The 114338-nt window shown below is 56.9% G+C and carries 102 protein-coding genes, 1 tRNA gene and 2 pseudogenes (1 of these 105 only partly in view); 54 read left to right on the top strand and 51 right to left on the bottom strand.

What is annotated here, in order from left to right; genetic code table 11:
- Positions 1-145: 145 nt before the first annotated feature.
- On the top strand, positions 146-964 hold the full coding sequence (tcdA, locus tag N7D90_RS19110) for a tRNA cyclic N6-threonylcarbamoyladenosine(37) synthase TcdA (protein WP_261739459.1): 819 nt from the start codon (positions 146-148) through the stop codon (positions 962-964).
- Positions 965-1085: 121 nt separating this feature from the next.
- On the opposite strand, the gene N7D90_RS19105 is transcribed toward tcdA, so the two are convergent.
- The 4 genes from N7D90_RS19105 to N7D90_RS19090 are packed head-to-tail and all read right to left on the bottom strand — an operon-like array spanning position 1086 to position 4128.
- A complete protein-coding gene (locus tag N7D90_RS19105) occupies positions 1086-1490 on the bottom strand; it encodes a SufE family protein (RefSeq protein WP_261739458.1) in 405 nt (134 codons plus the stop codon).
- A complete protein-coding gene (locus tag N7D90_RS19100) occupies positions 1487-2692 on the bottom strand; it encodes an aminotransferase class V-fold PLP-dependent enzyme (protein ID WP_261739457.1) in 1206 nt (401 codons plus the stop codon). Before N7D90_RS19100 ends, N7D90_RS19105 begins: the two co-directional genes overlap by 4 nt.
- A 57-nt stretch (positions 2693-2749) precedes the next feature.
- Entirely contained in the window at positions 2750-3784 is a 1035-nt protein-coding gene (gene dapD, locus N7D90_RS19095; RefSeq protein WP_261739456.1) for a 2,3,4,5-tetrahydropyridine-2,6-dicarboxylate N-succinyltransferase, read from the bottom strand.
- A gap of 35 nt (positions 3785-3819) precedes the next feature.
- The gene (locus N7D90_RS19090; RefSeq protein WP_228795906.1) at positions 3820-4128 is read right to left on the bottom strand and encodes an arsenate reductase; all 309 of its coding nucleotides are present in this window, start codon (positions 4126-4128) and stop codon (positions 3820-3822) included.
- Between the two features lie 283 nt (positions 4129-4411).
- Here N7D90_RS19090 and N7D90_RS19085 point away from each other — a divergent pair, with 283 nt between their 5' ends.
- The gene (locus tag N7D90_RS19085; protein ID WP_261739455.1) at positions 4412-6052 is read left to right on the top strand and encodes a Na+/H+ antiporter; all 1641 of its coding nucleotides are present in this window, start codon (positions 4412-4414) and stop codon (positions 6050-6052) included.
- A 175-nt stretch (positions 6053-6227) separates the two neighbouring features.
- On the opposite strand, the gene dapC is transcribed toward N7D90_RS19085, so the two are convergent.
- Genes dapC through map form a run of 3 tightly spaced genes read right to left on the bottom strand, consistent with a single transcriptional unit; the run spans position 6228 to position 10997 of the window.
- Positions 6228-7427: a succinyldiaminopimelate transaminase gene (gene dapC / locus N7D90_RS19080; RefSeq protein WP_261739454.1), complete on the bottom strand. Its 1200-nt coding sequence runs from the start codon at positions 7425-7427 to the stop codon at positions 6228-6230.
- A gap of 26 nt (positions 7428-7453) precedes the next feature.
- Positions 7454-10156 carry a [protein-PII] uridylyltransferase gene (locus N7D90_RS19075; protein WP_261739453.1) on the bottom strand — a complete coding sequence of 901 codons (2703 nt, stop codon included), beginning with the start codon at positions 10154-10156 and terminating at the stop codon, positions 7454-7456.
- A 58-nt stretch (positions 10157-10214) separates the two neighbouring features.
- The gene (gene map / locus N7D90_RS19070; protein WP_261739452.1) at positions 10215-10997 is read right to left on the bottom strand and encodes a type I methionyl aminopeptidase; all 783 of its coding nucleotides are present in this window, start codon (positions 10995-10997) and stop codon (positions 10215-10217) included.
- Positions 10998-12036: 1039 nt separating this feature from the next.
- Here map and rpsB point away from each other — a divergent pair.
- The 23 genes and pseudogenes from rpsB to ispD all read left to right on the top strand — a co-directional run bounded on the left by rpsB (position 12037) and on the right by ispD (position 38139).
- Positions 12037-12780: a 30S ribosomal protein S2 gene (rpsB, locus tag N7D90_RS19065; RefSeq protein WP_261739451.1), complete on the top strand. Its 744-nt coding sequence runs from the start codon at positions 12037-12039 to the stop codon at positions 12778-12780.
- A 206-nt stretch (positions 12781-12986) separates the two neighbouring features.
- Positions 12987-13856 (top strand): translation elongation factor Ts, encoded by an 870-nt coding sequence (gene tsf, locus N7D90_RS19060; protein ID WP_048359908.1) that lies wholly within the window; start codon positions 12987-12989, stop codon positions 13854-13856.
- Positions 13857-14059: 203 nt separating this feature from the next.
- A complete protein-coding gene (gene pyrH, locus N7D90_RS19055; protein WP_003440426.1) occupies positions 14060-14803 on the top strand; it encodes a UMP kinase in 744 nt (247 codons plus the stop codon).
- Positions 14800-15357, top strand: a complete 558-nt coding sequence (gene frr / locus N7D90_RS19050; protein ID WP_261739450.1) for a ribosome recycling factor — start codon at positions 14800-14802, stop codon at positions 15355-15357. The genes pyrH and frr overlap by 4 nt, the downstream gene beginning before the upstream one ends.
- Before the next feature lie 15 nt (positions 15358-15372).
- A complete protein-coding gene (gene uppS / locus N7D90_RS19045; protein ID WP_261739449.1) occupies positions 15373-16128 on the top strand; it encodes a polyprenyl diphosphate synthase in 756 nt (251 codons plus the stop codon).
- Positions 16128-16934: a phosphatidate cytidylyltransferase gene (locus N7D90_RS19040; RefSeq protein ID WP_261739448.1), complete on the top strand. Its 807-nt coding sequence runs from the start codon at positions 16128-16130 to the stop codon at positions 16932-16934. Before uppS ends, N7D90_RS19040 begins: the two co-directional genes overlap by 1 nt.
- Entirely contained in the window at positions 16931-18118 is a 1188-nt protein-coding gene (gene ispC / locus N7D90_RS19035) for a 1-deoxy-D-xylulose-5-phosphate reductoisomerase (protein ID WP_261739447.1), read from the top strand. Before N7D90_RS19040 ends, ispC begins: the two co-directional genes overlap by 4 nt.
- A 45-nt stretch (positions 18119-18163) precedes the next feature.
- Positions 18164-19516 carry an RIP metalloprotease RseP gene (rseP, locus tag N7D90_RS19030; protein ID WP_261739446.1) on the top strand — a complete coding sequence of 451 codons (1353 nt, stop codon included), beginning with the start codon at positions 18164-18166 and terminating at the stop codon, positions 19514-19516.
- Between the two features lie 75 nt (positions 19517-19591).
- Entirely contained in the window at positions 19592-21940 is a 2349-nt protein-coding gene (gene bamA / locus N7D90_RS19025) for an outer membrane protein assembly factor BamA (protein WP_261739445.1), read from the top strand.
- Between the two features lie 44 nt (positions 21941-21984).
- The gene (locus N7D90_RS19020) at positions 21985-22488 is read left to right on the top strand and encodes an OmpH family outer membrane protein (protein WP_003440444.1); all 504 of its coding nucleotides are present in this window, start codon (positions 21985-21987) and stop codon (positions 22486-22488) included.
- Positions 22489-22490: 2 nt separating this feature from the next.
- Positions 22491-23545: pseudogene (lpxD, locus tag N7D90_RS19015) on the top strand (UDP-3-O-(3-hydroxymyristoyl)glucosamine N-acyltransferase).
- Positions 23546-23654: 109 nt separating this feature from the next.
- Complete coding sequence (gene fabZ / locus N7D90_RS19010; RefSeq protein WP_261739444.1) at positions 23655-24095, top strand: 3-hydroxyacyl-ACP dehydratase FabZ; 441 nt, start codon at positions 23655-23657, stop codon at positions 24093-24095.
- Positions 24092-24868, top strand: coding sequence for an acyl-ACP--UDP-N-acetylglucosamine O-acyltransferase (lpxA, locus tag N7D90_RS19005; protein ID WP_261739443.1), 777 nt, complete (start codon positions 24092-24094; stop codon positions 24866-24868). Before fabZ ends, lpxA begins: the two co-directional genes overlap by 4 nt.
- Before the next feature lie 2 nt (positions 24869-24870).
- Positions 24871-26001: a lipid-A-disaccharide synthase gene (gene lpxB, locus N7D90_RS19000; protein WP_261739442.1), complete on the top strand. Its 1131-nt coding sequence runs from the start codon at positions 24871-24873 to the stop codon at positions 25999-26001.
- Positions 26002-26012: 11 nt separating this feature from the next.
- Positions 26013-26630 carry a ribonuclease HII gene (rnhB, locus tag N7D90_RS18995; protein ID WP_261739441.1) on the top strand — a complete coding sequence of 206 codons (618 nt, stop codon included), beginning with the start codon at positions 26013-26015 and terminating at the stop codon, positions 26628-26630.
- Between the two features lie 78 nt (positions 26631-26708).
- Complete coding sequence (dnaE, locus tag N7D90_RS18990) at positions 26709-30230, top strand: DNA polymerase III subunit alpha (protein ID WP_261739440.1); 3522 nt, start codon at positions 26709-26711, stop codon at positions 30228-30230.
- 184 nt (positions 30231-30414) lie between these two features.
- The gene (locus N7D90_RS18985; RefSeq protein ID WP_261739439.1) at positions 30415-31362 is read left to right on the top strand and encodes an acetyl-CoA carboxylase carboxyltransferase subunit alpha; all 948 of its coding nucleotides are present in this window, start codon (positions 30415-30417) and stop codon (positions 31360-31362) included.
- Between the two features lie 113 nt (positions 31363-31475).
- Positions 31476-32792, top strand: a complete 1317-nt coding sequence (gene tilS, locus N7D90_RS18980; RefSeq protein ID WP_261739438.1) for a tRNA lysidine(34) synthetase TilS — start codon at positions 31476-31478, stop codon at positions 32790-32792.
- 272 nt (positions 32793-33064) lie between these two features.
- Positions 33065-34696 (top strand): CTP synthase, encoded by a 1632-nt coding sequence (locus N7D90_RS18975; RefSeq protein WP_261739437.1) that lies wholly within the window; start codon positions 33065-33067, stop codon positions 34694-34696.
- Between the two features lie 5 nt (positions 34697-34701).
- Positions 34702-35547, top strand: coding sequence for a 3-deoxy-8-phosphooctulonate synthase (kdsA, locus tag N7D90_RS18970; protein ID WP_060694718.1), 846 nt, complete (start codon positions 34702-34704; stop codon positions 35545-35547).
- A gap of 154 nt (positions 35548-35701) precedes the next feature.
- Positions 35702-36991: a phosphopyruvate hydratase gene (gene eno / locus N7D90_RS18965; protein ID WP_261739436.1), complete on the top strand. Its 1290-nt coding sequence runs from the start codon at positions 35702-35704 to the stop codon at positions 36989-36991.
- Positions 36992-37159: 168 nt separating this feature from the next.
- Entirely contained in the window at positions 37160-37438 is a 279-nt protein-coding gene (gene ftsB / locus N7D90_RS18960) for a cell division protein FtsB (protein ID WP_261739435.1), read from the top strand.
- The gene (gene ispD / locus N7D90_RS18955) at positions 37435-38139 is read left to right on the top strand and encodes a 2-C-methyl-D-erythritol 4-phosphate cytidylyltransferase (protein WP_261739434.1); all 705 of its coding nucleotides are present in this window, start codon (positions 37435-37437) and stop codon (positions 38137-38139) included. Before ftsB ends, ispD begins: the two co-directional genes overlap by 4 nt.
- A gap of 48 nt (positions 38140-38187) precedes the next feature.
- Here the strand turns inward: ispD and N7D90_RS18950 are convergent, their stop codons facing one another.
- On the bottom strand, positions 38188-39093 hold the full coding sequence (locus N7D90_RS18950) for a LysR substrate-binding domain-containing protein (protein WP_261739433.1): 906 nt from the start codon (positions 39091-39093) through the stop codon (positions 38188-38190).
- Between the two features lie 108 nt (positions 39094-39201).
- Here N7D90_RS18950 and N7D90_RS18945 point away from each other — a divergent pair, with 108 nt between their 5' ends.
- The 8 genes from N7D90_RS18945 to rpoS all read left to right on the top strand — a co-directional run bounded on the left by N7D90_RS18945 (position 39202) and on the right by rpoS (position 46392).
- Positions 39202-40314, top strand: a complete 1113-nt coding sequence (locus N7D90_RS18945) for an S-(hydroxymethyl)glutathione dehydrogenase/class III alcohol dehydrogenase (protein ID WP_261739432.1) — start codon at positions 39202-39204, stop codon at positions 40312-40314.
- A 95-nt stretch (positions 40315-40409) separates the two neighbouring features.
- Positions 40410-41255: an S-formylglutathione hydrolase gene (gene fghA / locus N7D90_RS18940; protein WP_405046605.1), complete on the top strand. Its 846-nt coding sequence runs from the start codon at positions 40410-40412 to the stop codon at positions 41253-41255.
- A 52-nt stretch (positions 41256-41307) separates the two neighbouring features.
- Positions 41308-41781: a 2-C-methyl-D-erythritol 2,4-cyclodiphosphate synthase gene (ispF, locus tag N7D90_RS18935; RefSeq protein WP_048359885.1), complete on the top strand. Its 474-nt coding sequence runs from the start codon at positions 41308-41310 to the stop codon at positions 41779-41781.
- A complete protein-coding gene (gene truD, locus N7D90_RS18930; protein ID WP_261739431.1) occupies positions 41778-42836 on the top strand; it encodes a tRNA pseudouridine(13) synthase TruD in 1059 nt (352 codons plus the stop codon). Before ispF ends, truD begins: the two co-directional genes overlap by 4 nt.
- Complete coding sequence (gene surE / locus N7D90_RS18925) at positions 42824-43573, top strand: 5'/3'-nucleotidase SurE (protein WP_261739430.1); 750 nt, start codon at positions 42824-42826, stop codon at positions 43571-43573. The genes truD and surE overlap by 13 nt, the downstream gene beginning before the upstream one ends.
- A 41-nt stretch (positions 43574-43614) precedes the next feature.
- Positions 43615-44250, top strand: coding sequence for a protein-L-isoaspartate(D-aspartate) O-methyltransferase (locus tag N7D90_RS18920; RefSeq protein WP_169845246.1), 636 nt, complete (start codon positions 43615-43617; stop codon positions 44248-44250).
- 203 nt (positions 44251-44453) lie between these two features.
- On the top strand, positions 44454-45281 hold the full coding sequence (locus N7D90_RS18915; protein WP_261739429.1) for a peptidoglycan DD-metalloendopeptidase family protein: 828 nt from the start codon (positions 44454-44456) through the stop codon (positions 45279-45281).
- Positions 45282-45468: 187 nt separating this feature from the next.
- On the top strand, positions 45469-46392 hold the full coding sequence (rpoS, locus tag N7D90_RS18910; protein ID WP_410012325.1) for an RNA polymerase sigma factor RpoS: 924 nt from the start codon (positions 45469-45471) through the stop codon (positions 46390-46392).
- A 687-nt stretch (positions 46393-47079) separates the two neighbouring features.
- Here rpoS and N7D90_RS18905 read toward each other — a convergent pair.
- Genes N7D90_RS18905 through N7D90_RS18895 form a run of 3 tightly spaced genes read right to left on the bottom strand, consistent with a single transcriptional unit; the run spans position 47080 to position 49630 of the window.
- Complete coding sequence (locus tag N7D90_RS18905; RefSeq protein WP_261739427.1) at positions 47080-48129, bottom strand: alkene reductase; 1050 nt, start codon at positions 48127-48129, stop codon at positions 47080-47082.
- A 20-nt stretch (positions 48130-48149) separates the two neighbouring features.
- Positions 48150-49316, bottom strand: coding sequence for an MFS transporter (locus tag N7D90_RS18900; RefSeq protein ID WP_261739426.1), 1167 nt, complete (start codon positions 49314-49316; stop codon positions 48150-48152).
- An 11-nt stretch (positions 49317-49327) separates the two neighbouring features.
- On the bottom strand, positions 49328-49630 hold the full coding sequence (locus tag N7D90_RS18895) for an ArsR/SmtB family transcription factor (RefSeq protein WP_261742484.1): 303 nt from the start codon (positions 49628-49630) through the stop codon (positions 49328-49330).
- 155 nt (positions 49631-49785) lie between these two features.
- Between N7D90_RS18895 and N7D90_RS18890 the strand changes: the two genes are divergently transcribed.
- The gene (locus tag N7D90_RS18890) at positions 49786-50373 is read left to right on the top strand and encodes an ACP phosphodiesterase (RefSeq protein WP_261739425.1); all 588 of its coding nucleotides are present in this window, start codon (positions 49786-49788) and stop codon (positions 50371-50373) included.
- A 375-nt stretch (positions 50374-50748) separates the two neighbouring features.
- On the opposite strand, the gene N7D90_RS18885 is transcribed toward N7D90_RS18890, so the two are convergent.
- Both N7D90_RS18885 and olsB read right to left on the bottom strand, forming a co-directional pair.
- Complete coding sequence (locus tag N7D90_RS18885; protein ID WP_261739424.1) at positions 50749-51540, bottom strand: lysophospholipid acyltransferase family protein; 792 nt, start codon at positions 51538-51540, stop codon at positions 50749-50751.
- Positions 51540-52295 (bottom strand): L-ornithine N(alpha)-acyltransferase, encoded by a 756-nt coding sequence (gene olsB, locus N7D90_RS18880; protein WP_261739423.1) that lies wholly within the window; start codon positions 52293-52295, stop codon positions 51540-51542. Before olsB ends, N7D90_RS18885 begins: the two co-directional genes overlap by 1 nt.
- Positions 52296-52534: 239 nt before the next feature.
- On the opposite strand from olsB, the gene N7D90_RS18875 reads away from it, so the two are divergent.
- From N7D90_RS18875 to N7D90_RS18860, 4 genes are all read left to right on the top strand, one after another.
- Complete coding sequence (locus N7D90_RS18875; protein WP_261739422.1) at positions 52535-53125, top strand: YceI family protein; 591 nt, start codon at positions 52535-52537, stop codon at positions 53123-53125.
- A 1-nt stretch (position 53126) separates the two neighbouring features.
- Positions 53127-54284 (top strand): phospholipase D-like domain-containing protein, encoded by a 1158-nt coding sequence (locus N7D90_RS18870; protein WP_261739421.1) that lies wholly within the window; start codon positions 53127-53129, stop codon positions 54282-54284.
- Between the two features lie 103 nt (positions 54285-54387).
- Positions 54388-55023, top strand: coding sequence for a LysE family translocator (locus N7D90_RS18865; RefSeq protein WP_261739420.1), 636 nt, complete (start codon positions 54388-54390; stop codon positions 55021-55023).
- Positions 55024-55102: 79 nt separating this feature from the next.
- Positions 55103-56386, top strand: coding sequence for a diguanylate cyclase domain-containing protein (locus N7D90_RS18860; RefSeq protein ID WP_261739419.1), 1284 nt, complete (start codon positions 55103-55105; stop codon positions 56384-56386).
- 31 nt (positions 56387-56417) lie between these two features.
- Here N7D90_RS18860 and N7D90_RS18855 read toward each other — a convergent pair whose 3' ends face one another.
- From N7D90_RS18855 to N7D90_RS18840, 4 genes are all read right to left on the bottom strand, one after another.
- The gene (locus N7D90_RS18855) at positions 56418-57692 is read right to left on the bottom strand and encodes an MFS transporter (RefSeq protein WP_261739418.1); all 1275 of its coding nucleotides are present in this window, start codon (positions 57690-57692) and stop codon (positions 56418-56420) included.
- Complete coding sequence (locus N7D90_RS18850; RefSeq protein ID WP_261739417.1) at positions 57689-58750, bottom strand: sugar phosphate isomerase/epimerase family protein; 1062 nt, start codon at positions 58748-58750, stop codon at positions 57689-57691. The genes N7D90_RS18855 and N7D90_RS18850 overlap by 4 nt, the downstream gene beginning before the upstream one ends.
- An 85-nt stretch (positions 58751-58835) precedes the next feature.
- Positions 58836-60350 (bottom strand): PLP-dependent aminotransferase family protein, encoded by a 1515-nt coding sequence (locus tag N7D90_RS18845; RefSeq protein ID WP_261739416.1) that lies wholly within the window; start codon positions 60348-60350, stop codon positions 58836-58838.
- Between the two features lie 40 nt (positions 60351-60390).
- Complete coding sequence (locus N7D90_RS18840; RefSeq protein ID WP_261739415.1) at positions 60391-61302, bottom strand: LysR family transcriptional regulator; 912 nt, start codon at positions 61300-61302, stop codon at positions 60391-60393.
- A 154-nt stretch (positions 61303-61456) separates the two neighbouring features.
- Between N7D90_RS18840 and speB the strand changes: the two genes are divergently transcribed.
- The 4 genes and pseudogenes from speB to betA all read left to right on the top strand — a co-directional run bounded on the left by speB (position 61457) and on the right by betA (position 67384).
- Positions 61457-62434 (top strand): agmatinase, encoded by a 978-nt coding sequence (speB, locus tag N7D90_RS18835; RefSeq protein WP_261739414.1) that lies wholly within the window; start codon positions 61457-61459, stop codon positions 62432-62434.
- A gap of 96 nt (positions 62435-62530) precedes the next feature.
- A pseudogene (locus N7D90_RS18830) lies at positions 62531-64039 on the top strand (aldehyde dehydrogenase family protein).
- Positions 64040-64157: 118 nt separating this feature from the next.
- Entirely contained in the window at positions 64158-65693 is a 1536-nt protein-coding gene (locus tag N7D90_RS18825) for a purine-cytosine permease family protein (protein WP_261739413.1), read from the top strand.
- A gap of 2 nt (positions 65694-65695) precedes the next feature.
- Positions 65696-67384: a choline dehydrogenase gene (gene betA, locus N7D90_RS18820; RefSeq protein ID WP_261739412.1), complete on the top strand. Its 1689-nt coding sequence runs from the start codon at positions 65696-65698 to the stop codon at positions 67382-67384.
- Positions 67385-67475: 91 nt separating this feature from the next.
- Here betA and N7D90_RS18815 read toward each other — a convergent pair.
- The 4 genes from N7D90_RS18815 to N7D90_RS18800 form a co-directional block, all read right to left on the bottom strand.
- A tRNA-Gly gene (locus tag N7D90_RS18815) sits at positions 67476-67549 on the bottom strand.
- Positions 67550-67655: 106 nt separating this feature from the next.
- Positions 67656-68510, bottom strand: coding sequence for an alpha/beta fold hydrolase (locus tag N7D90_RS18810; RefSeq protein ID WP_261742483.1), 855 nt, complete (start codon positions 68508-68510; stop codon positions 67656-67658).
- Between the two features lie 93 nt (positions 68511-68603).
- Positions 68604-69314 carry a pseudouridine synthase gene (locus N7D90_RS18805; protein WP_261739411.1) on the bottom strand — a complete coding sequence of 237 codons (711 nt, stop codon included), beginning with the start codon at positions 69312-69314 and terminating at the stop codon, positions 68604-68606.
- A gap of 33 nt (positions 69315-69347) precedes the next feature.
- A complete protein-coding gene (locus N7D90_RS18800) occupies positions 69348-69569 on the bottom strand; it encodes a cysteine-rich CWC family protein (protein ID WP_261739410.1) in 222 nt (73 codons plus the stop codon).
- Between the two features lie 265 nt (positions 69570-69834).
- Here N7D90_RS18800 and N7D90_RS18795 point away from each other — a divergent pair, with 265 nt between their 5' ends.
- Together N7D90_RS18795 and ung are read left to right on the top strand one after the other, a co-directional pair.
- Positions 69835-70272 carry a DUF3757 domain-containing protein gene (locus N7D90_RS18795; RefSeq protein ID WP_261739409.1) on the top strand — a complete coding sequence of 146 codons (438 nt, stop codon included), beginning with the start codon at positions 69835-69837 and terminating at the stop codon, positions 70270-70272.
- A 559-nt stretch (positions 70273-70831) separates the two neighbouring features.
- Positions 70832-71524, top strand: a complete 693-nt coding sequence (gene ung, locus N7D90_RS18785) for a uracil-DNA glycosylase (protein ID WP_261739407.1) — start codon at positions 70832-70834, stop codon at positions 71522-71524.
- A 108-nt stretch (positions 71525-71632) separates the two neighbouring features.
- On the opposite strand, the gene N7D90_RS18780 is transcribed toward ung, so the two are convergent.
- From N7D90_RS18780 to N7D90_RS18745, 8 genes are all read right to left on the bottom strand, one after another.
- Positions 71633-71785, bottom strand: a complete 153-nt coding sequence (locus N7D90_RS18780) for a hypothetical protein (RefSeq protein ID WP_261739406.1) — start codon at positions 71783-71785, stop codon at positions 71633-71635.
- 14 nt (positions 71786-71799) lie between these two features.
- Positions 71800-72057, bottom strand: a complete 258-nt coding sequence (locus tag N7D90_RS18775) for an ogr/Delta-like zinc finger family protein (RefSeq protein WP_261739405.1) — start codon at positions 72055-72057, stop codon at positions 71800-71802.
- A 459-nt stretch (positions 72058-72516) separates the two neighbouring features.
- Positions 72517-72870, bottom strand: coding sequence for a putative holin (locus tag N7D90_RS18770; RefSeq protein ID WP_261739404.1), 354 nt, complete (start codon positions 72868-72870; stop codon positions 72517-72519).
- A gap of 149 nt (positions 72871-73019) precedes the next feature.
- Entirely contained in the window at positions 73020-73289 is a 270-nt protein-coding gene (locus N7D90_RS18765) for a response regulator transcription factor (protein WP_261739403.1), read from the bottom strand.
- 149 nt (positions 73290-73438) lie between these two features.
- On the bottom strand, positions 73439-74473 hold the full coding sequence (locus tag N7D90_RS18760) for an AbrB family transcriptional regulator (protein WP_261739402.1): 1035 nt from the start codon (positions 74471-74473) through the stop codon (positions 73439-73441).
- Positions 74466-75980: a tripartite tricarboxylate transporter permease gene (locus tag N7D90_RS18755; protein WP_261739401.1), complete on the bottom strand. Its 1515-nt coding sequence runs from the start codon at positions 75978-75980 to the stop codon at positions 74466-74468. The genes N7D90_RS18760 and N7D90_RS18755 overlap by 8 nt, the downstream gene beginning before the upstream one ends.
- A 1-nt stretch (position 75981) precedes the next feature.
- Positions 75982-76440: a tripartite tricarboxylate transporter TctB family protein gene (locus N7D90_RS18750; protein WP_261739400.1), complete on the bottom strand. Its 459-nt coding sequence runs from the start codon at positions 76438-76440 to the stop codon at positions 75982-75984.
- Between the two features lie 56 nt (positions 76441-76496).
- Complete coding sequence (locus N7D90_RS18745; RefSeq protein WP_261739399.1) at positions 76497-77474, bottom strand: Bug family tripartite tricarboxylate transporter substrate binding protein; 978 nt, start codon at positions 77472-77474, stop codon at positions 76497-76499.
- 425 nt (positions 77475-77899) lie between these two features.
- Between N7D90_RS18745 and N7D90_RS18740 the strand changes: the two genes are divergently transcribed.
- Positions 77900-78571 (top strand): response regulator, encoded by a 672-nt coding sequence (locus N7D90_RS18740; protein ID WP_261739398.1) that lies wholly within the window; start codon positions 77900-77902, stop codon positions 78569-78571.
- Complete coding sequence (locus tag N7D90_RS18735) at positions 78564-79964, top strand: sensor histidine kinase (RefSeq protein WP_261739397.1); 1401 nt, start codon at positions 78564-78566, stop codon at positions 79962-79964. The genes N7D90_RS18740 and N7D90_RS18735 overlap by 8 nt, the downstream gene beginning before the upstream one ends.
- A 55-nt stretch (positions 79965-80019) precedes the next feature.
- Here the strand turns inward: N7D90_RS18735 and N7D90_RS18730 are convergent, their stop codons facing one another.
- Both N7D90_RS18730 and N7D90_RS18725 read right to left on the bottom strand, forming a co-directional pair.
- Positions 80020-80823: an HDOD domain-containing protein gene (locus N7D90_RS18730; protein ID WP_261739396.1), complete on the bottom strand. Its 804-nt coding sequence runs from the start codon at positions 80821-80823 to the stop codon at positions 80020-80022.
- 33 nt (positions 80824-80856) lie between these two features.
- Positions 80857-81801, bottom strand: a complete 945-nt coding sequence (locus N7D90_RS18725; RefSeq protein WP_261739395.1) for a YgfZ/GcvT domain-containing protein — start codon at positions 81799-81801, stop codon at positions 80857-80859.
- Between the two features lie 138 nt (positions 81802-81939).
- Here N7D90_RS18725 and N7D90_RS18720 point away from each other — a divergent pair, with 138 nt between their 5' ends.
- Entirely contained in the window at positions 81940-82194 is a 255-nt protein-coding gene (locus tag N7D90_RS18720; protein ID WP_261739394.1) for a succinate dehydrogenase assembly factor 2, read from the top strand.
- Positions 82178-82630, top strand: coding sequence for a protein YgfX (locus N7D90_RS18715; RefSeq protein ID WP_261739393.1), 453 nt, complete (start codon positions 82178-82180; stop codon positions 82628-82630). Before N7D90_RS18720 ends, N7D90_RS18715 begins: the two co-directional genes overlap by 17 nt.
- Here N7D90_RS18715 and nadB read toward each other — a convergent pair.
- A complete protein-coding gene (gene nadB, locus N7D90_RS18710; RefSeq protein ID WP_261739392.1) occupies positions 82599-84215 on the bottom strand; it encodes an L-aspartate oxidase in 1617 nt (538 codons plus the stop codon). The two genes, N7D90_RS18715 and nadB, sit on opposite strands and share 32 nt — an antisense overlap.
- A 513-nt stretch (positions 84216-84728) precedes the next feature.
- Between nadB and rpoE the strand changes: the two genes are divergently transcribed.
- The 4 genes from rpoE to N7D90_RS18690 all read left to right on the top strand — a co-directional run bounded on the left by rpoE (position 84729) and on the right by N7D90_RS18690 (position 88505).
- Positions 84729-85310, top strand: a complete 582-nt coding sequence (gene rpoE, locus N7D90_RS18705) for an RNA polymerase sigma factor RpoE (protein ID WP_048359852.1) — start codon at positions 84729-84731, stop codon at positions 85308-85310.
- Positions 85311-85341: 31 nt separating this feature from the next.
- Positions 85342-85932 carry a sigma-E factor negative regulatory protein gene (locus N7D90_RS18700; protein ID WP_261739391.1) on the top strand — a complete coding sequence of 197 codons (591 nt, stop codon included), beginning with the start codon at positions 85342-85344 and terminating at the stop codon, positions 85930-85932.
- An 8-nt stretch (positions 85933-85940) separates the two neighbouring features.
- Positions 85941-86903: a MucB/RseB C-terminal domain-containing protein gene (locus N7D90_RS18695; protein ID WP_261739390.1), complete on the top strand. Its 963-nt coding sequence runs from the start codon at positions 85941-85943 to the stop codon at positions 86901-86903.
- A 180-nt stretch (positions 86904-87083) separates the two neighbouring features.
- On the top strand, positions 87084-88505 hold the full coding sequence (locus N7D90_RS18690) for a DegQ family serine endoprotease (RefSeq protein ID WP_261739389.1): 1422 nt from the start codon (positions 87084-87086) through the stop codon (positions 88503-88505).
- 131 nt (positions 88506-88636) lie between these two features.
- Here N7D90_RS18690 and N7D90_RS18685 read toward each other — a convergent pair whose 3' ends face one another.
- From N7D90_RS18685 to arcD (N7D90_RS18630), 12 genes are all read right to left on the bottom strand, one after another.
- A complete protein-coding gene (locus N7D90_RS18685; protein ID WP_261739388.1) occupies positions 88637-89125 on the bottom strand; it encodes an RDD family protein in 489 nt (162 codons plus the stop codon).
- 92 nt (positions 89126-89217) lie between these two features.
- A complete protein-coding gene (locus tag N7D90_RS18680; protein ID WP_261739387.1) occupies positions 89218-89430 on the bottom strand; it encodes a cold-shock protein in 213 nt (70 codons plus the stop codon).
- A gap of 386 nt (positions 89431-89816) precedes the next feature.
- The gene (gene gcvT, locus N7D90_RS18675) at positions 89817-90941 is read right to left on the bottom strand and encodes a glycine cleavage system aminomethyltransferase GcvT (RefSeq protein ID WP_261739386.1); all 1125 of its coding nucleotides are present in this window, start codon (positions 90939-90941) and stop codon (positions 89817-89819) included.
- Positions 90942-90958: 17 nt separating this feature from the next.
- Positions 90959-92335 carry an L-serine ammonia-lyase gene (locus tag N7D90_RS18670; RefSeq protein ID WP_261739385.1) on the bottom strand — a complete coding sequence of 459 codons (1377 nt, stop codon included), beginning with the start codon at positions 92333-92335 and terminating at the stop codon, positions 90959-90961.
- Positions 92336-92488: 153 nt separating this feature from the next.
- Positions 92489-95347 (bottom strand): aminomethyl-transferring glycine dehydrogenase, encoded by a 2859-nt coding sequence (gene gcvP / locus N7D90_RS18665; RefSeq protein WP_261739384.1) that lies wholly within the window; start codon positions 95345-95347, stop codon positions 92489-92491.
- Positions 95348-95357: 10 nt separating this feature from the next.
- Positions 95358-95741, bottom strand: coding sequence for a glycine cleavage system protein GcvH (gene gcvH, locus N7D90_RS18660; RefSeq protein WP_261739383.1), 384 nt, complete (start codon positions 95739-95741; stop codon positions 95358-95360).
- A gap of 391 nt (positions 95742-96132) precedes the next feature.
- Positions 96133-97641, bottom strand: a complete 1509-nt coding sequence (locus N7D90_RS18655) for a sigma-54-dependent transcriptional regulator (protein WP_261739382.1) — start codon at positions 97639-97641, stop codon at positions 96133-96135.
- 184 nt (positions 97642-97825) lie between these two features.
- Positions 97826-98185 carry a DUF5064 family protein gene (locus N7D90_RS18650; RefSeq protein WP_261739381.1) on the bottom strand — a complete coding sequence of 120 codons (360 nt, stop codon included), beginning with the start codon at positions 98183-98185 and terminating at the stop codon, positions 97826-97828.
- 57 nt (positions 98186-98242) lie between these two features.
- Entirely contained in the window at positions 98243-99172 is a 930-nt protein-coding gene (gene arcC / locus N7D90_RS18645; RefSeq protein WP_261739380.1) for a carbamate kinase, read from the bottom strand.
- A gap of 124 nt (positions 99173-99296) precedes the next feature.
- Positions 99297-100307 (bottom strand): ornithine carbamoyltransferase, encoded by a 1011-nt coding sequence (locus tag N7D90_RS18640; protein ID WP_261739379.1) that lies wholly within the window; start codon positions 100305-100307, stop codon positions 99297-99299.
- 78 nt (positions 100308-100385) lie between these two features.
- A complete protein-coding gene (gene arcA / locus N7D90_RS18635) occupies positions 100386-101642 on the bottom strand; it encodes an arginine deiminase (protein WP_261739378.1) in 1257 nt (418 codons plus the stop codon).
- A 33-nt stretch (positions 101643-101675) separates the two neighbouring features.
- Positions 101676-103103: an arginine-ornithine antiporter gene (arcD, locus tag N7D90_RS18630; protein ID WP_261739377.1), complete on the bottom strand. Its 1428-nt coding sequence runs from the start codon at positions 103101-103103 to the stop codon at positions 101676-101678.
- Positions 103104-103555: 452 nt separating this feature from the next.
- Here arcD (N7D90_RS18630) and arcD (N7D90_RS18625) point away from each other — a divergent pair, with 452 nt between their 5' ends.
- Positions 103556-104983, top strand: a complete 1428-nt coding sequence (gene arcD, locus N7D90_RS18625) for an arginine-ornithine antiporter (protein ID WP_261739376.1) — start codon at positions 103556-103558, stop codon at positions 104981-104983.
- A gap of 149 nt (positions 104984-105132) precedes the next feature.
- On the opposite strand, the gene N7D90_RS18620 is transcribed toward arcD (N7D90_RS18625), so the two are convergent.
- The 7 genes from N7D90_RS18620 to gap form a co-directional block, all read right to left on the bottom strand.
- Entirely contained in the window at positions 105133-105546 is a 414-nt protein-coding gene (locus tag N7D90_RS18620; RefSeq protein ID WP_261742482.1) for a YbaN family protein, read from the bottom strand.
- A gap of 57 nt (positions 105547-105603) precedes the next feature.
- The gene (locus N7D90_RS18615; RefSeq protein WP_261739375.1) at positions 105604-106212 is read right to left on the bottom strand and encodes a biliverdin-producing heme oxygenase; all 609 of its coding nucleotides are present in this window, start codon (positions 106210-106212) and stop codon (positions 105604-105606) included.
- Between the two features lie 111 nt (positions 106213-106323).
- Positions 106324-108921 (bottom strand): TonB-dependent receptor, encoded by a 2598-nt coding sequence (locus N7D90_RS18610; protein ID WP_261739374.1) that lies wholly within the window; start codon positions 108919-108921, stop codon positions 106324-106326.
- Positions 108922-109166: 245 nt separating this feature from the next.
- The gene (locus N7D90_RS18605) at positions 109167-110135 is read right to left on the bottom strand and encodes a FecR family protein (protein ID WP_261739373.1); all 969 of its coding nucleotides are present in this window, start codon (positions 110133-110135) and stop codon (positions 109167-109169) included.
- Positions 110136-110186: 51 nt separating this feature from the next.
- Positions 110187-110705: an RNA polymerase sigma factor gene (locus N7D90_RS18600; RefSeq protein WP_261739372.1), complete on the bottom strand. Its 519-nt coding sequence runs from the start codon at positions 110703-110705 to the stop codon at positions 110187-110189.
- Positions 110706-110947: 242 nt separating this feature from the next.
- Positions 110948-111412, bottom strand: coding sequence for a methylglyoxal synthase (locus tag N7D90_RS18595; RefSeq protein WP_261739371.1), 465 nt, complete (start codon positions 111410-111412; stop codon positions 110948-110950).
- Between the two features lie 4 nt (positions 111413-111416).
- Positions 111417-112418 carry a type I glyceraldehyde-3-phosphate dehydrogenase gene (gap, locus tag N7D90_RS18590; protein WP_261739370.1) on the bottom strand — a complete coding sequence of 334 codons (1002 nt, stop codon included), beginning with the start codon at positions 112416-112418 and terminating at the stop codon, positions 111417-111419.
- 209 nt (positions 112419-112627) lie between these two features.
- On the opposite strand from gap, the gene edd reads away from it, so the two are divergent.
- Positions 112628-114338, top strand: the 5' portion of a protein-coding gene (gene edd, locus N7D90_RS18585) for a phosphogluconate dehydratase (protein WP_261739369.1). Its footprint extends 116 nt past the window's final position; 1711 of the gene's 1827 nt are visible here — the first part of the coding sequence; it begins with the start codon at positions 112628-112630; its stop codon lies beyond the right edge, outside the window.

Below are 114338 nucleotides of genomic sequence, written 5' to 3'. Positions count from 1 at the left end.
ACTTAAGTTCTTTCTTTATTACTTGTAGCTCTTATCTCTCTACTCAGAAGGCTATTAAAGCAGGCTTGGTCGCCTAGCCTGTAGGAAAGATACTCAATGCAATGTAAGCCCCCTATAATGCGCGCCGGTTTTTGGGGTGTTGGTCATGAGTACAGAAGATCCACGTTTTGCCGGTGTAGCCCGGTTATATGGGCTGGAAGGCCTTGAGCGACTGAAGGCGGCGCATGTGGCGATCGTCGGTGTGGGCGGTGTCGGGTCGTGGGCGGCAGAAGCGATTGCGCGATGTGGCGTCGGCGAAATTTCGCTGTTTGACCTGGATGATGTTTGCGTCAGCAACAGCAATCGGCAGTTGCACGCCTTGAGCACGACCGTTGGTCGGGACAAGGTCGAAGTCATGGCCGAGCGTCTGCGTCAGATCAACCCGGATTGTGTGGTCCACGAAGTGGCGGATTTCGTAACGCGCGAAACCATGGCCGAGTACATCACCCCCAATATTGATTGTGTGATCGACTGCATCGACAGCGTGAATGCCAAGGCCGCACTGATTGCCTGGTGCAAGCGCCGCAAGATTCAGATCATCACAACTGGCGGCGCGGGCGGGCAAATCGACCCGACGCTGATTCAGGTTTGCGACTTGAACCGTACGTTCAATGACCCGCTGGCCTCGAAAGTGCGTTCGACCTTGCGCCGCGATTACGGTTTTTCTCGCACCATGACCCGCCATTACAGCGTGCCATGCGTGTTCTCCACCGAGCAGCTGCGCTATCCCAAGCCTGATGGCAGCATCTGCTTGCAGAAGAGTTTCGTCGGCGATGGGGTGAAGCTGGATTGCGCAGGTGGTTTTGGCGCGGTGATGATGGTGACGGCGACTTTCGGTATGGTGGCGGCCACCAAGGCAGTGGACAAGATCGTGGCTGGGGTCAGGCGACCTTCGGAGCGGGTGAAGCCTGCACCACAGGAATAAGGCTCGCCTAGGACCTGACCTGTGGAAGCGGGCTTGCTCGCGATAGTATCGGCGCGGTTTTTCAGATGAACCGAATCGCCCGCTTCGCGATCAAGCCCGCTCCCACAGAGGGCGGCAATGGCTAGCCTGCCAGTTCCCGCATCCTCACCAACACTGCATTCAGCCCATTGCTACGCGATGGCGACAGTTGGCGACTCAGGCCCAGTTGGTTGAACCACTCGGGCAGGTCGACCTGCTGCAGCGCTTGCGTCGATAACCCGTTCACCCGCGCCAACAGCAACGCCACCAACCCGCGAATCAGTCGCGCCTCGCTGCTGGCAGCAAATTGCCAATGGCCATCTACTTGCTCACCCACCAGCCACATCAGGCTTTCACAGCCATGCACGCGATTGGCGTCGGTTTTGTCGGCATCGTTCAGTTCCGGCAAACGCTGGCCCCATTGCATCAGCAGGCGTGCACGCTGCTCCCAGCCGGAGCAATGCTCAAAACTATCGAGTGCAGCCTGTGCGTCGGCGGGCAGGGTCATTGCAGTAGCTCCAGCGCCTGATCGAGCGCGACGAAGAAACGCTCGAGGTCTTCAGAATCGTTGTACAGCGCCAGCGAGACACGGATGGCGCCTGCCAGACCAAAACCTTTCAGCAGTGGCATGGCGCAGTGGTGCCCGGCGCGTACGGCAATCCCCTGTTCGGTGAGCAAGTGCGCCAAGTCGGCGTTGTGCACGCCCTCGACCACGAAGCTGACCAGCGCCAGTTGCGGCGACCCCAGCAGGCGAATGCCCTGACGCTGTTTCAAACCTTCGACCAGTAGCGCATGCAGTGCCGCTTCGTGGGCCTCAACCGCTGCCTGATCAAGGTTGGCCAGATAGTTGAGGGTGGCGCCCAGCGCAATCACGCTGGCAATCGGCGGGGTGCCCGCTTCAAAGCCCAGCGGTGCCGGACGAAATGTGGCGTGCTGGTAGTCGGCGTCTTGCACCATCTCGCCGCCAAACTGCCAGTGCTGCAGGCGGGCCAGTGCTTCGTGGCGACCGAACAGTACACCCAGCCCGTCGGGGCCGTAGAGCTTGTGGCTGGAAAACACATAGAAGTCGCAGCCCAGCACTTGCACGTCATGGCGACCATGCACGACGCCCTGTGCGCCATCGACCACTGTCAGTGCATCGTGGGCCTTGGCCATTGCCAGCAACGCGGGCAGGGGTTGCCACACGCCGAGCACGTTGGACAGTTGGCTCACGGCCAGCAGGCGGGTACGCGGGGTGATCAGGCGTGCCGCGGCATCGAGGTCGATCACGCCGTCGGCATCCAGAGGCAATACCACCAGAGTCAGTTTTTTGCGCTGTGCAAGCTGTTGCCACGGCAGCAGGTTGGCGTGGTGTTCCAGAGCGCTGATAACAATTTCATCGCCCGGATTGAATTGGTGCTCCAGGCCATAGGCCAGAAGGTTCAGCGCCGAGGTGGCGCCGTGGGTGAAAACAATTTGCCCGCACTCGCCAGCATTGAGCCATTGCGTCACTTTGTGGCGGGTGTTTTCAAATGCCTGAGTCGCGTGGGCACCCGGCAAATGCTGGGCCCGGTGCACATTGGCTGCGCCATTGGCGTAGTAATGCGTCAGTGCGTCGAGCAGGGCTTGGGGTTTTTGTGTGGTTGCAGCGTTGTCCAGATAGGTCTGGTCCTGACGTTGCAAGGCGGCGATGGCAGGGAAGTCAGCGCGCCAAGGAGAAGGCAAAAGCATGGTGTTGGGCTCTGTCGACGAAGCCAGAGACTGGCCCCGTCAGTTGCAGATAAACGCTTAGTTGTGAGCGTGCAGTGCTTCGTTCAGCTCGATGGCCGACTTGTGGGTTTTGCATTCCACAGCGCCAGTTTGCGAGTTGCGACGGAACAGCAGGTCAGGCTGGCCGGCCAGATCACGGGCTTTGAGCACTTTGACCAGTTGGTTGTTTTCATCCAGCAGGGCCACTTTGGTGCCAGCGGTCAGGTACAGGCCGGACTCGACGGTGTTGCGGTCGCCCAACGGGATACCGATACCGGCGTTGGCGCCGATCAGGCAGCCTTCGCCAACCTTGATCACGATGTTGCCACCGCCCGACAAAGTACCCATGGTCGAGCAGCCGCCGCCCAGGTCCGAACCCTTGCCGACGAATACGCCAGCCGAGACACGACCTTCGATCATGCCCGGGCCTTCGGTGCCCGCGTTGAAGTTGACGAAACCTTCGTGCATCACGGTGGTGCCTTCGCCAACGTAAGCGCCCAGGCGAATACGTGCCGCGTCAGCGATACGCACGCCAGCCGGAACCACGTAGTCGGTCATTTTCGGGAACTTGTCGACCGAGAACACTTCCAGCAGTTCGCCACGCAGGCGCGCTTCGAGTTGACGCTCTGCCAGCTCGCCCAGGTCGATGGCGCCTTGGGTGGTCCATGCCACGTTTGGCAGCAGCGGGAACACACCGGCCAGGTTCAGGCCATGCGGCTTGACCAGGCGATGGGACAGCAAGTGCAGCTTGAGGTAAGCCTCAGGCGTGGAGGTCAGGGTGGCGTCTTCGGCCAGCAGGGTTGCGACCAGTGGCTTGTGGCTTTCGGCCAGACGGGTCAGCAGGGCTGCTTGAGCAGCGTCGAGCGGCTTAACGGCTTCAGCCATTTGTGCGGCTTGAGCGGTGGTAAAGGTGATTGCCTGATTGCCGCCGGTGTAGCCCAGGATTGGGGCTACGGCTGCGATCAGCTCGGCCGATGGATTGATCAGGGGTTGTGCGTAGAACACTTCCAGCCATGCGCCTTGACGGTTTTGGGTGCCGACGCCGAAGGCTGCGCTGAACAGGGTAGTAGACATGCAATTACCTCTTACAAAAATAAATGGGCGGTCGTTTAAAGAAGCGCCGCCGCATAAAGATCAGGCTTGAAGCCAATCAGGGTTTTGTCCCCGAGATCCAGCACCGGGCGCTTGATCATCGAGGGTTGGGCGAGCATCAGTTCAATGGCTTTGGCTTGGTCGAGATCGGCTTTGCGTTCGTCGTCGAGCTTGCGAAAGGTTGTACCGGCGCGATTGAGCACCACTTGCCAGCCGTGCTCGTTGCACCACTGGGTCAGGTGTTCACGGTCAATGCCGCTGCTTTTGTAGTCATGGAAGTCGTAGCGCACTGCATGTTCATCCAGCCAGGTGCGAGCCTTTTTCATGGTATCGCAGGCTTTGATGCCGAAAAGGTGCAACGTCTTGCTTGAATCGTTCACGGAAATTGCCCCTCCTTTGGAGATGCTGTAAATGAGCAGTCGAGGATTATGCCATGGGTCGCGTGCTTGGGCGTGGATGGCTTGAGCATCGCACGCTCTTGTGACATGTCGTCGCACTGCGACTTATGTTCAGACTCAAGATTTGTCGCTAGCGGCTACTATGACCTGCAATGCAAAAATGTTGCTAGCTGTGTCTAGTAGAAGCTGAAAGTTTGGGAACCTTGTAGATATGCAAACCGCCTATACCGTACTCATCCTGCTAATGCTGGTGAGTGTCTCGCGTCTGTTGGGGCGCTTGATTCCCTTGCCTTTGCCGTTGGTGCAGATAGCTGCAGGTGCCGTGTTGGCCTGGCCGACTCTGGGCCTGCATGTGGCTCTGGACCCTGAATTGTTTCTGTTTCTGTTCTTGCCGCCGTTGCTGTTCTCGGATGGCTGGCGCATGCCAAAACGTGAGTTCTGGCGCCTGCGTGGGCCGATTCTGACGCTGGCCGTAGGCCTGGTGCTGTTTACGGTAGTGGGTGCCGGTTATTTCATTCACTGGTTGCTGCCGACCATTCCGTTGCCTGTGGCGTTTGCCCTGGCTGCGGTGTTGTCGCCCACCGATGCGGTAGCGGTGTCGGCCATCGCGCAAAACCGGTTGCCAGCGCCCTTGATGCATATGCTTCAAGGCGAGGCGTTGATGAATGACGCAACGGGTCTGGTCACGTTCAAGTTCGCACTGGTAGCGGCCATTACCGGGGTGTTTTCCTTGGCCAACGCCAGCCTGACTTTTGTCCTGGTGGCTTGCGGTGGGCTGGCCATCGGCGTGGCCTTGAGCTGGTTGGTGGGGCGCTTGCGTTCGTGGATGATCGCCCGTGGCTGGGATGACCCGGCGACTCATGTGGTGTTCATGTTGCTGCTGCCCTTTGCCGCCTATGTGTTGGCTGAACGTTTGGGGGCGTCGGGGATTTTGTCGGCCGTAGCCGCAGGCATGATGCAGAGCTGGCTGGACTTGCTGCCGCGTCAGACCAGCACCCGGTTGCTTAATCGCAGTGTGTGGTCGCTGCTGGAGTTTGCGTTTAACGGTCTGATCTTCTTGTTGCTGGGCCTGCAACTGCCGGACATCATCAAAGCCGTAGTCCACCTTGAACCAACCCTGTGGCCGGCTTTGATGTACCGCTGTCTGGACGTAGTCGCGATTTTTCTGGTGTTGTTGGCGCTGCGTTTTATCTGGGTGCAGAGCATCTGGCGCCTGTCCGGCCTGTTGCGTCGCTGGCGCGGTAAGGGCGAGCTGACAATGGTGCCGACCGCACGCTCCTGCTGGCTGCTGACCGTAGGCGGGGTGCGCGGGGCAGTGACGCTGGCGGGGGTGATGTCGATACCGCTGTTGCTGAACGAGGGATTGGATTTTCCTGAGCGTGACCTGCTGATCTTCATTGCGGCGGGGGTGATCTTGTTGTCGCTGGTGGCGGCCTGTATTGCGCTGCCCTTGTTGTTACGCGGCATCCAAAAAGGCCCGGACGATGCGATGCGCAATGAGGTGCGCGAGGCCTGGCGGCGTACGGCAGAAGCTGCGATTCACGCGCTGGAGGCTGAAGATGTGGTCGACGGGCCGCAGGATGCAGCACAGGCAGCCCTGGCGGCGGAACTGAAGGCGCGGATCATGTCGGAATACCGCCATCAGCTGGCGGTGTACAACGACTCGGCAGAGGCGCAGGCACTGGCTACGCAGATGGATCAGTTGGAAAGCCGATTGCGTCTCAAGGCGCTGCGGGCACAGCGGCTGGAGCTGTACAGCTTGCGTCGGCATCACGAAATCGGCGATGACGCGTTGGGTGAGATCCTCAAGGATCTGGACTTGAGCGAGGCGAATCTTGGGGCGGTGAAGTAACGGCTTGATAAAACCGTAGCAGCTGCCGAGGAACGAAGGCTGCGTTCGAGCGCGCAGCGGTCGTAAATCAGGCATATGCGGGTGTCACTGATAAACCGCATTTGCCGGACTTACGGCGGCTGCGCCGCCGGACGCAGCCTCGTTCCTTCGGCAGCTGCTACAGGGTCGCGAGGGGTTAGCGGCGGCGCTGGATAAAGTCGCGGATGCGCTCGGCGGCTTCCACGCACTCAGCCAGTGGTGCAACCAGTGCCATGCGCACGCGGCCTGCGCCGGGGTTGAAGCCGTCGACTTCGCGGGACAGGTATGAACCCGGAACCACGGTCACATGCTCTTCTGCGAACAGGTCGCGGCAGAATTCGGCGTCGTCGCCTTCAACCTTGGGCCACAGGTAAAAACCGCCATCCGGTCGCTGTACATCCAGTACCGGGGCCAGAATCTCCAGTACCGCATCGAACTTCTCGCGATACAGATCACGGTTGGTACGCACGTGAGCTTCGTCGTTCCAGGCGGCAATGCTGGCCAGTTGGGTCTGAACCGGCATGGCGCAGCCGTGGTAGGTGCGATACAGCAGAAATGCCTTGAGGATCTCTGCATCGCCCGCCACGAACCCAGAACGCAAGCCTGGCAGGTTCGAGCGCTTGGACAGGCTGTGGAACACCACGCAGCGTTTGAAATCTTCGCGGCCCAGTGCCACGCAAGCGCTGAGCAGGCCAACCGGCGGCGTTTGCTCGTCGAAGTACAGCTCGCTGTAGCATTCGTCGGCAGCGATCACGAAGTCGTATTCGTCGGCCAGTGCGATCAGTTTTTTCAAGGTGTCGAGCGGGATCAGTGCACCGGTAGGGTTGCCCGGCGAGCACAGGAACAGGATCTGGCAGCGCTTCCAAATGTCGGGCGTAACAGCGTCGAAATCCGGGTTGAAACCATGTTCGGCCAGGCAGGGCAGGTAGTGCGGCTGGGCGCCTGCAAGGAAGGCTGCGCCTTCATAGATCTGGTAGAACGGGTTCGGGCTGACGACCAGAGCATCGTCGCCACGGTTGACCACGGTTTGGGTGAAGGCGAACAAGGCTTCACGGGTGCCGTTGACCGGCAGGATGTTGCGCGCCGGATCGAGCCAGCCTTTTGGTACGTTGAAGCGACGCTCGGCCCAGCCAGCGATGGCTTCACGCAGCGCCGGGATGCCCAATGTGGTCGGGTAGACCGCCATCTGGTCGAGGTTGTCAGCCAGCGCCTTGGCCACGAAGTCCGGTGAGCGGTGTTTCGGTTCGCCAATCGACAGCGCAATCGGGCGTTTGTCGGCGTTGGGCTGCACGCTGCCAAGCAGGGCGCGCAGTTTCTCGAACGGGTAAGGCTGTAGCTGTTTTAGAGCGTTGTTCATGGGGTGCGGGTCTCACTCGGCGGCGGTTAGATGCTCAGGCGCCACGGTTCTGGGGTTGAGTCTTGGTTGACCGTCAGTTGTTCAACGATGGCGTCCTGCAAGCGCATGCATAACTGCGGGTCTGACAGCGGCTGGTTGTGTGCGTCGGTAATGAAAAATACGTCTTCGACCCGCTCTCCCAAAGTGGCGATCTTGGCATTTTGCAGTGACAGGTCGAACTCCAGGAAGATCATTCCGATCCGCGCCAGCAGGCCCGGGCGGTCAGGGGCGCTGAGCTCCAGTACGGTGACCGGGCGCTGGGCGTCGTTGTGGATCGTCACCTGGGGGGCGAATGCAAAGTGCTTGAGCTGGCGCGGCACGCGGCGCTGGATGATGGTCGGGTAGTCATCCGGGTTGCGCAGGGCTTCAGTCAGGCCCTTGCGGATTTTTTCAATGCGCGCCGGGTTGTTGCCGATCGAGCCGCCGTCGTTGTCGAGCACGATATAGGTGTCGAGGGTGAACTGGCTGCTGGACGTGATGATGCGCGCGTCATGGATGTTCAGGTTGAGTTGGTCCATGGCGGCCACGGTCACGGCGAAGAAGTCGTGCTGGTCAGGCGCATAGATGAAGATCTGCGTACCGCCCTCGAACTCGCGCTGGGTAGTTTCCTTGATCAGCACCAGGGGGCCGCCATCGGCAGGTTGTTGCAGGATGGCTTCGGTGTGCAGGGCTACGTCGGCCGAGGTGTGGCGCAAGAAGTAGTCGTCGCCCAGCTGCGACCAGAGTTGCTCCACGTCATCCTGATCGTTGCCGTTGCGCACCAGCGTATCCAGCGCAGCACTTTGGGTCTGGCGGATTTGCTCTTCGCGGTCTACCGGGTTTTCCAGGCCGCGACGCAAGGCGCGCTTGGTTTCGGTGTAGAGCTGGCGCAACAGGCTGGCGCGCCAGGAGTTCCACAGCGTCGGGTTGGTGGCGTTAATGTCGGCCACGGTCAGTACGTACAGGTAGTCGAGATGGGTCTCATCGCCCACGATCTGGGCAAAGTCATGGATGACCTGCGGATCGGACAGGTCCTTGCGCTGGGCGGTGGTCGACATGACCAAGTGGTTTTGCACCAGCCAGACAATCAGGCGGGTATCCCACTGCGGCAACTGGTGGCGAATACAGAACGCTTCGGCATCCACGGCGCCAATTTCTGAGTGATCGCCGTGCCGGCCCTTACCGATATCGTGGTACAGCCCGGCCAGATAAATCAGCTCGGGCTTGGGCAGCTTGGCCATTAGCTTGCTGGCCAGCGGGAATTTCTCTGACACTTGGGTGTATTGCAACTTACGCAGGTGCTTGATCAGGTTCAGGGTGTGCGCGTCGACCGTGTAAATGTGGAACAGGTCATGCTGCATTTGTCCGACGATAAAGCCGAACTCTGGCAGGTAGCGTCCGAGAATGCCGTATCGGTTCATCCGGCGCAGGTTGCGATGGATGCCGATCTTGCACTTGAACAACTCGATAAACAGGCTGGTGTTGCGAATGTCTTTACGGAATTCGTCGTCGATCAGATAACGGTGCTCCCGTAGCAGACGAATCGTGTCCGCGCGTACACCTTTGATTTCAGGGTGTTGGGCCATCAGCAGGAATATTTCGAGCATGGCGAACGGGGTGCGCTTGAACACGTAGTCACTGGTGGCTTCGATATAGCCATCGTGCAACTGGAAGCGTGAGTTCAACGGCGTTGGCGGCGCTTCGTCTTCGGGGGCGAGGATAATCTCTTCGAAGTGCTGGATGATCAGGTCGCTGAGCTGGGCAATGCTCATGACCACCCGGTAGTACTGCTGCATAAAGTTTTCGATGGTCTGCTTGGCATCTTCGCCGGTAAAACCGAGCAGTTCGCCGATGCTGCGCTGATGATCAAACAGCAGGCGGTCTTCAGAGCGGCCTGCGAGCATGTGCAGGGCGTAGCGCACCTTCCACAGGAACTCCTGGGAAGAGGCGAGCAGGGCGTGTTCGCTTTCCACCAGAAAGCCTTCGCCTGCCAGGGCGCGCAGATTCAGGGTCCCGTACTGGCGACGGGCTACCCACAAAAGGGTCTGGATATCGCGCAGGCCGCCAGGCGAGCCTTTGACGTTGGGTTCCAGGTTGTATTCGGTGTCGTTGTACTTGTGGTGACGGGCTTTTTGCTCTGCGCGCTTGGCCAGGAAAAAGTCCTTGCTGGGCCACATATGCGCGGTGCTGGTGACATCCAGCATGCGTTGGCGCAAATGCTCGGGGCCTGCCACGGTACGGCTTTCCATCAGGTTGGTGATGATGGTCAGGTCGGCGCGGGCCTGCTCGGCGCATTCCTCCACTGAGCGCACGCTCTGACCTACTTCCAGGCCAATGTCCCAAAGGAGTGTCAGAAAGCGTTCAATGGAGTCGCGGAAAACTTCGTGATCGGCGTTGTCCAGCAGGATCAGCAGATCGATGTCGGAGTAGGGGTGCAACTCGCCACGGCCGTAGCCGCCGACGGCGACCAGAGCAATGTCGGCCTGGTCGCTCCAGCTGAACTGATCCCAGGCCTGTTGCAGGATGTTATCGACGAACCATGCACGATCTTCGATCAAGCGGCGAATATCGCGCCCCCTTTTGAAGCGTTCGTCGAGCACCTCGCGTGCCTGGCGGATCGCCTTTTTGAAAGCGGCAATGGGGCTTGCCTTTAATGCCAGTTCGGCCTGGAACTGGCCACGGTCAAAAAGTTCTGGATCCACCTGCGGCATCGATTGGCATTCCTGTCGTGGGATTTGTTTCTGTTCAAACGGTGAAAACAGGCAAGTATCAGGCCGAAACGCGTGGGATGGTGTCATCGCTGCGCAGGGTGAAGATCTCGTAGCCGGTCTCGGTCACCAGCAGGGTGTGCTCCCACTGTGCAGACAGCTTGCGGTCTTTGGTAATTGCGGTCCAACCGTCGCCCAGCACCTTGGTGTCGGCCTTGCCCTGGTTGATCATCGGCTCGATGGTGAATGTCATGCCTGCCTTGAGCTCCATGCCGGTGCCTGCGCGACCGTAGTGCAGGATTTGCGGCTCTTCGTGGAACACCTTGCCGATACCGTGGCCGCAGAACTCGCGCACTACCGAGAAGCCGTTCTTTTCAGCGTGCTTCTGGATCACTTCGCCGATATCGCCCAGGCGGCAGCCCGGCTTGACGATTTCGATGGCCTTGTACATGCATTCCTGTGTCACTTGCGACAGGCGTTCGGCCCAGACTGGAACCTTGCCGACGTGGAACATGCGGCTGGTGTCGCCGTGATAGCCATCCTTGATCACGGTCACATCGATGTTCAGGGTATCGCCGTCTTTCAGGACCTTGTCACCCGGGATGCCGTGGCACACCACATGGTTGATCGAGGTGCAGATCGACTTGGGGAAGCCTTTGTAATTGAGGGGAGCAGGGATGGCCTCTTGCACATTGACGATATAGTCGTGGCAGATGCGGTCCAGCTCTTCAGTAGTAACGCCTGGCTTGACGTGCTCGGCGATCATTTCCAGGACTTCGGCGGCCAGTTTGCCGGCGACACGCATTTTTGCGATGTCCTCGGGGGTTTTGAGGGTGACGGTCATTCGGGCTCTCTTCGCGCGTTGGCGCTCATCATCAGGATTGCGGATGTGCTGTTATAGCTGCACACCGTCATGAAAACGCGATTCTAACAGACGGCCGGCGTGAATCATGAGCCAAGCGCCATCGCTTCTATTAATAGAGTGGAGCATTCTGGCTCTATTCGAAGGCCTGCGCAAAAAAGGTGGCGGTTAATGATCCATCTTTTGATCTGCATTTGATCTGCATTTGATCTGCATTTGATCTGCATTTGATCTGCATTTGATCTGCATTTGATCTGCATTTGATCTGTTTTTGACTTGGCTTTTGATCTACCTGCCCCTTCGGGAGGCCGAATGGAGGTTCTGCGCAGTGGGTTGACCGGCATGGATGCCGGGAGAGCCGTGCCGGGCCAGGGATGGCCCGTCACGGCGTGCCCACGGAGCGGGACCGGAGTGAGGGGCACCTGAGCGAAGCGAGGGCCGTACGCTGGGGCGAGGCCTTTTTGCTTACTTTTGTGGCTGTTTGACAAAAGTGAGACGCCGTAAGGGCGGAACCCGTAGAAAGCCGTGATACATCGAATGGATATGTACTCGGTGGTTTTCACTTGAGTTGTGAGTACATATCCAGCATTCGCGTCCAACTGAAATAAAGGTTCCGCCCTTACGGCGGGTTACTTTTGGCAAACAGCCACAAAAGGAACCAAAAAGGCCTTGCCCTACCATACGGCCGCCTCGTCCAAGCTCGGCGGTGCCCTCACTCCGGCACTGTTATGGGCCTCAGCGGTGTTTGGAATATTTTAGTGGCGGCAGTAACATTGTCAGGCAAGAGCCAAGAGCCAGCCTGGGGTAAACCCTTGTCAGGCAAAGGCTTAGCAATAAAGTCAAAATCCACGCTTCGTTTTTTGACCTTCTTGTGGTATAAAATGCGCCGCTTTGCGGGTATAGCCCGCAGAGCACAAACCCACACACGTGTCGACACGATGACCTGGGTGCCTTCAGCTTGAAGCTGCTGGTTGGTCGTTGGGATACGTGGAGGCCTAACCCGACTTATTAAGGAACTATCATGTCCCAAGTCAACATGCGCGATATGCTGAAGGCCGGTGTGCACTTCGGTCACCAAACCCGTTACTGGAACCCGAAGATGGGTAAATACATCTTTGGCGCGCGTAACAAGATCCACATCATCAACCTTGAAAAAACCCTGCCAATGTTCAACGAAGCTCTGACTTTCGTAGAGTGTCTGGCCCAGGGCAAAAACAAGATTCTGTTCGTCGGCACCAAGCGTTCCGCTGGCAAGATCGTTGCTGAAGAAGCAGCACGTTGCGGTTCGCCGTACGTGGATCACCGCTGGTTGGGCGGCATGCTCACCAACTTCAAAACCATTCGTGCTTCGATCAAGCGTCTTCGTGACCTTGAAATCCAGGCAGAAGACGGTACTTTCGCCAAGCTGACCAAGAAAGAGGCGCTGATGCGTACTCGCGATCTGCAGAAGCTGGATCGTAGCCTGGGTGGTATCAAGGACATGGGCGGTCTGCCAGACGCACTGTTCGTTATCGACGTTGACCACGAGCGTATCGCGATCACCGAAGCTAACAAGTTGGGTATCCCGGTAATCGGCGTTGTCGATACCAACAGCAGCCCAGAAGGTGTTGACTACATCATCCCGGGTAACGATGACGCAATCCGCGCTATCCAGCTGTACATGGGTGCGATGGCTGATGCTGTGATCAAAGGCCGTAACCACGTTGCTGGCGGCACCGACGTTTTCGTCGAAGAAGCTCCAGCTGCAGCGGTAGTTGAAGGCTGAGTAATTAACGCCTAGCGTTTACTCAGTACGCAAAAAGGGGGCTTGGCCCCCTTTTTGCCACCTCGAAATCCATTTGTTGTAACCATGTTTGTCGTATCTGTATCAGATGGCGGCCTGCACAGTTGATTCGAGGTGGGCTTCACACGAATTGAACGCCCGTTCGGTCGGGTGGAATGGTTGAAAACCTATCCAAGAGGAATTTTGAAATGGCAGAGATTACTGCAGCGTTGGTTAAAGAACTGCGTGAGCGTACTGGCGAAGGCATGATGGATTGCAAGAAAGCCTTGACCAAGGCTGGCGGCGACATCGAAAAAGCCATTGATGACATGCGTGCTTCGGGCGCTATCAAGGCAGCCAAAAAAGCAGGCAACGTTGCTGCTGAAGGCGCTATCGCAGTTAAAGTTGCGGAAGACAACAAGTCTGCCGTAATTCTTGAAGTCAACTCGCAAACCGACTTCCTGGCTCTGCAAGAAGACTTCAAAAACTTCGTCGCTGCCAGCGTTGAAAAAGCGTTTGCTGACAAACTGACCGACGCAGCTCCGCTGATCGCCGCTCAAGAAGAAGCTCGTCTGATTCTGGTTGGTAAAGTAGGCGAGAACGTTAACATCCGTCGTCTGGCTCGTATCGAAGGCGATGTTGTTGATGCTTACCTGCACGGCAACAAAATCGGTGTTGTAGTTGCTCTGAAAGGCGGCAACGCTGAGCTGGCTCGTGACATCGCCATGCACGTAGCTGCAAGCAACCCTGAGTTCCTGCTGCCATCGCAAGTTTCCGCTGATGCTATCGAACGCGAAAAAACCGTGTTCATGAGCCTCAACGAAGACAAGATCAAAGGCAAGCCAGCAGAAATCGTTGAAAAAATGGTTGCCGGTCGTATCAGCAAGTTCCTGGCTGAAGCCAGCCTGGTTGAGCAAGCTTTCGTCAAGAACCCGGAAATCAAAGTCGGCGAACTGGCCAAGAAAGCCGGCGCTGAAATCGTTTCCTTCACTTACTTCAAAGTAGGTGATGGCATCGAGAAGCCAGTTGATGACTTCGCAGCAGAAGTTGCTGCTCAAGTGGCTGCAAGCAAGCAATAAGACGGTTTTTAACTGTCGACCCAAGAGGCTGCCCGCTCACGCGCGCAGCCTCTTTTCAGATGGGAGGGGTTTTTACCTTCTCAACGGAACCGGTTAACAAAATCGTGTTCCGATGGCACTGCTGTGCAGTGCCACAGTTAGAGCGCAGGCTGCAGAATGGCCTCGCACAGATTTTCAATAAAACGCGGCAGGAGAGATTCGCAATGGCTCAGCAGGGCAGTGGTTATCAAGCTCGCTATAAACGCATTCTACTCAAGCTAAGCGGCGAAGCCCTGATGGGCTCTGAAGAGTTCGGGATCGACCCCAAAGTACTCGACCGCATGGCGCTGGAAGTGGGCCAGTTGGTCGGCATCGGCGTTCAGGTAGGATTGGTAATTGGTGGTGGCAACCTGTTCCGTGGTGCCGCATTGAGCGCCGCAGGTATGGACCGTGTAACTGGCGACCATATGGGCATGCTGGCTACCGTGATGAACGCCTTGGCCATGCGCGATGCGCTGGAACGTGCGAATATCTCCGCCATCGTTATGTCGGCTATTTCCATGGTAGGCGTGACCGATCATTACGATCGTCGTAAGGCCATGCGCCATCTCAACGCCAAGGATGTGGTGATTTTTGCTGCAGGTACCGGTAATCCATTTTTCACAACGGATTCGGCTGCCTGTTTGCGTGCCATTGAAATCGATGCTGATGTGGTACTCAAGGCGACCAAGGTTGACGGCGTGTACACCGCAGACCCATTCAAAGACCCGCATGCCGAGAAGTTCGATCATCTGACTTACGATGAAGTACTGGATCGCAAACTGGGTGTTATGGATCTGACGGCTATCTGTCTGTGCCGTGACCACAAAATGCCATTGCGTGTATTTAATATGAACAAGCCCGGCGCCCTGCTTAATATTGTCCACGGCGGCGCTGAAGGTACTCTGATCGAGGAAGGTCAACAATGATCAACGAAATCAAGAAAGACGCTCAAACGCGCATGCAGAAGTCGCTGGAATCTCTGTCCCATGCATTTGGCCAGATCCGTACCGGCAAGGCTCACCCAAGCATTCTGGGTAGCGTGATGGTTCCTTACTACGGCTCGGATACTCCGATCAGCCAGGTAGCGAACATCACCGTTAAAGACTCCCGCACCCTGCAAGTCGTAGCGTTCGAACGCAACATGCTGGGCGCAGTCGACAAGGCAATCCAGAGCGCTGGTCTGAACCTCAATCCGACCAACCTGGGCGAATTGTTGTTGATCTCCATGCCTGCCCTGACTGAAGAAACCCGTAAGGTTTTCGCCAAACAGGCGCGTGACGCTGCTGAAGATGCCCGTATTGCCGTACGTAATATCCGTCGTGACGCCTTGAGCCAGCTCAAAGACCTGGTCAAGGAAAAGGAAATCAGCGAAGACGAAGAGCGTCGTGGCGCTGATGATATCCAGAAGCTGACCGACAAGGCTGTGGCAGATATTGAAGTTGCCACCAAGCAGAAAGAAGCGGACCTGATGGCCGTATAAGGGTCAGGGCGTTTTATGGAAAAGACGAAGCAGGCTGACCCGTCATCTGTTCCGCGACATGTCGCGATCATCATGGACGGTAATAATCGCTGGGCGAAAAAACGCTTTCTGCCGGGTGTTGCCGGGCATAAAGCGGGTGTGGATGCGGTTCGTGCGGTAATTGAGGTATGTGCCCAGGCGGGAGTCGAGGTGCTTACCCTGTTCGCGTTTTCCAGTGAAAACTGGCAGCGACCTGCTGCGGAAGTCAGTGCCCTGATGGAACTGTTCTTCCGGGCGCTGCGTCGTGAGGCCAAGCGCCTCAACGAAAACGAGATCAGTTTGCGGATCATTGGCGACCGCTCACGCTTTCATCCGGACTTGCAAAAGGCGATGAGTGAAGCGGAAGCAATGACGGTGGGCGAGGGTCGCTTTGTGTTGCAGATCGCCGCTAACTACGGTGGTCAGTGGGACATCGCGCAAGCTGCCCAACAGCTGGCACGTCAAGTCCAGGCAGGTCATTTGCAGCCGGAGGAAATCACCCCCCGGTTGTTGCAAACCTGTCTGGTAACGGGTGATCAGCCGTTGCCTGATTTGTGTATCCGTACCGGAGGCGAGCACCGCATCAGCAATTTCTTGCTGTGGCAGCTAGCCTATTCCGAGTTGTACTTCTCCGACCTGTTCTGGCCGGACTTCAAACACGAGGCCATGCGTCATGCATTGGCTGATTTCGCTTCTCGCCAGCGCCGCTTCGGTAAAACGAGCGAGCAGGTTGAGGCTGGAGCCCGGATTTAATGCTGAAACAACGAATCATCACTGCGCTTATCTTGCTGCCAATTGCCTTGTGCGGTTTTTTTCTGCTTGAGGGCAGCGGCTTTGCGCTGTTTATTGGCGTAGTCGTTACTTTGGGTGCCTGGGAATGGGCGCGTCTTGCAGGCTTTGAGGCTCAAACTGCGCGGGTTTTGTTTGCCGCGATAGTGGCCTTGTTGTTGTTTGGTCTGCACGTTTTCCCTGATCTGGCGCCTTGGGTGCTGGGTGCGGCGGTATTGTGGTGGGCAGCAGCAACCTTTTTGGTGCTGACCTTTCCGCAATCGGCCGGGCACTGGTCGAGTATTGCGGCCAAGCTGGTTATTGGTCTGCTGATCCTGTTGCCAGCTTGGCAAGGTCTGGTTCTGATCAAGGCAATGCCGCTGGGTAACTGGCTGATCATGGCAGTGATGGTTCTGGTCTGGGGCGCAGATATTGGCGCTTATTTTTCCGGGCGCAAATTTGGCAAACGCAAGCTGGCCCCTAAAGTCAGTCCGGGCAAAAGCTGGGAAGGTGTTTTTGGTGGTTTGTTGCTGAGCCTGCTGATCACTGCTGTCGTCGGTGTAGTGCGTAGCTGGAGCGCTTCGCAGATGTTTGCTGCGCTGGTCGGCGCCGCCGTGATTGTATTGATCTCGGTGGTGGGCGATCTCACGGAAAGCATGTTCAAGCGCCAGGCTGGAATTAAAGACAGCAGCAATTTGCTGCCGGGCCATGGCGGTGTGCTGGACCGGATCGACAGCCTGACGGCGGCGATCCCTGTATTTGCGGTATTACTGTGGATGGCTGCGTCATGAGTCGCCCACAACAGATTACTGTTCTGGGGGCTACGGGCTCTATTGGCCTGAGCACCCTGGATGTTATTGCGCGTCACCCTGATCGTTATCAGGTCTTTGCCTTGAGCGGCTATAGCCGTCTCGCCGAGCTGCTGGCCTTGTGCGTCAAGCACCGCCCGCAAGTTGTGGTGGTACCCCATGAGCAGGCTGCGAGCCGGTTGCAGGCGGATTTGCGCGCTGCGGGGCTCAACACCGAGGTATTGGTGGGTGAGGAGGGCTTGTGCCAGATATCCTCGGCTCCTGAAGTCGATGCGGTAATGGCGGCAATCGTTGGTGCTGCGGGCCTGCGTCCGACACTGGCAGCAGTCAATGCCGGCAAGAAGATCCTGCTGGCCAACAAGGAAGCGCTGGTGATGACCGGCGACCTGTTTATGCAGGCCGTACGTCGTAGCGGCTCGGTATTGCTGCCCATCGACAGTGAACACAATGCGATCTTCCAGTGCTTGCCGCAGGATTTTGCCCGCGGTCTGGGGAATGTAGGGGTTCGTCGGATTTTGCTTACCGCGTCTGGCGGGCCGTTCCGTGAAACGCCGCTGGCCCAGCTTGAGCATGTCACTCCAGATCAGGCCTGCGCTCATCCCAATTGGTCGATGGGGCGCAAGATTTCGGTCGATTCAGCCAGCATGATGAACAAGGGCCTGGAACTGATCGAGGCTTGCTGGTTGTTCGATGCCCGGCCGGATCAGGTTGAAGTGGTTATCCATCCGCAAAGCGTGATTCATTCGCTGGTCGATTATGTGGATGGCTCGGTGCTGGCTCAGTTGGGTAATCCGGATATGCGTACGCCGATTGCCAATGCCTTGGCCTGGCCTGAGCGTATTGATTCGGGTGTTGCGCCGCTGGACCTGTTTGCAGTGGCACGACTGGACTTCCAGCGTCCTGACGAGCAACGTTTCCCTTGTTTGCGTCTGGCTCGCGAGGCGGCCGAGGCCGGTAATAGTGCCCCAGCGATGCTTAATGCGGCGAACGAGGTTGCAGTGGCTGCCTTTTTGGACGGGCGAATCCGTTATCCGCAGATCGCCCGTATTATCGAAGATGTATTGAATAGCGAGCCTGTAGTCGCCGTAGACGAGCTGGAAGCGGTGTTTGCCGCTGATACCAAAGCTCGTATGCTGGCTGAACAGTGGTTGAGTCGTAACGGCTGAAAAAGTGGTGCTTGCCGGAACCGGACAGAATCGCGGAGAAAGTAGATGAGTGCGCTCTATATGATTGTTGGCACCCTGGTGGCATTGGGGGTGCTGGTCACTTTTCATGAATTCGGTCACTTTTGGGTGGCGCGCCGTTGTGGCGTCAAGGTTCTGCGCTTCTCCGTGGGCTTCGGTACGCCTCTATTGCGCTGGCATGATCGCCAGGGCACCGAGTTTGTTGTCGCAGCCATCCCGTTGGGTGGCTACGTTAAAATGCTCGACGAGCGCGAAGGCGAAGTGCCTGCCGATCAACTCGATCAGTCGTTCAATCGTAAAACCGTAGGTCAGCGCATTGCCATTGTCGCGGCCGGGCCGATAGCCAACTTCATGCTGGCGATGGCGTTCTTCTGGGTGCTGGCCATGATGGGCAGCCAGCAAGTGCGGTCGGTCATCGGTGCGGTTGAAAGCGGCAGCCTGGCGGCGCAAGCCGGTTTGGTCGCGGGTCAGGAAATTGTTTCCATTGATGGCGAGGCTACGACAGGCTGGTCCAACGTCAATCTGCAACTGGTTCGACGTCTGGGTGAAAGCGGCTCTCTGCAGGTTGTTGTGCGTGAGCCGGACTCCTCTGCCCAAGCGTCGCATCAACTTGTATTGAAAGACTGGCTCAAGGGTGCCGATGAGCCGGACCCTATCACCTCCTTGGGGATTCGTCCGTGGCGTCCCGAGCTGCCGGCAGTTCTGGCAGAGCTGGACCCGAAAGGTCCAGCGCAGGCCGCAGGGCTTAAAACCGGTGACAAGCTGCTGGCCATGAACGATCAGGTCATCAAGGATTGGCAGCAGGTTGTTGACTGGGTTCGTGTGCGCCCGGATGCACGTGTCGTGTTGCGTGTTGAACGCGATGGCGTGCCTGTTGAGATACCTGTCACGCTGGCAGCTCGCGGTGAAGGCAAGGCGGCAACGGGTTACCTGGGGGCAGGGGTCAAAGGTGTCGATTGGCCACCAGCGATGATCCGGGAGGTCAGTTATGGCCCGCTCGCAGCAATCGGGGAAGGGGCAAAACGCACCTGGACCATGAGCATATTGACGCTCGACTCGCTGAAGAAAATGTTGTTCGGTGAGCTCTCGGTAAAAAACTTGAGTGGACCGATAACCATTGCTAAAGTGGCGGGCGCTTCTGCCCAGTCGGGTGTTGCGGATTTCTTGAATTTTCTGGCTTATCTGAGCATAAGCCTGGGGGTTCTGAACTTGTTGCCCATACCTGTACTGGATGGGGGGCATTTGTTGTTTTATCTGATCGAGTGGGCGCGTGGTCGTCCCTTGTCGGATCGGGTGCAGGGTTGGGGAATGCAGATCGGGATCAGCTTGGTGGTCGGGGTGATGTTACTTGCCTTGATCAACGATCTGGGTCGTCTGTAAACGCTTCGCTGAATTGCGAATCTGCCGCATTTTGCGGCAGTTTGTTTATTGCCAGTTGGAATAAGAAAGGACTTCATGAAACGTCTGCTGCTAACTGCGGTTCTCGCCGTACTGATGATCGCCGAAGTTCACGCCGAGTCCTTCACTATCTCTGATATCCGTGTCAACGGGCTCCAGCGGGTTTCCGCCGGTAGCGTGTTTGGTGCGTTGCCTCTGAACGTGGGTGAGGTAGCGGATGACCGCCGTTTGGTGGAATCCACTCGTGCGTTGTTCAAAACCGGGTTCTTTCAGGATATCCAACTGGGTCGTGATGGCAATGTGCTTGTTATCACGGTTGTCGAGCGTCCTTCCGTCTCCAGCATCACAATTGACGGGAACAAGGCGATCTCCACTGATGACCTGATGAAAGGTCTTAAACAGTCGGGGTTGGCCGAAGGTGAGATTTTCCAGCGCGCCACCCTTGAAGGTGTGCGTAACGAACTGCAACGTCAGTATGTTGCCCAGGGCCGCTATTCGGCGACGGTAGACACCGAAGTGGTGCCCGAGCCGCGTAACCGCGTTGCCTTGAAGGTCAATATCAACGAAGGCACGGTTGCCGCTATCCAGCACATCAACGTGGTGGGTAATACGGTTTTCCCTGAATCGGATCTGGTTGACCTGTTCGAACTGAAAACCACGAACTGGTTGTCGTTCTTCAAGAATGACGACAAGTACGCTCGTGAAAAACTGTCGGGTGACCTTGAGCGTCTGCGCTCCTACTACCTCGATCGCGGCTATATCAATATGGATATCGCTTCGACCCAGGTCTCGATCACGCCCGACAAGAAAAGCGTCTACATCACCGTTAACGTGAACGAAGGCGAAAAATACAACGTCGGCGAAGTGAAACTGAGCGGTGACCTCAAGGTTCCTGAAGATCAGATCAAGTCGCTGCTGCTGGTTCAGCCGGGCCAAGTGTTCTCGCGCAAGCTGATGACCACTACTTCCGAGCTGATTACCCGTCGCCTGGGTAACGAAGGCTACACCTTCGCCAACGTCAACGGCGTGCCTCAGCCAAACCCTGAGAATCACACTGTTGCCATTACTTTTGTGGTCGATCCGGGCAAGCGTGCTTACGTAAACCGCATCAACTACCGCGGCAACACCAAGTCGGCCGACGAAGTGCTGCGTCGCGAAATGCGTCAGATGGAAGGTGGCTGGGCTTCGACCTACCTGATTGATCAGTCCAAGGTTCGCCTTGAGCGCCTGGGCTTCTTCAAGGAAGTCAACGTTGAAACCCCGGCAGTACCAGGTACTGACGACCAGGTTGACGTTAACTACGCAGTTGAAGAACAGGCGTCGGGTTCGATCACTGCCAGCGTCGGTTTTGCCCAGAGCGCCGGTTTGATCCTTGGCGGCTCGATTACCCAGAACAACTTCCTGGGTACGGGTAACAAGGTCAGCATTGGCCTGACGCGCAGCGAATACCAGAGCCGCTACAACTTCAGCTATGTTGATCCGTACTGGACTGCTGATGGTGTGAGCCTAGGTTACAACGCGTTCTACCGTACAACCGACTACAAAGAGCTGGACGTTGACGTAGCAAACTACTCGGTGGACAGCCTTGGTGCTGGTATCACCATGGGCTACCCGATCAGTGATACATCGCGTCTGACCTACGGTCTGACAGTGCAGCAGGATGAAATCAGTACCGGTCAGTACACCGTTGACGAAATTTTCGACTTCGTAAATCGTGAAGGCGACAAGTACCTCAACTTCAAGGCATCGGTAGGTTGGTCCGAGTCGACTCTGAACAAAGGTGTGTTGCCAACACGTGGCAGTTCCCAGAGTCTGGTGCTTGAGTCCACGATTCCGGGCAGTGACCTGCAGTTCTACAAGCTTGATTATCGCGCTCAGCTGTTCCAACCACTGACCGACACCTACACCATGCGTCTGCACACAGAGTTGGGCTATGGTGATGGTTATGGTTCGACTGCTGGCCTGCCGTTCTATGAGAACTACTACGCTGGTGGTTTCAACTCGGTACGTGGTTTCAAGGACAGCGCCTTGGGCCCTCGCAGCACTCCAAGCTCCGGTAGAAATCCGGGCACCATTGCGGACCCGGATCAAGATCCGCTGCCGTTTGGTGGTAACGTGCTGATCCAGGGTGGTGTAGAGGTTCTGTTCCCTATGCCGTTTGTGAAAGACCAGCGCTCCCTGCGTACCTCCGTGTTCTGGGATGTGGGTAACGTGTTCGACACCAACTGCAAGGGTGATACCAAGGATTGCGATATCGGCTTTAGTAACATGGCCAGTTCTGTTGGTGTTGGCGTGACCTGGGTAACTGCGCTTGGCCCGTTGAGCTTCAGCTTGGCCATGCCGATCAAGAAACCGGATGACGCAGACACTCAAGTGTTCCAATTCTCCCTCGGCCAGACTTTCTAAAGCCTGACCTTAGATACAGACAACGGATTTTTTAGGAGTGCATCGTGCGTAAGTTGACTCAATTGGTTCTCCTGGCTTCGGTTCTAGTGGCAGGCCCGGCTTTCGCCGACATGAAAATTGCCGTACTGAACTATCAGATGGCATTGCTTGAGTCGGACGCAGCCAAGCGTTATGCCGTGGATGCCGAGAAGAAGTTTGGCCCGCAACTGACCAAGCTCAAAAGCCTGGAAAGCAGCGCCAAAGGCATTCAGGATCGTCTGGTGAAGGGCGGCGACAAAATGCAGCAGGGCGAACGTGAACGCCTGGAACTTGAATTCAAGCAAAAGGCCCGTGACTTCCAGTTCCAATCCAAGGAGCTGAACGAAGCCAAAGCCGTTGCTGACCGCGAAATGCTTAAACAGCTGAAGCCAAAACTGGACAGCGCTGTTGAAGAAGTCATCAAGAAAGGCGCCTTTGACCTGGTGTTCGAGCGTGGTGCTGTGATTGATGTCAAACCTCAGTACGACATCACTCGCCAGGTTATCGAGCGCATGAATCAGCTGAAGTAATTATGACTGCGACTATAAAACTCGGCCAATTGGCCGAGTTCCTTGGAGCCACACTGCGTGGCTCTGCGGAGAAAGAAATCACTGGGCTAGCCACTTTACAAGAGGCTGGCCCAGCTCAGTTGAGCTTTCTGGCCAACCCCCAATACCGAAAATTCCTCGTTGATTGCCATGCCGGGGCTGTATTGCTCAAGGCTGCAGACGCCGAGGAGTATGTCGGGGATGCGCTGGTTGTACCCGATCCGTATCTGGCTTATGCCCGAATTTCCCATCTGTTTGACCCCAAGCCCAAAGCGGTTGCCGGCGTTCATCCAACGGCAGTGATTGCTGCTGACGCGGTGGTTGATCCTGCAGCATGCATTGGTGCCTTTGCTGTGATCGAAAGCGGTGCGCGCATCGCTGCTGGCGTCACGGTCGGGCCTCATTGCTTTATCGGGGCTCGCTGTGTAATTGGCGAAGACGGCTGGCTGGCTCCGCGTGTGACGCTTTATCACGATGTTCGCATCGGTCAGCGTGTGGTTATTCAGTCGGGTGCCGTGCTGGGTGGCGAGGGTTTTGGCTTTGCCAACGAGAAGGGTGTTTGGCAAAAGATCGCTCAAATCGGTGGTGTAACCATCGGTGATGATGTCGAAATCGGTGTTAATACCGCCATCGACCGCGGTGCTTTGGCCGACACACTGATCGGTAATGGCGTCAAGCTGGATAACCAGATCCAGATCGCACACAACGTTCAGGTGGGTGACCATACGGCCATGGCCGCCTGTGTCGGGATTTCCGGTAGCACTAAAATCGGCAAGCACTGCATGTTGGCGGGTGGTGTCGGTTTGGTTGGGCATATTGAAATTTGTGACAATGTGTTCTTGACTGGCATGACGATGGTGACCCACTCGATTACCGAGCCAGGCGCCTATTCTTCCGGTACGGCTATGCAACCAGCCGCTGAGTGGCGCAAGAGTGCGGCACGTATTCGTCAGCTGGACGACATTGCCAGACGGTTGAAACAACTGGAAAAGCGCGTCGGTAAGTGACCCCCGGCGGCAAAGCTTCTTCAAAAGGCTAATACAATTTCCATATCAAGCGTGCTGAACCCCTGGTTTGCTTCCTTGATTTGCTAGAGGAGCGCGCCTTAGTCGCGCGCGCCCAATCTTTATTACAGGCTTCCCCACGAAATGATGGACATCAACGAGATTCGCGAATATCTGCCCCACCGTTACCCGTTCCTGCTGGTGGACCGAGTGGTGGATCTGGATGTCGAGAACAAGCGCATTCGTGCCTACAAGAATGTCAGCATCAATGAGCCTTTTTTTAACGGCCACTTCCCGGCGCACCCGATCATGCCCGGTGTGTTGATCATTGAAGCGATGGCTCAGGCTGCCGGCATTCTTGGCTTCAAGATGATGGATCTCAAGCCGGCTGACGGCACACTGTATTACTTCGTAGGCTCCGACAAGCTGCGCTTCCGTCAGCCTGTGCTGCCGGGTGATCAGTTGATCCTTGAAGCCAAGTTCGTGAGCTGCAAGCGCTCCATCTGGAAGTTCGAGTGTCAGGCCACGGTGGATGGCAAGCCGGTATGCTCGGCTGAAATCATCTGTGCGGAACGCAAACTATGAGTTTGATTGACCCTCGCGCAATCATCGATCCGACGGCCATATTGGCCGACGACGTCGAGGTCGGCCCTTGGTCGATCGTCGGCGCAGGTGTGGAAATCGGCGAGGGGACAGTGATTGGGCCGCATGTGATTCTCAAGGGCCCAACCAAAATCGGTAAGCACAACCGTATCTACCAGTTTTCATCGGTGGGCGAAGACACGCCTGATCTCAAGTACAAGGGTGAGGAAACTCGCCTGGTTATCGGTGATCACAACGTTATTCGTGAAGGTGTGACGATTCATCGAGGAACCATTCAGGACCGTGCCGAGACCACGCTGGGTGATCACAACCTGGTGATGGCCTATGCCCATATCGGGCATGACAGCGTGATTGGCAACCACTGCATTCTGGTCAACAACTCAGCGTTGGCGGGCCATGTGCATATGGGCGATTGGGCGATCCTGTCAGGTTTTACCCTGGTTCATCAGTTTTGCCATATCGGCGCCCACAGCTTTTCGGGCATGGGCACCGCCATCGGCAAGGATGTTCCTGCGTTTGTGACTGTGTTCGGCAGCCCTGCCGAAGCCCGCAGCATGAACTTCGAAGGTATGCGCCGTCGCGGTTTCAGTGATGACGCCATTCATGCGTTGCGTCGTGCCTATAAAGTGGTCTACCGCCAGGGGCTGACCGTTGATCAGGCACTTGCCGAGTTGGCCGAGCCTGCTCTGCTGTTCCCTGAAGTTGCCATGTTTGTTGAGTCCATTCGCTCTTCCACCCGCGGCATTACGCGCTAGTCATGGCCAGATTGCGTATCGCGCTGGTAGCGGGGGAGGCCTCGGGCGACATTTTGGGCTCGGGATTGATGCGGGCACTCAAGGCTCAGCATTCTGATATCGAATTTATCGGCGTTGGCGGTCCGTTGATGGAAGCAGAGGGTATGACCTCCTACTTCCCGATGGAGCGTTTGTCGGTGATGGGGCTGGTTGAGGTGCTGGGGCGTCTGCGTGAGCTGCTCAAGCGCCGCAAGCTCTTGGTTCAGACATTGATTGCCGAAAAACCCGATGTGTTTATCGGTATTGATGCACCTGATTTTACCCTCAATATTGAACTTCAATTGCGCCGTGCCGGAATCAAGACCGTGCACTACGTCAGCCCTTCGGTATGGGCCTGGCGTCAGAAGCGCGTGCTGAAAATTCGCGAAGGCTGCGATTTGATGCTCACACTGTTGCCTTTTGAAGCCAAGTTTTACCAAGAGCACGGCGTACCTGTGCGTTTCGTCGGGCACTCGCTGGCCGACACTATCCCACTTGAAGCAGATAAAGCCGGTGCTCGCGCTGAACTGGGTCTGCCTGACGGGCCGTTGGTCGCTTTGATGCCCGGTAGTCGCGGCGGTGAAGTGGGCAAGCTTGGTGGGTTGTTTCTCGATGCGGCGCAAAAAATCCGCGAAGCCCGGCCTGATGTGCGTTTTGTATTGCCGTGTGCGAGTGCCGCGCGCCGTGAGCAAATCGAGCAGTTGCTGGTTGGGCGCGACCTGCCGCTGACCTTGCTTGATGGTCAATCACACCTGGCACTGGCAGCCTGCGATGCGGTGCTGATTGCATCCGGCACTGCCACGCTGGAAGCCTTGCTCTACAAGCGGCCGATGGTGGTGGCTTATCGCCTGGCTCGGTTGACGTTCTGGATTCTCAAGCGCCTGGTCAAAAGTCCGTACGTGTCGCTGCCCAACTTGCTGGCTCAGCGGATGCTGGTGCCCGAGCTGTTGCAGGACGCTGCGACGCCTGAAGCCCTGGCCCAGACCCTGCTGCCCCTGCTGGACGGCGGTGAAGAGCAGACTCGCGGCTTTGACGAGATTCATCGCACATTGCGCCTCGACGCTTCCAATCAGGCCGCCAAAGCGGTACTGGACCTGATTGCACAATCCAAGTGAGTAAAGTAACCATGCAAATCGGATTGGACTTCAATCTGGTCGAAGACCTTGTTGCCGGTGTCGATGAGGTGGGTCGCGGCCCACTGTGTGGCGCCGTGGTGACTGCTGCCGTTATTCTTGACCCCAATCGGCCCATCGTCGGGCTCAACGATTCGAAAAAACTCACCGAAGCGCGTCGTGAAAAACTTTATGACGAAATCTGTGAAAAAGCCCTGAGCTGGTGTATTGCTCGGGCCGAAGTCGAAGAGATCGACGAGCTGAATATTTTGCACGCCACCATGCTAGCCATGCAGCGTGCAGTCGAAGGGCTGAGCATTACCCCTAAACTGGCGATGATCGACGGTAATCGCTGCCCCAAGTTGGCAATGCCTGCTGAAGCCGTTGTTAAAGGCGATAGCAAGGTTCCGGCGATTGCGGCGGCGTCGATTCTGGCCAAGGTCAGCCGTGACCGTGAAATGGCTGCATTTGAGTTGCAGTATCCGGGCTATGGTATCGGCGGTCACAAGGGTTACCCAACACCGGTGCACCTCGAAGCCCTTGAGCGTCTTGGCCCGACACCCATTCACCGGCGTTCGTTTGGTCCGGTGCGTCGTGCCTATGAGGCCCTTGAAGGTCTCGCCAAGGTTTAGCCGCAAGGCTGATGTTTTTGCCAAGGCCCGGTACAATCCGGGCCTTGTTGTTTCTCAAAGCTTATAGACAGGATCACCATGCCGGCTTCATTCGTTCACCTGCGCCTGCACACTGAATACTCCCTGGTCGATGGCCTGGTGCGGATCAAACCGCTGATCAAAACCCTGGCCGGCATGAATATGCCCGCTGTCGCGGTGACCGATCAGAACAACATGTGCTCCCTGGTCAAATTCTACAAAGCGGCCATGGGCGGCGGGATCAAGCCGATCAGTGGCGCGGATCTGTGGTTGTCGAACAAGGACCCGGAAAACCCGCTGAGTCGTATCAGTCTGTTGGCGATGAACCCTTTGGGTTATCGCAACCTCACCGAGCTGATCTCCCGTGGTTACATCGATGGTCAGCGCAATGGCCAGGTGATCATTGAGCGCGAGTGGGTAGCCGAGGCTGCTGCAGGCCTGATCATGCTTTCGGCAGCGAAAGAGGGCGAGATAGGTGTTGCGCTGATCAGTGGCAACACTGAAGAAGCCGAGACCCTGGCCCGCGAATGGATGGCGGTGTTCCCGGACCGTTTTTATCTGGAAATTCAGCGCACCAAGCGCCCCAACGACGAAGAGCATCTGCATGCTGCCGTAGCCCTGGCGGACAGGATTGGCGCGCCGCTGGTGGCGACCAACGATGTGCGTTTTATCAAGCAGCAGGATTTCGAAGCTCACGAAACCCGCGTGTGCATTGGTGAAGGCCGGGCCCTGGATGATCCGCGCCGCTCCAAGAATTACAGCGATCAGCAGTATCTGAAAAGTGCCGAGGAAATGGCCGAGCTGTTCAGTGATCTGCCTGAAGCGCTGGCAAACACGGTTGAAATCGCCAAGCGCTGCAATATTGAAGTCAAGTTGGGCACTCACTTTTTGCCCAACTTCCCGATTCCCGATGGCATGACCATCGATGAGTATTTCCGCAAAGTATCGTTTGATGGCCTGGAAGATCGCCTGAGTGTTCTGCTGCCCAAGGACACCACCGAAGATTACGACGCCAAGCGTCAGGTGTATGTCGACCGGCTTAATTTCGAGCTGGATATCATCATCCAGATGGGGTTCCCCGGTTACTTCCTGATCGTTATGGACTTTATCCAGTGGGCCAAGAGCAACGGTGTGCCGGTAGGGCCGGGCCGTGGTTCGGGTGCAGGGTCGCTGGTGGCCTATGTGCAGAAGATTACTGACCTTGATCCGTTGGAATATGACCTGCTGTTCGAGCGATTCCTTAACCCGGAACGGGTATCGATGCCCGACTTCGACGTCGACTTCTGTATGGATGGTCGCGACCGGGTCATCGAGTATGTGGCCGAAAAATACGGTCGCAACGCGGTAAGCCAGATCATCACCTTTGGTTCGATGGCCGCCAAGGCGGTAATCCGTGACGTGGCGCGGGTGCAGGGCAAGTCCTACGGTCTGGCGGATCGTCTGTCGAAGATGATTCCGTTTGAAGTCGGCATGACCCTGGAAAAAGCCTACGAACAGGAAGAAATCCTGCGTGACTTCATCAAGGTCGATGAAGAAGCAGCTGAAATCTGGGAAATGGCCCGCAAGCTTGAGGGCGTTGTGCGTAACGTCGGCAAGCACGCCGGTGGTGTGGTTATCGCGCCGACCAAACTGACAGACTTCTCGCCGATTTACTGCGACGAAGAGGGTGGCGGTCTGGTTACCCAGTTCGACAAGGATGACGTTGAGTCTGCCGGTCTGGTGAAGTTCGACTTCCTCGGTCTGCGGACCCTGACGGTTATTGACTGGGCACTGAAAACCATCAACCGCGAGCGTGCCAAGGTTGATGAGCCACCGCTGGATATCGCTTTTATCCCGCTTGACGACAAACCGACCTACCAGTTGCTGCAAAAGGCCGAGACCACCGCGGTGTTCCAGCTTGAGTCGCGTGGCATGAAAGAGCTGATCAAAAAGCTCAAGCCCGACTGCCTGGAAGACTTGATCGCATTGGTGGCCCTGTTCCGTCCAGGCCCATTGCAGTCAGGCATGGTTGACGACTTTATCAACCGTAAGCACGGCCGGGCCGAACTGGCATATCCGCACTCGGATTATCAGTACGAAGGGCTCAAGCCCGTACTGGCACCGACCTACGGCATCATCCTGTATCAGGAACAGGTGATGCAGATTGCCCAGGTCATGGCCGGTTATACCCTCGGCGGCGCTGACATGCTGCGTCGGGCCATGGGCAAGAAAAAACCCGAAGAAATGGCCAAGCAGCGCGGCGGCTTTATTGAGGGTTGTGCCAACAACAATATTGATGGCGACCTGGCCGGTAACATTTTCGACCTGGTGGAAAAATTCGCCGGTTACGGCTTTAACAAATCCCACTCCGCTGCCTACGGCCTGGTGTCATACCAGACCGCATGGCTGAAAACCCACTACCCGGCGCCGTTTATGGCTGCGGTACTGTCGGCGGATATGCACAACACCGACAAAGTCGTGATCCTGATCGAAGAAATTCGCAGCATGAAGCTGCGTCTCGACGCGCCGGATGTGAATGCTTCGGAGTTCAAGTTCACGGTGAACGACGAAGGCCGGATCATTTACGGTCTGGGGGCAATCAAGGGAGTAGGTGAGGGGCCGGTTGAGGCGATTACCGAAGCGCGCCAGGACGGTCCATTCACGGATCTGTTCGACTTTTGTGCCCGGGTAGACCTTAAGCGCATCAACAAGCGCACGCTTGATGGCCTGATTCGAAGTGGCGCGCTGGACCGTTTGGGGCCGTTCTTTCATGACGAGCCCAAAGCCTGGCAGGCCAGCATCGACCAGAACCGTGCAGTGTTGTTGTCGGCGCTGGAAGAAGCGATCAAGGCGGCCGAGCAGACCGCGCGCACCCATGACAGCGGTCACGCTGACCTGTTTGGCGGTTTGTTTGTCGAGGTCGATGCGGACGTCTATGCCAATCACCGCAAGGCCAAGGAACTGACGCTCAAGGAGCGACTCAAAGGCGAAAAGGACACGCTGGGCCTGTATCTGACCGGTCATCCGATTGATGAGTATGAAGGCGAAATTCGCCGCTTTGCCCGTCAGCGCATCATTGATCTGAAACCTGCGCGCGACACTCAGACCGTGGCCGGGATGATCATCGCGTTGCGAGTGATGAAGAACAAAAAGGGCGACAAGATGGGCTTCATCACCCTTGACGATCGTTCGGCACGGATTGAGGCCTCGCTGTTTGCCGAAGCCTTCCATTCGGCGCAATCGCTGTTGCAGACTGATGCGATGGTGGTGGTCGAAGGTGAAGTCAGTAATGACGATTTCTCTGGCGGGCTGCGATTGCGAGTCAAGCGGGTGATGAGCATGGAAGATGCGCGCACCAGTCTGGCCGAAAGCTTGCGATTGAAAGTCAACCGGGCCGCGCTTAAGGGTGATCAATTGCGCTGGTTGGGCGAGTTGTTAAAGAAACATCGCGGTGCGTGTCCGATTACCATGGACTACACCGGCGAAGACGCCAAGGCCATGTTGCAGTTTGGCGAGACCTGGCGAATCGATCCGGCGGACAGCTTGATTCAAGCCCTGCGTGACCAGTTCGGGCGAGACAACGTCTTCCTCCAATACCGTTGACGGTCAGGGGCGATTAGCGCGCCCTGACCTCGACCTGAATTTTTAATCTCGACCTGAGAGCGCCTGTCCCTTAAGGTAGGCGCGATACAGATCAACCGGCTGCCCCAGCTCGGTTCGAAACGCCAGCAAATGCTGGGTTTCAAACCTTCTGGCATGCTTTGCCGCCGACCCAAGACGGATGCTTATGAACCCGAATTTTCTTGATTTCGAACAGCCGATTGCTGACCTGCAAGCCAAAATCGAAGAGTTGCGCTTGGTTGGTAATGACAATTCGCTGAATATCAGCGATGAAATCTCTCGTCTGCAAGACAAAAGCAAAACGCTGACTGAAGATATTTTCGGCAAACTGACCAGCTGGCAGATTGCCCGCCTGGCCCGTCACCCGCGCCGTCCATACACGCTGGACTATATTCAGCACATCTTCACCGAATTCGATGAGCTGCATGGCGATCGTCACTTCTCGGATGACGCTGCCATCGTTGGTGGTATTGCCCGCCTGGACGATCAGCCAGTGATGGTGATTGGTCACCAGAAAGGCCGTGAAGTCCGTGAGAAGGTGCGTCGCAACTTCGGTATGCCGCGCCCTGAAGGCTATCGCAAGGCCTGCCGTTTGATGGAAATGGCCGAACGCTTCAAAATGCCGATCCTGACATTCATCGATACCCCGGGTGCTTACCCTGGTATTGATGCTGAAGAGCGCAACCAGAGCGAAGCTATTGCCTGGAACCTGCGCGTCATGTCGCGTCTGAAAACCCCGATCATCGCTACCGTTATCGGTGAAGGCGGTTCGGGTGGTGCATTGGCAATTGGCGTTTGTGACCAGTTGAACATGCTGCAGTATTCGACCTACGCAGTGATCTCGCCTGAAGGTTGTGCCTCGATTCTGTGGAAGACCGCCGAAAAGGCGCCGGACGCAGCTGAAGCGATGGGTATCACCGCTGAGCGCCTGAAAGGCCTGGGTATTGTGGACAAGGTGATTGGCGAGCCATTGGGCGGCGCGCACCGTGATCCGGCAGCAGCATCTGCCTCGATTCGTGCAGATCTGATTTCCCAGTTGGACATGCTGAACAAGCTGGACCACGAAACGCTGCTCAAGCGTCGTTATGATCGCCTGATGAGCTACGGTCTCTGATTTAGCGAAATCTGAATGTGGGAGCGAGCTTGCTCGCGATGGTATCTACGCGGTTTGTCTGAAAGACCGAGTTGTCTGCATCGCAGGCAAGCCAGCTCCCACAGGTTTTTGCAATGTCTGATTTTTCGACTCTACTTTTTGCAGCCCTGAAACCCTGGCGCAATGCCAAAGCCTGGCACGTCGCGCTGTCCGGCGGTCTGGACTCTACCGTCCTGCTGCACCTTCTTGTGCAACTTCGTCAAACCCACCCATTACCTCCAATTACCGCGATCCATGTTCATCATGGTCTTCAGGCGGCGGCTGATGCGTGGCCGGCCCATTGCCAGGTGCTGTGTGACGGGCTGAGCGTGCCGCTGCAGGTTGTTCGGGTGCAAGTTCAAGCGGGTGCCAGTATCGAGCGTGCGGCGCGGGATGCGCGCTATCAGGTGTTTGTGGCAGCTACCGGAGCTCAGGAAGTGTTGCTCACCGGGCAGCATCGCGACGATCAGGCCGAAACCCTGCTGTTTCGTTTGTTACGCGGGGCTGGGGTCAGCGGCTTGGCGGCCATGCCGCGTCAGCGTCGTTTGGGGGCAGGGCACCTGTGTCGGCCCTTGCTGGATGTGCCTCGTACTCAGCTTGAAACCTATGCCCGCGAGCACAATCTGAGCTGGATCGAAGACCCGTCCAACACCCAGACAGACTTTTCCCGCAATTACCTGCGCCATGAGGTATTTCCCGCTCTGCGTCGGCGCTGGCCGCAAGCCGCTGCCAGCATGGCTCGCAGCGCTGCACATTGTGCCGAGGCGCAAGGCCTGCTTGATGAGTTGGCGCAGCAGGATATTCACGCGGCAAGCGCTGCCGATGAATTTGTCTGGCTAGGCCTGCCTTCGCTGGAGCTTGCCCCGGTCGCCGCGTTGTCTCCTGCACGTCAGCGCAATGCCTTGCGTCACTGGCTGGCGGCCTTCACGCAATTGCCTGATACCGACCATTGGGCCGGGTGGGACGCATTGCGCGATGCTCGTGACGGCGCGCAGCCGGTCTGGAAACTGGCCCAGGGTGAGCTGCATCGCGCGGGTGCGCGCATCTGGTGGTTGTCCGGTGACTGGCTGTATCAGCCAACTGCGCCAGTGTCGTGGGCCCAGCCCGATCAAGTGTTGGCACTACCGGGTAACGGTCGGGTGCGCTTTGTCGGGGATATTCCCGATGGCCCCTTGCAAGTGAGCTATCGTCAAGGCGGTGAAGTGATGGCGCTGGAGCAGCGCGGTCATCGCGATCTGAAGCGGTTGCTGAACGAGCGGGGTGTTCCGCTATTCGCCCGTGGCAGATTGCCGCTTCTGTACCGTAATGAGCAGTTATTGGCCGTGGCAAACCTCAATGGACTGGACTCCAGCCCCTGTGGACGCTGGCAATTACAGTGGCTGCCAACTTTGAGCGATCAAGGTTTGAGCTGAAAGGGGGTTTCCGGTAGACTACGCTCCCTTCTTGATACAACTTCTGTGGATTCACCAGAATTACAGAAGTTGCCGATTACCAAGCAGTCTTTGCTGGGCGATTTTAAAAAAATGTGTGGCTTGCATCGAACCGATGGTTTCCATCGGTCTGTTTCAACGCAGCAGTTTTTCGAAAGGTGCACTGTGACTAATGCTGGTGATTGGGGGCTTCGGCCTTCCTTCGCTTTCCCCGGCGGCTCTGACCGCTTTAACGCAGACTTCTAGGGTTTTTCATGACGCGCTACATCTTCGTCACGGGCGGTGTTGTTTCTTCATTGGGGAAAGGCATTGCCTCGGCTTCATTGGCAGCCATCCTGGAGGCGCGGGGACTTAAGGTCACCATGCTGAAGCTGGACCCCTACATCAACGTTGATCCGGGCACCATGAGCCCGTTCCAGCACGGTGAAGTGTTCGTCACACACGACGGCGCCGAAACCGACCTGGACTTGGGCCATTACGAGCGGTTTATCCGCACGACCATGACCCAGAACAACAACTTCACCACGGGCCGCGTTTACGAACACGTCCTGCGCAAGGAGCGCCGTGGTGATTACCTGGGTGCAACCATCCAGGTCATTCCGCACATCACCGACGAAATCAAGCGTCGAATCATCAAGGGCGCCGGCGATGCCGACGTAGCGATGGTTGAGATTGGCGGTACTGTGGGTGACATTGAGTCGCAACCGTTCCTCGAAGCAATCCGTCAGTTGCGCATCGAAGTAGGCGCCAAGCGCGCCATGCTGATGCACCTGACTCTGGTTCCGTACATCGCCACTGCTGGCGAAACGAAAACCAAACCAACGCAACACTCGGTTAAAGAGCTGCGTTCCATCGGCCTGCAGCCAGATGTATTGATCTGCCGCTCCGATCACCACGTTGATATTTCTTCGCGTCGCAAGATCGCGTTGTTCACCAACGTTGAAGAGCGTGCCGTTATTTCGCTGGAAGACGCCGACACTATCTACCGTATCCCGGGCATGCTGCACGCTCAGGGTCTGGATGATTTCGTTGTTGAGCGTTTTGGCCTGGAATGCAACAGCGCCGACCTGTCCGAATGGGAACAGGTTGTCGATGCCAAGCTCAATCCAGAGCACGAAGTCACCATCGCGATGGTTGGCAAGTACATGGAACTGCTGGACGCGTACAAGTCGCTGATTGAAGCGATGAGCCACGCCGGCATTTCCAACCGTACCAAGGTCAACCTGCGTTATATCGACTCCGAAGACATCGAAAACAAAGGCACTGAACTGCTTGAAGGCTGTGATGCCATTCTGGTTCCGGGCGGCTTCGGTCTGCGCGGCGTCGAAGGCAAGATCACGGCTGTTCAGTATGCTCGCGAGAACAAGGTTCCATACCTGGGTATCTGCCTGGGCATGCAAGTAGCGGTTATCGAGTTCGCACGTAACGTGCTGGGCTGGAAAGACGCCAACTCCACCGAGTTCGATCGCAGCAGCGGCCACCCGGTTGTAGGCTTGATCACCGAGTGGGAAGACGCCACTGGTGCAGTCGAAACCCGTACTGAAACCTCGGATCTGGGCGGCACCATGCGTCTGGGTGCCCAGGATTGCCAGCTGCAAGCCGGTTCCCTGGTTCACGATTGCTATGCCAAGGACGTGATTGTTGAACGTCACCGTCATCGCTATGAAGTGAACAACAACCTGCTGTCGCAGTTGACTGAAGCTGGCCTGAAAGTGACCGGTCGTTCCGGTGACGGCGCGCTGGTAGAAGTGGTTGAAGCTCCGGATCATCCTTGGTTCGTCGCTTGCCAGTTCCACCCGGAGTTCACCTCCACGCCACGTGATGGCCATCCATTGTTCACCGGTTTCGTCAAGGCAGCACTGGCACAACACGAGAAGAAGGCGTAATCAGCATGGCGCAAAAGATTATCCGTGTAGGCAATATCGAAATTGCCAACGACAAGCCAATGGTCTTGTTCGGTGGCATGAACGTGCTGGAAAGCCGTGATATGGCCATGAAGGTGTGTGAAGAGTACGTGCGGGTTACTGAAAAGCTCGGTATCCCTTACGTGTTCAAGGCCAGTTTCGATAAGGCCAATCGCTCATCTGTCAGCTCTTACCGTGGCCCTGGCCTCGAAGAAGGCATGCGGATTTTTCAAGACATCAAGGCCGCTTTTGGTGTGCCGCTGATTACCGACGTCCACGAACCTGCCCAGGCAGCCGTGGTCGCCGAAGTCTGCGACATCATCCAGCTGCCGGCTTTCCTGTCGCGTCAGACTGACCTGGTCGTGGCAATGGCCAAAACCGGCGCCGTGATCAACATCAAGAAAGCCCAGTTCCTTGCGCCCCAGGAGATGAAACACATCCTGAGCAAGTGCGAAGAAGCGGGCAATGATCAGTTGATCCTCTGCGAACGTGGTTCCAGCTTTGGCTACAACAACCTTGTTGTAGACATGCTGGGCTTCGGCATCATGAAGCAGTTCGAGTACCCGGTGTTTTTCGACGTGACCCACGCGCTGCAAATGCCTGGTGGTCGCTCGGATTCTGCCGGTGGTCGTCGTGCCCAGGTGACCGATCTGGCCAAGGCTGGCATCAGCCAGAGCCTGGCGGGTCTGTTCCTTGAGGCACACCCGGATCCGGACAACGCCAAATGCGACGGCCCTTGTGCCTTGCGTCTGGACAAGCTGGAGCCGTTCCTGGCCCAGTTGAAGTCTCTGGATGAGTTGGTTAAAAGTTTTCCGACAATAGAAACCGCGTAACCCTCGTTTCTCCGGTAAAGTACCGCACGATTTCTCGGGCTGATGAAGCCCGAGCCTTATCGCCCGCAAGGCTGCCTGCTGTTTGACCCTTGCCGCCGATAACAATATTTCCCTCAGCTGCGTCGTTTTCGTCAACTTTGGAGTGTTTACAACAATGGCAAAAATCGTCGACATCAAAGGTCGTGAAGTTCTCGACTCCCGTGGCAATCCCACTGTGGAAGCGGACGTGCTTCTCGACAACGGCATCATCGGCAGCGCTTGCGCGCCGTCCGGTGCATCCACCGGTTCCCGTGAAGCGCTGGAACTGCGTGATGGCGACAAGAGCCGTTACCTGGGCAAGGGCGTACTGAAAGCCGTTGCCAATATCAACGGCCCGATTCGTGACTTGCTGCTGGGTAAAGACCCGGTTGACCAAAAGGCGCTGGACCACGCGATGATCGCGTTGGACGGTACTGAGAACAAAGGCTCCCTGGGCGCCAACGCCATTCTGGCCGTGTCTCTGGCTGCTGCCAAAGCCGCTGCACAGGACCAGGACCTGCCGCTGTACGCGCACATCGCTAACCTGAACGGCACGCCGGGTGTTTACTCGATGCCGGTTCCGATGATGAACATCATCAACGGTGGCGAGCACGCTGATAACAACGTCGACATTCAAGAGTTCATGGTTCAGCCGGTTGGCGCCAAGACCTTCTCCGACGCGCTGCGCATGGGCACCGAAATCTTCCATCACCTCAAAGCTGTGCTCAAGGCCCGTGGCCTGAACACCGCAGTGGGTGACGAAGGTGGTTTCGCACCTAACCTGGCTTCCAACGAAGATGCACTCAAAGTGATCTCCGAAGCCATCGCCAACGCCGGTTACACCCTGGGCACTGACGTGACCCTGGCGCTGGACTGCGCGGCAAGCGAGTTCTACGAAGACGGCAAATACAACCTGTCCGGTGAAGGTCAAGTCTTCAGTTCCGAAGGTTTTGCTGAATACCTAAAAGGTTTGACCCAGCGCTACCCGATCATCTCGATCGAAGACGGCTTGGACGAATCTGACTGGGACGGCTGGAAAATCCTTACCGACAAAATCGGTGAGAAGGTTCAGCTGGTTGGCGACGACCTGTTCGTAACCAACACCAAGATCCTGAAAGAAGGCATCGACAAGAGCATCGCCAACTCGATCCTGATCAAGTTCAACCAGATCGGCACCCTGACCGAAACTCTGGAAGCTATCCAGATGGCCAAGGCTGCTGGTTACACGGCTGTGATCTCGCACCGTTCGGGCGAAACCGAAGATTCCACCATTGCCGATCTGGCAGTGGGTACTGCGGCTGGCCAGATCAAGACCGGCTCTCTGTGCCGCTCTGATCGCGTTTCCAAGTACAACCAATTGCTGCGTATCGAAGAGCAACTGGGTGCAAAAGCCAAGTACAACGGTCGCAGCGAGTTCCGCGGCTAAGTACGGCGTGGTAAAAAGACTGCAGCTTGTGTCGGAAAATTCGCCACTGCGAGTCTTTTGACACTAATCTGATGCACATCGGTACAAGCCTGGTTCTTCCAGGCTTTGTACTATTGGTTGTTTACGTTTGTCGGCATGGCTGTCTTTTTACTGGATACCTGATATTCGATGCGCAGTCCCAATTGGTTGTTTCTCATCTTGCTCTTGCTGCTCGCTGGCCTGCAGTATCGCCTGTGGGTGGGGAATGGCAGTTTGGCGCAGGTTACCGACCTGACCCAGCAAATAGCCGATCAACATGCTGAAAATGAAATTTTGCTGGAGCGTAACCGCGTCCTGGATGCGGAAGTGCTGGAGCTGAAAAAAGGCATGGAGACCGTTGAAGAGCGTGCTCGCCATGAGTTGGGCATGATCAAGGAGGGTGAAACCCTCTATCAGTTGGCCCAATGAGCTATCCAACACCGGCCTTCTGGGCCGTGATTCCTGCCGCGGGTGTTGGTGCCCGTATGGCCGCGGACCGTCCCAAGCAATATTTGCAGTTGGGCGGGCGCAGTATTCTCGAACACAGCATCAGCTGTTTTCTCGACCATCCCGGCCTTAAGGGGCTGGTGGTCAGCGTCGCGTTTGATGATCCCTTTTGGCCAGCTTTGCCATGTGCCGCTGACCCTCGTGTAGTGCGGGTGGATGGCGGGCGCGAGCGGGCGGATTCCGTGCTCAATGCGTTGTTGCATCTGCATGCCCAAGGCGCTGCGGATGACGATTGGGTGTTGGTCCATGATGCGGCACGGCCAAACCTGTCACGTGAAGACCTGAACAAACTGCTGAGTGAATTGGCTGACGATCCTGTGGGTGGTTTGCTGGCTGTTCCTGCGCGGGACACACTCAAGCGCGTCGACAAAAATGGTCGCGCAGTTGAAACCGTTGATCGCAGTTTGATCTGGCAGGCCTATACACCGCAGATGTTTCGCTTGGGGGCCTTGCATCGTGCCTTGGCTGACAGCCTGGTGGCAGATGCGACCATCACTGACGAATCTTCGGCGATGGAGTGGGCCGGTCTGGCCCCGCGCCTGATCGAAGGGCGTTCGGACAACATCAAGGTCACCCGCCCGGAAGACCTGGAATGGCTGCGTTTGCGTTGGCTTAATCGCTGAGCATGTAACTGCTGCCGAAGGAACGCAGTCTCGTTCCTTCGGCAGCGGCTACAGAGATAGCGTTAGATACTCCTCCCGCTTCGCCAAACCTTCCTTAAGGTAATCCACCAGTTTTCTGACTTTTGGCGACAAGTGCCGCTGTTGCGGGTACAGCGCCCAGACCGCAGTGTTGGGCGGCTGGTGGGTGTCGAGCAGAGACACCAATGCACCGCTCTTCAAATGCTCCAGCACGTAGTAATCCGGCAACTGACACAGCCCCACACCCTGTAACGCTGCATCCAGTACCGCCTGCCCGCTGTTGCAGCGCCAATTACCCTGCACCCGTTGCGAAAACTCGCGTCCGTCCTGCTGTAATTGCCACAGATCGGAGCTGCCAATCAGGCAGTTATGCCGGCTCAATTCCGACAGGCTATGGGGGCGGCCGTAATGTTCCAGGTAGGAAGGTGATGCGCAGACATACATGCGCCTGGGGGCGAGGCGGGTGGCTACCAATCTCGAATCTTGCAAACGGCCCAAGCGAATTGCCAGGTCAAGGCTTTCATGTACCAGGTCCAATGGCCGGTTGCTGAGTTCTATATCGACCCGCAATTGTGGGTACAACCCCATAAAGCGTGTGACCAATGGCACGATAAATCGCTCGCCATAAGCTACCGCACACGTCATGCGCAGCATGCCCTTGGGTTCGCTGGCCAGATCACCGACCGCTCTCAGCGCCTCTTCCCGCCCATCTTGCAGGCGCTGGCAGTGTTGCAAAAAAGTTTGCCCGGCTTCGGTCAGCGTCACCTTTCGGGTGCTGCGATAAAACAGACGCGTTTGCAGGCGCTCTTCGAGGCGCGCCACCTGCCGGCTGATATGGGATGAAGAGACGCCAAGGCGCTCGGCCGCCGCTGTGAATTGGCCGCACTCGGCCACGGCGACAAACTCGTCGATACCTTCCCAACGGTTCTCATTCATGGGTGATTATCCCTGTATGGCAATAATGTTTTGCTTTTGTCTGGATTATTAATCACTCAGCGCTGATTTACACTCGGCGTCTTGTTTTTACTTTGCTGGAGACGATTGATGATCAAGTCACGTGCTGCCGTAGCGTTTGAGGCCAAAAAGCCGCTGGAAATCGTAGAAGTTGACGTTGCCATGCCAAAGGCTGGCGAAGTGCTGCTGCGGGTTGTTGCGTCGGGTGTTTGCCATACCGATGCTTACACCTTGTCCGGTGCGGATCCGGAAGGCATCTTCCCGTCGATCCTGGGCCACGAAGGCGGCGCCATCGTTGAAGCGATCGGCGAAGGCGTGACTTCGGTTGCGGTCGGTGATCATGTCATCCCGCTTTACACACCTGAGTGCGGCAAGTGTAAATTCTGCCTGTCGGGCAAGACCAACCTGTGTCAGGCGATTCGCTCGACTCAAGGCAAGGGCCTGATGCCGGACGGCACTACGCGCTTCTCCTACAAAGGTCAGCCGATTTTCCATTACATGGGTACTTCGACGTTTTCGGAATACACCGTGCTGCCGGAGATTTCGGTCGCGAAAATTCAGAAAGATGCACCCCTTGAGAAGGTGTGCCTGCTGGGTTGCGGCGTCACCACCGGGATCGGTGCGGTTCTCAACACCGCCAAGGTCAAACCGGGCGATACCGTGGCGATTTTCGGCCTGGGCGGTATTGGTCTGTCTGCAGTGATCGGCGCCGTAAAAGCCAAGGCTGCGCGGATTATTGCCATCGACATCAACCCGGCCAAGTTTGAAATTGCCCGCCAGTTAGGTGCCACCGATTGCGTAAACCCGAAAGATTTCGATCGCCCGATTCAGGATGTGATCGTCGACATGACCGACGGCGGCGTCGACTTCTCGTTCGAGTGCATCGGTAATGTACAGCTGATGCGTGCGGCACTGGAGTGTTGCCACAAGGGTTGGGGCGAGTCCGTGATTATCGGCGTAGCCGGTGCAGGCCAGGAAATTTCAACCCGTCCATTCCAGCTGGTGACTGGCCGCGTCTGGCGCGGTTCGGCGTTCGGTGGTGTGCGCGGTCGCAGCGAATTGCCAAGCTATGTCGACATGGCGCAAAGCGGCGAGATCCCGCTGGATACTTTCATCACCCACACCATGGGCCTGGAAGATATCAATAAGGCATTTGACCTGATGCATGAAGGCAAAAGCATTCGCACCGTAATCCACTTCTGACGAAGAGCTGCAAGTTGCAAGCTATAAGCTGCAGCGGGTGATACACCTTGCCTGCTTTTAACTTGTGGCTTGCAGCTGAAAGCCTGGAGCTGCCCATGACATTGGAAAATATCTCCTGCCAAAAAAGCTTTGGCGGCTGGCACAAGCGTTACAAGCATCGCTCTGAAGTACTGGGCTGTGACATGGTATTCGCCGTGTACTTGCCGCCGCAGGCCGAGCAGGGCGCCAAGTTACCGGTGCTGTACTGGTTGTCGGGCCTGACCTGTAACGACGAGAATTTTATGCACAAGGCAGGTGCCATGAAAATGGCTGCCGAGCTGGGGCTGATTATCGTGGCGCCCGACACCAGCCCGCGTGGCGAGGGGGTGCCGGATGACCCGCAGAGTGCCTGGGACTTTGGTCTGGGCGCAGGTTTCTATCTGAACGCCACTCAAGAGCCTTGGGCACAACATTATCGGATGCACGATTATGTGGTGCAGGAGTTGCCAGCCTTGGTCGAAGCGCATTTCCCGGCTTCGCAAAAGCGTGGCATCAGCGGCCATTCGATGGGCGGCCACGGCGCTTTGGTCTGTGCGCTGCGCAACCCTGGGCGCTATCAGTCGGTATCAGCCTTTGCGCCGATCAGTAATCCGATGGATTGCCCGTGGGGGCAAAAAGCGTTCTCCAACTATTTGGGTGACGAGCGTTCGCGCTGGCGTGAGTGGGATGCGAGCGTGTTGATCAGTGAGGCTCGTGAGAAGTTGCCATTGCTGGTAGATCAAGGTGATCGGGATGACTTTTTGGCCGTGCAACTCAAGCCTGAAGCACTGCAGCAGGCCGCCAGATTGGCGGATTATCCGCTGACCCTGCGCCTGCAGCCGGGCTACGACCACAGCTATTTCTTCATCGCCAGCTTTATTGATGACCACTTGCGGCATCACGCGAGCGCACTTAGCGCCTAATGTTGGTCAAAGTAGGTAGAATCACGCCCTGACTTAATCGGGGCGTTTTTTTATGCGTATTGGCCACGGCTATGATGTGCACTGTTTCGCTGAAGGCGATTTCATTACGTTGGGCGGCGTGCGGATCTCCCACAAATTCGGGCTGCTTGCCCACTCTGATGGCGATGTGCTTTTGCACGCCCTTAGCGATGCCTTGCTGGGTGCTGCGGCGCTTGGCGACATCGGCAAACACTTTCCGGACACCGATCCGACCTTCAAGGGCGCCGATAGTCGCGTCCTGTTGCGTCATGTCGTGGGTCTGATCCATGCCAAGGGCTGGAAAGTCGGCAACGTCGACAACACCATCATTGCCCAGGCGCCGAAAATGGCGCCGCATATTGAAACGATGCGTGCGCTGATTGCGGCGGATCTAGAGGTTGATTTGGACCAGGTAAACGTAAAGGCTACGACCACTGAAAAGCTTGGTTTCGTTGGGCGTGAAGAAGGTATCGCGGTGCACTCCATTGCGTTGTTGGTTCGCGCATGAACGAGTCTGATTTGCTCGGTCCACGGGCCTATGGCGAGGCATTGGGCACGGCAGTGCTCAAAGCGACGGCTGAAGATTTTCAAGTCGACGAAGTGCTTGATATACCGCTGTCCGGAGACGGTGAACACCTGTGGTTGTGGGTCGAGAAACGCGGGCTGAACACCGAAGAGGCCGCGCGCCGAATCGCCAAGGCGGCAGGCGTGCCTTTGCGCACTGTCAGCTACGCAGGCCTCAAGGACCGTCAGGCGTTAACCCGCCAATGGTTCAGCGTGCAACTGCCGGGCAAGGCAGACCCTGATTTGTCGGGCGCTGAAAACGACACCCTGAAAATTCTCAAGAGCTTGCGCCACAAACGCAAATTGCAGCGTGGAGCCCATGCGGCCAACGGCTTTACCCTGCGTCTGACGCAAATGGCCGGGGACAAGGATGCACTGGAACAGCGCCTGCAACTGATAGCCAAGCAGGGCGTACCGAACTACTTCGGCACCCAGCGTTTCGGCTGGCAGGGCGGCAATCTGGGCGAAGCCCGCGATTATGCGGCGCGCAAAGCCTTGCCTGAGCAGCGTAACGTGCGTTCGCGGTTACTCTCCACCGCTCGCAGCTATCTGTTCAATCAGGTGCTGGCGGCACGCGTGGCCGATGGTAGCTGGCAGCGGGCTCAGGTCGGTGATTTGCTGGCCTTTACCGACAGCCGCAGTTTTTTCCCGGCGGGCGAAGCTGAATGCAGCGATCCGCGACTGGCTATCCTCGATCTGCACCCTACCGGCCCGCAGTGGGGCGAGGGTGAGTCGCCGACCACCGGCGTGACCCATACGCTTGAGCAATCGATCGCAGAGCGCGAAGCCGATTTGCGCGACTGGCTGGTTCGCGCGGGCATGAGCCATGAGCGACGCATCCTGCGACTGCCCATTGGCCGGTTGACGTGGCATTATCCGCAGCCTGACATTCTGCAACTGGAATTTGTTCTGCCGGCCGGATGCTTCGCCACTGTTCTGGTGCGCGAGCTTGTTGATCTGGTGCCTTTGGATCAAGCGGATAGCCTATGCGTATTCTGATTTCAAACGATGATGGGGTCACAGCCCCGGGGTTGGCTGCGCTCTACGGTGCGCTGGCCGATTACGCCGAGTGTGTGGTGATTGCCCCTGATCAAGACAAAAGCGGGGCGAGCAGTTCGCTGACGCTGGACCGGCCGCTGCATCCGCACACGTTGGCCAATGGCTTTATCAGCATTAATGGCACCCCGACCGATTGCGTGCATCTGGGCCTTCACGGCTTGCTGGAGCAGCAGCCGGATATGGTGGTGTCCGGGATTAACCTGGGCGCCAACCTGGGTGATGACGTGTTGTATTCAGGCACCGTGGCGGCAGCGCTGGAGGGGCGTTTTCTGGATCGTCCTTCATTTGCCTTTTCGCTGGTATCGCGTCAGGTAGACAACTTGCCGACCGCGGCTTTTTTTGCCCGCAAATTGCTTGAGGCCCACGCATCGCTGGAACTGCCACCGCGTACCGTCCTCAATGTGAATATTCCCAACTTGCCACTCGAGAAGATTCGCGGCATTCAGCTCACCCGTCTTGGGCACCGGGCACGGGCTGCGGCGCCGGTACGAATGGTTGATCCGCGCGGCAAGGCCGGCTACTGGATTGCCGCGGCGGGGGACGTCGAAGACGGTGGGCCGGGTACGGACTTCCACGCGGTGATGCAGGGGTATGTGTCGATCACACCGCTGCAACTGGACCGCACCTTTGGTGATGGTTTCAAAAGCCTCAATGGCTGGCTGGAGGGTATGGGCTGATGGCGCGCGAGCAGGATGGCATGATGCACCGCGGCATTGGCATGACCTCTGAGCGTACCCGCGAGCGGCTGATTCAGCGTCTGCGTGAAGAGGGCATCGTTAACCAGAACGTGCTTGAGGTCATTCGTCGTACGCCACGACATCTGTTTGTGGATGAAGCTCTGGCACACCGGGCCTACGAAGACACGGCGCTGCCGATCGGTAATAACCAGACCATTTCCCAGCCTTACATGGTGGCGCGCATGAGCGAGCTGCTGCTTGAAGACGGGCCGCTGGACAAGGTGATGGAGATTGGCACCGGGTCGGGTTATCAAACTGCTGTGCTCTCGCAACTGGTTGAACGCATATTTTCGGTTGAACGCATCAAGGTATTGCAGGATCGGGCCAAGGAACGACTGCTCGAGCTCAACCTGCGCAACGTGGTATTTCGCTGGGGCGATGGCTGGGAGGGCTGGCCTGCGCTGGCGCCCTACAACGGCATTATCGTGACGGCAGTGGCGACCGATGTACCGCAGGCATTGCTCGACCAGCTTGCCCCCGGTGGGCGTCTGGTGATTCCGGTAGGCGCGGGTGAGGTGCAGCAATTGATGTTGATTGTTCGCGAAGAGCACGGTTTCGCCCGGAGAGTGATCGGCAATGTGCGCTTTGTACCGCTGCTCAATGGGCCATTGGCCTGAGTCTTTGCCTGGTCTGAGTGAATTATAGGACCGGGCGCAGGTCATACTGCGCAGCGCCAACACGCCGCCCAATGCTTGACAGTTGTTTTCATGATTCGGCTTTGCCGTCTGTAAAAGCCCTGTAGCCAGTTATACTTGCGCCAAATCATGGCCAGTACTGGCGTCTATTATTTATCTTTAGCCATCTTCAAAGGGAGCGGCGGGTGAGTCTCACAGTCATTGCGCAGCGTATGAGTACCAAAAGCTATCAGAGACTGGTGGTCGGTCTGTTCCTGAGTGCCACGCTGGCTTTGTTGGCGGCGTGCTCCAGCACCCCGAAAAATGGCGTAAACGTCGTTGACCGCAATGGGGTGGCTCAGCGCCCGGCAGTGACCACAGGGCAGTACGTCGTGCGTCGTGGCGATACCCTGTTCTCGATTGCGTTTCGCTACGGCTGGGACTGGAAAGCGCTGGCCGCACGTAACAATATTGCGGCTCCGTTCACTATTGTCCCAGGTCAATCAATTCGCTTTGACGGACGCTCCGGAACCCTGCCTGCAGGTGGCACTTCCACCACTGTGGTGTCGTCTTCTTCGGGTAGCAAGACCACCGTTATCAAGCGTCCAGGCGCTGTCGTAGCGGCGCCGGCGGCTGTTGCGCCACTGCCGGCAGGTCCCGCACCGAAGGGTTGGGGATGGCCTTCTAATGGCATTTTGATAGGCAAATTTTCTTCAAACGGTAGTTTGAATAAAGGTATTGATATCGCCGGTGATTTGGGACAGCCTGTTTTAGCTGCGTCTGATGGTTCGGTTGTTTACGCTGGCAGTGGATTGAGGGGCTACGGCGAACTGATCATCATCAAACACAGTGATACCTATGTCAGCGCCTACGGTCATAACCGCAGGCTTTTGGTTCGGGAGGGGCAGCAGGTCAAGGTTGGACAGACAATTGCCGAAATGGGGTCAACTGGTACAGACCGGGTGAAACTTCACTTTGAAATTCGCCGCCAAGGTAAACCTGTAGATCCACTGCAATTCCTTCCACGTCGTTGATCGGTTACCAGCCTGTTCCTGCTCTGGTTAAGGAACAGGCTCAAGCATTGCCAAGGATTAAGGCGATGCTCGAGCTTGAGGTCGAACTCACCAAAGGACTATAGAAATGGCTCTCAATAAAGAAGCGCCGGGGTTTGACATCGACGATGAGGTGCTCCTTATGGACTCCAGCATCGATAGCGACTTGATGTCAGAAGAAGACGATTCAACCCCTCCAGCTCGAACCAAGTCCAAAAAAGCACCAGTCACCAAACAGCACAAGTACATTGACTACACACGGGCGCTTGATGCGACCCAGTTGTACCTCAATGAAATTGGCTTCTCCCCGCTGCTATCCCCTGCAGAAGAAGTTCATTTTGCGCGTTTGTCGCAAAGTGGAGATCCGGCCGGGCGCAAGCGCATGATTGAAAGCAACTTGCGGCTGGTGGTGAAAATCGCCCGTCGGTACGTCAATCGTGGTTTGTCGCTGCTGGATCTGATCGAGGAGGGCAACCTTGGGCTGATTCGGGCTGTCGAGAAATTTGATCCCGAACGCGGGTTTCGCTTTTCGACTTACGCCACTTGGTGGATTCGCCAAACGATTGAACGGGCGATCATGAACCAGACCCGTACCATTCGTTTACCGATCCATGTTGTCAAAGAACTCAACGTCTATCTGCGAGCAGCGCGTGAACTCACGCAAAAGCTCGATCACGAACCGTCCCCTGAAGAAATCGCCAACCTGCTGGAAAAACCTGTTGCCGAGGTCAAGCGCATGCTTGGGCTCAATGAGCGGGTGTCATCGGTAGACGTTTCTCTAGGCCCGGACTCTGACAAAACACTGCTCGATACCCTGACGGATGACCGCCCTACAGATCCTTGTGAGCTGCTTCAGGACGATGACCTATCGCAAAGTATTGACCAGTGGCTTTCTGAGCTCACAGACAAGCAGCGTGAGGTCGTTATTCGTCGTTTCGGGTTGCGTGGTCATGAGAGCAGCACCCTTGAAGATGTAGGTTTGGAAATTGGCCTGACGCGCGAACGCGTGCGGCAAATCCAGGTCGAGGGGCTCAAGCGGTTGCGCGAAATCCTTGAACGCAACGGTTTGTCGAGCGAGTCGCTGTTCCAGTAACAAGCTAGGCGTATCAACCAAAAACCCCGAGCGACTCGGGGTTTTTTGTGTCTTGAATTCAGCGGGATGCTCTTCGGTGCATATTCAGTATCAATGCCGGTTGAAATGCAGGGTCAAATGGCGGCTGTTGGGGTAGGGCATAAAGGGATCATTCGGATAAGTCTTGAAAAGCAATGTTACGGACGATATTGAATATTATCTGCGTATTGCTGTAAGCCTTTGCTTACCTTTTGCGTAAGCCGAGAGCTCTATCAGGGTGGGATAGCACCTTTTTTATGTATGCTATTGAATGTAATTGTTTGAAATATAAAGATTTTTTATTTTCGTTTATAACTGCTATGTAATAAATATCTATAACTGCTGTGCTTGCAGCAATTCAATAAAACTCTAGTATCTAAGTTGTGTCGACGGATCGACGCGGCGCTCAAGGAAGAACGCAGATGGACATCGCGGGATGCGATTCATCAGGATGATGAGAAGGAAAAAAAGGGACTAGGGAAAAAATGTGGGCGGGTCAAACCGCCCCTTTTTTCGCCCGAAAAAAGGTCGTGTGACTACTCGCACTATTACGCATCAGCGAATCGCTAACAGCAAAGCGCCCGAGGTCATTGACCTCGGGCGCTTTGTTTTGTGGGCCAGAATGTCCCGTTAGCGCTGATGCTTCTTCAGGGCACACATGCCGCGTGCTTACAGCGTTGGGTAGTCGATGTAGCCCACCGAGCCTTTGGAGTAAAAGCTCTCTGGATGCGCTTCATTGAGCGGTGCATCGACCTTCAGGCGTGCAGGCAGGTCTGGGTTGGCGATAAAAGGCACGCCGAAGGCAACGGCATCCGCCTTGCCCGCGGCCAGCCAAGCATTGGCGCTGTCTTTGGTGAAGCTTTCGTTGACGATATACGGGCCGCCAAAGGCTTCCTTGAGCTGCGGGCCAAGGCTGTCTGGCGCTGCGTGTTCGCGGGAGCAGATGTAGGCGATACCGCGCTTGCCCAGTTCGCGGGCGACATAACCAAAGGTTTCGGCCAGGTTGTCATCACCCATGTCGTGCAAGTCGGCACGAGGCGACAAATGCACGCCAACACGGCCAGCGCCCCAGACGTCGATGGCGGCATCGGTAACTTCGAGCAACAGGCGAGCGCGGTTCTCTACGCTGCCCCCATATTGGTCGGTACGTTTGTTGGTGCTGCTTTGCAGGAACTGGTCGAGCAGGTAGCCATTGGCACCATGAATTTCGACACCATCAAACCCGGCGGCCTTGGCGTTTTCGGCACCCGTGCGGTAGGCCTCGACAACATCAGCGATCTCGGCGGTTTCCAGCGCCCGTGGCGTCGGGAAATCAGCCTTTGGACGAACCAGGCTGACGTGACCTTTGGCAGCAATGGCGCTTGGGGCTACAGGCGCTTCGCCATTCAGGTACATCGGGTGCGAGATACGCCCCACATGCCACAACTGCAACGCAATCCGCCCACCGGCTGCATGCACCGCCTTGGTGATGTTGGTCCAGCCACGGACCTGATCGTTGGACCAGATGCCCGGGGTATCCGGATAACCGACGCCCATGGCTGTTACCGAAGTGGCTTCGCTCAGGATCAGGCCGGCGGAAGCGCGCTGAACGTAGTATTCAGCCATCAGCGCATTGGGAACCCGACCTTCATCGGCGCGGCAGCGGGTCAGCGGAGCCATGATGATGCGGTTGGGCAGTTCAAGATCGCCCAGCTTGATCGGATCGAAAATCGTGGTCATTTATGCAGCCCTCTCAAGGATCAGTTTGTAGCACTGGCCAGTTCGGCATTGCCGTTTTGGCGAAAAGTAATCAGGGTCACCAGCAGCGCCAGAATCGCCAGCGCGGCAGCGGCCAGCGGAACGCTGGTGAGGCCGAAGCCGTGGGCAATAACACTGCCACCCACCCAGGCGCCCAGTGCATTGCCGACGTTGAACGCGCCAATATTCAGGGTTGAAACCAGGTTGGGTGCGGCTTTGCCGAAGGTCACGACGTTGATTTGCAGTGCCGGTACGGCGGCAAAGGAGGCGGCGGCCCACAGGAACAAGGTGATTTCAGTTGGAATCACGGCGACGCTGGTCCAGGTCAATACGGTCGACATCACAGCCATCGAGATAAAAACACCGATCAGGGTCGCGGCCAGGCGCTTGTCTGCCAGCTTGCCGCCGATGATATTGCCCACCGTCAGGCCAAGGCCGATCAGCAACAAGGTCCAGGTCACGCCGCTTGGCGATACGCCAGTGACATCACCGAGCAAGGGCGCTACGTAAGTGAACAGGGTGAACATCGAGGCGGAAAACAGCGCGGTCATGCTCAATGAAAGCCAGATGCCAGCGCCCTTGAGTGCGGCCAGCTCGGCACGCATATCGAGCTTCTCTTCGTCACGTTTGGCGGGCAGAAAGCGGATCAGGCCGATCAGCGCCACGACACCAATCACGGTGACTGCGAAAAACGTCGAGCGCCATCCTGCGGCCTGGCCCAGAGCGGTGCCCAGGGGGACGCCCAGCACGTTGGCCAGGGTCAGGCCGGTAAACATCAGGGCCACTGCTGACGCGCGTTTGTTGGCAGGTACCAGGCCTGCAGCCACAACTGAGCCAATACCGAAGAACGCTCCGTGACACAGCGCTGTCACTACGCGGGCAAACATCAGCACGTTGTAGTCACTGGCCAAGGCACACAGCAGGTTGCCGATGATAAAGATCACCATCAACGCGACCAAGGCAGCCTTGCGCGGCAATTTAGCCGTGGCCAGCGCCATGAACGGAGCCCCGATTGCCACGCCCAGTGCGTAACCGGTCACCAGCCAGCCAGCGCCGGGGATCGATACGCCAAGGTCGGCTGCGACATCAGGCAGCAAGCCCATGATCACGAACTCGGTGGTCCCGATGGCGAAAGCGCTGAGCGCCAGAATGAGTAGCGAGAGGGGCATGAAAGTCCTTGTTAAAGCTCTTGGCTGATTTGTTCGAGGAAGGCCTTGATGGTTTCCTCATTGCGTTTGAAAAAGTGCCACTGACCATGCTTTTGGCTGGTAATCAGGCCCGCTCGCTGCAGCGTTGCCAGGTGGGCAGAGACCGTTGACTGCGACAGGCCGCAGAGTTGGTCAAACTGTCCGGCGCACACGCCATGTTCGGTGGAGTGGACCTGGTCAGGAAACGAGGTGTCAGGGTCTTTGAGGGACTTGAGAATTTCTCGGCGTACTGGGTGTGCCAGGGCTTTTATTATTTCGTCGAGTTCAATCGGCATAGTGGCAGTGCTCATTGGGTACAACGTTATATCGCGATGAGGCGAACTTTAAATCGTCGTATCGCGATATACAAATATGAAATTGATCTAGGATCAGCTCAAATCGATATATCGGGTTATAACGATATTGGTGCGGCAGTGCTAAACTGCGCGACATGAATTATCTCGCACATCTGCACCTTGGCGGTCAGCGCCCGGAAGAATTACTTGGCAGCCTCTATGGCGATTTCGTCAAAGGGCGGCTGCACGGTCAGTACAGCCCCGAGATTGAACACGGGATTCAACTGCACCGCAGCATTGATGTATTTACCGACAACCATCCCTTGGTTGATCAATCGTTGTCGCGATTTACCCGGACCCGCAGGCGTTATGCGGGCATTGTGCTGGATGTGTTTTTCGATCATTGCCTGGCACGGGACTGGGGCCAGTATGCCGAGGGGCCGCTTGAGCGATTTACTTCGGACTTTTATCGGGTGCTGGTGGCCGAACAGCAGTTGCCACGGCGGCTTGCCACTATCGCGCCGCATATGGCTGCTCATGACTGGTTGGGTTCGTATCGGGACTTTGCTGTGCTGGAGCAAGTGTTCAACGGGATAGCTCGACGCTTGTCGCGCCCGGAAGAACTGGCCGGTGCTATGCAGGATTTGAAGGGATTGTACGAACTGCTCAGTGAGGATTTTCGGCTGTTTTATCCGCAGTTGCAGGTGTATGCGGCGGGTTGCTATCGGAAGGCATGTCCGTAGCAGATGCCGAAAAACCAGATTTTGCGGTGTATCAGTTAAACCCGGTTGTCAGGGTTTACGACTGCTGCGCAATATCCTGTAGCCGCTGTCGAGGAACGAAGGCTGCGTTCGGCTGGGCAGCAGTCGTAAAACCGTACACTGCAGTGGTTCAGGTAAATCCCGGACAGTGGCTACGGGCCTTTGCCGTTTCACCGCTTCGTCTGCATCGCGAGCAAGCCCGCTCTTATCAAACATGAAGCAAGTTACTGATTTAAAAAATTGAAAATTATCCTTTAAAACGTGAATTCTCGTAGGCGCCCCCCAGTTTGATGCGCGACAGCGCTGCATCGAAGAGGTAATGGGGCCTCCCACTCCTCACTGTGCATAGGCTTCAGCTCAAATCATCGCCCCCACTCTTTCCGGCAGCGGGTCGGTTTGCGTGATCGGTGCTGTCACCACTCGCCGTATCGCTTCCTGGGCCTTGAACGCCAGCAATGCACGCTCCTGTTGCTGGCAGGCTATAGGTTCCAGCAGATGGATCTCGACGTCGGCCTGATCGTGGGAAAACAAGCGCAACAAATGCGACAGCAAATCGTCATCGCCAATAAACGGTGCTATCGCATCGACCTCACCATTACGTAAGTAACGGATGGCTACAGGCTGCAACGACATTTGGCTGTCAATCGCTGCCGCTAACAGACGGCCGTGAAAGGTACGTACCGAGCGCCCGTCAGTGGTCGTGCCTTCGGGAAACATCAACAGGGACAGCGGTTGTTGCAAGTGACGGGTCATCTGCTCTCGAATCAACTGGCTGTCGCCCGCGCCCCGGCGAATGAACAGGCTGCCGGCCTTGGCCGCCAACCAGCCTGCAACGGGCCAGTTGCGCACCTCTGATTTGGACAGGAAGGACAGCGGGGTCAGTTGCCCAAGCAGCGCTATATCGGTCCATGACACGTGATTGCTGACCCATAGCATTGGTGTTGCAGGTAGCTCGCCGACTACGGTGATGCGAAAGGGCAGGGCATTGCTCAGGCGTGCCATAAAAAACTGCGACCAGCGCTGGCGACGATCCATCGCGCTGTTCAGGCGCAAGCGTTCAAGTACCCCGAACACTCCAGCCATGCTCAACCCCAGGCTCACCACCCCTAGCACTCGCGCCACTCGGCCATATCGGCGTAAGCGGCTCATTACATGGCCGCCTTGAAGTGGCGAGCGTAACGCGGGCACAGTTCATCGCGCTTGAGCAGAATAAACACGTCAGCCACCTGGAAGTCCTCATCCCAGCAGGGTTCGCCACAAATCCTGGCGCCCAGGCGCATATAAGCCTTGAGCAGCGGTGGCATTTCGGCGATGACGTTGGCGGGTACTTCCAGTGCCGGTAATGGCTTTTTCGGCTCGGCGCGTAAATGTTCAGTACACAAGTAGCGTTCGCGCAGACGCTGCATGATTGCCTGGGCCTGGATACCGCCATCCTGCATCGGGATGCTGGCGCAGCCCATCAGGTAGCGATAATTGCCCTGGTTGAGTACTTCAGCCAATTCGCCCCAGAGCACGGTGATGGTGCCGCCATTGCGGTAGGCTGGGTCGACACAGGTTCGGCCGATTTCAAGAATTGGGCCCTGCAAGTGAGCCAGCCCGTGCAGGTTGAATTCTTCTTCACTGTAAAAGTGGCCGATGTTCTGTGCTGCGCCGTGATCCAGCAAGCGGGTGGTGGCTACCAATTGGCCGCTATTGAGATCGCGCACCCCTATATGCTCGCAATAGGCGTCGTAACCGTCTTCATCCAGACCGTGTTCTGCACCTTTGAGTTTGGCCTTCAGCTCGTCGCTAAACACCCGAAAGCGCAGGGCCTGGGCCTCGCGCAACGCGTCAGGTCCGATCAGGCGTTCTGCCTGCAGGCGGCGTTCTGGAACAGTTTCGCGGATACGGGCGATCTGGGACATTGCGAATCTCCGTGCAGGCACCGGGCCTGCCTTGGGTTTCTGCGAATCGACTGAGGTGGGCAACTTCAGGCTAGGCAGGTGCAATGTCATCGCCATGACATTTGGATGATGCTTACATGACAGGCTCTGGGCAGAGGAACTGTCGATAGGGGTTGCGGCTCTAACACTGTGTAAAAAAAACTGCCAAGAGCGCGCTCTGGGGTTAATGTTCGCGCACGTTTATCGGGTGATGAGTTTTTATGTTCAAAGCGTTTTTATCTGCGGCCTGCACCTTGTTGCTGACCCTTGGTGTGAGCCTGTCTGCCCAGGCCAACTGGTATCTGGACGGTGAGTCATCACGGTTGTCATTTATCACTACGCAAAATGCCAATGTTGCCAACGCGCATCGCTTTTTGGTCTTGCACGGCAAAGTCGACCGTAAAGGCCATGCGCAATTGCGCATCGAAATGGATTCGGTCAACAGTGCGGTGCCGTTGCGTGATGAGCGCATGCGCGACGTGCTGTTTGATTTCAAGTCCTTCCCCGAAGCGCAAATCAGCGCGCAAATAGATCTGCAACCGATCAACGATCTTGCCTCCGGGGCGCAATTGGAGCTGCACTTGCCGGTCACGGTCAGCTTGCGCGGCAAACAGCACACCTATGAGGCCGAGTTATTGGCCACGCGTCTTGATGAACGGCGCTTTCAGGTCGTGACTCTTGAGCCGCTGATGCTGCAAGCCGAAGATTTTGGTCTGCAACCGGAGCTCGAAACCCTGCGCAAATTGGCCGGACTGTCGGCGATCAGTTTTTCAGTACCGGTGAGTGCGGTGCTGATTTTCACGGCTCGCTAAGATGGCTGGCGCGGTGTTCGGCTGGCGTAGCGACAACCAGTTCGAGTTGCTGATCGATGGGCCTCAGTTTTTCCCTCGAATGCTGGCAGCCATCGAGCAGGCACAAGAGCAGATTGATCTGGAGTTGTATCTGGTGGAGGCCGGAGACTGTGCCGAAACCATCGTGCAGGCCCTGGAACAAGCGGCCTGGCGCGAGGTGCGGGTGCGCTGCCTGTTTGACGGTTATGGCAGTCTGGGATTGAGCCTGGGGTTGCGCCGGCGATTGACCGAGGCCGGTGTCGAACTCCGGTATTACAACCCGCTGAGCTGGCGACGCGGGCTGAATAATCTGTACCGCGATCATCGTAAGCTGTTGCTGGTGGATCAGCAATTGGCCGTGGTTGGAGGCACCGGGGTGACCGACGAGTTTTGGCGCCCCAGTGAAAACACCTGCGACTGGCATGAAGTCATGGTCGAGATTCAAGGCCCGTTGGTGCTGGACTGGCAGATGCTGTTTGATCGTCAATGGCGCGCCAACATCAGTCGCAAGGCGTGGAAATCAGCGACACACTTTGGACTTGCGCGATTGCCCAAGGTGCCTGACGAAGGGCAGGGTATGGGGCGCGTGGCTTACGCGGATGCACATCAACATCGCGATATCCTGCAATCGCTGGTGCGCGCGATCAACAGCGCAAAACAACGAATCTGGCTGGCCACGCCTTACTTCTTGCCGACCTGGAGCGTGCGTCGTTCGCTGCGCCGTGCGGCTGCACGGGGTGTTGATGTGCGGTTGTTGCTCACCGGGCCGCGCACGGACCATCCCTCCGTGCGTTATGCCGGTCATCGCTATTACCCGCGTTTGCTTAAGTCCGGCGTACAGATTCTGGAATATCAGCCCCGTTTCCTGCATTTGAAAATGGTCCTGATCGACGACTGGGTCAGTATTGGCTCGTGCAATTTCGACCACTGGAACCTGCGGTTCAACCTTGAGGCTAACCTCGAGGCGATCGACCCTGCGCTCACCCAGGCGGTCGCCGCCAGTTTTATCAACGACTTCGCGCAGAGCCAGCCCATCAGCCTGCAAGACTGGCAGTCACGACCACTCTGGAAGCGGGTGCAGCAGCGCATCTGGGGCTGGGTTGATCGGGTGGTGGTGAATATTTTGGGGCGTCGGCACTAGAATTTTCTCGGCACGCGGTTACAGAACCCTGCATAACGTGCAAAATCGAGCGACTTCACGAGTAACGGAAACGCGTGAAGCATGTTTTTTTGGAGCGTTTTGCATGACACCTTCGCTGTTATTGGCCGTTCTGGCTTCGGGTTTTATCTACGGCATCACCCCTGGGCCGGGGGTGCTCGCCGTATTTGGGATTGGTGCCGCACGCGGGCGACGCGCCGGAGCCGGTTTTTTGTGCGGGCATTTGCTGGGTGATGTGATCTGGTGCAGTACGGCGCTGATTGCCATCGTGGGCGCCCGTGAGTTTGGCAGCACGGCGTTTAATGTCCTGGGCTTGATCAGCGGCCTTTACCTGTTTTGGCTGGGGCTGCGTGCAGTTCGCGCCCAGCGTGGCAGCGTCGCCCAGCAAGGACCAGCACGCCAGCCGTTTACCCATGGCATTTTCTTCGGCTTGACCAATCCCAAGGCGTACCCCGTGGCGGTGGCGACCTTTACTGCATTGCTCTCCAGCCGTGCGGAACTTCTGACATGGGCCATGCTGCCATGGCTGATTGCATTGAGCTTTGTGGGTGGGGCGCTGGCCTACGTCATTTTGGTAGGCATTGTAGGCGCGGGGCATGTCAGGGCACTCTATCAACGGCATGAGCTGCTGATTACCCGTTTATGCGGGGTGATGTTTATCGGTTTTGCGATCAGTGCCTTGATGCACGCGCTGCCTGGGTTATTGCGAACTATCGTATGAAGTAGTGGCAGGGAACGCATGGCGATCTACGGCTCAGGGATGAATGTTGATGTTTACCCCTGAGGCACCAAGCGGTCTTATGGACATCAAAAGTTACCTGTTTCAGGCCGGTTTTATTGACTTGCTGCTGGATGCAGTGTGTGTGGTCGACCGCGCAGGCCACTTTGTTTATGTCAGTGCGGCCTGCGAGCGTATCTGGGGCTATGAGCCAAGCGAGCTGATTGGCCAGCCCATGATCAATCTGGTTTTCCCCGCCGATCGTGAGCGCACACTGCTCGCTGCCAGTGAAATCATGGCAGGCGAACCCAAGCTGAATTTCGAGAACCGCTATGTCCGCAAGGATGGGCGGGTCGCCCATATATTGTGGTCAGCGCGCTGGTCTGAAACCTATCAGATGCGCATTGCCGTAGCCCGTGACATTACCGAGCGCAAGCAAGCCGAGTCGCGCCAGTTGGCACTTTTCGCAATATCGGAAGCCGCCCACGCAACCGATGATTTGCTGACGCTGTTCAAGCGAGTACACCAGCTCATTGCGCAGTGGCTGCCGGCATTGAATTTTTCGGTTGCGCTTTGTGATCAAGGCCAGGGTGCGCTGAGTTTTCCTTATCACGTTGATGAGCATCCGTTGCAGCAAAACTCGGAGGTTACCCAACTCAGTGAGCTGGTCATTCGCGGTGGTCAGTCCATTCTGCGTTGTGGCGAGAAAATGCCGTCATGGCTGGGCGTGCCCCTGGCGACCCAGAACGGCATTATTGGTGCTCTGGTGGTCAAGAGTGCGCAGGGAGAAGAGCGTTATACCGAGCAGCACCAAGACCTGCTGCAATACGTCTCGACCCAGGTGGCGGCCGCCATCGAACGCAAGCAATTGCATGCCCGCTTGCAGTACTTGGCGCAGTACGATGCCTTGACTCGCTTGCCCAATCGAACGCTGCTCTACGACCGTTTGAACTGCGCGCTGGTGCATGCCAAGCGTGAGCGTGAATGCATGGCCGTCCTGTATCTGGATCTGGACCATTTCAAACGGGTCAACGACAGCTTCGGGCATGCCGTCGGTGATGGTCTGTTGCAACAGGTTGCGCACCGTCTGAGAAGTAGCGTGCGTGAAAGCGACACTGTCGCCAGGATGAGTGGTGATGAGTTTGTGCTGGTTCTGTCCAAACTCACGTTGCCGGAGCACGCGCTGGTCGTGGCTGAAAAACTACGACTGAACCTCAGTCAGCCCGTACTGATTGAGGGCCATAGGCTCAGCATTTTTGCCAGCATCGGCATCGCCGTTTATCCCGAGCATGGAGAGCTGGCCCAGCAACTGCTCAACTATGCAGACACGGCAATGTATCGAGTGAAAAAGAGCGGGCGCGGGTGAGATCATTCACCACTTGCCCGCTCTTGCCTCATCAGGCCTGAGCCAGAGCTGTGTGCTGGACGGTCGCAATGTTTTTACGTACCGCGCGATGCAGCAGGCCGCACACCATAAAGCCGATCAGCGCCAGTAGGCTCATCAGGCTGAATACATAGTTGTAGCCTTGTTGGCCTGGAAAGTGATCGAGGATCGAACCGTAGATCACGTAGGCAAACATCCCGGGGGCGTAGCCGATCAAGCAGGCGATACCGAAGGCCGAACCGGTGATGCGCTGGGGAATGCCCACTTCACTCATGGGCGCCCAAAATACGCCACGCATGGTGAACACAATCAGTGCGAAGGACAGCGTGGCGGCCATGCCGATATAGATGAAGTGCCCGCCCTTTGGCACCAGCATGATCAACGCCATGATTGGTAGCAGCGCCAGAAATGCCCACTTCATGTAGCGCGAAGGGCTCTTGAAATACTTGTCGGCCATAAAGCCGCCCGCCGGGCCGCCGAGGATCTTGAGGAAGTACTGGTTGATGATGCCGTAGGCACCGACCAGTGCGACCGGCAGCTCATAAATATCCTTGAGGTAGGGAATGAAGTAAGTCAGGCCGCAATAGACGATGTAGACCATGAAGACGTTGAAGCTGACCAGCCAGATCCCGGGAATCCTGATCGCTTCAAGCAGCCCGGACATGCCGGAGAGGCTGGCCTCTTTCTTGACCACGGGGGCTGCCTTGTTATCGCGCAACAAGAACCAGGTGACAATGCCCGCGATGATGTCGACCAACGAATAGAACACGATGGCCGACTTGAGCCCCGCTTCACCTGACCCCATCGCGACGAACACCCCCAGCGCTGAAAACGCGACCAGCGTATCGACGATGCCCCGACCTCCCTCCAGAAAGCCGAACATGCGACCTTGTTCGTTATCCTCGCCAAGGTTGCGCACGGCCTTGAGCAAGGCAGGCCAATAGATGCAGTCCGCGCAGACGGCCAGCAGGCAGAACACGATCAACAGCTTGTCGAAGCCGGGGAAGGTGGCCAGATACAGTCCCAGACTGCCGGTTCCGATCAGGCCCAGGGGGATCAGCTTGCGTGTATCAAAGCGGTCCGCCAGATACCCGCCGACCACGAACAGGGCGGTGGCGATGATGGCATTGGCACTGAGCAGCGTGCCAAGCTCGGTGTGGCTGAGCCCCATATATTGCTGAATCGGGACGTAGAAAGCGTCTTTGAGGTTGGCGAGCTTGTAGATAGTCCCGCCGCCAAGAATGAGGACCAGAAAGCGTAGCCATTTGGCTTTGGACTGAGTGGTCATTTTTGTTCTCCCAGCGTCAGTTGAGCCAACATTTTCAATTCACCCAGCAGGTCGCGCACATAGCGAATCTGGTTGTTCGCCCACTGGTGTTCCTCATCCATCATCCGTTCCACGCAATAGCCTGGCGGCAGCGCGGTTTCGCTCATTTCGCGGTAGTCGATAAAGGGGTCAGCGGCTTCGTCCGACTGGCGGAAAGCTGGCGCGATGTAGTGGTTTTCCTGCTCCAGAATGAAGGCGATAACCTGCGGCTCGTGCTCGCCGAGCATCAGCAGTTCGAACACCATGCGCGCACTTGGCAGATGGTCTTCGACGCTGCCTTGCAGCACACCGTAATGCCCGAAACCGTTTTGCTCGGGCACCACGCGTACACCTTTCATATGTACTTGGCGGATGTGCGGGGCCAGTTGTTGCAGGGCTGGCAACGGCTGCTCGCAGGCGTTGATCATGTTGCCGAAGTCGAACAGCGCATGCAGGCGTGGATGGTCAAGACGCTGCAGCAACTGCGCAATCTCATGGCTCTTCAACTCTTCATGTTGCTCGAAGTCGAAAAACAGGTCGTGCAGGTCTGCCTGCTCGGCCAGATACCGCAGGTCAGTTTCAATCAGCGCCATAACCCGTGAGAGGTGGCCTTCATAGCGTGAGTAAACGCGGATGTTGCGCGTGCCGAGAACGTTGGCAATGGCGATAACCTGATCGACATCTTCCTTGCGGGTGCTACTGATTTCCAGATGCACATCCAGACCGAGCCTGGCAGCCTTGTCGCGGAATTCCTGTAACTGGTGCGGGTTCATGTTGCTCAGGCTGTTGGCCTCGCCATCGAGCAAGTGCAGGCTCAGCCCTTGCAGCTCATGGCGGTAGGCGAAGTCCAGCAGCTCACCTGGCAGGACCCGGCCATGGGTCAGGTTGCTGAGGAGGGGATACGCATGGGCGAACAGGCGCAGCTGCGCCAGTCGGTCGATAAGTTTACTGGCCAGTTGCGGGGTCAGCACCGGCGGCGGGCAGCTGCCATCGGTGTTATGGCTTAGCAGGGAGTTGAAGCGTGCTTGAATACAGTTCATTAGAATTATTCCTGGTACAGGCACCGAATCAGTCGGTAGGGCCTTTATCGCACCAGGGTGGTTCTATCTATAGAGCCATTATTTTTTAATTCTTATGACCACTTTGCAGTGAGTGGCCCATTTTCAGCAGCGCCTGAGCCAGCGCTTCGACTTTCTCTTCGGCCTGTTCTACCGGGGTGCCGGCAAAGCCGATCAGCAGACCGGGTGGCAGATAACGCTGTACGCAGTAGTCGCTCAGGGCGTAGGTATGAATCTGGTGCCGGGCCAGTTCCTTGGCGATGGCCGCGTCATCCAGTTCTGGGGCGAGCCAGCCGATCAGATGCATGCCAGCACTCACGGGCTTGAGCTGCATAAAGTTGCCCAAACGTTGCTGCAGTGCGCTCAATAAACACTCTTGACGAGCCTGATACAGCGCGCGCATGCGGCGGATATGGCCGAGGAAATGGCCTTCGCGGATAAAGTCTGCCGTGACTGCCTGTAGCTGCGTGGACGGGCTACGATCCATGACGGCACGCATGGCGCAGAAGGGATCGACCAGCGCTTGCGGGAGTATTACGTAACCCAGCCGTAATGACGGGTAGAGCACTTTGCTGAACGTGCCGACGTAGATGACGCGGGCCCATTGGTCCATTGCATAGAGGGCTGGCAGTGGGCGCGAGCCATAGGTGAACTCGCTGTCGCAATCGTCCTCGATGATCCAGCGATTGCCCCGATCAGCCCACTCGATCAATTCCTGGCGCCGTGCATAGCTCATTGTCGTGCCAAGCGGGTGCTGGCGTGACGGAGTCGTAAACGCCAGTCGCGCCTCTGGGCATTCACGCAGGCCTTGCTGCACGTCGATACCCTGTTCATCAATCCGTAATGGCACCACCCGGCAACCTTGGGCCTGGAGGGCAATGCGCGCAGCAATATGGCCGGGGTCTTCCATCCAGATGCTGTCCTGGGGGTCGAGCAACAACATGCCCAGCAAGTTAAACGCTTGCTGGGCGCCCGAGACGATAACTACCTGGCTGGCCTCGCATTCGATTCCGCGAGCGTCATAGACGTATTCGGCAATCGCCTCGCGCAACCGCAGCAACCCCTTTACCTCGCCATAACCGAGTATTGCCTTGGTCGGTTGGCACAGATGCCGGTTCATCAAGCGCTTCCACACATGCAGCGGGAAAGCATCGAAGGCGCCCTGGCTTGGGAGGAAAGAGGTCGGACAGTTTGGTTCCCAGGTCTCGTAGGAAATCCCGCTGAAATGATCGCTGCGCAAGGACAGCACCGATTGGCTCAGGCTCGACAGGCGCGGGGGCTTACGCAGTTCGTCAGTCGTGGTTTCGCGGCTTTCCCACTCGGCTCCGACATAAGTGCCCGCACCGGGCCGTGAAACCAGAAACCCCTCGGCAATCAGCTGATCGAAAGCGTTCAGGATGGTAATTCGCGACAGCGACTGTTCTTTGCACAAGGTCCGCGTGGAGGGCAGCCGAGTACCTCCTTGCAGGCGACCAGCGAGAATCTGCTGGCGAATTTGCAAGTACAGTTGACGATACAGGGGCGTTGGGCTGGCACGATCCAGCGCGATGCCGGTCAGGAGCCGACCACCGGGGGATTTCATGGGATTTTGCCTCAATTATTGTTATTGCGTACTCAGGTACTCAGAGTTGCGCGTCGTCACGTATGGCGGCTAGGTCTTCCAGAAACACTCGTAGAATCGGTGGCGGGGCGACGCCCCGTCGGGTGATCACATCAAAAGGGGAGGTCAGGCAAAGCGTGTTGGGTGCAAGTTGCTGCATCTCGCCGGTCTTGACCCACTGGGCCGCAAAGTGATTGGGCAGAAAGCCCAGGTAGGCTCCCGATATGATCAGAATGGCCAGTGCCTCGATATTGTCGACGGTGGCTGCCGCCTTGCTCACTCCCAGACTATCCAGATCGTATTGCTGCATAAAGCCCCGGGCCACGATACGGCTTTCGCCGATTTCCTCCAGTAACTCGTCACTTTCTGCAGTGCTTGCGAACAATGGGTGGCGGCGCCCGCAGTACAACCCGAGAGCTTCATGGTACAGCGGTGAATATTCAAGCCCTGACACGGGGTTGGGGAAGTGCCCTATGGCCAGGTGCAAACGGTTGTCGAGTACTCGCTCTTCCAGCTCTGCCGGGGTACCGACATAAACGTTGAGGTGTACATCGTGGCCGCGGGAAACAAAGCGCTGCGTGGTTCTGGGCAGGGGCGAGCCGGGGTCGCTGATGGTGGAGTCGATGATGCCCAGATTCAGCTTGCCGGTGATGTTCTGTTTGAGCACACCGGCATCCAGGCAAAAGGAGTCCACGGCCATCAGCAGGCGCTGGGTGGATTCGTAAATGGCCACGCCTTGTTCGGTCAGGCGAAAGCCACTACGGCCGCGCTGGCACAGTTTTACCCCGAGCCGGGTTTCGAGGTGGGTCATTTGTTCGCTGATGGTCGACTGGCCGATATTCAAGGCCGCTTGTGCCGCAGAAAACCCTCCGCATTTTACGATCTCGACAAAGACCCTGAGCAGTTTCAGATCTACGGTGTGTAGTTGATTCACTCCGGTACTCCCTTCTCTTGATGCATCGGATAGCCCGATATGAGTATCGGATGATTAGCATTTTTTCCATCAAAACCTGCGCTCATAGTCACTCCAGCAGGGGACGCTTACCAGCACTGTCCTCGCCAATAACAAGAACTGGAGATACATCACTATGTCTAAGAATGGGTATGAATCCGGGCGTTTGAACCTTCCGTTCGTGGGTCACTGTACGTTTGGCAAGGCCCCGGTTTGCACCGATTGGGATGCCCTTGATGCCGACGTGGCGATCCTCGGAGCGCCCAATGACATGGGAACGCAATGGCGCTCCGGGGCACGTTTTGGTCCACGCGGGATTCGTGAGGCATCGACGCTGTTTTCCTTCGGTCATGCGGGTGCATACGATCACGAAGATGACGTTATGTACCTGACCGCTCAGGATGTGCGCATGGTGGATGTGGGGGATGCAGATATTATCCACACCGACATGAATGCCAGTAACGACAATATCGAATTCGCGGTACGCAAGATTCTCGAAGCCGGTGCCATGCCGGTGGTTCTGGGGGGGGATCATTCCGTACATGCCCCGGTGATCAAGGCGTTCGAGGGCAAGGGACCGATTCATATCGTGCATTTTGATGCGCATCTGGATTTTGTCGACGAGCGGCATGGCGTTCGATATGGCCATGGCAACCCGCTGCGCCGTGCTTCGGAAATGAACCACATTGTCGGCATGACCCAAATGGGCATCCGTAACGTGTCGTCGTCCAACCGCGATGACTATGAGGCCGCCTACGCTTCCGGCTCCAAAGTACTTTCTGTTCGCGATGTGCGCCGCCTCGGCACCGAGGGCGTACTGGAACTGATCCCGCAAGGGGTCAAATACTACATCACCATCGATATCGATGGTTTTGACCCTTCCATTGCTCCTGGCACGGGAACCCCGAGCCACGGTGGTTTCTTGTACTACGAGGTACTGGAAATTATCCAGGCCCTGGCCAAACGCAGCAAAGGCAACATTATCGGCATGGATCTGGTGGAGGTTGCGCCGGTGTATGACCAGGCCGGTGTGACCTCGATTCTGGCCGCGCAATTGCTGCTCAACAGCATCGGTTTCATCTACCACGAGCGGGCCAAGGCACGCGAACTCTGATATGCGCAACACGTCGGGGATCAGTGTGCAGCCCCGGATCGAGTCTTGAACCCAAGAGGCTTGGCGTGACCTTCACCCCGGCCCGAGAGAATAAAAATGGACATGACCGTCAAGCAGTATTTGCAAACATTCGGTGTGAGCGAAGCGACGCACAGATTTCTCACCAAACACCAGAAAATGTTTATTGCTGGAGAGTGGGTCGAGGCAAGCGACGGGCAAACGTCTGACGTGATTGAGCCATCGACTGAGTGCGTTTTGACTCGCATTCCCATGGGCACCACCGCGGATCTGGACCGCGCCGTGCAGGCTGCTCGGGCGCAGTTTGACGGTGGCGCCTGGCGTCAGCTCAAGCCGCTGGAGCGCGAGCGGCTGATGCATCGGCTGGCCGATCTGATTGAAGAAAATGCTGACGAGCTGGCTGAAATCGAGTCCATCGATATGGGTAAATCGGTGTCCGGTGCCCGTGCTGTCGACTTGCAGGGTACGGTGGACACGTTGCGCTATTTCGCCGGGTGGGCGACCAAGATTCATGGACGAACTGTAGAACCGTCGCTGCCCGGTAACTATCTGGCCTATACCCGCAAGGAGCCGATCGGTGTTGTGGGCGCCATCGTGCCGTGGAACTTCCCTTTGCAAACCATGGCTTGGAAACTCGGTGCCGCGTTGGCCACCGGCTGCACAGTGGTGGTCAAACCGGCCGAGCTGACGTCACTGTCGGCCTTGCGCTTTGCAGAACTGGTGCAGCAAGCGGGCATCCCTGACGGTGTGGTTAACATTGTGACCGGGCGCGGTAATGTCGTTGGTGCAGCGATGGCGACCCATCCGGGTATCGATAAGCTGACCTTTACCGGCTCGACCCCCGTTGGTCGCACTGTCGGGCAGGCGGCACTGGATGACATGAAGCGACTTACCCTGGAACTGGGCGGCAAGTCCCCGGTTATCGTGCTGGCCGATGCCGATGTGCCAGCGGCGGCTCAGGCGATTGCCAACGGGGTGTTTTTCAACTCGGGCCAGGTATGCGATGCGGGTACTCGGGCCTACGTACATCGCAGTATTTACGACAGCTTCCTGAGTGAATTGATTGCCTACACTCGGACCCTGAAGATGGCGCCGGGGCTGGACCCCGACTGCTTTATCAGCCCGCTGGTTTCTGCATTGCAGAAACAACGGGTGTTGGACTACATCGAAATCGGCAAGCGCGAAGGTGCCGAGCTGGTCTATGGCGGACAGCCAGTCCAAGGTCCTGGCTACTTCGTCGAGCCGACGATCTTTGCTCATTGACGCAACGATATGCAGATCGTTCAGGAGGAGATATTCGGCCCGGTGCTGGTTACCGCGCCGTTCGATGATGAAGAAGAAGCTCTGGCGCTGGCCAACGACTCTCCGTTCGGCCTGGCCGCAGCGCTGTACTCCAATGACCTGGGTCGCGTACACAGCCTGATTCCGCGGCTCCGGGCCGGTTCGGTGTACGTCAATGCCCACGGCACCATAGACCCTTCGATGCCGTTCGGAGGTTACAAGCAATCGGGTTTTGGCAAGGATCTGGGCGCTGAACAGCTCGATTACCTGCTGGAAACCAAAGCGGTGTGGATAACGCTGCCCTGAGTGTCTTGTGACTCTGGTTCGTCGGGCGCCTGACGCGACTCTGAAAAGACGCACTCCAGTGCGTGCCGGAGCAGGTCGGTTATCTGGTCATGATCTTCACTACCTTTGCGAGTACATCATGGACACTCTTCCCAAATCGGCTGTCGAAGGGCACTCGATCGACTTTATTCCCGAAAGCGAGCGCACCGACAAACTGTCCAGCCAGGGGCCGTTCTGGTTTCTTGGTAACTTCACATTCTTCACCATGACCATAGGTTTCGTTGGCCCCAGTGTTGGGCTGAGTGCCTTATGGACCATCCTGGCCGGCACGCTGGGCATCATGTTTGGCACTTTGTTCATGGCATTTCACGGCTCCCAAGGGCCGCACTTGGGTTTGCCGCAGATGATCCAGTCGCGGGCCCAGTTCGGTTATCGCGGGGTGATTTTGGCACTGTTGGCCACGCTGTTTGTGTTCGCCGGTTTCAACATTGTCAACATGGTGTTGATGATGCAGGGCCTCAAGGAACTCTTCGGTTTCAACCCGTTGATTGTGGCGCTGGCCGTGACGGTGCCAGCGACGGTGCTGGCGATTCTGGGCCATGACTGGATGCACCGCAGTTTCAAGTGGGCGCTGTTTCTGTCGATCCCGCTCTACGGTCTGGTGACGCTGGCAGTAATGATGAATTGGGTGCCCGATGCACCGATGCCGCTGCTCGCTGCGGGTGAGGCAACCCCGGCACCTTTGGGTTTTAACTGGACCGGCTTTATCACCCAGTTTGCCGCAGCCGCCAGTTACAACATTGCCTATGCGCCATACGTATCCGACTACTCACGCTACCTGCCCAAGAACACCCATAGCGGGAAACTGATCGCGGTGGTGTTTCTAGGCGCTTCTCTGTCCGGTGCCTGGATGATTGCCGTGGGTGCCTGGCTGGCCGATCACCTGCATGCGAGTAACGTTCTGGTTGCGCTGTCGCAAGTGGGCAACACCGTCTCCCCCTTGATGGGCATTGTTGTGGTCGGTGTGACCATTCTGGTGTTTTTGCCGGTTATCGCCATGAACATTTACAGCGCCAAGCTGACCACCTTGACGTGCGTGGACTCGATCAAACACATCGAGCCGACGCGCAGGGCACGTATCCTCGCAATCGCTTTTGTGATCCTGCTGCAACTGGGTGTGTCGCTGAGCCTTCAGGGGTCGGACAAAGGTTTGTCGGTGCTGGGGATCTATCTGGTGGTGATGCTGTATTTCCTGGTGCCATGGACAGCCGTGAACCTCACCGACTACTTCTTTGTGCGCAAGGGGCGCTATGCCATCCCGCACTTTTTCACGCCGCACGACAGCCTCTATGGCAGTTGGGGCATACGTGGCCTCGCTTCATATGCCATTGGTTTTGTCGCGATGATCCCGTTCTTCTACATCTTTGATGGGGTGGCGCAGAAGGAGGTCTATGTCGGCCCGCTGGCCAAGGCTCTGGGCAATATAGATATCGCCTGGCTGGTCGGGCTCATCGTGTCGGGGCTTGTGTACTACTGGTTAAGCCGCTCGATTGATCTCAAAAACGAAGAAGCCGTCATTCAGGGGATCGAACTGACGCATCCGCATTTCACCACCGGGGACAAGGCAGCGATGCCGCTTGCGCCGCTGTCCGGCATTACGAATTTTGGGAGATAGACATGTCGATCAAAGATTTTGATTACATCATCATTGGCGCAGGCTCTGCCGGATGCGTGTTGGCCAATCGGCTGACCGAAGACCTCGATACTCAGGTTCTGGTGCTCGAATACGGCGGTAGCGATCGCAGTGTGGTGATCCAGATGCCGAGTGCGTTTTCGATCCCTATGAACACCACCAAATACAACTGGCGCTATGAGTCCGAGCCCGAGCCTTACCTCGATGGCCGTCGCATTCATTGTCCGCGGGGCAAGGTGCTGGGTGGCTCGTCGTCTATCAACGGGCTGGTCTATATCCGTGGCCATGCTTTTGACTTTGACGAGTGGGAATCCTTGGGCGCAGAGGGCTGGGGCTATCGCAATTGCCTACCGTACTTCAAGCGTGCCGAGAGTTGTGAAGCGGGCGGTGACGAGTATCGCGGAGGCAGCGGCCCGCTGCATACCACCAGCGGCAACAAGATGAAAAACCCGCTGTACGGGGCTTGGGTCGATGCCGGTGCCGAAGCGGGATACATCAAGACCGATGACTGCAATGGCTACATGCAGGAAGGCTTTGGCGCCATGCATATGACGGTCAAAGACGGCGTTCGTTGCTCTACGGCCAATGCCTATTTACGACCTGCCATGCAGCGTCCCAATTTGACTGTGATCACCCTGGCGATGACCCGTCAGATCATTCTCGACGGCCAGCGCGCAGTGGGCGTCAGCTACGACCGTGACGGCCAGACCCACACGGTTTACTGCAAGCGCGAAGTGCTGATTTGCGCGGGGCCGATTGGCTCGCCGCATCTGTTGCAACGCTCCGGAATCGGCCCCTCGGTAGTGCTCGAAAAGGCCGGGGTAGAGGTGCTGCACGATCTGCCTGGAGTGGGCGAGAACCTTCAGGATCACTCGGAAATCTACATCCAGTACGGCTGCAAGGAACCGGTCACCCTCAACAGCAAAATGGACCCCCTGAGCAAACTGACGATTGGCCTGCGCTGGTTGTTGTGCAAGGACGGGCTCGGAGCAACCAACCACTTTGAAGCTGGCGGTTTTATCCGTTCCGAACAGGGTCTGCGCTGGCCGGATATTCAGTTTCACTTCTTGCCCGCTGCCATGCGCTATGACGGCAAAAAACCGATCAAGGGCCACGGCTTTATGGTGCTCACCGGGCCGAACAAACCCAAGAGTCGTGGCCATGTACGGCTTCGTTCGGCGGATCCCTATGAGCATCCTGAGATTCTGTTCAACTACTTGCAACGCGAAGAGGACCGCGAAGGTTTTCGACGTTGCGTGCGCCTGACCAGGGAAATCATTGGCCAACCCGCTATGGACCGTTTCCGTGACACCGAGATTGCACCAGGACCGAACGTGAACAGCGATGCCGAGATCGATGCCTTCGTACGCGAAAATCTGGAAAGCACCTACCACCCTTGTGGTTCGTGCCGCATGGGGGAGGACGATATGGCAGTGGTGGATTCACAACTGCGAGTGCGCGGGGTCGAGGGTTTACGTGTGATCGACTCGTCTGTATTCCCGACAGAGCCGAACGGCAACCTCAACGCTCCTACCATCATGTTGGCCGAGCGGGCCGCAGATCTGGTTCGTGGGTGCAAGATGCTTCCTGAATCCGATGTGGTTGTGGGGTTGGCTGCACAGTGGGAAACACGTCAGCGCACTTCAGCACCGGTGAGAAAAGTCAGCGTTTGAGGCGTAGTGCAGTGTGGGGGATTATGACTTGAAGAAGGGATTCTTACTTTGAGCTGCTTATGGAATTTGGGAGTTTCCATGGAAGCAAAAGTGGAGCGGGTGGCGGGAATCGAACCCGCGTGATCAGCTTGGGAAGCTGGAGTAATACCATTATACGACACCCGCTCAGAGCGGCTGACTTTGTACCAGAAGTCGGCCTTGATGAGAAGTTTTATTCTGAAAATATGCACTTCGCAGCGTTTTTTCGACCTGTTGTTTGTCTCGCACGCGCTCACAGGGAGAGTGACTGTGGTTGAAGCTGCGTCGGTTTTAGAAAGTCGAGCAGGGCGTTTTTACTGATATGGCTGGCGGACTTGTGTTCCATGTCCAGAAAATGCCCGGTGTTTTCCAGGCTGACAAACTGGCTGTTGGCAATCGGTTGCGCAAAGTGGTGAGCGTCGCTGGCCACGGTGTATTCATCCCATGCGCCATTGATAAATAACACCGGGATCTCGATCCCCTTGGCTGCACTGAGGAAGCACTGCTGGTCGCTGTTCAGAACGTGGTTGATATGAAAGTGCATCTGCGCATATTCATGCTCGGCCAGGCTGCTGACATGTCGAAAGTTGAAGCGTTTGAAGAGCGGGGGCAAGTGCTTGCCCAGCGTGTCATTCACCAGATTGCCGACCTGGGTCCGGTTGCAGGCCGCCAGGCAGTGACGACCACGCTCCAGATAGTCGCGCATGGCTTCGTTGATCAACGGCGAAAAAGAACTGATCACGGCTTTTTCGATACGCCGTGGCGCAGATGCCAGTGCGGTCAGCGCCGCTGTGCCCCCCCAGGAAAACGACAGCAGATAATTTGCATCAAAGTGCTCTATCAACTCCAGAAGCACCTGCGCTTCCAGTTCTCTTGTCAGCATTTTCTGATGAGGGTTATGAGGTTTGGACTTTCCGGCGTAAGGCTGGTCGTAAAGAACAACATTCAAATGCGGGTGCAGGTTTTTCAAGGTCTGGGAAAATGACGCAGTCGTCGCCATCGAACCATTGACCAGGATGATGGTGTTCTCTGCGTTATCGCACCGATAGAACTCGGTGTGAATTCGGTATTGGCCTTGAATATCGAGCACTGCAATTTCGGGCTTCATCATGGCGTCAGACTCCAGTGAATCGAGCGTCGGTCTGACTGATGGTGCACCGCGATTGTTACAGGCAAGGGTAAGGGGCTAGTCCGTTGACGGCTAGTGTGCGGGCGGCCCTTGGAATAGTTGTATTTCCTGATCGCTCAGCGCCCGATATTCGCCGGGGGCCAGTTGGCTGTCGAGTACCAGCGGGCCGATGCTTTCGCGGTGCAGCAGTACAACCTTGTTGTTGAAGTAGCCAAACATGCGTTTGACCTGATGGTAACGACCTTCAACGATACTCAGGCGCGCACTGCAAGGGCCGAGCAACTCCAGTTCGGCGGGCTGTGTTGTCAGGTCTTCAAAGGCGAAATAAACGCCTTCAATGAATTTGCTGATGTACTCGGGGCCGATTTCCTGTTCCGTCTCGACGTAATACACCTTGGGCATTTTGGTTTGAGGTTGGGTCACATGGCGCGACCACTGACCATCGTTGGTGATCAGCATCAGCCCGCTGGTATTGAAGTCCAGCCGGCCTGCAATGTGCAGTTCGTGCTGGTCGGGCTCATTGAGCAAATCAAGTACCGTCGGGTGCTCCGGGTCCTGGGTGGCGCTTACACAGCCAGGTGGTTTATGCAGCATGAAATACCGCGCTGGTTTACCTGCCTGAAGGATTTGCCCGTCGAACTCAATCCTGCTGAATGCCCGGATTTCGTGGCGCGGATCGCTAATCACCTGCCCATCCACCTGGATCCGTTTCTCGATCAGGAGCAAGCGTACTTGTTGGCGGTTGAACTGGGGCAAGTTGCTCAGGAAACGGTCTACACGCATAGCGATTAATCACAAGAAAAACAGACCTGCATATTACTTTAGGTGCTCCGATTGCGCTGGCTGCAATTGGCTTTGAACGTTCGCACAGCGAGGGCAAAGGCATGTCAGGTCGCGCTGTTCAAGTGGCAAGGCGCGGATGATTTCGGGGTCGATACTGACGCTGTAGCACCAGCAGGGTTGGTCGACGGTTGCAGGGTTTGCCATGGAACAGTCGTTGCGGGCCCCGCATGCAGGGCAAATCTCGGGAGTGGTCATGTCTGGGTGTCCGTTGTGGGGCAGGCGCTTAATCGCTCCATAGTAAACGCTGTCGAGGGCGTACGTATTTTTATGCGCGGGGCGTATGAAAATTCATTAATTTTTCAGTAAGTGGGTATTTAAAAGTTCGTGCACAATTATCGGAATTCGCCTACTAAGAATTGCATTGTCAAGTTGTGAGGGTTGATTAGTATTGGGTGCTTCGGCAAGGGGTGAGTGTCGAGAACTATCAAGTTTTTAAATAAATATTTAGAGGTGGCTGGTTATGAAAGTTATTTGTATATTTTTGTGGGTGTTATTTTATTCGGCAAGTTCATGGGCTAATACAGCCGAAAGTTGTCCGAGTGTTGAAAGTGTAACCCTGCGGGCGGGTATCTACACCGCGCCGGCCGCCAAGGCCGGGAGCGAATGGATCGCTGTGTCTGGCGCGCAGTCGGCTTCGCGGTTGGAATCATTTGAGGCCGGGGTGTTTTATCCGGAAAGTAATCAGCAAGGCTCTGTAGGGAAAATTGGCTATTGCGAATATAAAGCGCAGGATCGTTCCCGTGTGAATTTGCACTATCGACAAAGCCGCGCTGAAGAGCACTCAATGCGTCTGCTCAATGTAGGCAACTGGACGTTTATGGAAAGTGGGCTGGGTCTGAAACTCTATGAATGCACTGTTTCAGATCCAGGCGCCTGTGCTTTTTCCATACTGGAGTAACTCGGTAATCCATCAGTTTTGATACAACAGCCGGGTGACAGAGGGGAGGGCGGAGGGCAGTGTGTTGCCTCTCTGCTTGATCCGCCGGTCTGACGTTTTTTATTCACGGCACTGAAAATCATTTTTGCGGTCTTAACAGGTGTCAGACAGCGTTGCTGTTTGTCGCCTTCCAGCGTCGCTGGATGTGCTCTTTCGCGGTCCAGGAGGCCGCCATGTATCGTCGCCTGCTCTCTATCGTTGTTCTTGGCTTGGCTGTATCTGCTTGCGTGCCTTATTACTCGGGTTACGAAGGTTATCGTACAGAGGTCTATACGGCTCCGGCCCCTTATTACTATGGCGGCTATCGTCCGTATTACGTGTATCCGCGAGGCTACTATGCCCCGTCTCCACGCTATTACCACGGGCCCGCGTATTACCCTCAGGGGCCAGGCTATCGTTACGGTCATGGGCCGGGTTATGGCGCTGGTCATAATGGTGGGCGGGGGTGGAACCACCGGTGATGTTGACAATGGCGGCGGGCTTTTCTAGTGTCCGCCCCATTGTTTCTCAGGATGTAGCCATGACGTCGGATGACCGTATAAAACTTGAACCTGTATGGAAGCAGGCCTTGCGTGAAGAGTTCGATAAACCTTACATGGCCGAACTGCGTGAATTCTTGCGTCAGGAGCATGCGGCCGGTAAGGAAATTTACCCACCGGGCCCGCTTATTTTCAACGCTTTGAACCTGACGCCGCTGGACAGGATCAAGGTGGTTATCCTTGGCCAGGACCCTTATCACGGCCCAGGCCAGGCACATGGGTTGTGTTTTTCAGTGCAGCCCGGTGTCCCGACCCCGCCCTCGCTGGTCAATATTTATAAAGAGCTCAAGCGCGATTTGAATATCGACATCGCCCCCCACGGCTGCTTGCAGCATTGGGCTGAGCAGGGTGTTCTGCTGCTCAATACAACGATGACGGTGGAGCGTGCCAATGCCGCGTCCCATGCAAAAAAGGGCTGGGAGCACTTTACTGACCGAATTATTCAGGTAGTGAGTGAGCAGCAGCCTAAACTTGTTTTCTTGCTGTGGGGCGCCCATGCGCAGAGCAAGCAAAAACTGATTGATGCGACCAAGCATCTGGTGCTGACGTCGGTGCACCCATCGCCGCTATCGGCCTATCGAGGGTTTATCGGTAACGGCCACTTCAGTCGAACCAACAAGTTCCTTGAGCAAAATGGCTTGTCCCCGATCGACTGGAAACTGCCACCGGCATAAACAGCTCAGGCAGTAGCGGGGTGGTTGGCCGCGATAGTTGATCATCGTTTTGCACACCAGGTAAGGCAGCCTGGTGTGTAGGTTCTCAGTGTTAAAACTCGATTTGAATCAGGCAGTGCACAATCGACAATTGTCGGTTGTGCCTGTCATTTTTTCTGCAATCGCGCCGACGCGTGCTACCCAAGTCACTGCGTCGAACCGGATGCTCATGCTAGCGAACGTCTCGCTGCCGATACTGATGTCCAGGTAGGTGATGTTCATGATGTTGCTCCTAACTACTTGCAAGGCAGGTTTTCATAAAGTAGAGCTGCTTGGCGCAGTTCACGATTCACGCCGGGAAGGTGGACGTTGGGATTAGGCATGCCGCTGGGAGATAACTCATGGGTCATTTCAAACTCGGCTCTGACTGACCAGCCGCAGGCTTCAGTTGTGCACTGCAAGTAAGCGACACGCAAGAATATGTGGCGACCCTCGCTGGTGCGAATACGCATTTTACTTAGGCAGTGCGGGCAAACCATTTTGTAGGCGCTCATGATTGACTCCAGTTGAACTATCGTAAGGTGCCTGATTGAACATGCACGCTAATTTCAAAAAAAGACCAATCCGTTGATCGTGGGCCAGGATCGTTATGGGTGGGTTTGAAATGTTTTATAAATGGTGTGTAGGTTATTTTTACCTTGCTTGTAGGAGCTGTGGTTGTTGTTAGTGTTTGTTTATTAAGTTCATGTGATCGCGCTTTTTGCCTTTATTTTTATGGGTAAGGTTACATGGCAGAAATACTGGAAGTACTCGGTAAGCGTAAATTCTGCCGAAAAGCTCAACAAAGTCAAATTGGAGTGAGTAGATGTGTGTGGCCTGAAACCAATTGAAATACTTGGGCTGTTGAAAGTGAATTTGATTAAGCCTAGTGCCGCGCCTTCGCCGGTGTCAGGACTGTGGCAGTGAGCTCAAAAGCAGGCTGGCAGTTTCAATTGTTTGATGGGGCTCTTGATTTACTTAGGTGGGCGTAAACGCCGGATTATTTCAACTATGTCTGCTGTATTTACCCAAGCCGTTAATTTTATACTGATGGGGATGACGATAAGTGCGCAAATAAATGCGGTGACACCCGAAGACAAGCCTGGCAGGTGTGGCAGTACCACGGGGGCAAATAAATACCCAACGCCGGCACTCAGGAAAAATGACCCTGGAAATCTCCAGCCTTTCAGGTTGCCGCGCCTGCTCGTCACGATACATGCACCCAGGCTTGCCCCAAATAGAGTGTCACGATCGATCATTGCGACGACGATGGACAGTTTTGTTTCGAAATACCAGTATTGAGCTAGATTAACTATTTCAATTGTCATGGTGTGTACTCTGGGATCAATGTATTTGTTTGATGTAAAGATTCAAGTGGGTAGTTGCCTCGATTTTTGAGTTGATGATGCTTGATGAGGTGAGGTAAAGGGGCGTGTGGTCATGGTTTGCCCCTTGAAGAGCGTCCAGGCAATTCCGCTCAGGGTAGAAGGGTGATGCCGAGCTTAATGGCTTTAAGTACAGCGGCGTGACGTGACGTAACATCGAACTTTAGGCGTAAGTTAGCCATGTGGAAGTTGATCGTAGTTTCTGACCGGCTCAGAATGATTGCAATTTCAGCGCTGGTTTTTCCCTTGGCACACCACTCAAGTATTTCTTGTTCTTTCTGAGTGAGGCTCGGTATGAACGGCTGGGGTGTCGGCGGGGTCAGTCGGCAAAGTGACTTTTCTGAATGAGCAGAACTATGCATGTGGTGTCCTTGCTGTAGTGGTTGGTGTAAGCGCAGGTTCATTGTTTGAGCATTAAAAATAAGCGCACTTGCTACACACCAACAACTCAGTAAGGTTGTAGGAACACCTTTAACATCTTACGAGAATTCCTACATTGATCGGTGGTATTTCAGCGGGAGTGATCCCGCGTCCAGTACCGAAACAAAGGCTCTGCCAAAAACAGCACGAAGATCAGGCGCATGACTTGCAAGGCGGTGACCAGTGGAACTGAAAGTTGCAGTGTTTCTGCTGTAAGGCTCATTTCAGCAATCCCGCCCGGCATCATGCCCAGGGTCATGGAGCGCAGATCGAGTTGGGTAAGAGCACTCAAGCCCAGTGCGCACAGACTGGCGATCAGCATCGTCAGCGCTGTGCCCAGCAGTGTTCGGCCAATGAACGAAGGTGCCCGACGGAAGAACGCTCGATTGAAGTGGCAGCCCAGCCCGCTGCCAATTAACCATTGGCCCATCTGGCTGCTGCCGTCAGGCAGACCGATATGCAAATCCCACAGGATGCTGGCGCTGGCGCTGACTAGCAGTGGTCCGAACAACCACGGGTTGGGTTGACGCAAGCGTTGCCAGATCCAGGCCAGCAAAGCACCTGCTGGAAACAACAACAGTAACCAGTAAACGTTGATGGGGGCGGGGTGTAAGGCAGGTGCACCTTCGCCCAGTAGATACTTGAAGGCTGCCGGGACGCACAGTACAACAGTCAGCACCCGAAGGCTCTGGCCTGCTGCAACGCGGCTTAACACGGCACCATTGCGTGCGCCGAGGTTAACCATCTCTCCCGAGCCGCCGGGCATGCTGGAGAAGAACGCCGTCGCGCGATCCTCGCCGCTGCGACGCATAAGCCATACGCCGATCACACTCGAAACACTGGTGAGCAGGGCGCCAGCCAGGATCAGCCAAAAATGCGCCAGCACTTGCTCCATCACCACGGGCGTGAAATGCAGGCCGATGCCGATGCCGACAATCCATTGTCCGCATTTTCGCCCGCCAGGAATTTCGGCCAGTTGCCAGGGTGTCAGGCAACGTACCAGGATGATCGCGAGCAAGGAGCCGACCATCCACGGCAGTGGCCAGCCGATAAGGCTGGCGAGATAACCGCCGGCCAGACCGACCAGCGGCGTTCCCCACCAGTGTTTGAGTCCTGAATCACGCATCGGCCAAGGCGCGACGTTGAGCACTACGCTTACGCCAGATACGCAGTACAGGCATCAGCAACATGAGCGCAGTCAGTACCCAAACGCCCAACGTGATCGGGCTTGCCCACAGGATTTCCAGTGCACCATTGGAAATCGACAGGGCGCGGCGCAGGTTTTGCTCCATAAGCCCGCCCAGAATGAACCCCAGTAGCACCGGAGACAGCGGGAAGTCGAGTTTGCGCAGGATATAGCCGAAAATGCCGATACCGATCATCAGGAACAGATCGAACGTAGTGGCGTGAACGGCATAGACGCCAATGGCGGTAATAATTGCGATCACCGGCACCAACGCCCAGTTAGGCACCGAAAGTATCCGGGTGAAGATACGGATCATCGGAATGTTGAGGATCACCAGCATGATGTTGGCGATAAACAACGAGGCGATCAGGCCCCAGACGATATCCGGTTGCTGTTGGAACAACAGCGGGCCGGGCGTGATGTTGTACAGCGACAAGGCGCCGATCATCACCGCCGTAGTGCCTGAACCCGGTACACCCAGCGTCAGCATCGGCACCAGCGCGCCGCATGCCGAAGCGCCAATGGCCGTTTCGGGAGCCGCCAGACCGCGCATGTCACCCTCGCCAAATTTGCCGGTAGCACCCGCCAGGCGTTTTTCAGTCATGTAGGCCACGGCACTGGCCAGGGTGGCGCCTGCCCCTGGCAGTACGCCCATGACGAAGCCGAGCAGACCACAGCGGATATTCACCACGAACACCGCCGACGCTTCCTTGAAATTGAACATCATGCGGCCAGTGGCTTTTACGACTTCCTGGCCGCGGTGGGTTTTTTCCAGCAGCAATAAAATTTCGCTGATGGAGAACAATCCCAGTACCAGAACGACAAATTGAATGCCGTCAGTCAGGTGGATGTTGTCCCCGGTGAAACGGTAAACGCCGCTGTTGGCATCAATCCCCACGCACGCCAGAAACAGGCCAATCAGGGCTGCGATAAAGGTCTTGAGTGGCCAATCTCCCGCCATGCCGCCCAGGCAGACAATGGCGAACACCATCAGCACAAAATACTCCGCCGGACCGAAAGCAATCGCCCACTTGGCCAACAGCGGTGCGAACAACACCATGCCGCAGGTGGCAATAAAGGCACCGATAAATGAGCTCCAGGCCGACAACGACAACGCCACGCCAGCCAGTCCCTTGCGGGCCATTGGGTAGCCGTCGAGGGTGGTCATCACGGTCGAAGCTTCCCCCGGGATGTTCAGCAGGATCGAGCTGATACGCCCGCCGTATTCACAGCCCAAATACACCGCTGCCAGCAGGATAAGTGCCGACTCCGGCGGTAACCCGAGGGCGAAGGCGATAGGGATCAGCAGAGCGACCCCGTTGATTGGGCCAAGCCCTGGCAGTAATCCAACCACGGTGCCGATCAAGGTGCCGCACAACGCGGTGACCAGGTTGTAAGGGCTGAGCGCGACGCCGAAGCCCTGGCCCAAATAGCCAAAAGTATCCATATCAGTTCTCCAGAACGTCGAGCAGGCCAAGAGGCAGCGGAACGTCCATGGCTTTATCGAACAGTAAATAAAGGCCGACGCTCATCAAGCTGATGATCACGATGCTGGGCAGCCAGCGCCCGCCATACAGGCGCGCCATCGGGATGCCGATCAGGGTGCTGCTGAGAATGAAACCGAGGGTCTCGAATGTACCGGCGAAAATCAGCAGCAGTACGACACACAGACCAATCTTGGTCAGGGTTTCGCGATCCAGTTTGGGGTCATCTTCGCTATGCACTACGGGCGATGGACGAAAGACCATGTAGATCAGCCCCAGCCCCATCAAAGCCAGCATGAGCAAAGGGAAGGCGCGAGGGCCGACGGGTTCATAGGAAAAAGCCGCCTGATAAGGCCAGGCCATCACCGCCAAACCGAGGCAGACAAGCAGCATTGCAACGGCAAAAACGCGTTGTACGAGCATGGTTCACTCCTGGGCTGAGCCCTATATTCAAGGGCGCAGCCAGCGGTCGGCAGTGGTTACTGGATCAGGCCAAATTCCTGGGCCAGGGTTTTGTAGTCAGCCACCTGCTTTTTCACATAGGTGTCCAGCTCCGGACCGGTCATGGCGAAGGGGAATAGCTGGCGCTGATCACGCAATGCGGCGAACTCTTCGGAGGCCAGCAGTTTGTCAAAGGCGTCTTTCCACCATGCGTAGTCTGCATCGCTGACTTTTGGCCCAAGATAGAAACCGCGCACAACCGGCCATACGATGTCGTAACCCTGTTCTTTGGCGGTCGGAATGTTCTTCATCTCCGGCTCATCCAGGCGTTCGTTGGCGAACACCGCGAGCAGGCGCATATCGCCGCTCTGGATATGCGGCATGGAGTCGGAAATATCCGTACTACCTACTTGAATATGCCCACCCAGCAGCGCCGTTGCGATTTCGCCGCCGCCTTCCAGGGCTACATAACGCAAGTCACGCGGGTTGATCCCGGCGGCCTTGGCGATCAGTGCAGTTTGCATCCAGTCCTGGCTGCCAACCGTACCGCCTGAGCCGATCACCACTTTACTGGGGTCTTTTTTCAGGGCCTGAACCAGATCATCGAGGTTCTTGTAGGGCGAGTCGCTCTTCACCGCAATGGCGCCGTAGCTGGTGCCAACGGCAGCCAGCCACCGCACGGCGTTTTCATCGAAACGGCCGAATTTGCCTTGTGCCAGGTTAAGCAATGAGCCACTGGACCAGGCTACCAAAGTGCCCCCGTCGGCCGGGCGCTGGGCCACCACCGCGTTATAGGCAACGGCACCTACGCCACCGGGCATGTAGGTTACGCGCATGGGTTTACTGAGCAGCTTCTCGTTCACCAGTGCGCTTTGCGCCAGTTTGCAGGTCAGGTCAAAACCACCGCCCGGCGAGGCCGGGGCGATGCACTCGGGGCGTTTTGGCTCAGCCATGAGTTGGCTGGTAAGCAGCATGCAGCTGGCAGCGAGAGCCAGGGAACGCAGGGGAAGTTTCATATTGTCTCCTCAGGAGCTTTTGTTTTTATAGGGTAGTTATTTGTTGCTCAAATTCGTTGGCGCAGGGCTGTGCCTCGCCTGTATCAGGTACAAAGTACGGGCGATAGAAGGCCACTCGCAGGCATGGTGAGACAGGGCGCGAGTACGGAACAAACACAGAAGTGACGGGGCTTGGGCTGATGAGTCAGCATGCAGGTGCTCCATTATTGTTCTTATTGGCGAAAACGCTTCGAGGCGTTTTTCGGGCCGCCATGCAGGCCATGGCGGTAATAGGGATTGCTGTAAGTCTCGCGATGCTAACCGGCTAACCTTTCGCTAACCTTACATAAGGCATTCACGGCTTTTGGGCTTCACAGGGCTCCGGCCGTCTGTACACTCCGCGCACTGAAGGCTGCGTCCTGAACAAAAATAATGAGGTAAACCCAATGCGTGTGCTTTTGGTCGAAGATCAGTTGCAACTGGCCGAGAGTGTCGCCCAAGCCTTGAAGGGCATAGGCTTGACCGTAGATGTACTGCACGACGGAGTGGCCGCTGACCTGGCCCTGAGCAGTGAAGAATATGCGGTGGCGATTCTGGACGTGGGCTTGCCGCGCATGAATGGTTTTGAGGTGCTGGCGCGCTTGCGTGCCCGTGGCAAAACCTTGCCGGTGTTGATGTTGACTGCGCGCAGTGACGTCAAGGATAGGGTTCACGGGCTTAACCTTGGTGCCGATGATTACTTGGCCAAGCCGTTCGAGCTGACAGAGCTTGAGGCTCGGGTCAAAGCGCTGCTGCGCCGTAGCGTATTGGGTGGCGAACGCCAGCAGCAATGTGGATCTCTGATCTACGACCTTGAAACCCGGCGCTTTACCTTGGGCGAAGAGTTACTGACCTTGACTTCGCGTGAGCAGGCGGTGCTCGAAGCGCTGATAGCCAGGCCCGGAAGGGTCATGAGCAAGGAACAGTTGGCGGCCCAGGTGTTTGGTCTGGACGAGGAAGCGAGTTCTGACGCGATCGAAATTTATATTCACCGCTTGCGCAAAAAGCTCGATGGCCAGGCCGTGGCAATTGTGACCTTCAGGGGCTTGGGGTACTTGCTGGAAAGCCGCGATGTTTAAGCTCGACAGCCTGCGCTGGAGTTTGCTCTGGCACCTGACGCTGTTGCTGGTTGTACTGATGCTGGCCAGCGGTTTGAGTGCTTATCTCAATGGCCGTGAAGCTGCCGATACCGCGTACGACCGAACCCTGCTGGCGTCGGCGCGTACCATCGCGGCGGGCCTGTCGCAGCGTGATGGCAGTCTGAGCGCCGACGTACCCTACGTTGCGCTGGATACGTTTGCCTACGACAGCGCCGGGCGAATTTACTATCAGGTCAACGATATCCACCAGCAGTTGATTTCTGGCTATGAAAACTTGCCGGCACCGCCACCGGGCACGCTACGTACCGATGATTACCCGGCTTTGGCGAGTTTCTATAACGGCATGTATTTGGGGCAGAACGTGCGGGTCGTGAGTTTGCTCAAGGCGGTGAGCGAACCCAGCATGAATGGCATGGCGGAAATCCGTGTGGCCGAGACCGATGAGGCGCGGGTGGCTATGGCCCGCAGCCTGATGGCCGACACTCTGCTGCGTTTGGGGATGTTGGGGCTAGGGGCGTTGCTGGTTGTGTGGTTTGCCGTAAGCGCCGCATTACGCCCGCTGGAGCGTTTGCGCACCGCTGTCGAGGAGCGTGAGACGGATGACCTGCGACCTTTGCCGCTGGTTTCCGTGCAGCGGGAATTGCGGCCATTGGTCCAGGCCCTCAATCATTTTACCGAGCGTTTGCGCGGGCAATTCAAGCGCCAAGCGCAATTTATTGCCGACGCGGCCCATGAGCTGCGTACCCCATTGGCGGTGCTCAAGGCCCAGCTTGAACTGGGCTTGCGTGCAGATGATCCGCACGCCTGGCGCAATACCCTTGAGCAGGCAACCCAGGGCACGGACCGGCTGACTCACCTGGCCAATCAGCTCCTGTCGCTGGCACGGATCGAAAATGGCGCGCGAGCCATCGCTGAAGGCGGCGCGCAGTTACTCGACCTCAGTCAATTGGCTCGTGAGCTGGGCATGGCGATGGCACCTCTGGCCCATACCCGGGGTTTTGCGCTGGCGCTTGAGGCCGATCAGCCGGTTTGGTTGTACGGTGAACCCACGTTGCTGCACGAACTGCTGAGCAATCTGGTGGACAACGCCATGGCCCACTCTCCCGTGGGTGGCAATGTCGTCTTGAGAGTCACTGCTCCCGCGGTACTGGAAGTCGAAGATGACGGCCCAGGTATTCCCCCTGAAGAACGCGAGCGGGTATTTGAACGTTTTTATCGACGTAATCAGCAAGTAGCGGGGTCGGGCCTGGGGTTGGCAATTGTCGGTGACATTTGCCGTGCGCACCTTGCACATATCAGCCTGCACGATGGCGTGCAGGGCGGGTTGAAAGTACGGGTTAGTTTTGTCCCGGCCAATGGCGATCGCCGATAGGGTGAGAAACTCCGGGATTCAATCTCTGTAGCAACACAGAGTTTGTGTTACGAGTTCAGATAAACATCCCGCGCGCTTCGTTCAGTTGCTCCTGAAACCTGGGGTCGCCAGCTTCTACCCCCAGTTTCTTGAAGGCGTGCAGGGCGCTCAGTTGCTCAATGTCCTGATGCATGAACACGGTCGCGATTTGCACCAGATCGATGTAGTCAATGGCTTTGGATTGGCGGTTAAAGTCCTGATACAGGCCGGGAAGCTTGAGAAGCATCTCCGGAAACTCCCAAACAGCCAGCAATTTGTCGCCAATCAGCGGATGGATGCTGTCAATCACGTGATTCAGTGAGATCGGGTCGGAGAGCAGTTCGTTGTGTTCTTCGGCGTAGGTCAGGATGGGCAGTACGCCAATTTGATGCACCAGGCCGCCCAGTGCCGCCTGGTCTGGCTTGAGTGAGCTATGACGGCGGCACAAGGAGTAGCAGATACCTGCTACTTCCAGACTTTGGCGCCAAACATCGCGCATTTTTTTTTCGACCGTTTCCGAGCGGGCATGGAAAATTTGCTCCATCACCAGCCCGATTGCCAGATTGCTGCTGTAGTTGACGCCCAGGCGCGTGATGGCGGTGTGCAGGTCCGTAACCTCGCGGGTGGCACGCAGCATCGGGCTGTTGACCACTTTGATCAATCGCGCCGACAGCGCAGTGTCACGACTGATGACCTTGCTCAAATGGCTGACGCTGATTTCAGGGTTTTCAGCTGCCTTGCGGATGTTCAACGCTACTTCCGGTAGCGTGGGCAAAACCAGGTCGTCTCTATCAATGGCCTTAAGCAAGTCCGCTTGGACTCTGTGCGCGAGCATGCTCATATCTCTAGGGTGCTGCGTTTCAATGTGTGGCAATCAACGCTGGATCTCGCGATCACGGTCCAATTGATAAGGCAGCTCAAGCAGCGAAAGGCCAGGGCCTTGCAAGTCACCCAGGTGAATATCGCCCGCTTGGGCCGCATCCGAGGTCAGGACGGCAAGCAATTCGATACCGTTTTCTGCTTGAGCACCAAGCACGACTTCGCCCACTGAACTGCTATGGGAAGGTGCAAACAGAGGGGTCCCTGGCGCGGGTACTTCTTGAGCCGCCTCAAGCGACAAACGGTAGAGGTGGCGTTTGAGTTTGCCGAGATATTGCATGCGCGCGACGATTTCCTGGCCGGTGTAACAGCCTTTTTTGAAGCTGACACCGCCCACGGCTTGCAGGTTGATCATCTGCGGAATAAACAATTCGCGAGTCTGGGCCATGACCTGGCCAATACCCGCGCGGACCTGGCCAAGCAACCATTGGTTGAGGTCGGCTTCAACCAATTGCGCCTTCAAGTGTTGAACAACGCTTTCGCGCTGTGCAATCGGGGCCCACAGTTCTGCACGGCCTTCAGAGGCGCGAATGGCAATCAAACCGTTGGCGCGAGCGACGCTGTCGGTCTCGGCAGGCAGGTTCAGGCCCAGGCTCTCCAGTACCGCGTCTGCCTGGCTCAGGCCAAAGCGTGCCCAGTTGGCGCTGTCGTCGGTCAGTGTCGACTTGGAGAACACGGCGTACTTCTTCAGGTCCGCCAACTGCGGCTCGACCAGCTCATGGGCCATTGCCAGCAGGCAGCCGTTGTCCTGGAGCACGATGCGGAAACTGGATTGCATGCGGCCTTTTTGCGTACAACGGGCACCCAGGCTCGAGCGAGTTTCGCTCAAGTAGTTGAGGTTGCAGGTCAACTGCCCCTGCAAAAACTTGCTGGCGTCGTTGCCGATAACAGCAAGAATACCTTCGTGGTTCAGAGTGCAGAAAAAAGCAGAGTCGGCCATGGGTCATCGCAGGTAAAAAAGTCTGGGGGACATCATAGAGGTGCGCCCTGCAAATGGGTAGTTCCAGGGGACCGACCAAAGCCGACTGTTCTATGACGGATCGGCCTGTATACTTGCGCTCTATTTGAGGAGCGCTCCATGGTCGAAGATGTTGAACTCAATCGTCTCTACTGGCACAGCCGTCGCGGCATGCTTGAACTTGACGTGTTGCTGGTGCCTTTCGTCAAGGAAGTGTACGCCACCCTTAATGATGTAGACCGCGACTGCTATCGCAAGCTGCTGGAATGTGAAGACCAGGACATGTTCGGCTGGTTTATGGAACGCACCGAATCCGAGGACCCTGAGCTGCAACGCATGGTTCGCATGATTCTGGATCGTGTCCAGCCCAAGTAATTATTTTGAGTGCCGCTGGCATGCCTCCGGGCAATTGCTGGCGGCATGTCTTGCAGCCCAGGCCCTGGCGCTGATTTCAATCTGCCTTCTTTCAATCCCGGTCATGGCACGCGTGCTCGGCGTTTTGTTGTGCCTGGCGTACGGTGTTTGGGTGCTGCCACGGCATGTTCGATTGACCCATGCCAAGGCTTTTAGCCGCTTGCGCCGCGATGCCGATGGCTGGCAGCTGTGGAGCCGTGCACGGGGCTGGCAGGCGGTGCAATTGCGCCGCGACAGCCTGGCTCTGCCTTGGGTGGTGATTGTGCGTTTCAAATTGCCTGGTGAATGGCGGGTTCGGGCGGTGTGTATCCCCGCCGACGCGCTGGCGCCAGATCAGCACCGGCGCTTGCGCGTGCGACTGAAGTTCAGTCGGCGTAGGTGGCTGGCACCAGAATAGTGTCCAGGGCTTCGGGCAACATGTGCGGGTAGTCGAGAGTGTAATGCAGGCCCCGTGACTCCTTCCTCGCCATGGCGCTGCGGATCATCAGCTCAGCTACTTGTGCCAGATTGCGCAACTCGATCAGGTCGCGACTGACTTTATAGTTACTGTAAAACTCGTCAATTTCGTCCAGCAGCAAGCGCACTCGATGCTGTGCGCGTTGCAAACGCTTGTTAGTGCGCACGATTCCAACGTAGTCCCACATAAAGCGCCGTAGTTCATCCCAGTTGTGGGCGATGATCACGTCTTCGTCAGAGTCGGTAACCTGGCTGGCATCCCAGCTCGGCAGGGCTATGGGCGCGGCGATGTCGGGCAGTTGGGCAAGGATGTCGGCAGCGGCCGACTTGGCGTACACAAAACATTCCAACAGCGAGTTACTGGCCATGCGGTTGGCGCCGTGCAAGCCGGTGAAGCTGGTTTCGCCAATGGCGTACAGGCCTGGAACATCCGTATGACCATGTTCGTCGACCATTACACCGCCGCAGGTGTAATGCGCCGCTGGCACCACCGGGATCGCCTGCTTGGTGATGTCGATGCCGAACCCGAGGCAGCGCTCATAGACTGTCGGGAAGTGAGTCTTGATGAACGATTCTGACTCGTGGCTGATATCCAGATACACGCAGTCGATGCCCAGACGCTTCATCTCATGGTCGATGGCGCGTGCCACGATATCTCGCGGAGCCAGTTCGCCTCGCGTGTCGAACCGATGCATGAAGCGCTCGCCGTTAGGCAACTTGAGGTGTGCCCCTTCGCCCCGTAGCGCCTCGGTGATCAGAAAGCTCTTGGCCTGCGGGTGATACAGGCAAGTGGGGTGGAACTGGTTGAATTCCAGATTGGCCACGCGGCAGCCCGAGCGCCAGGCCATGGCAATGCCATCACCGCAGGCGCCGTCCGGATTGCTGGTGTAGAGGTACACTTTGGCCGCGCCCCCCGTGGCCAGAATAGTAAAGCGCGAGCCAAAGGTATCGACCTCGCCCGTGGCGCGATTGAGCACGTAAGCGCCGAGGCAGCGATCGCCTTCGAGGCCCAGGCGACGTTCGGTAATCAGATCGACGGCGACACGTTGTTCAAGCAATTCGATATTGGGCCGCTGACGTGCTTGATCGAGCAAGGTCTTGAAGATGGCGGCGCCGGTGGCGTCAGCCGCATGGATGATGCGCCGATGGCTGTGGCCGCCTTCACGGGTGAGGTGAAACTCAAAACCTGGCTGCTCGGGATCGACGGTGTCGTCGCGGGTAAAGGGCACGCCCTGATCGATCAGCCACTGGATGGCCTCGCGGCTGTGCTCGACGGTAAAGCGTACCGCGTCTTCATGGCACAGGCCGCCGCCGGCATTGAGGGTGTCTTCGACGTGGGATTGCACCGTGTCGGTGTCATCCAGAACGGCGGCAACACCACCCTGAGCCCAGAATGTCGAGCCATTGGCCAGGTCGCCCTTGCTGAGGACCGCAATACGCATGTGGCTGGGTAGTGTGAGAGCAAGGCTCAAACCAGCAGCGCCGCTGCCAATCACCAGCACGTCATGTTGAAAATGTTGGCTCATTCTTCTGACATCCGCAAAAAAGCGCCCACTAGTATATAGAAGGGGGGATCGGCACAATGGCCGGGCCTTTATGGCATTGTGAAATTACAGCGGGCATGAAGTGTGCCTCAGACTTGAGTAGTCTGCATGTCGATTTTCACAATTAATCTGCAAGGGGCGTCAAGGCTCAGGGGGACTCGAACCCTGATCCGCTTTCGAGGTGCCGCAGGGTGTACTTCGTACGAAAGTATTGAACTTTTCGTACTGCTCAGCGTTCCATAGAGGGTTGCCCTTGATGCAGGGAAACGGCGCTCAATTTGATGCGGGGTTTGTTTTTCGACTCGACAGCAGAATGTGGCGACAAGATTATCGACGCAGCCGGCCAGGCCCGAGCTGCGTTTTCGTGCGTGCCAAATCCGAGCGCGCAGGAAACTTGCCAGGGGGGAGAGAACTTTTGTGTAAAGCCCGAGTCTATGTTTGCAAGCCTGATCAATTAGCAAAGCAATCTTCCTCCCGGCCTTATGAGGAGTATTCATGCTAGCCCAGGAAGAGGATCAGCAGCTGGTCGAGCGCGTACAGCGCGGCGATAAGCGCGCATTCGATCTGCTCGTGCTGAAGTATCAGCACAAAATTCTCGGGTTGATCGTGCGTTTTGTGCACGACACCCATGAAGCCCAGGACGTCGCTCAAGAAGCCTTTATCAAGGCTTACCGGGCACTTGGTAATTTTCGCGGTGACAGCGCCTTTTACACATGGCTGTATCGCATCGCCATTAATACGGCAAAAAACTACCTGGTATCACGCGGTCGACGTCCACCTGATAGTGATGTGAGTTCAGAAGATGCTGAGTTTTACGATGGTGACCACGGTCTCAAGGATCTCGAGTCGCCGGAGCGCGCTTTGCTCCGCGACGAGATCGAGAGCACCGTACATCGCACCATTCAGCTACTGCCAGAAGATTTGCGTACGGCCTTAACTTTACGTGAATTCGACGGTCTGAGTTACGAGGACATTGCGAGCGTCATGCAATGTCCGGTGGGTACCGTGCGCTCCCGGATTTTCCGCGCTCGGGAAGCCATTGATAAAGCCCTGCAACCGTTGTTGCAGGAAAACTGAGACAGCGGCGACAGCCAAGAGAGGAACCGCCATGAGTCGTGAAGCCCTGCAGGAATCGCTGTCCGCAGTGATGGATAACGAAGCGGACGAACTGGAACTACGTCGGGTATTGAATGCCTTTGACGACACACAAACGCGTGATACCTGGTCTCGTTATCAGGTGGCCCGTGCTGTGATGCACAAGGACCTGCTGATTCCGCGCCTGGACATCGCATCTGCCGTTTCGGCCGCCTTGGCCGAAGAACAAGTACCGGCCAAGGTGGTTCGTGGTCCGTGGCGCAGCATTGGTCGCCTGGCCGTTGCTGCTTCGGTTACCGTTGCTGTTTTGGCGGGTGTCAGGCTGTACAACCAGGATGACATCGTTGGTGCCCAGCTTGCTCAGCAGGCTGCACCACAGAGCCTGAGTGCGCCGATGGCTAAAGGCCCTGCGGTACTGGCCAACTACAGCGAAAGCTCCGATCAGGCCACAGGTCCGATGGCAAACGGTGTTCTGCAAGGTCAGCCCGGTTGGCACGATCAGCGTTTGCCAGGTTACCTGCGTCAGCACGCCCAGCAAGCGGCATTGAAAGGGTCTGAAAGCCCTCTGCCATATGCTCGGGCTGCCAGCCTGGAAAACCGTTAAGGACCAACATGCGCGTCCTACCTCTGTTATCGCTTTTGCTCTGCGGCTGGTTTGTTGTACCTGCACACGCCGATGATGCCCAGGACTGGCTCAAACGTCTTGGGCAGGCCGAGCAACAGCACAGCTATCAGGGCACTTTCGTTTACGAACGTAACGGTAGTTTTTCTACCCACAGCATCTGGCACCGCGTGCAGGATGGGAAAGTTCGTGAACGCTTGATGCAGTTGGATGGCGCTGCACAAGAGGTCATTCGTGCCGACGGGCGCACTGAGTGTGTCACTGGCAAGATGGTCTCCGGGCCTGGAGATGTCAGTGCCGTGTCGGCCAGACAGCTTGATACCCAGAAGCTCAATGACTGGTACGCAGTGACAAAAAGAGGCGACTCAAGAGTTGCAGGTCGGCCGGTGGCGGTGATTTCACTCACCCCGCGCGACCAGCATCGTTATGGGTTCGAACTGTATCTGGACCGTGAAACCGGTTTGCCTCTCAAGTCGTTGTTGCTCAATGACAAGGGGCAACTGCTTGAGCGTTTCCAGTTTACCAGCCTTGAAACAACCACTCCTGATGACAGTGAACTCAAGCCCACAGGCCTTTGCCGTCCCGTTGCCACGGCTGATACGGCGGCCCCTGTGGTCACTACTGCCCATGCTTGGCATTCCGACTGGCTGCCACCCGGTTTCGAGCAAATCAGCAGCACAGTGCGGCGTGATCCACGGACCAAGTCTGAAGTCACCAGCCTCTTGTATGACGATGGCTTGACGCGGTTTTCGGTGTTTCTTGAGCCTTTGCAGGGCACTGCAGTTCCCGATGCCCGTGTACAACTGGGGCCAACAGTTGCAGTTTCACGGCATCTGACCACCCCGCAAGGTGACATGATTGCCACTGTGGTGGGTGAAATCCCGCTGGGAACTGCGGAGCGAATTGCACTCTCAATGCGTGTCGGTAAAGACGAATCTCAGACTAAACCATAGGGCTGGGTCGACATGGCGGGTGACAATTTTCCAATTGCCATTTTTCTATCTTTTAATAAAGGTCAGAGCCCTAAAGGGCTCTGGCCTTGTTTGTTTTCTGGGGCCTTAAAAACGGTCTATGCTTTGGACTTGGTTTTTTAGTGCCTGTCGCTTAACTCTGCTGCTATTAACGGGAGCTGTATGTCGATGCCTCGATTGAAAACTTATTTACCTATTTTTGCAGCCGTGCTGATGCTCGGGCAGGCAGTTCCGGTGATGGCTGAAGCGCAGTTGCCTGATTTTACGCAACTGGTCGAGCAAGCTTCGCCAGCCGTGGTGAATATCAGCACCACGCAAAAGTTGCCGGAGCGCAAAGTATCAAGCATGGGGCAAATGCCCGACCTGGAAGGCTTGCCGCCTGGTCTGCGCGACTTCTTTGAACGCAGTATGCCGCCTGGTGGCAAAGGTGAGCGGCAACGCGAGGCTCAATCCTTGGGGTCGGGCTTTATCATCTCGCCCGATGGCTACATCCTGACCAACAACCACGTTGTGGCAGATGCTGATGAAATCATCGTGCGCCTGTCTGATCGCAGCGAAATGAAGGCCAAGCTGGTTGGTACTGACCCACGTTCCGACGTTGCGCTGCTGAAAATCGAAGGCAAAAACCTGCCTGTACTGAAACTGGGCAAGTCTCAGGATCTCAAGGCCGGTCAGTGGGTGGTTGCCATCGGCTCACCGTTTGGCTTTGACCACACCGTGACCCAAGGCATTATCAGCGCTATCGGTCGCAGCCTGCCGAATGAAAGCTACGTGCCGTTTATCCAGACTGACGTGCCGATCAACCCGGGTAACTCGGGTGGCCCGCTATTTAACCTGGCGGGTGAAGTGGTGGGTATCAACTCGCAAATCTACACCCGCTCGGGCGGCTTTATGGGCGTGTCCTTCGCGATCCCTATTGATGTCGCCATGGATGTTGCCAATCAGCTCAAGGCTGGCGGCAAGGTCAGCCGTGGTTGGTTGGGCGTAGTGATTCAAGAGGTCAACAAGGATCTGGCCGAGTCGTTTGGCCTGGACAAGCCAGCTGGTGCGCTGGTGGCACAGGTACTTGATAACGGGCCGGCTGCCAAAGGTGGTTTGCAAGTTGGCGACGTGATTCTGAGCATGAATGGTCAGCCGATCATCATGTCGGCAGATTTGCCGCATCTGGTTGGCGCTCTCAAGGCCGGTAGCAAGGCAACCCTTGAAGTGATTCGTGACGGCAAGCGCAAAAACCTCGACCTGACTGTCGGTGCTATCCCTGATGATGCGAAAGATCTCGCTTCAGGCACGGGTGCCGAGCAAAGCAGCAACCGTCTGGGTGTGTCCGTGGCCGACTTGAGCGAAGAGCAGAAGAAAGCCAACGACATCAAGGGTGGCGTGATCATCACCGACGTTCAGGACGGTCCTGCGGCCTTGATCGGCTTGCAACCTGGCGACGTGATTACTCACCTGAACAATCAGGCAATTAGCAATGGTAAGGAGTTCACTGAAATTGCCAAGGCATTGCCGAAGAATCGCTCGGTGTCGATGCGGGTTCTGCGTCAGGGTCGTGCCAGCTTCATAACCTTCAAGCTGGCTGAGTAAGCCATAGATATCTGTAGCCGCTGCCGAGGGCTGCGATGGGTTGCGTAGCAACCCCTGTTTGAAGATCCTTTGGATCTTGTTATTCGCAACGCAGCAACAAAAAAGCCCGTATCGAGAGATACGGGCTTTTTTTATTTCTTGGTTTTGGGGATGCGCACCAACTGAGTGTTGGAATACATGTCATGCCAGGTGCGGTTTTGCTTGTCGAAGACCGACCAGATGAACCCCAGACCCAGGCATAGCCATGAGCCGATGGAGACGATAAACCGCAACAAGGCTTGCCACAGGCTGATGGCCGTACCGTCCGCATTTTGCACGCGTATGCCCCAGACTTGCATGCCCAGGGTTTGCCCGGAATGGGTCCAGAACTTGGCAAAGAAACCGAACAGGACAAAAAACAGGATGGTCGAGAGTAATGGGTCGCCATCCAGGGCACCGGCCTCGGAAAGTGCCCTCATTTTGGCTTCGCCGATAAAGCTCATCATGATCAGCTTGTAAATAAAGGTGGTGACAATCAGCAGGGCGGTACACAGCAGAAAATCATAGAACATGGCTGCCAGGCGGCGCCCCAGGCCAACGGCGGGAAATTCGCCTTGAGGGCTAAGTGGTTGTTTCGACATGGCAGGGTCTCGTGAAGGAAAAGAGCCATCTTACGGAATTACGGCCATAAAAAAGCCTCTGATGTCACCATCAGAGGCTTTTGTGCGCGAGATCAGGCTTCTGGTTGAACTTCGTCAGCCTGCAGGCCTTTTTGGCCTTGAACTGCGATGAAGGTCACTTTTTGGCCTTCTTTCAGGCTTTTGAAGCCGTTGCCCTGAATGGCACGAAAGTGCACAAACAGATCTGGACCACTTTCAGGGGTGATGAAACCAAACCCTTTTTCGTCGTTGAACCACTTGACGGTACCGCTCTGACGTTGGGACATTTCTTAATTCCTTTGACGCTAACAATTAATGACAGCCTCTTTCACATGAAAGAGTTCTGGTGCTGGGTTGCAGGAAAGTAAGAGACGCAGAACGGGTTGTAGCAAACGTAGAGCTACTGCCCAGGTCACGATTCCAGCGACCCATGCAAACACAGTAGGCAAACTCTACGAAACTGGAATTGAAAATACAAGCCCCGTTAATAAGCGGGCGATACCGGGTTATTAACCTGCAACGGGAAGTTATAAGTGCGGATTAATCATAGAGAGGTTCAATTGTTTTCGAGTTTAAAACAGTGTTTTCGCTATCGAATCTTAGTGCAGTCCAGGAGCAGTTGCATGCTACGTTAGTGTGTAAACATGCAACTGTCTTACTTGAGGTTAGACGCTTAGCCTCTGTAATAACGCTGTGCGACAAATGGCATTTTCGACACTTTCATGGGTACACGCTTGCCTCGCACAATCGCCCAGACTTCAGAGTCCACCGGGGTGAACGCGATATCCAGATAAGCCATTGCCAGGGGCGCGCCCAGAGTTGGGCCAAAACCGCCGCTGCACACAGTTCCAATCACAGTGCCGTCGGCGTCGACAATTTCCGCGCCTTCACGTACCGGGGTGCGCTCCTGTGGCAGCAAGCCCACGCGTTTGCGTGCCACGCCATTTTGCTGCTGGGCAAAGATGCTCTCGGCACCCGGGAACCCGCCAGGACGCAGGCCATCGGCGCGGCGAGCCTTGGAGATTGCCCACAGCAGGCTGGCCTCAATTGGCGTGGTGCTGTCGTTCATGTCATGCCCGTACAGGCACAGGCCAGCTTCCAGGCGCAGCGAGTCCCGTGCGCCGAGGCCGATGGCCTGGACTTCTGGTTCTGCCAGCAGGCGACGTGCCAGTTCTTCGGCGCGATCGGCCGGTACTGAAATCTCAAAGCCGTCTTCGCCGGTATAGCCAGAGCGGCTGACGTAGCAGTCCGCGCCCAGCAATGTCACCGGGGCAAATTGCATAAAGGTCATTTTTGCCACTTCTGGCGCCAGGCGTTGCAGCACGTTGACGGCTGCCGGGCCTTGCAGGGCGAGCAGGGCGCGCTCTTCAAACAACGGCTGGATCTGGCAGTGGGCGCTCAAATGCTTGCGCAGATGCGCCAGGTCCTGATCCTTGCACGCGGCGTTAACCACCAAAAACAGTTCGTTATTGCCCAGATTGGCAACCATCAAGTCATCGAGGATGCCACCTTGTTCGTTGGTGAACATGGCATAGCGTTGCATGCCCTCCGGCAGGTCGATGATGTCGACCGGCACCAGAGTTTCAAGGGCCTTGGCTGCATCAGCGCCGATCAGGCGGATCTGGCCCATGTGCGATACATCGAACAACCCGGCCTGTTCACGGGTGTGCTGGTGTTCTTTCATCACCCCCAGCGGGTACTGCACGGGCATGTCGTAGCCGGCGAACGGCACCATACGGGCACCGAGTTCAAGGTGCAGTGCGTGCAGCGGGGTTTGAAGCAGTTGTTCGGTGGACATTCGAGACTCCTTGAAAATCAGCACTCAATAATGTTGACAGCCAGACCGCCGCGAGCGGTCTCCTTGTATTTGCTTTTCATGTCGGCGCCGGTCTGGCGCATGGTGCGGATCACCTTGTCCAGCGAGACAAAGTGCTGGCCGTCACCGCGCAAGGCCATGCGTACCGCGTTGATTGCCTTGACTGAACCCATTGCATTGCGTTCGATGCACGGCACTTGGACCAGGCCGCCAATCGGGTCGCAGGTCAGGCCGAGGTTGTGCTCCATGCCGATCTCGGCAGCATTCTCGACTTGCTGTACGGTGCCACCCAGCACTTCGCACAACGCGCCAGCCGCCATTGAACAGGCCACGCCGACCTCGCCCTGACAGCCGACTTCGGCGCCGGAGATCGAGGCATTTTCCTTGTACAAAATGCCAATGGCGGCGGCGGTCAGCAGAAATCGCACCACCCCGTCTTCATTGGCTCCGCCAATAAAGCGCATGTAGTAATGCAGCACGGCAGGAATGATCCCGGCCGCGCCGTTGGTAGGTGCGGTGACCACACGTCCGCCGTTGGCGTTTTCTTCATTGACCGCCAGCGCGTACAAATTCACCCAGTCGAGCACCGACAGCGCATCGCGCAACGCGGCCTCAGGGTTGCTGCACAGCTGACGATGCAGCGCAGCCGCCCGACGCTTGACCTTCAACCCGCCGGGCAAAATGCCTTCGTTGCGACAACCGGCACTCACGCAGTCCTGCATCACTTGCCAGATTTTCAGCAAGCCGCTGCGCGTCTCGGCCTCGGGGCGCCAAGCGCTTTCGTTGGCCATCATCACTTCACTGATCGACAGGTTGTGAGTGACGCAATGGCGCAACAGGTCCTTGGCGGTCTTGAAGGGGTATTTCAGTGCGGTGCTGTCTTCGACAATGCGGTCAGCGCCCGCTGCGCCTTCATCGACCACAAAGCCGCCACCGACCGAGTAGTACTCGCGGCTGCGGATCTGAATTCCAGCGCCATCGAGTGCTCTGAAAATCATGCCGTTGGGGTGATAGGGCAGGGGTTTGCGAATCATCGCCAGGTGCGACTTTTCGTTGAAATCGATGGGGTGTTGGCCCAGCAGGTTCAAGCGCCCGCTACTGCGAATGGCGGCCAGACGTTCGGCCACGGTTTCGGTGTCAACGGTATCCGGGTGTTCACCTTCGAGCCCCAGCAATACGGCTTTGTCGCTGCCGTGTCCTTTGCCGGTGGCGCCGAGGGAACCGTAGAGTTCAACTTTTACGCAGGCGGTGTGTTGCAGCATTTCATCACGGCGCAGACCTTCGACAAAACGCGCAGCAGCACGCATGGGGCCGACGGTATGGGAGCTGGAGGGGCCGATGCCAATCTTGAACAGGTCGAACACGCTTAAAGACATAGGGTTCTCCGGTTTCTTATTGTGTAGTGCAACTTCGATCCCTGTGGGAGCTGGCTTGCCTGCGATAGCATCACTGCGGTCTGGCTGCAAAACCGCATTGCCTGTATCGCGAGCAAGCCCGCTCCCACATTTGGATCTCCATGACCCGGTTGCTTATGCTTCCTGATAGCTTTCGATCGAAGGGCAGGCGCAAATCAGGTTGCGGTCGCCAAACACGTTGTCGACCCGGCCAACCGGTGGCCAGTACTTGCCTTCGATCAGGGATGCAACCGGGTACACCGCTTGTTCGCGGCTGTACGGGTGGGTCCATTCGCCGACCATTTCAGCGGCGGTATGCGGAGCGTTTTTCAGCGGGTTGTCTTCCTTGTCCAGGCTGCCGTTTTCAACGGCGCGAATTTCTTCACGGATACAGATCATGGCGTTGCAGAAGCGGTCCAGTTCTTCCTTGGATTCGCTTTCGGTTGGCTCGATCATCAACGTGCCTGCCACCGGGAACGACATGGTTGGAGCGTGGAAGCCAAAGTCGATCAGGCGCTTGGCCACGTCATCGACGCTGATACCGCTGGTTTCCTTGAGCGGGCGCAGGTCGAGGATGCATTCGTGGGCCACCAGGCCATTGCTGCCCGAGTACAGCACCGGGTAGTGCTCCTCGAGACGACGGGCGATGTAGTTGGCATTGAGGATGGCCAGCTGCGAAGCGCGCTTGAGACCTTCGCCGCCCATCATGCGGATGTACATCCAGGTGATTGGCAAGATGCTGGCGCTGCCGAACGGTGCCGCACATACCGCGCCTTCCTTGCGTTCCATTGCCGCGTGACCCGGCAGGAACGGCGTGAGGTGCGATTTGACGCCAATCGGGCCAACACCCGGGCCGCCACCGCCATGTGGGATGCAGAAGGTTTTGTGCAGGTTGAGGTGGGACACGTCGCCGCCGAACTTGCCCGGTGCGCACAGGCCCACCATCGCGTTCATGTTAGCGCCGTCGATGTACACCTGGCCGCCGTTGTCATGAATGATGCCGCAGATTTCGCGGATGCCTTCTTCGAACACACCGTGGGTCGACGGGTAGGTGATCATCAGCGCGGCGAGGTGATCGCGGTGCTCGATGGCCTTGGCGCGCAGGTCTTCAATATCGACGTTGCCCCGTGCATCACAGGCCGTTACCACCACGCGCATACCGGCCATGTTGGCAGTTGCCGGGTTGGTACCGTGGGCCGAAGACGGGATCAGGCAGATGTCGCGGCGCTCTTCGCCACGGCTCTGGTGATAGGCGCGGATCGCCAACAGACCGGCGTACTCGCCTTGGGAACCGGCGTTCGGTTGCAAGGATATGGCGTCGTAACCGGTGGCCGCGCAGAGCATGGCCTCAAGTTCTGTGGTCAGTTGTTGATAGCCCAGGCTTTGCTCGGCAGGAGCAAAGGGGTGCAGGCTGCCGAACTCGGCCCAGGTCACCGGGATCATTTCGCTGGCAGCGTTGAGCTTCATGGTGCACGAACCCAGCGGGATCATGGTGCGGTCCAGCGCCAGGTCCTTGTCCGCCAGACGACGCAGGTAACGCATCAGTTCGGTTTCAGAGTGGTAACGGTTGAACACCGGGTGGCTGAGGATCGGTGACTGGCGCACCAAGGCGGCTGGCAGGGTGCCGGTCACGGTCTGGGCCAGTGCGTCGAAGTCAGGCAGGGTCTGACCATCGGCGGCGAGCAGGGTCCACAGGGCGATTACGTCGCTCTGGCTGCTGGTTTCATCCAGCGACAGGCCCAGACGCTGATCGTCGACCACACGCAGGTTGATGCTTTGTGCGTGGGCCTTGGCGTGCAGGGCGGTGGTGGCGCTGGCGGTGTTGAGAGTCAGCGTGTCGAAGAACTGTTCTTGCTCGACTTTCAGCCCCAGCGCGCTCAGGCCCTGAGCCAGGATCGCGGTCAGTTGGTGAATGCGCCCAGCGATCTGGGTCAGGCCTTTGGGACCGTGGTACACGGCGTACATGCTGGCGATGTTGGCCAACAGCACTTGCGCGGTGCAGATGTTGCTCGTGGCCTTCTCGCGGCGGATATGTTGCTCGCGGGTTTGCATGGCCAGGCGCAGTGCCGGTTTGCCGTGACGGTCAACCGAAACGCCGACCAGACGGCCAGGCATGTCGCGCTTGAACGCGTCGCGGGTAGCGAAGTAAGCCGCGTGCGGGCCACCAAAGCCCAGGGGCACGCCAAAACGCTGGGCGCTGCCGATGGCCACGTCAGCACCGAACTCGCCCGGAGGCGTCAGCAGGGTCAGGGCCAGCAGATCGGCGGCAACGGCCACCAGTGCGTTGGCCGTGTGGAAACGCTCAACCAATGTACGGTAGTCGAACACGTCACCGTTGCTTGCCGGGTACTGCAGCAGAGCGCCGAAGAAGATCGATACGTCAGTCAGCTCGCGTTCGTCAGCGACCACCACCTCAATGCCCAGCGGCTCGGCACGGGTGCGCAGCACGTCGAGGGTTTGCGGGTGGCAGTGGCTGGACGCAAAGAAGCTGTGGCTGTTTTTGTTCTTGCTCAGGCGTTTGCAAAAGGTCATCGCTTCGGCAGCGGCGGTGGCTTCGTCGAGCAATGAAGCGTTGGCAATCGGCAGGCCGCTAAGGTCGCTGATCAGGGTCTGGAAGTTGAGCAGCGCTTCGAGACGGCCTTGGGAAATTTCAGGCTGATACGGCGTGTAAGCGGTGTACCAGGCCGGGTTTTCCAGCAGGTTGCGCAGGATCGGTGAAGGCGTGTGGCAGTTGTAGTAGCCCTGGCCGATATAGGTTTTGCACAGCTGGTTCTTGGCTGCGATGGCTTTGATCGAGGCCAGTGCATCGGCTTCGCTTTGACCCGCCGGCAAGTTGAGCACGCTGGTGCCCTTGATGCTTTCCGGGATCACGCTGGCGCTGAGGCCTTCAAGGGAATCAAAGCCGAGGGTGGCAAGCATCGCCTGCTCATCGGCCTGGCGCGGGCCGATATGGCGGGCGATGAATTCATTGGCAGTGCTGAGATTGATAGTCATGGCTGAGTTCTCAGTTGTCGTCTTGGGCTTTGATCAGGCGGTCGTAGGCGTCCTGATCGAGCAGCTTGTCGAGCGCATCGGCATCGGCGGGCTTGAAACGGAAGAACCAGCCTTCGCCCAGCGGATCTTCGTTGACCAGTTCCGGGCTGCTGTCGAGCGCGGGGTTCACTTCGAGCACTTCACCGTCCAAAGGCATGTACACGCCACTGGCAGCCTTGACCGACTCAACAGTAGCGGCTTCTGCACCCTTGTCGTAGGACTGCAACTCAGGCAACTGCACAAACACCACGTCACCCAGAGCGTTTTGCGCAAACGCGGTAATCCCCACGGTTACGCTGCCGTCGGCTTCGGCGCGCAGCCATTCGTGGTCTTCAGTAAAACGCAATTCGCTCATGGAAACTCCTCAGGGCCAGACATGTCTGGTGGTCACAGGTAAATGCTCGTGAAGACCGAGCTTATTGAGAGTTCATTGCAAAATGGCTGCCAGTTTATAAATATCCTTATCTATCAATTAGTTATGTATTTATAAGGATCAGATTTACAACTGTGCTGTAGCGAAATCGCTACAGCACAAAGGCAATAAAAAAATTCAAGAGGATCAAAGCCTTGCGTGGCTGCGGTTTAGAGGGGCTGTATCGATATCGCTCCACTGGAGTGATATCGATACGGACGAGGGGAGGGCTCTGTGGGAGCGAGCCTGCTCGCGATGCCTGCGACGCGGTCTGACCGTGATTACGGGTCGATTCACGCGCGAGCAGGCTCGCTCCCACAGGGGAATGAGCGCGTCAGGCTTTACCCGGGATGCCGTATTTGCGTAGCCGGTGGGCAATGGCGGTGTGGCTGGTTTGCAGGCGGTTGGCCAGTTGACGGGTCGAGGGGTAGCTGACGTAGAGCTTTTCCAGCAACGCCTTTTCGAAGGACTCGACGGCGTGCTCAAGGGTTTCAATCTCGCCGTCACTTTGCCGCGCAACCGAGGTGCCAGCGATGTCCAGGTCGCCAATGTCGACCAGGTTACTTTCACAAATGGCGGCAGCGCGAAAGATCACGTTCTGCAATTGGCGTACGTTACCGGGCCAGCGATTGCCCAGCAGGGCCGGGTAGGTGCCCGGCGCCAGTCGGCATACCGGGCGCTGGATCTGAGTGCAGGCCTGCTGCATGAAGGTGCGCGCCAGCAGCAAAATATCCTGGCCGCGCTCGCGCAGCGGCGGTACTTCGATATTGAGCACATTCAGTCGGTAGAACAGATCTTCGCGAAAGGTGCCCTCGTTGACCATTTTTTCCAGGTTGCGGTGAGTGGCACTGAGGATCCGCACATTGACCTTGACCTCGCGTTCGCCGCCCACCCGGCGGAAGCTGCCGTCATTGAGAAAACGCAGCAGCTTGGCTTGCAGGTAGGGGGACATTTCGGCGATTTCATCGAGGAAAACCGTACCGTGGTTGGCCAACTCCATCAGCCCCGGCTTGCCGCCACGCTGGGCACCGGTGAAGGCGCCGGGGGCATAACCGAAGAGCTCGCTTTCGGCCAGGTTTTCCGGAAGTGCAGCGCAGTTGAGGGCCAGAAACGGCGCGCCAAAGCGATCACTGATGGCATGGCAGGCGCGGGCCACCAATTCCTTGCCAGTACCAGTTTCACCCTGGATCAACAAGGGCGCGTCCAGCGCGGCCACACGCTGTGCGCGGGCTTTAAGCGTGCGAATCGCAGGCGACTCGCCGAGCAGGGCATCAAAGCCTTCGGCATGGTCGTGGTGCAACGCGGCTAGGCGCTCGCCGATACGGCTCGGTTGATACAGGGTCAGCAGGGCACCCGCATCGGTGATCGGCGTGGCATCGAGCATCAACGGATGGCCGTTGAGTGTGACTTCGCGCAATGGCAGGCGAAAGCCGTTTTCCAGCAGCACGTCGAGCAGTCCGGGGTCGGTGAACAGCTCGCCGATGCTTTCGCCGGTCGGTTCATGGCCGTACAGGGCCACCAGTGCCGGGTTGGCCAGCAGCACATGGCCTTGGCTGTCCAGCGCCAGTACCGGATCGGTCATGGCCGCGAGCAAGGCGTCGAGTTGCAAGTGGCGGCGTTGGCCGGGAAGGATGTCGACCACTGTCACCGATTGCACGCCCTTGACGCTGAACAGGGCTTCGCGCAGTTCGTCGAGTACTTGCGGGCTCAGGGTCGGGGCATCGATGTAGACGTTGGGCGGGACCATCTCCACCGCATCCAGGTTGAGGTTACGCCCGCCGAGCAGGGCCAGGACTTCCTGGGTGATGCCGACACGGTCGATAAAACTGACATGGATACGCATGGGAACAAGGAACACTTCTGGCCAGCGGGGATGGCCAGTATGCCTTGGCGGGGAGGATAGGTGAAATTCCGTGGGAGCGGGCTTGCTCGCGATGGCATCAACACGGCCTAACAGTAAAACTGCGTTGCCTGCATCGCGAGCAAGCTCGCTCCCACAAAAGCGCAGCCATCATCAAGTGGCTGAATTACTCCAGATGTTCAGGTTTGATCGGGTCGCCAGGCTTGTGGTTGAGCTGGGCCAGGACGTCGGCAAACATCTTGTCGTAGTAACCGTGCATCGCGCGGATGTCTGCGGTTTTTGGAATGCCGTGTTTCACGGCAATCTGGAATGCGTCATGGGCAAAGTTGTAAGCCAGGTCCTTGGGCAGGGTGAACGACTCTTTGAAGTCCTTCTGGTTGATCTGACCATGCATGTCGAACTGCATCGACTTGCCTTCCTTGGGATCCTGAACGACCTGGTAATCAATTTTGATGTCATACCCAAAGTCGCCCGGCTGCAGCGGTTCGCGATGGATATGCAGGTGACCGGGTTCGAACGAGGCCATAGGGGTACTCCTTGATGCTATGGGAAAAAGGGCAGACCCCGGGGCCTGCCCAGGGACTTAGAAGTAAGTGATACCCGGTTTTTCGGTGCTGACGCGAGTACCGGCCTTACCTTGAACGATTGCTTCGATATCCGCCAGTGCGCCGATCACAGCGGTCTTGCCGGTTTTACGGGCAAACTCGCAGGCAGCCTCCACTTTTGGTCCCATTGAACCGGAGGCAAAACCGAGCTTTTCCAACTCATCCGGGTGAGCCTGAGCAATGCCTTTCTGCGTTGGCTTGCCCCAGTCAATAAAGGCAGCATTCACGTCAGTGGCGATCACCAGCAGGTCGCTGCCCAGCTGTTGGGCCAGCAGCGAGGAGGCCAGGTCCTTGTCGATTACGGCTTCGATGCCGCGCAGCTTGCCGTCTTCGCCATACATGGTCGGGATCCCGCCACCGCCCGCGCAGATCACGATGGTGCCTTTTTCCAGCAGCCATTTGATCGGGCGAATTTCGAAGATGCGTTTGGGTTTCGGGCTGGCTACCACGCGGCGGAACTTGTCGCCGTCCGGTGCAATGCTCCAGCCTTTTTCAGCGGCCAGGCTCTTGGCTTCGCTTTCGGTGTAGACCGGGCCAATGGGTTTGGTCGGGTTCTGAAACGCCGGGTCTTTGGGGTCGACTTCAACCTGGGTCAGCAGGGTGGCGAAAGGCGCTTCTGGTGGCAGCAGGTTGCCCAGCTCTTGCTCGATCATGTAGCCGATCATGCCTTCGGTTTCAGCACCGAGTACATCCAGCGGGTAGGGGGCTACTGCCGTATAAGCGGCGGCTTGCAGCGACAGCAGGCCGACCTGAGGACCATTGCCGTGGGCTACTACCAGCTCGTTGCCGTGGGCAATTCGAGCGATTTGGGCGGTAGCGGTCTGGATATTTTCGCGCTGGTTCTCGGCGGTCATGGGCTGGCCGCGACGCAAGAGGGCGTTACCGCCCAGTGCAACGACGATACGCATACAGGATGTCCTTTTAGAAGTGTGAGAGCGCCTTGTGTGGGAGCGAGCCTGCTCGCGAAGCTCGTTCGCGAGCGGGCTCGCTCCCACAGTAGATGTGTGTTTACACATCTACTGTGGGCCAGGCTTAGATATCAGCCAGCGCCGCTACCAGGATCGCCTTGATGGTATGCATGCGGTTTTCGGCTTGCTCGAAGGCGATGTTGACCGGGGACTCAAACACTTCTTCGGTCACTTCAATGCCGTTTTTCAGGTTTGGATGGTGCTCGGCCACATCCTTGCCGACCTTGGTTTCACAGTTGTGGAACGCTGGCAGACAGTGCATGAACTTCACGCGTGGGTTTTCTGCCGCTTTGATCATGTCGCTGTTGACCTGGTAAGGCAGCAGCAGCTTGATACGGTCGTTCCAGGCTTCAACCGGCTCGCCCATCGATACCCAGACGTCGGTGTGGATAAAGTCCACGCCTTTGACCGCAGCTTTCGGGTCTTCGGTCAGGGTGATTTTGGCACCGCTTTCCTTGGCGAATTCCTGGCACTGTTTGACGAACGATTCTTCCGGCCACAGGCTTTTTGGTGCGGCGATACGCACGTCCATGCCCAGCTTGGCGCCAATCAGCAGCAACGAGTTACCCATGTTGTTGCGGGCATCGCCCAGGTACGCGTAGCTGATGTTGTGCAGCGGCTTGTCGCTGTGTTCGCGCATGGTCAGCACGTCGGCGATCATTTGCGTCGGGTGGAACTCAGCGGTCAGGCCGTTGAATACCGGCACGCCAGCGTACTTGGCCAGTTCTTCCACAATGGCTTGTTCAAAGCCACGGTATTCGATGGCATCAAACATGCGGCCCAGCACGCGGGCGGTGTCTTTCATGCTTTCTTTGTGGCCGATTTGCGAGGAAACCGGGTCGATGTACGTCACGTGTGCGCCCTGGTCGTGGGCTGCAACTTCGAATGCGCAACGGGTACGGGTCGACGTTTTTTCGAAAATCAGCGCAATGTTTTTGCCTTTCAAGTGCGGCTCTTCAGTACCGGTGTACTTGGCGCGCTTGAGATCGCGGGACAGATCGAGCAGGTAGTGCAACTCACGTGGCGTGTGGTGCATCAGGCTCAGAAGGCTGCGGTTTTTCATGTTAAAAGCCATGGTGATCTCCTTGGTTTTGGGTTAACCGGCTTGCACTGGCCCCTCGTAGGGGCCCGCGCAAGCAATCAAATGGGGTGATTAATAGTCGATTGGGTCGCGAATGATCGGGCAGGTCATGCAGTGGCCACCGCCACGGCCGCGTCCCAGTTCGGAGGCGCTGATGGTGATGACTTCAACGCCAGCCTTGCGCAGCAGGGTGTTGGTATAAGTGTTGCGGTCGTAGCCAATGACCACGCCAGGTTCCAGCGCCACCACGTTGTTGCCGTCGTCCCACTGCTCGCGTTCTGCGGCGAAAGAGTTGCCGCCGGTTTCGACGACGCGCAGTTTTTTCAGACCCAGGGCGTGGGCCACGACTTCGAGGAAGCTGCCTTCTTCGCGTCGTACATCGATGCCGCCTTGTTTCTTGTCATCCGGATACAGGGAGAAGGCAACGATCTGCTTCACCACTTCAGGGAAGATGGTGACCAGGTCGCGGTCGCAGAAGCTGAATACGGTGTCCAGGTGCATCGCGGCGCGTGAGCGCGGCATGCCGGCCACGATGATGCGTTCTACCGCTTTGTTCTTGAACAGGTTCAGCGCCAGTTGGCCGATGGCCTGACGCGAGGTGCGCTCGCCCATACCGATCAGTACCACGCCGTTGCCGACGGGCATCACGTCGCCGCCTTCAAGGCTGGCGTTGCCGTGGTCGACTGTCGGGTCGCCGTACCAGATCTGGAATTCGGCGTTGGTGAACTCGGGGTGGAACTTGTAGATCGCCGTGGTCAGCAGGGTTTCCTGACGACGCGCTGGCCAGTACATCGGGTTCAGCGTCACGCCACCGTAGATCCAGCAGGTGGTGTCACGGGTGAACTGAGTGTTGGGCAGCGGTGGCAGGATAAAGCTGGTGTGGCCGAGGAAATCGCGGAACATCTGAATGGTCTTGCCACCAAAGCTGTCTGGCAGGTCGTCTGCCGACACGCCGCCGATCAGGTATTCGGCCGCCTGGCGTGGCTCAAGGCTCTTGATCCAGGATTTGACTTCGTTGACCAGGCCCACACCCACCTGATTGGGGGTCACTTTGTGGTCCAGGATCCAGTCCAGGGCTTCTGGCATGGCGACGATATCGGTCAGCAGGTTATGCATTTCCAGTACATCAATACCGCGATCGCGCATCTTGGTGACGAAGTCGAAGTGATCGCGCTTGGCCTGGTTGACCCACAGCACGTCATCGAACAGCAGCTCATCGCAGTTGCTTGGGGTCAGGCGCTGGTGAGCCAGGCCTGGGGAACACACCATAACCTTATGCAGCTTACCGGCTTCGGAATGCACGCCGAACTTCACTTTTTCCGTGGTCATTACAGTCATCCTCCAAAGTACACAAACAGGTTGTTACAGGGTCAGGAAGCCGTCGTAGAGACCATAGGCAGCCACCAGGGCGCCGATCACTACTGCGGCAAAAATTACTTTCTCGATGTTGGTGAAAACAGGTTGGCCACTTTCACGCTTGGCCTTGGCGAACAGAATGGCGCCAGGTGCGTACAGCAGGGCCGAGAGCAGCAGGTACTTGAGGCCGCCGGCATAGATCAGCCAGATGGCGTAGATCAGCGCGATACCACCGATGATCAAGTCTTTCTTGCGTTCTGCCAGGGCGTTCTCGTAAGTCTCGGCACGCACCGCCAGCAGGAAGCCGTAGGCCGCAGACCAGAGGTAAGGCACCAGAATCATCGAGGTCGCGAGGTAGATCAGCGACAGATAGGTACTGGCCGAGAACAGGGTGATGATCAGGAACAGTTGCACCATGGCGTTGGTGAGCCACAGGGCGTTGACCGGAACATGGTTGGCGTTTTCCTTTTTCAGGAAGGCCGGCATGGTGTGGTCCTTGGCCGCCGCGAACATGATTTCGGCGCACAGCAGTACCCAGGACAACAGGGCACCCAGCAGCGAGATGATCAAGCCGACGCTGATCAGCACCGCACCCCAGTGACCGACCACATGCTCAAGCACGGCCGCCATCGACGGGTTCTGCAGTTTGGCCAGTTCAGGCTGAGTCATGATGCCCAGCGACAGCACGTTCACCAGTACCAGCAACAGCAGCACGGTGATAAAACCGATCACGGTGGCTCGACCCACGTCCGAACGTTTCTCGGCACGGGAAGAGAAGATGCTTGCGCCTTCGATACCGATGAACACCCATACGGTGACCAGCATCATGTTGCGCACCTGGTCCATCACGCTGCCCAGGTCCGGGTTTTTCACGCCCCAGATGTCGCTGGTAAAGATGTCCAGCTTGAACGCGAAGATGGCAATCAGGATAAACAGCACCAGCGGTACGACCTTGGCAACGGTGGTCACCAGGTTGATGAACGCTGCTTCCTTGATCCCGCGCAGTACCAGAAAATGCACAGCCCACAGCAGGATTGAGGCACCGATGATGGCCGCAGGGGTGTTGCCTTCACCGAAGATCGGGAAGAAGTAACCCAAGGTGCTGAACAGCAACACGAAGTAGCCGACGTTACCCAGCCAGGCGCTGATCCAGTAACCCCAAGCGGATGAGAAACCCATGTAATCGCCGAAGCCGGCCTTGGCGTAGGCATAGACGCCGCCGTCGAGGTCAGGTTTGCGGTTGGCGAGGGTTTGGAACACAAAAGCGAGGGTTAACATACCGACTGCGGTGATTGCCCAACCGATCAGGATTGCACCCACATCGGCACTGGCGGCCATGTTTTGCGGCAATGAAAAAATGCCACCGCCAATCATTGAACCAACTACTAGAGCAACCAGCGCACCCAGTCGCAGTTTTCCAGGAGTATCAGACATTTGTAGTAACTCCAATCCAGGAGAAGTGAGGCTTCAAAGTAAGTCCATTGGTATTCGAGCCGTTTGACATAGATCAGGGCATTACTACATTCCATTGTTGATAGAGCGGGGAAGGTCGCGATGACGTATTTTTATGACGCTTCCTGAAAGCCTTACTCCAGACATGTTTTCAGGTATTAATACGTTCGTTGACCGGAGGGTCGTGGGGATTGAAGCTAGCCAGTATTTTCAGATATGCAAATTTCATTGCTATGTTTCATGAACCTGTCGACGAAATTAAATCGTCATCTATATGTGAACAGTTTTTTAGGTTTCAATAGAAAGGTTCGCAATTAAGAATGGCCGGCTTATTGCGCAACCCTATTAAACGTTCGGTTAGTTCATATATTTAGTCGGTGAGCGGCTGTAGCTTTATAGCCCTGAGTTTTAAATCAACAGCAGCAGAGGTGGCGATGTCGCAACAGACACAGAAGCTCCGGCTAAACGCCCTGATCGCGTTGGTGGTTGGCTCGATGATTGGCGGCGGGATTTTTTCGCTGCCACAAAATATCGCCGAGCGTGCAGCGGGCGGTGCCGTGTTGATCGGCTGGGCGGTCACTGCGGTGGGCATGCTGGCGCTGGCCTTTGTGTTTCAGACCCTTGCCAATCGCAAGCCGGAACTCGACTCGGGGGTGTATGCCTACGCCAAGGCCGGTTTCGGCGATTACATGGGTTTTTCGTCCGCCTGGGGTTACTGGATCAGCGCCTGGATGGGCAACGTCGGCTACTTCGTGTTGCTGTTCAGTACCCTGGGCTATTTTTTCCCGATGTTCGGGCAAGGCAACACGCCGATTGCCATCGGTTGTGCGTCGCTGCTGTTGTGGGGTGTGCACTTTTTGGTGCTGCGCGGGATCAAGGAGGCAGCGTTCATCAACCAGTTGACCACCGTCGCCAAAATCGTGCCGATCGTGATGTTTATCGTGTTGGCTGGTGTGGCATTTAAAGCGGATATTTTTACCCGGGATTTTTGGGGGGCCGAGACCCCGAGCCTGGGCAGTGTGATGGACCAGGTGCGCAACATGATGCTGGTCACGGTGTTTGTGTTTATTGGCATCGAAGGCGCCAGTGTGTACTCGGGGCGGGCCGAAAGACGTTCGGATGTGGGCAAGGCCACCGTCATCGGTTTTCTCGGCGTGCTGGCGTTGCTGGTGCTGGTCAACGTGCTGTCGCTGGGCATCATGAGCCAACCGGAGCTGGCGAAGCTGCAGAACCCGTCGATGGCCGGTGTACTCAAGCATGTGGTGGGGGAGTGGGGGGCGATTCTAATCAGTATCGGCTTGGCGATTTCGTTGCTGGGGGCGCTGTTGTCGTGGGCGTTGCTGTGTGCAGAAATTCTGTATGCCACGGCAAGGGATAAAACCATGCCGGCGTTTTTGAAAAAGGAAAACGCCAACCATGTACCGGTCAACGCCTTGTGGCTGACCAACTCGATGATCCAGATTTTTTTGATTATCACCCTGGTGTCTGCCGGCACCTATACCAGCCTGATCTACCTGGCCTCGTCGATGATTCTGGTGCCTTACCTGTGGTCGGCCGCCTATGCGGTGCTGTTGTGCATAAGGGGCGAGACTTACGAACGGGCGGGTCGTCGGCGCATCAAGGACCTGGCGGTGGGGGCTGTCGCGCTGATCTATGCGATGTGGTTGCTGTATGCGGCGGGCCCCAAGTATCTGTTGCTGTCGGCGTTGCTGTATGCCCCGGGGATTTTCTTTTTTGCCAAGGCCAAGCGTGAACAGAATGAACCTCTGTTCAAAACATGGGAGAAGGTGATTTTTGCGGCGGTGCTGATGACTGCACTGGGGGCGGCGTATGCGCTCTATGGCGGTTTTATAAGCTTGTGATTATTTTGTAGCAGCTGCCGAGCCTGCCAGGCTGCGTCCGGCGGCGAAGCCGTCGTAAAGTCAGGCAATTTGGTTGTGTCAGGTAAAAACGGGATTCATGTTTTACGACGACTACGTCGCCGTACGCAGCCTCGTTCCTGCGGCAGCGGCTACAGGTGTTTTGCAGTTGCAACAGGTAAGCGCTCCGGCCGTGACCAGATCCACAGGTTGCCCATGCTCATGCCGGCAATGGCGAGGAAGACCGGCCATTGGTGGTCGAGCACATACAGCATCAACCCTGCACACAGCAGCATGCTGATGGTGGCGCTGACCTTGGCCTTGCGCTGGATGATTTTGCCGTTGCGCCAGTTAGTCAGGATCGGGCCAAACAAACGGTGATTTTCGAGCCAGGCACTCAGGCGCGGGGAGCTTTTGGTCGCGGCCCAGGCAGCGAGCAAAATGAATTCGGTAGTTGGCAGGCCAGGAATCACAATGGCGATCAGGCCAATGCCAAGGCTCACGTAGGCCAGCAAGCCGAACAGAATGCGAGTGATTTTCGACGAGGATTGGCTTTGGCGGGTCATAAGCTCAAGACGCATAAAAGGACTCCCGGTCAGCCAGCGCTGACCGGGCCTGTCAGCTTAAGCCAGTTCTGGCTGAGCAGCGTAGGCGTGTTCCAGTAATACGGTGAAACGCTCAAAAGCCGCTACTGCACCTTTGTCCAGATCGGTTTCTTCTTCAGCGGTCAGTTTCAGACCGTCAAGGGTCTTGATAAAGCTTTTCCAGCCTTCGGCACGGCCACCAGCAGGCTCGCCCAAGTGGCGGGCACCAAAGGTGTCGCTCAGGCCCAGGCCCACGGCACGCTTGATCAAGAACGCAGCGCCTAACTTGGAGCCTTCGGAAACGAAGATCCAGCCCAGTGCTTCGGCCTTGCTTGGCGAGTTGACCGCACCGGCAACCGGGGCCGGCACTTCGGTGTTGAGGTCAGCCAGGTCGGCCTTGGCTTGCTCGGCGCGGCAGCGCTCTGGCAAGTCGGGCACGATCTCTTTCAGGGCCGGGTCGGTATACAGCGTCTTGAGTTCCGACTGGAACAGGTACTGGGCCACGACAAAGCGGGCGAAATTGGCCACTTCTTCAAACGGCTTGTGCGCCTTGACCAGTGTGTCGAGCTTTTGATGCGGCTCGTTGGTGATCTGGTTCAGACGTTGCGAACGCAAGGCAGGACGTGCTGCGGATTCAGGAGCGGTCATGAATATATCCTTGAGAATGAGATGCGCTTTGTAACTAGACGATCAGGAAGACGCATCACAGTAAAAAATCCTCACTGCGCAGAGCAAAAGCCTGCGCGGTGAGCTTTGAGGTCAGATATCCCAGACCAGATTGATTGCGAAGTTGCGGCCTGGAGCGGTCAAACGCTCCATATTGGCCGGGTTCAGCACACCTGCTTCCCCCACGCTGTCGTAGCCGCGCACGTCATCCCAGTTCCAGTATTTTTTGTCGGTCAGGTTGTACAGGCCAGCGTTGACGGTGACGTCCTTGGTGACCTTGTAGAAACCGGTCAGGTCGAGCACGCCATAGCCCGGCGACTTGAATTGTTTGCTGGTGCCGTCCGGTGAGAAGAAGCTGGTGTCGTCTACCTGATCCTTGTTCTTGACCAGGGTCCAGCTCACCAGACCACCGTAGTTTTGTTGCTCGTAGCCCAGGCCCATGACGGCGGTCAGCGGGTTGACGCTGTTGATTGGCTGGCCGGTGTCGTCATTGCGGCCGTGGGCATAGGCCACCGAGCCACGGGTGTACAGGCCTTGAGGCGCGCCGAAGGCGTCCAGATTCAAGCGACCTTTCACTTCTGCACCCTTGATGGTGGCGTGCTTGATATTGTTGGCCCGGAACTTGAGGTCGTCATAGCCAGGAGTGATGGCGTCTTCATTGATGAAGTCGCGGTACTTGTTATAGAAAACCGCAACGTCGAATGATCCAGCGTCAAAGTTGCCGCGCAAGCCGGTCTCGTAGCTTTTGCTTTTTTCCGGTTCCAGGTCCGGGTTTGGCTCTACCGAGTAGCCTGCCTGAAGGTTATCAAAGCGGCCATACAGTGATTTGGCGGTCGGTGTACGGAAGCCTTCGGCATATTGGCCGTACCAGGTGTAGTTGTCGTTGAACGCATAGGTCACGCCTAGCTTGGGCGACAGGCGATGCCAGACCTTTTCCTTGTCGCTGACCGTGTCCAGATTTTTAGGGTTAACGGTGTTCAGGAACTCTTGAGTGATGTGCGGCGTCAGCTTGGTGTAGTCGTAACGCATGCCCGGCATAAAGGTCCAGTTGTTCCAGCTGATCTGATCCTGGGCGAACAGGCTATAGGTGTTGATGGTCGGGTCCGGGAAATCGCTGGATTTGACCAGATAGTCTTTCGGGCTGTCGGCGCCAACAGCGGTGCAACCCGAACCAATGGCCAGGCAAGTGCCCGAGCCGCTGCGCGAACCGGTGACTTTCTGATGCTTGACGGTGGCGCCGTAGGTCAGCAAGTGATCTGTGTCGGCAATATGGAAAGCCTTGTCTGCTTGGGCATCCAGTACCCACGACTTTTCTTCGTAGGTGGTGTTACGTGAACGCATCACATGACGGCTGAAAGGGAAGTAGTCTTCCAGGGTGTCCTGGTCGGTCTTGGCGATCTGATAGTTCAGACTCCACTTGAAGTGGTCGGCCAGCAGGGTGTCGAGCACCATGCTGTTTTCCAGGCCGAAACGCTCACGGCTGATGGTGTCCTTGCCATTGCGCGAGAGGTACATGCCCAGAGGCTGACCCGCGTTGTAGGGGCCGCCGACGGCACTTTTTTCATTGACGCTGACACGGTCCTTGTACTTCTCATAAGTGAAGCCAAGACGATCATCATCGTTGTAGTTCCAGCCTGCCTTGGCCAGTACGTTGGTGGTTTTCACGTCTTCGGGGTTGGCCGCAGTGCGGGACAGGCCGGTGCCGCCGTGATCGCCATAGGATTCGGTTTCGTGACCTTCACGCTGGCTCAGGTGCAGCAGGCCGTCGAATTCGCCGGAGCGCCCGGCCACGGTGCCTGATTTCAGCCAACTGCGATCGGCCGAGCTGTAACCTGTTTTAAGGCGGGCACCGACATCCTGGCCTGGCTTGATAATGTCATCCGGGTCCAGGGTGAAGTAGCTGACGGCGCCGCCGATGGCGTTGCTGCCGTACAGCACTGACGCCGGACCACGCAGGATTTCGACGCGCTTGATGACTTCCGGGTCGACATAGTTGCGCTGGGTCTTGGCGTAAGGGCCGTTGAAGAACGAGTTGGGGATTTCTACGCCATCGACCTGGGTCAGAATCCGGTCGCCATCGATGCCGCGGATGTTGTAGTTACTGATACCACCACGCTGACCGGCACCACCTACCGAAACACCCGGCTCATACCGCACCAGGTCTTTGATGGTATTGACGTTATTGCGGTCCATATCCTGGCGGTCATGGACGCTGACGGTGCTGGGCACCGAGTTCACATCCTGCTCCTGGCGGGTGGCGCTAATGGTCACTTGTTGCAGGGCCAGGGTGCCGGTGGTGCCGCTGCGCTTTTCCAGCACGATATTGTTGTTGCTCAGTTTGCGGTAGCCCAGGTTGGTACCGATCAGCAAACGCTCCAGAGCTTTTTCCGGGGACAGCGAACCGCGTACGCCGGGTGAAGAAACGTTCTGCGCCAGCTCAGCCGGCAGGCCGACCTGCCAGCCGGTGACTGTACTGAAATCGTTCAGGGCAGAGGCCAGTGGCTGTTGCGTGATTGCAAACTTGTAGTTACCCACGTAACGCGTAGCCGGCTGCTCATCGGTTGCCGCCAGGACTGGAGCCGCCTGTACGCCAGCCAAAATTATGGCAGCGGTCAACAACGACAATGTGCATTGCTGCAAACCGCCTGTGCGGACGTTGGATGAGGGCCGGCTGTTGAAACGAGTGGGCATTGATAGCGCTCCGAGGTGAACGAATCTTATAGTTGCGAAGCTGATTCAAAATGCGAATCAGTTGCATTGACTACAACGAGACGAATGGCCTACGGCTATCGAGTAAAAAAACCTACATTTAATTGTGATGCTAGTTACTCAAGGTCCCTGTGACCTCAACTGTGGGAGCGAGACTGCTCGCGAAAGCGCGCTATCGTTTGCGACCTTCGCGAGCAGGCTCGCTCCCACAGAAGCATCTCAAACATTTAATTGAGAATGACCAGCGCCGGGAATTCCGAGATGTTACTGGAAGTGATGTGAGCCAGCGAGCGCAGGATGTCCAGCGGCTGATCGAGCCGGTAGTTACCGGTCACGGCGACGCTGGCCAGTTTGTCGTTGTTGTTGACGATCCAGCCGGGGTAGTAGCGCCGTACTTCGTCCAGCACTTTGCCCATGGGGCAGTTCTCAAACACCAGGCGTCCTTGAACCCAGGCCAGGTCGGTCTGGGGGTTAAGTTTGGCGGTCTTGCTGAAACCGTTGGGGCCAATGCTGACGCTGTTGCCGGCAGACAGGCGCATTTGCGTACCGGCACTGCTCACCCGCAAGTCCACATCGCCGCGCTGCACTCGTACTTGGGCTTCGCCATTGAGGTAACTCACGGCGAAGTCGGTGTCGCGCACACTCACGCGTACGGGGCCGGCATCGAGCACCAGCGGGAATTCCAGATTGGCCGGGATCTCAAAATACGCCTCACCCTGGTACAGGCGAGCGCTGCCTTGGGCGTTGACCACCTTGCTGGAGAACGCGGAATTGGTGTTAAGCAGTACTTTGGAGCCATCTTCGAGTTGCAGACGCTGGCGCTCGCCGATCACGGTCAAATGATCGGCTTGCAGGCGCAAGGGCACATTGCTGTAACTGCCCACGCTGATAATTACCACCGCTGCGGTTGCCAAGTGTTTCCAATGCCGCCCGATGCGTCGCAGCAGGCTGGGTGTGCGATGGGTCTGCAGGGTTTGCGCGGCGGCCAGCACCGGCTCTCCATTCCATATCGCGTTGGCCCTGGCAAAGGCCCGGGCATGGGCCGGGTCGGCATTCAGCCAGTTTTCGAAGGCGGTTTGCTGTTCGTCGCTCGCACACTCAAGGGTAATCAGCCAGTCCAGTGCCTGATCCATGGCGCTGTCTTGCAGCACGTCTTGCGCCAGTTCAGGCACGGCAGATTTGTGAGTGTCCGTCACGGATGTTCCTTGGCAGTTTCAGAGCGTTCTTACAGGCATCACCGCTTAAGGTTAAGGGCGTTCAAGTCTGTCGGCTACCCCGATGCAGATTGCCATGATCAATTTGAGTTCCTTTTGAACGGTGCTCAGTGACACGTCAAGTTCTTCGGCAATTTCTTGATAACTGCAGCCATGCAGGCGGCTGAGGATGAAAATCCGTTGTTGACGCGCACTTAGCTGGCTCAGGCTCACACTCAAACGCTCCAGTAGTTGCGCGGCTTGATGGGCTTCTTCCGGGGTGCTGTGGGTGGAGGCGACGCCTTCGATGACTTCCAGTGGCACATCTTCGACCACGGTGCGTGACTGAATACGGCGGGCGCGCAGGTGATCAAGCGCCAGGTTGCGTGCGGTCTGGAAGACAAAGGGTTCAAGGTGCTCGACGGAGCGCTCGCTCAAGGCCCGGGTTACGCGCAAGTAGGTCTCTTGCAGCAGGTCCTCGGCGGTGCTGTGGTTGTTGACCATCCGCTCCAGAGTGCGCAGCAAGGTTACCCGTTGGGTAAGGAAGACTTGATTGAAGTGGGACTGGCTCACTGTGCTACCCGACCGATTTTGAGCGAATGATAATGCTTATCATCCGTGCTGTTGGTCAAGTGATGTTTTAAAAAGGTGTAATTATCCTGTAGCAACTGCCGAAGGCTGCGTTCGGTTGCGAAGCGACCGTAAACCCTGAATGCACGGTTTTCCTGACCCACCGAACACTATGATTTTACGATTGCTTCGCAGCCGAACGCAGCCTCGTGCCTCGGCAGCTGCTACACAATAGGTGCCCAGACTTACGCCCGTCCTTTCAAATACGCACTGTAATCCGGGATGCGGTGTTCGTGGGCCTGGCTCATCAATGGGCTGCTGAGCAGGTAGTCCGCGCTGCATTCATTGCAGGCCACCGGAATGTTCCATACTGCAGCCACTCGCAGCAGGGCCTTGATGTCCGGGTCGTGGGGCTGAGGTTCGAACGGGTCCCAGAAAAACACCAGCATATCGATCCGCTGTTCGGCAATCCGTGCGCCAAGCTGTTGATCGCCGCCCAAAGGTCCGCTGATCATGCTTTCGATCGGCAGCCCAAGACGCTGGCTCAACAGCAGGCCGGTAGTGCCAGTGGCACACAGGTCATGCTGGCCGAGTTCCTCTTTATGGCGCTCGGCCCACTCCAGCAAAAAGCCTTTGCAGTGATCATGGGCCACCAGGGCGATGCGCTTGCGCGCCGCCAAGGTGGCCGTGGTGAAGCTGATACCGATCATCGCGTTACTCCGCGTTGTACAGCGCCAGGCAGTTATCGAGCATGCGGTTGGAGAAACCCCACTCATTGTCGTACCAGGCCAGAACCTTAAGCAGCTTGCCGCTTACTTTGGTGTGATTGGCGTCGAAAATGGACGACAGAGGGTTGTGATTGAAATCGCTCGATACCAGCGGCAGGCTGTTGTAACCCAGTACCTTGGAGTGCTGGCTGGCCTCTTTAAACAGCGCATTGACTTCAGCCGCGGTGGTTTCACGTTTGAGCTCGATGGTCAGGTCGACCAGCGACACGTTGATCACCGGAACCCGCACGGCCATGCCGGTCAGCTTGCCGGCCAGCTCTGGCAATACCAGGCCCACAGCTTCGGCGGCGCCGGTTTTGCTCGGGATCATGTTCTGGGTAGCCGAGCGTGCACGGTACGGGTCAGAGTGATAAACGTCGGTCAGGTTCTGGTCATTGGTGTAGGCGTGGATGGTGGTCATCAGGCCGTTTTCAATGCCGAACTCGCGGTGCAGGATTTGCGCCACCGGTGCCAGGCAGTTGGTGGTGCAGGACGCATTGGAAATAATTTGATGGGATTGGCGCAGAATGTCGTGGTTAACACCGTAGACCACAGTCGCATCGGCATTTTTACCTGGTGCAGAGATAATCACTTTACGGGCACCGGCGATAATATGCGCCTCGGCTTTACTGCGATCGGTGAACAAACCTGTGCATTCAAACACCACGTCAATTTTCAGCGCCGCCCACGGCAGTTCAGCCGGGTTCCGAATGGCTGACACGCTAATGCGGTCGCCATTGACGGTCAGGCTCTCCTGATCATGCTCGACGCTGGCGTCGAACGTGCCGTGAACGGTGTCGTACTTGAGCAGATGAGCGTTGATCGAACTGTCACCCAGATCGTTGATGGCGACGATCTGCAGGTCCTGGCGGTAACCTTGGGTATACAGTGCGCGCAGGACGTTCCGGCCGATCCGGCCAAAACCATTGATTGCGATTCGTAGAGTCATGGAAAGCGCCTGCCATCGATTTGTTGTTGGAATTACAAGATTATTCGCATAAAAATAGAAAACAAGCCATTTAAGTGGCAATATTTTGTTTTATCTACAACGAGTGACCTGAATCAACGGGTCCGAATGATTGAAGTCGTGTGTCTGCACCCTTCGATCAGCATAGGACACGTACAGGTCGCCACATCCGTTAGCCTGGAGTTCAACACATGCATCCCCGCGTTCTTGAAGTCACCGAGCGTCTTATTGCCCGTAGTCGTGCCACCCGTGAGGCGTACCTGACACTTATTCGCGGCGCCGCCAGTGACGGTCCGCAACGCGGCAAGCTGCAATGTGCCAACTTTGCCCATGGTGTGGCCGGGTGCGGCACAGAAGATAAAAACAGCCTGCGGATGATGAACGCTGCCAACGTTGCAATAGTTTCGTCATATAACGACATGCTGTCGGCGCATCAGCCTTACGAACACTTTCCTGAACAAATCAAAAAAGCGTTGCGCGAAATTGGCTCGGTGGGTCAGTTCGCTGGTGGCACGCCTGCCATGTGTGATGGCGTGACCCAAGGCGAGGCGGGCATGGAGCTCAGCTTGCTGAGCCGCGAAGTGATCGCGTTGTCGACGGCCGTGGCGCTGTCGCACAACATGTTCGATGCGGCGCTGATGCTGGGGATTTGCGACAAGATCGTGCCGGGCCTGCTGATGGGCGCACTGCGCTTCGGGCATCTGCCGACCATTTTTGTACCGGGTGGGCCGATGCCATCGGGGATTTCCAACAAGGAAAAAGCCGACGTGCGTCAGCGTTACGCTGAAGGCAAGGCCAGCCGCGAGGAGCTGCTGGAGTCGGAAATGAAGTCCTACCACAGCCCTGGAACCTGTACGTTTTACGGCACCGCCAACACCAACCAGTTGTTGATGGAAGTGATGGGCCTGCATTTGCCGGGTGCCTCTTTCGTCAATCCCTACACGCCATTGCGTGATGCGCTGACCCGCGAAGCCGCTCACCAGGTTACCCGTCTGACCAAGCAAAATGGTGACTTCATGCCATTGGGCGAAATCGTTGACGAGCGCTCGCTGGTGAACTCCATCGTCGCGCTGCACGCTACCGGCGGTTCGACCAACCACACCTTGCATATGCCGGCGATTGCCATGGCAGCGGGCATTCAATTGACCTGGCAGGACATGGCCGACCTGTCCGAGGTGGTGCCGACCCTGTCCCACGTCTATCCAAACGGCAAAGCCGATATCAACCACTTCCAGGCCGCGGGCGGTATGGCGTTCCTGATTCGAGAACTGCTCGAAGCCGGTCTGCTCCACGAAAACGTCAACACCGTGGCGGGTTATGGCCTGAGCCGTTACACCCGTGAACCGTTCCTGGTGGATGGCGAACTGGTTTGGCGCGAAGGCCCGATTGAAAGCCTCGATGAGGCGATCCTGCGCCCGGTTGCCCGTGCATTCTCGTCCGAGGGCGGGTTGCGGGTGATGGAAGGTAATCTGGGCCGAGGGGTGATGAAAGTCTCGGCGGTCGCGCCGGAGCATCAAATCGTCGAAGCCCCGGCCCGCGTGTTCCAGGATCAGCAGCAACTGGCCGATGCATTCAAGGCGGGCGAACTGGAACACGATTTTGTCGCCGTGATGCGTTTTCAGGGCCCGCGTTCCAATGGCATGCCCGAGCTGCACAAAATGACGCCGTTCCTCGGTGTGCTGCAGGATCGGGGCTTCAAGGTGGCGCTGATTACTGACGGGCGGATGTCAGGCGCATCGGGCAAAATCCCGGCAGCGATTCATGTCAGCCCCGAGGCTTCGATTGGCGGCGCCCTGGCGCGAGTGCAGGACGGCGACATGATTCGTGTCGATGGCGTCAAAGGCACATTGCAACTGCTGGTGGATGAGGCAGAATTCGCGGCGCGCACCCCGGCCATCGGCA

Source organism: Pseudomonas fragi, assembly GCF_025426255.1.
GTDB lineage: Bacteria > Pseudomonadota > Gammaproteobacteria > Pseudomonadales > Pseudomonadaceae > Aquipseudomonas > Aquipseudomonas kulmbachensis.
This window is presented reverse-complemented; position numbering and strand designations above follow the sequence as displayed.

Excerpts from the sequence above, each read along its gene's own strand:
- uppS (WP_261739449.1), top strand. The coding sequence starts at position 15,373 with ATGGAAAAGACGAAGCAGGCTGACCCGTCATCTGTTCCGCGACATGTC.
- N7D90_RS18895 (WP_261742484.1), bottom strand. The coding sequence starts at position 49,630 with ATGCCGATTGAACTCGACGAAATAATAAAAGCCCTGGCACACCCAGTA.
- N7D90_RS18720 (WP_261739394.1), top strand. The coding sequence starts at position 81,940 with ATGGTCGAAGATGTTGAACTCAATCGTCTCTACTGGCACAGCCGTCGC.
- pyrH (WP_003440426.1), top strand. The coding sequence starts at position 14,060 with ATGGCTCAGCAGGGCAGTGGTTATCAAGCTCGCTATAAACGCATTCTA.
- olsB (WP_261739423.1), bottom strand. The coding sequence starts at position 52,295 with ATGTCCCAGATCGCCCGTATCCGCGAAACTGTTCCAGAACGCCGCCTG.
- N7D90_RS18810 (WP_261742483.1), bottom strand. The coding sequence starts at position 68,510 with ATGAAGCCCGAAATTGCAGTGCTCGATATTCAAGGCCAATACCGAATT.
- N7D90_RS19100 (WP_261739457.1), bottom strand. The coding sequence starts at position 2,692 with ATGCTTTTGCCTTCTCCTTGGCGCGCTGACTTCCCTGCCATCGCCGCC.
- N7D90_RS19075 (WP_261739453.1), bottom strand. The coding sequence starts at position 10,156 with ATGCCGCAGGTGGATCCAGAACTTTTTGACCGTGGCCAGTTCCAGGCC.
- N7D90_RS18725 (WP_261739395.1), bottom strand. The coding sequence starts at position 81,801 with ATGGCCGACTCTGCTTTTTTCTGCACTCTGAACCACGAAGGTATTCTT.
- N7D90_RS18875 (WP_261739422.1), top strand. The coding sequence starts at position 52,535 with ATGTTCAAAGCGTTTTTATCTGCGGCCTGCACCTTGTTGCTGACCCTT.
- fghA (WP_405046605.1), top strand. The coding sequence starts at position 40,410 with ATGACATTGGAAAATATCTCCTGCCAAAAAAGCTTTGGCGGCTGGCAC.
- N7D90_RS18655 (WP_261739382.1), bottom strand. The coding sequence starts at position 97,641 with ATGCGTATCCATGTCAGTTTTATCGACCGTGTCGGCATCACCCAGGAA.
- N7D90_RS18780 (WP_261739406.1), bottom strand. The coding sequence starts at position 71,785 with ATGAACATCACCTACCTGGACATCAGTATCGGCAGCGAGACGTTCGCT.
- eno (WP_261739436.1), top strand. The coding sequence starts at position 35,702 with ATGGCAAAAATCGTCGACATCAAAGGTCGTGAAGTTCTCGACTCCCGT.
- gcvT (WP_261739386.1), bottom strand. The coding sequence starts at position 90,941 with ATGTCCACCGAACAACTGCTTCAAACCCCGCTGCACGCACTGCACCTT.
- tsf (WP_048359908.1), top strand. The coding sequence starts at position 12,987 with ATGGCAGAGATTACTGCAGCGTTGGTTAAAGAACTGCGTGAGCGTACT.
- truD (WP_261739431.1), top strand. The coding sequence starts at position 41,778 with ATGAACGAGTCTGATTTGCTCGGTCCACGGGCCTATGGCGAGGCATTG.
- betA (WP_261739412.1), top strand. The coding sequence starts at position 65,696 with ATGTCGATCAAAGATTTTGATTACATCATCATTGGCGCAGGCTCTGCC.
- rseP (WP_261739446.1), top strand. The coding sequence starts at position 18,164 with ATGAGTGCGCTCTATATGATTGTTGGCACCCTGGTGGCATTGGGGGTG.
- N7D90_RS18620 (WP_261742482.1), bottom strand. The coding sequence starts at position 105,546 with ATGACCCGCCAAAGCCAATCCTCGTCGAAAATCACTCGCATTCTGTTC.
- surE (WP_261739430.1), top strand. The coding sequence starts at position 42,824 with ATGCGTATTCTGATTTCAAACGATGATGGGGTCACAGCCCCGGGGTTG.
- speB (WP_261739414.1), top strand. The coding sequence starts at position 61,457 with ATGTCTAAGAATGGGTATGAATCCGGGCGTTTGAACCTTCCGTTCGTG.
- N7D90_RS18640 (WP_261739379.1), bottom strand. The coding sequence starts at position 100,307 with ATGGCTTTTAACATGAAAAACCGCAGCCTTCTGAGCCTGATGCACCAC.
- gcvH (WP_261739383.1), bottom strand. The coding sequence starts at position 95,741 with ATGAGCGAATTGCGTTTTACTGAAGACCACGAATGGCTGCGCGCCGAA.
- ung (WP_261739407.1), top strand. The coding sequence starts at position 70,832 with ATGACGTCGGATGACCGTATAAAACTTGAACCTGTATGGAAGCAGGCC.
- N7D90_RS19105 (WP_261739458.1), bottom strand. The coding sequence starts at position 1,490 with ATGACCCTGCCCGCCGACGCACAGGCTGCACTCGATAGTTTTGAGCAT.
- N7D90_RS18975 (WP_261739437.1), top strand. The coding sequence starts at position 33,065 with ATGACGCGCTACATCTTCGTCACGGGCGGTGTTGTTTCTTCATTGGGG.
- N7D90_RS18845 (WP_261739416.1), bottom strand. The coding sequence starts at position 60,350 with ATGAAATCCCCCGGTGGTCGGCTCCTGACCGGCATCGCGCTGGATCGT.
- N7D90_RS18900 (WP_261739426.1), bottom strand. The coding sequence starts at position 49,316 with ATGCCCCTCTCGCTACTCATTCTGGCGCTCAGCGCTTTCGCCATCGGG.
- N7D90_RS18670 (WP_261739385.1), bottom strand. The coding sequence starts at position 92,335 with ATGTCTTTAAGCGTGTTCGACCTGTTCAAGATTGGCATCGGCCCCTCC.
- N7D90_RS18700 (WP_261739391.1), top strand. The coding sequence starts at position 85,342 with ATGAGTCGTGAAGCCCTGCAGGAATCGCTGTCCGCAGTGATGGATAAC.
- arcC (WP_261739380.1), bottom strand. The coding sequence starts at position 99,172 with ATGCGTATCGTCGTTGCACTGGGCGGTAACGCCCTCTTGCGTCGCGGC.
- N7D90_RS18860 (WP_261739419.1), top strand. The coding sequence starts at position 55,103 with ATGGACATCAAAAGTTACCTGTTTCAGGCCGGTTTTATTGACTTGCTG.
- N7D90_RS18855 (WP_261739418.1), bottom strand. The coding sequence starts at position 57,692 with ATGACCACTCAGTCCAAAGCCAAATGGCTACGCTTTCTGGTCCTCATT.
- fabZ (WP_261739444.1), top strand. The coding sequence starts at position 23,655 with ATGATGGACATCAACGAGATTCGCGAATATCTGCCCCACCGTTACCCG.
- rpsB (WP_261739451.1), top strand. The coding sequence starts at position 12,037 with ATGTCCCAAGTCAACATGCGCGATATGCTGAAGGCCGGTGTGCACTTC.
- rnhB (WP_261739441.1), top strand. The coding sequence starts at position 26,013 with ATGCAAATCGGATTGGACTTCAATCTGGTCGAAGACCTTGTTGCCGGT.
- dapD (WP_261739456.1), bottom strand. The coding sequence starts at position 3,784 with ATGTCTACTACCCTGTTCAGCGCAGCCTTCGGCGTCGGCACCCAAAAC.
- N7D90_RS18695 (WP_261739390.1), top strand. The coding sequence starts at position 85,941 with ATGCGCGTCCTACCTCTGTTATCGCTTTTGCTCTGCGGCTGGTTTGTT.
- bamA (WP_261739445.1), top strand. The coding sequence starts at position 19,592 with ATGAAACGTCTGCTGCTAACTGCGGTTCTCGCCGTACTGATGATCGCC.
- N7D90_RS18795 (WP_261739409.1), top strand. The coding sequence starts at position 69,835 with ATGAAAGTTATTTGTATATTTTTGTGGGTGTTATTTTATTCGGCAAGT.
- N7D90_RS18890 (WP_261739425.1), top strand. The coding sequence starts at position 49,786 with ATGAATTATCTCGCACATCTGCACCTTGGCGGTCAGCGCCCGGAAGAA.
- ispC (WP_261739447.1), top strand. The coding sequence starts at position 16,931 with ATGAGTCGCCCACAACAGATTACTGTTCTGGGGGCTACGGGCTCTATT.
- map (WP_261739452.1), bottom strand. The coding sequence starts at position 10,997 with ATGACCGTCACCCTCAAAACCCCCGAGGACATCGCAAAAATGCGTGTC.
- N7D90_RS18905 (WP_261739427.1), bottom strand. The coding sequence starts at position 48,129 with ATGACCACGATTTTCGATCCGATCAAGCTGGGCGATCTTGAACTGCCC.
- nadB (WP_261739392.1), bottom strand. The coding sequence starts at position 84,215 with ATGAGCCAACATTTTCAACATGACGTGCTGGTGATTGGCAGCGGCGCT.
- N7D90_RS18755 (WP_261739401.1), bottom strand. The coding sequence starts at position 75,980 with ATGGATACTTTTGGCTATTTGGGCCAGGGCTTCGGCGTCGCGCTCAGC.
- N7D90_RS19090 (WP_228795906.1), bottom strand. The coding sequence starts at position 4,128 with ATGAAAAAGGCTCGCACCTGGCTGGATGAACATGCAGTGCGCTACGAC.
- tcdA (WP_261739459.1), top strand. The coding sequence starts at position 146 with ATGAGTACAGAAGATCCACGTTTTGCCGGTGTAGCCCGGTTATATGGG.
- lpxA (WP_261739443.1), top strand. The coding sequence starts at position 24,092 with ATGAGTTTGATTGACCCTCGCGCAATCATCGATCCGACGGCCATATTG.
- arcA (WP_261739378.1), bottom strand. The coding sequence starts at position 101,642 with ATGACCACGGAAAAAGTGAAGTTCGGCGTGCATTCCGAAGCCGGTAAG.
- N7D90_RS19040 (WP_261739448.1), top strand. The coding sequence starts at position 16,128 with ATGCTGAAACAACGAATCATCACTGCGCTTATCTTGCTGCCAATTGCC.
- lpxB (WP_261739442.1), top strand. The coding sequence starts at position 24,871 with ATGGCCAGATTGCGTATCGCGCTGGTAGCGGGGGAGGCCTCGGGCGAC.
- gcvP (WP_261739384.1), bottom strand. The coding sequence starts at position 95,347 with ATGACTATCAATCTCAGCACTGCCAATGAATTCATCGCCCGCCATATC.
- dapC (WP_261739454.1), bottom strand. The coding sequence starts at position 7,427 with ATGAACAACGCTCTAAAACAGCTACAGCCTTACCCGTTCGAGAAACTG.
- N7D90_RS18770 (WP_261739404.1), bottom strand. The coding sequence starts at position 72,870 with ATGACAATTGAAATAGTTAATCTAGCTCAATACTGGTATTTCGAAACA.
- N7D90_RS18745 (WP_261739399.1), bottom strand. The coding sequence starts at position 77,474 with ATGAAACTTCCCCTGCGTTCCCTGGCTCTCGCTGCCAGCTGCATGCTG.
- N7D90_RS18865 (WP_261739420.1), top strand. The coding sequence starts at position 54,388 with ATGACACCTTCGCTGTTATTGGCCGTTCTGGCTTCGGGTTTTATCTAC.
- N7D90_RS18800 (WP_261739410.1), bottom strand. The coding sequence starts at position 69,569 with ATGACCACTCCCGAGATTTGCCCTGCATGCGGGGCCCGCAACGACTGT.
- N7D90_RS18870 (WP_261739421.1), top strand. The coding sequence starts at position 53,127 with ATGGCTGGCGCGGTGTTCGGCTGGCGTAGCGACAACCAGTTCGAGTTG.
- N7D90_RS18920 (WP_169845246.1), top strand. The coding sequence starts at position 43,615 with ATGACCTCTGAGCGTACCCGCGAGCGGCTGATTCAGCGTCTGCGTGAA.
- N7D90_RS18690 (WP_261739389.1), top strand. The coding sequence starts at position 87,084 with ATGTCGATGCCTCGATTGAAAACTTATTTACCTATTTTTGCAGCCGTG.
- N7D90_RS18685 (WP_261739388.1), bottom strand. The coding sequence starts at position 89,125 with ATGTCGAAACAACCACTTAGCCCTCAAGGCGAATTTCCCGCCGTTGGC.
- N7D90_RS18825 (WP_261739413.1), top strand. The coding sequence starts at position 64,158 with ATGGACACTCTTCCCAAATCGGCTGTCGAAGGGCACTCGATCGACTTT.
- ispD (WP_261739434.1), top strand. The coding sequence starts at position 37,435 with ATGAGCTATCCAACACCGGCCTTCTGGGCCGTGATTCCTGCCGCGGGT.
- rpoE (WP_048359852.1), top strand. The coding sequence starts at position 84,729 with ATGCTAGCCCAGGAAGAGGATCAGCAGCTGGTCGAGCGCGTACAGCGC.
- N7D90_RS18615 (WP_261739375.1), bottom strand. The coding sequence starts at position 106,212 with ATGACCGCTCCTGAATCCGCAGCACGTCCTGCCTTGCGTTCGCAACGT.
- rpoS (WP_410012325.1), top strand. The coding sequence starts at position 45,469 with ATGTCAGAAGAAGACGATTCAACCCCTCCAGCTCGAACCAAGTCCAAA.
- N7D90_RS18730 (WP_261739396.1), bottom strand. The coding sequence starts at position 80,823 with ATGAGCATGCTCGCGCACAGAGTCCAAGCGGACTTGCTTAAGGCCATT.
- arcD (WP_261739376.1), top strand. The coding sequence starts at position 103,556 with ATGTCGCAACAGACACAGAAGCTCCGGCTAAACGCCCTGATCGCGTTG.
- N7D90_RS18765 (WP_261739403.1), bottom strand. The coding sequence starts at position 73,289 with ATGCATAGTTCTGCTCATTCAGAAAAGTCACTTTGCCGACTGACCCCG.
- N7D90_RS18650 (WP_261739381.1), bottom strand. The coding sequence starts at position 98,185 with ATGGCCTCGTTCGAACCCGGTCACCTGCATATCCATCGCGAACCGCTG.
- kdsA (WP_060694718.1), top strand. The coding sequence starts at position 34,702 with ATGGCGCAAAAGATTATCCGTGTAGGCAATATCGAAATTGCCAACGAC.
- N7D90_RS18610 (WP_261739374.1), bottom strand. The coding sequence starts at position 108,921 with ATGCCCACTCGTTTCAACAGCCGGCCCTCATCCAACGTCCGCACAGGC.
- N7D90_RS18950 (WP_261739433.1), bottom strand. The coding sequence starts at position 39,093 with ATGAATGAGAACCGTTGGGAAGGTATCGACGAGTTTGTCGCCGTGGCC.
- N7D90_RS19085 (WP_261739455.1), top strand. The coding sequence starts at position 4,412 with ATGCAAACCGCCTATACCGTACTCATCCTGCTAATGCTGGTGAGTGTC.
- N7D90_RS18680 (WP_261739387.1), bottom strand. The coding sequence starts at position 89,430 with ATGTCCCAACGTCAGAGCGGTACCGTCAAGTGGTTCAACGACGAAAAA.
- N7D90_RS18805 (WP_261739411.1), bottom strand. The coding sequence starts at position 69,314 with ATGCGTGTAGACCGTTTCCTGAGCAACTTGCCCCAGTTCAACCGCCAA.
- N7D90_RS18985 (WP_261739439.1), top strand. The coding sequence starts at position 30,415 with ATGAACCCGAATTTTCTTGATTTCGAACAGCCGATTGCTGACCTGCAA.
- N7D90_RS18735 (WP_261739397.1), top strand. The coding sequence starts at position 78,564 with ATGTTTAAGCTCGACAGCCTGCGCTGGAGTTTGCTCTGGCACCTGACG.
- ispF (WP_048359885.1), top strand. The coding sequence starts at position 41,308 with ATGCGTATTGGCCACGGCTATGATGTGCACTGTTTCGCTGAAGGCGAT.
- frr (WP_261739450.1), top strand. The coding sequence starts at position 14,800 with ATGATCAACGAAATCAAGAAAGACGCTCAAACGCGCATGCAGAAGTCG.
- N7D90_RS18885 (WP_261739424.1), bottom strand. The coding sequence starts at position 51,540 with ATGAGCCGCTTACGCCGATATGGCCGAGTGGCGCGAGTGCTAGGGGTG.
- tilS (WP_261739438.1), top strand. The coding sequence starts at position 31,476 with ATGTCTGATTTTTCGACTCTACTTTTTGCAGCCCTGAAACCCTGGCGC.
- N7D90_RS18850 (WP_261739417.1), bottom strand. The coding sequence starts at position 58,750 with ATGAACTGTATTCAAGCACGCTTCAACTCCCTGCTAAGCCATAACACC.
- dnaE (WP_261739440.1), top strand. The coding sequence starts at position 26,709 with ATGCCGGCTTCATTCGTTCACCTGCGCCTGCACACTGAATACTCCCTG.
- N7D90_RS18740 (WP_261739398.1), top strand. The coding sequence starts at position 77,900 with ATGCGTGTGCTTTTGGTCGAAGATCAGTTGCAACTGGCCGAGAGTGTC.
- ftsB (WP_261739435.1), top strand. The coding sequence starts at position 37,160 with ATGCGCAGTCCCAATTGGTTGTTTCTCATCTTGCTCTTGCTGCTCGCT.
- N7D90_RS18945 (WP_261739432.1), top strand. The coding sequence starts at position 39,202 with ATGATCAAGTCACGTGCTGCCGTAGCGTTTGAGGCCAAAAAGCCGCTG.
- N7D90_RS18775 (WP_261739405.1), bottom strand. The coding sequence starts at position 72,057 with ATGAGCGCCTACAAAATGGTTTGCCCGCACTGCCTAAGTAAAATGCGT.
- N7D90_RS18595 (WP_261739371.1), bottom strand. The coding sequence starts at position 111,412 with ATGATCGGTATCAGCTTCACCACGGCCACCTTGGCGGCGCGCAAGCGC.
- arcD (WP_261739377.1), bottom strand. The coding sequence starts at position 103,103 with ATGTCTGATACTCCTGGAAAACTGCGACTGGGTGCGCTGGTTGCTCTA.
- gap (WP_261739370.1), bottom strand. The coding sequence starts at position 112,418 with ATGACTCTACGAATCGCAATCAATGGTTTTGGCCGGATCGGCCGGAAC.
- N7D90_RS18760 (WP_261739402.1), bottom strand. The coding sequence starts at position 74,473 with ATGCGTGATTCAGGACTCAAACACTGGTGGGGAACGCCGCTGGTCGGT.
- N7D90_RS18750 (WP_261739400.1), bottom strand. The coding sequence starts at position 76,440 with ATGCTCGTACAACGCGTTTTTGCCGTTGCAATGCTGCTTGTCTGCCTC.